Source organism: Ruegeria sp. HKCCD6647-2, from assembly GCF_057221075.1.
Genome location: NZ_JBWVBD010000005.1, coordinates 282,533 through 395,882 on the forward strand (window position 1 = coordinate 282,533; position 113,350 = coordinate 395,882).

The window sequence follows — 113,350 nt, forward strand, 5'->3', positions numbered from 1 at the left end:
TTCCCTGTCTGCCATCCCGGCCCGGACAACCATCCCGAAGGTGGTGAATTGCAGAAACGAGAACACCGCTCCGATGATCGCAACCGCAAAGCCGAAATAGACCAGCCTCCAGATCGGATAGATGATCGCATTCGGATCGAAACCCACCATGACACCTAGATCGATCGAGCCTCTCAAAGCATCCGGCGGAGGCGTTTGGATCGGGTTGGCACCAAAGAAATACTTGACGATTTCCTGCAGCACGATTGCCAGACCAAAGGTCACTAGGATCTGATCCGCATGGGGGCGCTTGTAGAAGTGTTTGATCAGCCCGCGTTCCATCACGTAACCGACCAGCAGCATGATCGGGATCGCGAACAGGATCGCAAACGGTACCGACCAGTCGATAATGGTCGCGCCAACCTCGGGCCCAAACCAGGCTTCGACATAGGGGGTTTCCACTTTCAGAGGATTGCCCAGAAAGTCTGTTTGGGTTTCGTCGACGGTCTCGAAACTCAGGTTCATCAGTTTTTGCAAAGTGACGGCACAGAAGGCACCGATCATGAACAGCGCCCCATGGGCAAAGTTCACGACCCCGAGAGTTCCGAAAATCAGTGTCAGGCCCAGCGCGATGAGCGCGTAGGCAGATCCTTTGTCCAGACCGTTCAGAATTTGCAGTAGGATGGCGTCCATTGCCCCACCTCAAGGTTGGTCAGCTTAGAATGAGTGGTCAGCACCGGGCCGATTTGGCCGGCTATGAGTCTGGCCGCCTCTCAGCGGCCAGACTTCAGTCAAAGAGTTTACGCACCCGGGTTGCACTCGCCGAGATCGCCACCGGCGAACATCGGATGATCCGGAGCATAAGTGACCTGTTCGACCGGCGTCACTTCGACGATCTCAAGAGTGTCATACTCATTGGTCGGGTTTTGATTGCCGCGCACAACCAGAACATCCTTGAAGCACTGGTGATCGTCCGCACGATACAATGTCGGGCCATTGCCGAGTCCATCGAACTCAAACCCTTCCAGAGCTTCGACAACACCACAGGGGTTGAAGGTCCCCGCACGCTCGACCGCGTCAGCATAGAGCAGAACCTGCGCATAGCACGTCTGGGCCGAGTTCGACGGCGGCTTGCCGTATTTCTCACCAAACGACTTCACGAAGGCCTTGGTGCCCTCATCCTGAAGCTGCCAGTTCCAGTTCATCGACCCCAGCACGCCCTTGATGTTTTCGCCCGCACCCGCGGCCATCAGTTCGGAATAAAGCGGCACGACGATCTTGAAGTCCTTGCCGTTTGCAACCTTGTCGAGCAGGCCGAACTGGATCGCGTTGGTCAGCGAGTTCACCATGTTGCCGCCATAGTGGTTCAGGACCAGCACATCCGCACCCGAATTCAGTACCGGCGCGATGTAAGACGAAAAGTCCGTCGACGCGAGTGGTGTCTTGACCGTGTTGACCGTTTCCCATCCCAGGGCTTCGGTCGAAGCGACGATCGACTCTTCCTGGGTCCAGCCCCAGTTGTAGTCGGCCGTCAGGTGATAGGCGCGGCGTTCGTTACCCATTTCCGCAGCCAGCACCGGCGCCAGCGCGGCACCCGACATGTAGGCGTTGAAGAAATGGCGGAAGCCGTTGGCCTTTTTATCTTTGCCTGTCGTGTCGTTGGCGTGGGTCAGACCTGCCATGAAGATTACGCCCGCCTCTTGGCACAGACCCTGAACCGCAACAGCCACGCCCGAGGACGAACCACCGTTGATCATGATCGCGCCGTCTTTTTCGATCATCGACTTGGCCGATGCGCGCGCGGCGTCTGATTTTGTCTGAGTGTCACCGGTGACGAATTCGACTTTCTTGCCGAGGATACCGTTGCCCTTCAGCGCCTTGGACGAGAAGGTGTTCAGGCACCCACCGTCGCCCTCGCCGTTCAGATGCTCAACCGCTAGCTGTTGTGCGAGCAGCTCGTCATTGCCTTCTTCCGCGTATGGGCCAGTCTGCGGGACGTTGAATCCCAAAACGACCGAAGACCCTGTAGGCTCGTTCGTGAAGGCCGCTGCGGATGATGCGGTGAAGATAGTTGGTAGGGCCAACCCGGTGCCTGCGACTGCACCAGATTTCAACACGCCGCGGCGCGTGACATTTTTGTTAGTCATAAATTCCTCCCATTTCCATTTTGCCGTTTGGCTCCTCTTCCAGCAGGCAAAAGCGCACTTATGTGCACTTGAATTATGGGAACGGGTTAGAAAACTACTCAATAAATGATTAGTTTTAAAACAAAATTTTGTAAACAAATTCACATAAAAAGAGAAATTTTGTAAATTTTTTCTTCACCAACCTTACAAGGGACTGAATTATATTTGTTAAGTAGCCAAATACAGGTGCACGCATATCCCGACTTGCATTGTCAGATGAAGCGCTGGGTTGGCCGTTCTACCGCTAGGGCTGATTGGAGGACATAAGCTCCTCCCGTATTTGTAGAGTTGGCGGTCGGTACCCGGCTGGCTCTGTGTCGGTTTCGGCGTGCGGATCATCCCGTTCTGACGATCGCAACTTCCTTGCCACTGCGTCTCGATTGGATCGCGGCAAAGGCCAGTGCCAATGATCTCAGGTTGTGTCGGGCCGAGTTGTCCGGTGGACGATTTTCTTCGATTGCGCAGAGCAGTTCGCCCATTGCCCCACGAAATCCGTCGTTGAACCATGTCCCCTTCAAATCAGGGCGAGCATACCCGCTTGCGGTTGTCAGAGTGATCGTTTGCTGCCCCAGATCTGGTCCTTGGGAAACGATACTGCCGTCCGCGCCGGAGATATAAGTCGTATCTTGCGTCCCGTGTTGAGTACTGCCGTCGAAGACCAGGCTGGCTTGACCGCCCTGCAGCCTGATCACCGCCTGAGCCAGAAGCGGCACCTTGTTCTTTTGACCAATGGCGCCGGACGCAGTGGCAAAGACGGCCTCCGCTCGCCCCCCGACAATGGACGATACAAAATCGAACCAGTGGATTCCAAAATCGTAAAGGATCAGGTCCTCGATCTCATCGAAGGCAGTACCGGCGGTCCAACCGTGGTCCCAGTGAATGGCCACATGAATGGATTGTACATCTCCGACAACTCCGGAACGGCACGCTTCACGCATCCAGGCCATGTGTGGTGACCACCGACCATTTTGGTTTACGGCCAGATGCACCCCCTGATCGTCGGCCAACCTGACCAGCGCTTCTCCGGTTGCCAGGTCAGACACAAAGGGCTTCTGGCTTAGTACGTGCTTGCCAGCCTTCAGTGCGGCTTCGATCACAGGAGCCCGCACCCCGGTCGGCAGTGTAATGTCCACGACATCGATTTCACGGTCAGCCAAAAGGTCCTGAAAGTCTTCATCGATGCGGGCGTCGGGGCAGAATTCAGCCGCCTTTTCCTCTGCCTTCGCACGACTTCGGTTCCAAAGTGCAACAACATCCCAACCTGCCGATCGGTAGGCATCGAGATGGCTGTTTGAGATACCTCCGGTTCCTATCACTCCGATCCGCGGACGATAGGATCGCGGGCCAGGCGGAAGATAGTCAATTTCTGGCGCCGTGTTTTCAGGCAGTTCCTTGGATTTCAGGGCATAGGTGTCTGTGTCGGCAGCATCATCACTCACGGCAGCAACTCCAGTGTGCGCTTCTGAGCAGCAGACTGAACCGCCGTATCAACGATCCTCTGAGCCGTCAGGCACAATTGCGGGTCCAGCGGACCTGCAACCGGATTACCGCGCCTGATGCATCCCAACACGTATTCAATCGCGTTTGTTTGACCCCTTGGCAACGGATCGGCAGGGACGTTGTGTCGTTCAGGTCGGGCGCGTGTCTGAACCGTGACGTGATCGGCATAATCCGGCGAAGCGATCGTGCCGTCGGTTCCCACGAAGACGAAGCCGCAGACGGGTTGCGGCTGCGTAGTCCACGGGTCGGTGAACGTTCCCCAACGCGTCTCCATCTTGGACAAACCGCGCGCATAGCGGCAAACGGCGATAGCATGCTGATCAACTTCGATTCCAGGAGTTTCGTCGACGGTACAGGTAACCTCGAGCGGCGCCTCACCACCCATGTACCAGGTCCCCAGCGTCGCCCCGTAACCCAGATAGTCCAGCAATGACCCGCCGCCTGAGGATTTCTTGTACCACCAGGAAGACGGCTTTTGTTGCTCAACTTCTTCAGGGGTGACGTCGACCTTGTCGGCTAGGTGAAAGAGGGGGCCGCGATTACCGTCGTAGAAATGCACTTCGCGCAATTCACCGATCAATCCTTCGTCAATCAGGCGTTTGGCGGTGACGTGGCTTTCGACCCACCTCAGCGGCCAGTTGATGATCAATTGCCGACCTGTCCCGTCCAGGGCTGCCATCATGCGGCGCGCATCATCGGCCGAGGCGGCAAAGGGTTTTTCGACGAAGACATGCAGGTCATGAGGCGCCAGTTTTTCGGTGAATTCGGCGTGATCTGCCGTAGCCACGCAAAGAATGGCCAGATCATATGGCCCGGCGGCCATGCAGGTATCGAAATCGGTAAAAACGCGCTCTTTTGGAATTGCGAAGTTCTCGATAGCCGAAACCATTTTCTGACGGTCCGGATCGAAAATACCGGCAATTTCCGCGTCGGGGTGATCGTGCACCATCCGAAGCAAGTCGCCCATGTGCATATGGTCAAAGCTTATTCCGACAACCCGAAACCTGGACATGGACCCTCCCCCTCTAACGGTTTCCTGTGATCCTGACGTAAACGGCTGTCACGGCAAGGATGATCAGGCCGAACAGGACTGTTCTGGCACCTTCCGGCATCTGCAGCAGCGTCAGCATGGTATCCAGAACTCTGATGATCAGTGCGCCCACGATGGCACCTGCAAAGCTCCCGCGCCCGCCGAATATCGACGTTCCACCAATGACCGCAGCCGCCACAGACGGAAGCAACAGCGGATTGGCAAGGCTCAGCGAAGTTTGCCGGATCATACCAAGATAGAGCAAACCCGCCACCGCCGCGATCAACCCAGACAGCGCGTATAGCGCAAGATACACCTGCCAGGATTTGACGCCTGAGAGTTTGGCTGCGTTTTCGTTTGAGCCCAGCGCGAAAAGCAGTCTGCCGAACCCGGTGAACCGCATCAGCCAGAAGATGAACAAGGCGAAAGGCACGAACAGGAACAACCCATTGGGCATGGACAATGTGCGCCCTGTTCCCAGCCAGGCTAAAAAGGCCGGAATCTCGGAACCGGCATTGATGACCAGCCGCTGATACACCTGCAGGCACCCCGTGGCGATCAGTCCGGTTCCCAGCGTCATGATCAGCGGATGGACCCGCACCAGTCCGACCCCAAGGCCGTTTACGACCCCGACGACCACACCGGACGCCAGAGCAATCAAAACCGCAGGCGCCACACCCCATAATGAGCTTAGGGTTGCACAAACAAAAGCGGCTACGGTTGCCACTATCCCGGCGGACAGGTCGATCCCGGCCGTCAGCATCGTCAGCACCTGGCAGGCAGCAAGCATCGCAAGTGGTATTGCAAACTTGATCAGGTTTCCGACCCAAAAGGTTGAGACAATACCGTCGCGCCCCGCCCGGAAGGGCGTGACAATACCTGGCCGCATAACTTCCAGAGTGACGATCAGCAAAACCAGAAAGGCCAAAAGCGGGATCACGGGATTGTCGCGCAGGAACCGGCCAATGCGGACAATGGGTGGGTCATTCACGGACATACTCATCGTCTTGCCCCTCGTCGGGTTGCCGCAGTGCCAAGCAGAACAACGGCTACCATGATGGTGCCCTCAATGATCGTCGTGACGTTGGGATCAACGGCCAGAAGCGTCAGGATCGTTCGAACAATCCGCAGAATGAACACGGCGATTATGGGGCCCAGCAGGCCGCCTCGCCCACCGCCCAGAACCACGCCGCCCAGAACCACGGCAGCGACCGACGCAAGCAGGTAAGGCCCCGGAACCGGCTCACCGATCCCCGTCAATGCCGCCAGGCTCAGGCCGCCAAAGGCGCAGAACAACCCGCAAATGCCATAGGCCGCGACTTTTACGCGACCAACATTCACACCCGAGCGAAAGGCCGCACGCTCATCAGAACCCGTTGCATAGATTGAGATGCCCAATTTGGATCGGCGAATGGGAAGCCATATCAGCGCGACGCAGCCAACGATGATCGCCAGTGCGTTGGGTACACCGGGAACAAGGCCGCCGCGGATGCTTTGCTGTACCCAATCAGTTGTGGAACCACCCGGCGTTTCAAGAATCAGTAGCGCGACCCCTTCCCAGACGAACAGCATCGCCAGCGTTACAACAATGTCAGGTACACGCGTCACGACGATGAGACCGCCGTTGATCAGCCCCATGGCGAGGCCCAGACCAAGAACAATCACAATGGCGGACAAACCCGACATCTTCTCCATCAATACGGCGGCCGACACAGCGCAAACCGCCATCATCGATGCAACAGACAGGTCGATCCCCCCTACGATAACCACCACCGCCATGCCCGCTGTCGCAAAAGCAAAGGGCAATGCGGCGCGCGCAATACTCTCCAGCCCGGATGCGCCGAATGAAGGTTGAATGAGTTTGGTGATGATCAACAGAACCAGGAGCAGCGCGACGAGCCCGAGAAGCCAGGAATGTTTGCGCAGAATCTCCGTCACGCCGCAGTCTCGTTTTCAGTCAGCCCGTAAGCCGCCCGCAACAATGTCTGCTCGTCCGCGTCTTCCGCGTCGATGACATCCACGACCCGGCCGTTGAAGATGACCATGGCACGATCACAGGCCAGCGGCACCTCTTCCAGTTCGGATGTATAAAACAGGATCGAGGCACCGTTTTGCGCCAATTCACGGACAAGCGGATAGATCTGACGCTTGGTTCGCACATCAATTCCCCGCGTGGGATCAAACAACAAAAGCGTCTCGACGCCCGTGGCCAGCCATCTGCCAATCGTTACTTTCTGCTGGTTGCCGCCGGACAGACGCTGCACTTCGCCCTGAGCCCGCGTGTCGATCTGCAATTTTTCAATCGCGTAATCGACCCGTTCACGCTCGCGCCGTAGCTTCAGGTTGCCCCAAGCGCGAACGCGCGCAGAAAATGGCAGTGCGATGTTTTCTTTTACCGACCGCTGGGCCAACAGCGCTTCGGCCCGATCACCCGGAACGAAAGTCAGACCGACCGAGATTGCATCGGCAGGATGCCTGAACGCAACCTGCGATCCGTTTACTTCTATCCCTCCGGCCGTGGGCGGTGAGAAGCCGGCCAGACATTCGAACAATTCGTCCTGGCCCTGCCCCTCAAGCGCGACCACACCAAGCACCTCGCCCGGATGGAGATCAAACGAGATGTTCGAGACCTTTGGCGCGATTGCCAAGTCCTTGACACTCAGGCGCGGGTCCTTCTGCCTGACCGAACGCTTGTCTATGACTTCGCGCCGTCCCAAATCCAGTTTCTGCCCCAGCATGAGCTCTACTGCGCGTTCTTCTACACCGGGTTCGATTGCCAGATCGCCGACGCTCATCCCGTCTCGCAATACCGAGGCGCGGTCGCAGAGTTCAGAGATTTCGCTGAACCGATGCGACACATAGATGACGCCCATGCCCTCGTTCGCCTGCTCGCGCACGACCCTGAGAACACGCTCCACAAGGTCTGTGGGAAGGGCAGCCGTCATCTCGTCAAGCAGAAGCACGTCGGGTTTTGACGCCAGAGCGCGCGCGAGGTCCAGTATGCGCAACGTGGCCAGCGGCAAGTCACCGATCATGTCGGACAGGTTCAGGTTTCCGATCCCAAGTTCGCCAACCCAATGCCCGAACGGCTGGACCGGAGTATCGGTTAGACGCAGGTTGTCGGCCACGTCCAGATCAGGAATGAGCGAGGGCTCCTGATATACCGGGACAAGTCCTGACTTTCGGGCCTCTGAAGGGCTTCCGACATGGGCCTGCTGACCACGGATCAGCACCTGACCGCTGTCCGGCCTCAAGGCGCCGGTGATGATTTTCACAAATGTGGATTTCCCGGCACCGTTTGCCCCCATCAACGCAACGATTTCGCCGGGCGAAACGCTGAGACTGGCGTCCGTCAACGCGCGGACGGCACCAAAGCTTTTGGCAATCCCAGTGGCGTCGAGAAGATGTGTTTGCGTCATTGGTGCCCGCTGTTCCAACTTGCCGCGTTCCCCCCGCCCAAATTGGGCAGGGAGAATGCTGGCAATTCCCCGTTTATTAGCTGTCGCCCGGACCCTTGCATTCGATGATTTGCTCCATCGTGTAGTCGGTCCAACCCGGAACGGTGACCGAGACCGGCCACTCGGGATCCAGATTCGGGTTTTGCGCCGCGGTAATGGTTGCGACACCCTCATCAGTCGCGTTTTCCCATAGCACCGGGTCAACGAGTACAGTCTTACTGTCTGGGGCGTTACCATTCAGAATGTCAACGGCCAGCGCGATACCTGCCCCGCCAACGGAACCTGGGTTGGTGACAGCGGCACCCTGAAGGCCATCAACTTCGGTCAGATACTGCACGAACCCCGCATTGTCGGCCCCAACGATTGGCACCAGCGGAGCGCCGGATTCAACAAACGCATCAACGATCACGTTGTCTATCCCACTGGTCCACACACCATCGAAAGGAATACCGGTGGCCAGAAAGTCAAACATCTGTTGTTTGCCCTGGTCCTGCTGCCAACCGGTGAACACCTCGTGCACCACATTGATACCTTCATGTTCAGCCAGGGCCCGCTTAAAGCCATTGTCGCGGTCGGTATCAGCTGACACGCCAGCAATCCCGCGCATATAGACAACATCGCCGGAACCACCCAACTGCTCAAACAGCCACTTGGCGCCGAGATAGGCGTATTCTTCCTGGTTGTTCGACAAAATGTACGCACCGTCCGCTGTTACGCCAGCGTCGACCGCGACCACCACGATGCCCTTCTCCATGGCTGCATCCAACGCCGAGTTCAGTGCATCCGGGTTCGATGGGTTCAGAACGATCGCGTCAACCCCGGCTTCAATCAGGTTGTTGATGTCCTCCAACTGACCGGCTGAATCCGTGTTGCGGTGGGCCACAATCAGGTTGGAGACGTCGCCCTCTACCAAGGCCTGAGCGCGCATCGCACAGATCATCTGTTCACGCCAACCGTTGCCTTGCACGGTATTGGATACGCCGATGGTATAGTCCGCGGCAAACGCCGCCGGTGTAAAGGCCGCTGCGACAGCAATGGCAGCCGCACCCGTTAGTAACTTTTTCATTTCTGGTACCTCCCAGTTGATCAATCTTTAGTATGACCGGAGCTGTTCGCTCTTCTATTTTATGAAGGGTTGCAGCACGTCACGTGCCAGCAGAAACCCGCGTTTTACCTTCTCGTCAGTTCCTTCAAAAAGCCTGTCTTCATGCTCGATAATGATTGGCCCGTCATATCCAGCGCGATAAAGCCCCGAGAAGAAATCCGACCAATCGACGTCCCCCAGGCCACACAGCCGCGGCACCTGCCAACCCATTCCCGCCGACATAATCCCATGCTCGTAAAGCCCGTCGCGATCCACCATCAGGTCCTTGGCGTGGACATGGGCTATGTTCGGGCCAAACTCCTTGATGAACCGGGTCTGATCGATGAACTGCCAGATCAGGTGAGACGGGTCGAAATTCATACCGACATCGTCGCCCCACTCTTCGAAAATCCTGCGCCAGATCCTGGGAGAGTAGGCAATGTTGTGACCGCCGGGCCATTCGTCATAGCTGAAGATCATCGGACAGTTTTCAAAACACAGCCGAACGCCTTGCCCCCGGGCATGGTCGACGACGGGCGAGATGATTTCCCGCGCCCGCGCCCAGTTTTCATCCACGTTCAGGGTCCTGTCGCCCCCCACAAACGTGTTGACCAACGGCAGGCCCATGACACCGGCCGCTGTGATTACCTTCTTGAGGTGCTCGATCACCTCTTCCCTGTGCGATGCATCCGCATGCAGCGGGTTCGGGTAATACCCTAGGCCCGAAGTTCCGATGTCCAGCTCGCCTAACGCATCAACAATTTCTTTGCCCTGTTCGGTCGTCAGCCCATCCACATTGATGTGGCTGGTACCGGCATACCGCCGCTTTTCGCCGCCCGAGGACGGCCAGCACGCAATTTCGAGCGCTGAGAACCCATTGCCCGCCGCCCAAGTGGCAACTTCCATCAGCTCGGTGTCTTCAAATGGCGCAGTCAACAGCCCCAGTTTCATGGCATCACCCTCAGATCTCGTCCAAATCGACCCAGCGGCTTTCGCGGGACGATTTCACGACAGCATCGCAGAATCGCATCTCATAATGGCCGTCTTCGAAGGTTGCCCACGTGCTTCCCTTTCCGCGCGCACCCGAGCAGATGTCGGCGTAAACGGCCCGGAAGAATCCGAAAAAACTGTCCGCAAATCCTTCGATATGGCCCGGTGGTAAAGACGCTGCCGATGTTCCGGCAGTATTCATCAGTGTGAAATCACGCATCAACACCTGGTTGGCGGCGTCACGACGACCGATGAACAGGTGATCCGGTGTTTCGCTGTCCCACGCTGCGCTGGCTTTGCTGCCCGCAATGTCCCAGACCAGAGAATTCTTGCGACCGATATTGATCTGCGATGTGGTCATCACACCCTTGGCGCCACCTTCATAGCGGATCATGATCGCCGAGGCGTCGTCCGTATCAATCGTCACGGTTTCAGTCGCGCCTTCCGCGCTCGAAAATGTCTCAACCGGTCCCTTTGGGCGCTGCCGTTCCGGCAAGAACGTCGTCAAATCGGCGAAAACGGACGCGGCCTTTAACCCGGTAACGAAGCTCGTCAGATCGACCCAATGGGTGCCAATATCCCCGACCGAGCGCAGGGCACCGCCAATTTCGGCCTGCAACCGCCAATTCCAATCTGTAGGTTTCGCAAGCCAGTCCTGATGATAATGACCGGTCACAAAGCGGATTTCACCCAATTCCCCTTGATTGACCATTTCATGCGCCTGTTGGTTCAGAGGATAAAAACGAATGTTGTAGCACACCGCGCATATCTTGCCCGAAGCCGCTGACATTTCCACCATTTCGGCAGATTGCCGACTGGTCATTGCCAGGGGTTTCTCACAGATCACGTGCTTTCCGGCTTTCAGGATCGCCATGACCTGCGGATAGTGTGCCTGGTTCGGAGAAGTAACGTGGACCACATCCACGCTCTCATCTGCCAACAATGCCTCTATTGACGCGTACGCCTGCGCCACACCAATCTCGGCTGCGCGTGCGGCACCTCTATCTGCCGACGACCCAAGTACGCCGACCACCTGCACGCCCAGACGACGCAGGGCCTGCACGTGAACCGTCCCGATGAAACCCGTTCCGACGACTGCAGCGCGTATCTGTGAGACGTCAGCCATGATCCCCTCCCTCAGACAACCGAGTATCCTCCATCGACAGGCATACAAACGCCGGTGACAAACGCCGACGCATCAGAAGCAAGAAAAAGCGCTGTACCTACAATGTCTTCTGGCACCCCCCATCGCACCATCGGCGTTCGCGCTTCGACAGCATCTACAAAATCTGGATCTTGCCTGGCCCTCGCCGATTGCTCGGTAACGATGAACCCCGGAGCAATCGCGTTTACCCGGATGCCGTCCGAGGCCCATGCAATCGCAAGCGATTTCGTCAGTTGCTCGACACCGGCCTTGGAAGACCCGTAAGCCGGGTTCTGCGGCGATCCAAAGCGGGCGTACATCGACGCAATATTGATCACCCGACCCCGGCGCGCCAGCAATGCCGAATGCAATGCCTGCGCGCATCGCATTGTGCCGACCAGGTTGACATCCAGTACATGGCTGAAGAAACCCGGCTCCATTTCTTTACCGCGCCGTGTTATCGCCGCGCAATTGACCAGTACGTCCAGTTCATCGCGTTCCCGACCAAATGCGCGAACGGCATCTGTCTCGGTTACGTTGAGCTGCGTGTAGGGAAAACGCGCAGCATCCTCGGGCAGGCATTCTGCCTCTGCGCCCGTGATTTCAACTTCGGCACCGGCGCCTTTGAAGGCGCGGGCGACGGCCGCTCCGATACCGCCGCGGCTCGCTCCGATCACGGTCACCCGGGCGCCGGAAAAGTCGAACTCGGCAGCCGCAGTCACAGGATCACCCCGGTCGACGCATTGTTTCTTGCTGCGATCATTGCACTCCCCCGATTGCACCAAATTCGCAACTGCAAACGATTACATTTCAGAAAATTCGGCCTTTTCAAGAAATGAAATCGATTACATAATCGTCAACGTCAGAGATTCGAGTCAACTGAAATCTCATTTTGTTACCAGGGGCCATGATCCAAAAACCCGCCACTATTCAGGATGTCGCCCGCGTGGCCAAGGTTTCCGCGGCCACTGTCAGCCGTGTTTTGTCCAACCCCGACCTTGTCAAGAAATCCACTAAGGATGCAGTTTTGCAGGCCATCCAAAGTACGGGTTACAGGGTCAATCAGGCTGCCAGAAACCTAAGGATGCAGCGGGCGAACGCCGTTCTGGTTCTTGTACCCAACCTTGGAAAACCGTTCTATTCGGGCATCCTTGCTGGCATCAGCGAAGCTTTTTCAAGTACCGGGTACGCGGTTCTCATCACCGATACCGAAAGCAACCCAATTCACGATTCTGCACTGGCTGGATACTTCCTGGACGGCCGTATCGATGGGGCGATTTCGCTGGACGGTCAACTTTCCGAAACAGTGCTGAGCGAATGCGTTCAGGCCGGCGCCGGAGATCGCATCGTTTTTCTGTGCGAGTGGGTAGAAGACCAGTCGTTCCCGGCAATCAAAAGCGACAACGTCGAAGGCGCGCGACTTGCAATCCGTCACTTATTTGATCTTGGTCATCGCAAGATTGCCCATATTACCGGACCTCAGGGGAATGTTCTTACAACGGCGCGGCGTGAAGGCATGGTCGCGGAACGCACCCGGCTAGGGTTGCCCGCACCGTCCGAATGGATCATTCGCGGTGATTTTTCGCTGGAATCCGGGTTCGAAGCAGCCTCTCGCATTCTGGCCATGCAGGATCGGCCCACGGCAGTCTTTTGCTCGGCCGATATGGTTGCCTTTGGTCTAATTGCAGGGCTGCAGGCCGGTGGTATTCGCGTACCCGAGGATGTATCCGTCGTTGGCTTCGACGACATCGAGATGTCGGAATACTACGTGCCGGCGCTGACCACGATACGGCAGGATAGGCACCTGCTGGGCCAACGTGCCGCAAAACTTTTGCTTGGCCGCCTTTCACGCGGTCATGGGACAAGCGAACCCGAAACTCCGGTGCCGGTCGAACTGATCGAACGTGCGAGCACCGCACCACCCAAACAGTGAGACGGTATTCTATCCCGGCGCTCCCAATACCGATTGTTCAAGATCAATACTCACCCCAGTCATCGGGAAGGATTCGGGGCTCAACAAAAAAACCGTGACACGCGCGGCTTCTGCCGGCGCCAGTAGCCTGCCAAGTGGGAGGGATCGCCCTGCCCGCTCAGCCCAGTCCGGTCCCCCGCCCAAAACCTTTGTTTGCATTTCGTGTTCAGAGTCGGTGTTCACCCAGCCAGGATTGATCCCGTTGACCCGAATACCATCACCCAAATGCGCATTGGCCGCATTTTTGGTCAGCGTCTGCAACGCGCCTTTCGAGGCCGCATAGATAGTCAATTCCGGCGCACCACAATGCGCATTCATGGACTGGATATTCACGATCCCACCGCCTTCACCGCGGGTCTGCATGTCCTTGATCGCTTCGCTCATAAGCAGAAACGGCGCGCGCGCATTGATCGAAAATATCCTGTCGAAAGCGGTAACAGTACCGTCCAAAAAACTCGCCCGTGTCGTTATTCCTGCGGCATTAACGAGCCCGTCGATCCTGCCAAACGCCTTCTGCGCAGCAGCTGCAATTTCGGCGCTGGCGCCTGCTTCCGCCAGATCTGCGACAACAGTCTTGACATCCACGGTGCCCGAAACCTCATTTGCGAGGGTTGCAAGACCGACCCGATCCAGATCGGTGGCCAGAATCTCTCGGACACCCTGCGCGGCCGCTTCGTGCACAATTGCGCGTCCGATACCCTTGGCTGCGCCCGTTACGATAATTGCCATATTCTCCAGCTGTTTGGTCACGCGCTCACCCGACCGGCTGGGATATTCTCTCTCAGGATAATCTTTGGTTCGATATGCTCCTGCGGCAACTGCACGGAACCCGACGCAATCGCTCCGAGCAGGCGAATTACTGCTTGTTCACCAATCAAACGAGCATTCTGATCGATCACCGCGTGGATCATACCTTCGGCCAGCCATCGACGTGTGTCCTCGGTCAGGTCGTGTACAACGACAAAGGGACGGTCAGCTCGCGGCATGGTCTCCAGGGCTTGCACCAGACCTTTTCGACCGGCACCGACGCAATAGACACCCACCAGACTCGGCCGCGACCGGCTTAATCGTGTTAACTCCCGGTACAACCGCGCCCCGTCTTCGCCCGTTTCAACCGAAGGCAATGGGTTCAGCGAAGGATTGTAGGTTGACAGGCAGGTTCGAAAACCGGACTCGCGCTCGCTATGGCCATGATACGCATGGCTCCCAAAGAAGACCGCAATGTCACCTGTTCGATCTCCGACAAGCATGGCAATTATCTGCGCCGCGGTTCGACCGGCGATCAGATTGTCGACGCCAACATAACCTGACCTGGGCGTCGCTAGAACATCCGACGCCAGGGTGATCACGCGAATTCCGGCCTCACAAACCCGACGCAGAATGTCACGGCTTCGAGGGTCATCCGTGGCGATCACGCCAATCCCGTCGGTATCCGGTGACAATTCGTCCAACGCCTCGACGAGGCCGTCCGGACCAATACCTTTGAGCACTTTGATGCTGCAGCGTTCGACAAGAGGCTGCGTTTCGGCAAATTGCAGTATCCTGTCGGCGAGTTCCTGCATGAACGCGTTTCCACCGCAGGGTATAAGAAACTCCAGCCGCGCAGGCCGGGACGGCAGCGCGACGATGCCCTCGGACGGAAGGTACCCCAATAGCCGCGCGGCACGCATCACTCGTTGCCGATTGGCCGCGCTGACACCTTTGCGCCCATTGAGGACACGATCTACAGTTGCTGTTGAGACCCCTGCCCGCCTGGAAACATCTGCAATAGTCGCGCGCGCCATGCGATTGGCATTCCCCGTTGATCAAACAATTGGCGAATATTGTTGCACAACCAGCGGAACGAGTCTCGGTTTTGGAACATCAATTTACATCAACGCAACCGCGCGTATCAGTTAAGACATCGTTGAAACAACGCCTTTTTCATTGCGAACCGCTGCAGCTACCGGTTTTTGATGTGATCTGATGGATTGTCCTCTTGAAGAGCCCGCTCGGACTGTCAAAGCTGATTGTGTACAACTGACGATGCAAACTGACCCATTGGGACAGAGGTTTGCACGGGAACCTTTCAACGATTGAACGATAATCGATGAACGACGTCACGCATGAAAAGGCAAAGCCCAGAACCGACCGGGATTACTCTCTGACTGGCGCTTCCGGCCGGTATGCCGAAGAGATCGGGCTTGCCGCGGCAGAGTGGTATTGCAGTGACGTACCACGAAAGACGATGAAGTCACTGATGAAGCGTCGTGACGCTCCGGCCCTGCGCGACTCGGCGCTTTGGATTGCCCTTCACATAGTTTTCGCGACTGGCGCCATTTACTTCTGGGGCACGTGGCTCTCACTGCCTTTCTGGATGGCTTATGGTGTGGTTTACGGTTCGGCCTGCGACAGCCGTTGGCATGAGTGCGGGCACGGTACAGCCTTTCGCACGCGCTGGATGAATGATGTCGTATATCACATTGCCTCTTTCCAGATCATGCGGAACCCTGTCAATTGGCGTTGGAGCCACGCGCGCCATCACACCGACACCCTGATTGTCGGCCGTGATCCGGAAATTGCCTGGATGCACCCGATCAATCTTACGCTGAAGGCCATTGCGTTTGTCGGAATCTACGAAACGTGGCTATCGCTTCGCGTTCTTTTTCGTAATGCTTTGGGTCAATTGTCGTCGGACGAAATGAATTACATACCCGAAACCGAATGGCCCAAAGCCGTTTTTTGGGCCAGAATTCATATGCTGATCTACGCTGCGGTTCTGCTTACCTCTGTCTTTATGTTTGCCATCGGTATGGGTTGGAAATCCACAATCCCCATCCTGTTGATCGGAGGACCCAGAGTTTACGGATGCTGGCATTTTGTTATGACCGGTTTGTTGCAGCACGGGGGCTTGCCCGAAGACGTCATAGATCACCGCCTGAACTCCCGCACGCTTTACATGAACCCTGTCAGTCGCTGGCTTTATTGGAACATGAACTATCACATCGAACACCACATGTTCCCGATGGTTCCGTATTACTCGCTTCCGGCCTTGCACGAGGAAATCAAACACGATTTGCCACCGCCCAATACTTCGATCTGGGAGGCATACAAAGAAATGATGGGCGCGGTCATGAAGCAGCGATCGGACCCTGATTATGCGCTAAAAAAGACGCTTCCGCCGACTGCCAAACCCTACAAGGATGTGTTGCATAAACATGTGCCTGATCGGAACGACAACGTGTGATCAATCGAAAATCGGCAGGAGGCCGGAATGCCCTGGATCGAAGCAGTAGCCGTCAACGAAGTCGACGAAGAAGATGTCGTTCGCTGGGATCACGCGGGTCAGACTTTCGCGATTATCCGAAGCCCGGACGGGGAATTCTTCTGCACGGATGGGCTGTGCACGCACGAACAAGTTCACCTTGCCGATGGCCTTGTGATGGATCACGAGATCGAATGCCCCCGTCACAACGGAATTTTTGACTATCGGTCCGGTGAAGCCTTGCGCGCGCCAGCCTGCGACAAGCTTGGGACCTATGAGACCAAGGTAGAGGACGATAAGGTCTTCGTTCACATATCATAAGAAACCAAATGTATTCCTTTACCGTCCTGCGGGCTGTTGCGAAATTCAAACGACGTGAATAGGCGAAGTGAAATCCAAAATGACCTCAGGCCATATGACATGATCAATTTGACCACTGACGGAATCCGGTTGTCGTTCGACCCAAGTACCGGCCTGATCGAAAGTTTCGCAGTGCTTGACGACGGCGCCGAGATTTCACCGCTGCATCGCGCCCCGTGGGTCGATACCGGCGAAACGCTTCCCGATGGGCTGGCGCCGCACATGTATACCCTTGGCGGAGATTTTTTCTGCGCTCCATTCGGGCAGGAAAAAGATGGGGCACCGTTACACGGCTGGCCCGCGAACGCCCCATGGTCGATCACGAACATATCCACAGATAATTTGTCCGCCAAGTTGGATCGTCGCGTTAATAATGCAGAGCTGACCAAAGAGCTTCGGCTTTGCCCGAACCACCCATTTGTCTATCAACGCCATACATTTACCGGCGGCAGCGGAGAAATTCCCGTCGCCAATCATGCCAATCTGTCGCTACCAAACGGGGGCCTTATTCGAACATCTCCCAAAACGTGCTGGATGACGCCCCCAACTCCCCAGGAGGTCGACCCTGCGCGCGGCCGGTCCGGATTGGACTATCCATCATTCAGCACAGATCCGACACAATTCCCGTCGCATGACGGCACTGCGGACCTGACCCGATATCCCTGGTTTCCTGCGCACGAGGATTTCGTCGTCGGGATCGAGGCACCGGGGCACTTGCTGGGATGGACAGCCGTGACCCGACCGGTGGAAGGCGACGTATTCCTTTCGCTCAGACACGCTGCCTCATTGCCCATGACGATGTTGTGGCATTCCAACGGGGGGCGTGATTTTCCGCCATGGTCTGGTCGCCATTTCGGATGTCTCGGAGTAGAAGAAGGCGCCGCCGCGCATATTTTGGGATCAGAACGCGATATAGAGCTTTCCGGTCCGGAAGCGTTGAACCTTTCCCCGCACGCGCCTTCCGTCGTCACACATGCGATTGGGGCAATCGAATGGTCGACGGGGTCTGCCATTCAATCACTGAGCCTGAACGGGGACTATCTGGAAATTGTCGGGGAATGTGGACGAACCAGACGCATAGAATTTGACGCAAACTTCATTGACCAAGAGTGATGTACCCAGAAGTCATCGAACGGGTGCTTTCTCATGATCGTAACCTATCTCACTACCAGATCACGTATACCGCTTGTTGACACTGGCTGATTGCCCAACAATCTTACGGTATGTTCGATTTGCAAGACCTGCCTCAAGAGTTTCACGAAAACCCTTTCCCCTTCTACGATGCCCTGCGTCAGAGCGCTCCGGTTTGCATGCAGCCGGACGGATCTGTTATCCTGTCGCGCCACGCTGATTTGGAACGGGTTTACAAGGACACCAAACTTTTCACCTCTGACAAGAAGGCGACCTTCGGACCAAAATTCGGCGAGCAGAGTTCATTGTTCGAACATCACACGACATCGCTGGTTTTCAACGATCCGCCGCTGCATACGCGGGTGCGTCGCATTATGTCATCGGCGCTCACACCACGCGCGATTTCTCGTCTGAAACCTGGCCTGATCGAGACCGTTGATCACTTGCTCGACTCGCTGGACGATCACCCTGATCTGATCGAGGATTTCGCCTCGCAAATCCCGATTCAGATCATTGGAAATCTACTGGACGTGCCGATGGACGAACGCGGACCTCTTAGGGACTGGTCTCTGGCAATCCTGGGTGCACTGGAACCGGTCTTGAGCGCAGAGCAGCTCGCTTCGGGAGAACGAGCTGTTGATGAATTCAAAGCATATCTTCAGGATCTCATCTCGCGCCGTCGCAAAGCCCCTGGCGATCCCGAAACAGACGTTCTGACGCGGCTCATCAACGGTGACGACGATGGGCAGTTGACCGAAATCGAACTTATCCAGAATTGCATCTTTATCCTCAATGCAGGCCATGAAACCACGACCAATCTTATTGGAAACGGCCTTGCTCTGCTGCATGATCAGCCAAATGCGCAACATGAATTGCGCGAAGACCCGAACCTTATCGATACCTGCGTTGAAGAGGTCTTGCGCACCGCGTCGCCCAACCAGTTTGGCAATCGAGAAGCGGCGGCGGACGTCGAATTTCATGGCGTTACCATCCCGCGAGGCACCAATCTTCATCTTTGCATCGGCGCTGCCAACCGCGATCCAGCCGTATTTTCGGCCCCAGACAAATTCGACATAAAACGTAAACCGAACCGTCATCTCGCTTTCGCAGGTGGTCCGCATATTTGCGTTGGACTCACACTGGCAAGAATGGAAGGTCAAATTGCATTGCGGCGATTTCTTGAGCGGATTGGGTCCTTCACCCTAACAAGCCGAACTCAGGGCGGGCGCACGCGATTCCGCGGCTACAGGGAACTCAAGGCGGAAATCACGCGTCACTGATGTGCAGCCAGGTAATCCGCGGCGTCAGGCCGGCAGGCATGGCAATCGCGCCCGCCTTCCGTTTTCGATATTGTCATTTGTTCGCGATTGTTTTTCGGCGCAGTTGCATGCGTTCATTGGCCTCGACGGTTCCATCATGGAATGACCCGAACCACTTGTCCCATGGCATCTCGAGAGAGCCGTAATTGCACTCAAAATACCGATGATGCATTTGGTGATGAAAGGTTCCCAGGGCCAGCCTGTTCTTGTTCTTGATCATCAAACCTTCAAAGCCTGTATGCGTGGTGACCGCTGTCAGCGTGTAGTATTGAAGATGAAAAATGATGTGCAGCGGATGCGCCCCGACCACGAAATGTATCAGCACTGAGCCCAAGTAGATCGCGTGTTCCGCCGGGTGCATCGATAGCCCCGACCATGGACCAACGTTAATGTTTCGGTGGTGTACCGAATGAATGTGTTTGTAGAGAACAGGGATATGGATCAAGCGGTGAATCCAATAGAAATAGAAACTCTCCCAGATCGGTATCAGCAGAAAGATTGCTGCAAACCAAATTGGGTTTGATGCCCAGGTTACGAGAGGGACAAACCCATTGGCCAACGACCAGAACATCAGCACTTCGTATGCTGTCCAGAAAAATACGCCTGAACCCAAAGTCCACAACATATTGTCGCGGACCTGCCCACCAAGGGTGAATTGCTTGCCCTTCACCATCAACGGTCGCGGATCGAATTTCAGCCGGTTTCCCTGGGCGGAGTACCTGTAGAACCACAAGTGCAAGACCCCGGCAACAAGGAGTATCAACAGGAAGTTCCGAATATAGATCTGGGCTATCCAGCTGATCTCAAGTGTTTTTGCCTCAGCCAAAGAAGGGCTGAACCAGACGTAGCAGACGCAGGCAATTCCTAGAATAATCAGCTTTTCCGAGATCAGCAGCCACGAGTCCCAGATCCACCAACCAATCTCGACAGGTTTCAAAGGCCAGGTGAACAGCGGCGACACCTTTATCGGCACCTCCGGCATGTGGTTCCAGCCTTTGAGTTTGGGTTCAGTCATCCTTTCGGTCCGGGTCTGGCCTGATCTTCAGTTTGGCACAGCTTTTGGCAGGTCTGCAGCAATTTCCTTCATTCGCATTTCGGCGGCTCGGGCGTGGCCTTCCATTCCTTCCAAACGGCTGATCCGGGCAGTTCTGGTGGCCAATTCTTCCGACGCAACGCTGTCGCATTTCTGCCAGGTCACCATCTTTATGAATTTGTGAACCGAAAGCCCGCCGGTATATCTGGCTGCCCCGCTTGTTGGCAGAACGTGATTGGGGCCCGAGGTCTTGTCGCCAAATGACACGGTCGTTTCTTCGCCCAGAAACAACGAGCCGTAAACTTTCAGTCGATCCAGCCACCAGTCAAGGTCTTCCGCCAGAACTTGCAGATGCTCGGGCGCGTATTGATCTGCGACCTGAGCCGCTTCCTCTCGGGTATCGCACAAGATGACTTCTGCCCTGTCTCGCCACGCGACACGTGCCACTTGGGCATTGGGTTCAGGCAAGCTGTCGATCAAACTTGGAATGCGCGCAACGACACCCATTGCTACGTCGCGGTCGGTGCTGACCAGCCAGACAGGACTGTCAGCACCGTGTTCCGCCTGACTGACCAGGTCCCAGGCCACCCTTTCCACGCATGCTGACCGGTCGGCAACAACCAATGAATCGGTCGGGCCCGCGAACATATCAATGCCGACCTTACCGAACAGCATTCTTTTCGCTTCAGCCACAAATGAATTTCCCGGCCCCACAAGGATATCGGCAGGCTGCGCTCCAAACAGTCCACCCGCCATCGCGGCAATCCCCTGAACGCCGCCCAGATTCAGGATCAGGTCCGCCCCTGCCAGATTCATCGCGTAGATGACCGCATCAGGAATCCCATTTGCATCGCGCGGTGGGGACACAGCCGTTATGTGAGATACACCGGCAACTTTGGCCGTCGTGATCGTCATCAGCGCGCTGGCAATATGGCTATACCTGCCACCCGGAACATAGCATCCCGCGCTGTTGACCGGGATCTGTTTCTGCCCCGCGATCAGGCCCGGCATCACCTCGACCTGGCAATCCGAAACCGAAGCCATCTGAGCTTCGGCAAAGCGACGAATGTTATGATGGGCAAACTGAATGTCGTCCTTTAGGCAACCCGGAACCCGATCAATTGCGGCTTGACGCGCTTTGTCAGGCACCACAATCTCTCCGGTCCACCCATCCAGTTTCTTGGAGTAGTCGCGCACCGCGTTCTCGCCATCACGCTCTATGTTCGCAAGCATGATCGCAACTGTGTCACGAATGTCGGCGCTCTCGGAAATCGGAACCGGTTGCGCCTTTTTCAGATAGGTGATCGCCATAACGCTGTTTCTTTGCCCAGACGGTTGATGCAGACATCTGCTTTCCTACCCGACAATCAGCGTTGCAACCTAGGTTCGGTCAAGCAACAGCACCAAGGTTTCGAAAAAGTCGGAATGGGTATTCTATTGTCTTTCAAACAGACAACCGAAAATCTGACGCAACCATTCTAATGTTCGCTTTGAAGTGTCCGAAAATCGCTCTCGAGCCATCGGTACCTGGCGCACATGGGATCGCAAAAATTCTCTTTTATCAGTTTGCTAAGCAATTTGTGAATGAGCAAGGACGTCGAAACCGGATAAATCTCGGCCGTAAACAGTGAAACCGTGCGCACGAAGTTCCGTCCCGGAAACGGAAGAACTTTGACACTGCCGTGAAACCGTTCTGCCCGGCGAAAGCTGGCTGCGGTTGTAACCGCCCAGCCACTGCCTTCGGCCACCAGACCGACAATTGACTGGTTGCATTCCAGCTCAAACCTGTTTGGCAAACTGAACTTGTTTCGGGTCAGCTGAATCTCGATTTGCTTTCCGATGGTGTGATCTCTGGAATACCGGAGAAACGGCAACTCAGCGTCCGAATCCAGAAGATCCTCGATCGCCCCACCGTAGCTTTCCGGCAGGATCACGATGAATGGATCACGCAACAAGGGGTATTCAATCAGGCCTTCGGTTTTACCTGCGGGTTGGGTTGCAACACCCGCATCCAGCTTGTGCTCTTGCAGCTTGGCAATGATTTCGTGGCTTGGTCGCGTGAAATGGCGAAAGTTGCATCTGGGCAGTGCGTGGGCAAGGCATCGAAACAGTTCGGGCGCGACCTGGTTGTCAAAATCGTCAATCAATGCAAGCCGCAGCGCGGTGGCATGCTGCCAGTTTCCCGAGCGAATTTCCGCCTCACCGCTTTTCAGAACCGTAAGGCCGTCTCGGACGTACCTAGAAAACACCTCTCCTGCCGGGGTCAGCCCCATGGGGCGGCGGCCGTGATCCACCAATTCGACCCCCAATGAGTTCTCCAAACTTCGAAGGTGATTTGAAACGGTGCTGATAGACAGCCCCGTCTCGGACGCCACCTTTTGGATGGATCCTGACTTGGCAATCAGTTGAAACACTTCCAACCAGCGCAGGCTCAGAGGTTTTGGCAATGGCGTCGTTCCCACTGTTTCTACTCTTTCGATAAAATCGAAACAGAGAATGTGCGCCACGGCAATGCTAAACTTGCTTATCCTGTGCCGAACTACAGAGCTTTTTTGGAACGCAGTCGTTAGTCGCAGGCTCAGGCGAACAGCTAACCTCGCACCTTTTCCATCTGTGGGTCGTATGGGGATGGCGGAATAATAGTTGCCGCCGATCTGTTGCCGCAGATGTCAATTTCCAGGCCTCCATCGTCTAGCCCAATGCCTTTGTCGACAAACGCAAACGCCAGGTTCATCCCGGTTCGGTGCCCCCAGTCGCCGGATGTCACCGTGCCGACAACTTTGTCACCAATCATCACCGAGGCACCAGGATGAGCCGGAGCTTGAACCGCATCGACGTGTAGCGTGACCAATCGTTTTCGGGACCCAATCTGACGTCGTTCCAACAAGGCACACCGCCCCACGAAATCGCCTTTGTCCAGTTTTACAAACCGATCCAGACCCGTTTCAATCGGGTCATATTCCGTGATCAAGTCGGCTTTCCAATGCAAAAAGCCTTTTTCCATTCTCATGGACTCAATCGCCCGTGCGCCAAACAGTCCCAGGCCGAACGCCCGCCCCGCCTCCTCAAGCGCTAGGTAGGCCGCATAGAGTGACGCGTTGGGAACATGGATTTCATAGGCCAACTCGCCGGAAAAACTGACGCTCATCACCGTTGCCGGAGCAATCCCAATGAAGCACTCGCGCACGCTGAGCCACGGAAACGCCTCGGCCGACCAATCGCCGCGCGCGCAGATCGACAACACGTTCCGCGCGTTCGGGCCGGCCAGCACAAGGATCGTCTGCTCGTTTGTCAAACCGCGAAGGTGAACATCTTCGTCGGGCTTCAGATGCTGCGTCAGCCAATCCATGTCATGGAATTCGCTCGCGGCGGCGGATCCATACCAGACGCGGGCCGGTCCCCGGTCGCTGGCTGGCAGGTTTGCAACGGTGGCTTCTGCCTTGACCATTCCGTGATGGTTCAAAAGATAGCCCAACCCTACACGACCGTCGCGCTTGGCGACGTTTCCACAGATCATGCGATCCAGAAACGCGTGACGATCCGAGCCGGTCACTTCAATCCGGTTGAACCCATTGACCTCGGCCAGACCAACATTTGTCTGCACGTTCGTCACTTCGGACGCGACAATGTCGAACGTTTCGTCAAAATCGAAGCTCAAGGTCGGCGAGAAATCCGGATGAGGTTTGATGTAGTCGACACGTTCCCATCCATTGACCACGGTAAACTCGGCACCCGCAGCGGCAAGTACCGGCGTCAGGGGCGTTGTCTTGGCCGGACGCCCTGCGGGGCGATGCTCGTGGGGAAAGTGAAACCTGAATTCGTTCTGGTAATCTTCGACGGCTTTCAGCGCGGTCAGTTCAACATTTGCATGCCCTGTAAATCGGCGTGGATCGAGACACCACGTGTCGTAACAGGCTTCGCCATGCACGATTTGTTGCGCCAACAGCCACCCGTGCCCTCCCCCTTCGCCCAGCCCGGCACGCAGGCCGATGATGCAGAAAGCGTTTCGTTTTCCGGGAATGGGTCCGATCAGGGGTGCTCCATCGATCGTATAGGTGATGGGACCGTTTACGACGGTGTGAATGCCGACTTCCATCAGCGCCGGCATGCGGGCGAAGGCCCCTTCCAGCACATCCGTCACCCGATCCAGATCGTCGGGGCATAATGCATTGACGAATTTTGGATCAATCCCGTCCATGCCCCAGGTCTTGCAACCCTGTTCATAGAAACCGACCAGCAATCCATTCTTTTCCTGTCTGCAATAATAGTCGCTGATGGGGCATCTCAGCAGGGGCATGCGATGGCCCGCATCCCGGATGGCCGGGATCTCCTCGGTCAGGAAGTACTGATGCTCCATGGAGGCGACCGGATGATGCACCCCCATCATTGCACCAACTTCATTCACACGATACCCGCAGGCATTGACGACGATGTCACAATCAATATCCCCATGCTCGGTTTGAACGGTCCACGTGTCGTCGCTGTGTTGGATCAACCCTATGACCGGTGTATTGCGATAGACCTCGGCGCCTGCCTTTCTTGCGCGCCGCGCCAATGCCTGACAAAGCTGCGCGGGGTCTATGTCGCCGTCCAGCGGGTCCCACAGCCCGCCGATCAGGTTATCGGTGGAAATCAAGGGGTGGCGGCGCGCGCACTCTTCGGCATCAATCACTTCGAAATGTACGTCCATGCCGCGCGCCATCGACGCGAAGTGGCGGTAACCTTGCATCTGCGCTTTGGTATTGGCCAGACGGATGCCGCCATCGCCATGATGATAATTGATCGGGTAGTCGGGATCTTCGGCCAGCTCTTTGTACAACCGGATCGAGTGAGACTTCAGCCCGACCATCGTCTGGTTCATTCCGAAATTGGTCACCTGAGCCGCTGAATGCCATGTCGTGCCGGATGTCAGCTCATTCCGTTCGACCAGAACCACGTCCGTCCAGCCCTCTTGCGTCAGGTGGTACAACGTCGAACACCCGGCAATTCCGCCACCAATCACAACGACTTTGGTCCGAGATTTCATCACGCGCGCTCCCTACTGCGTTACTTATTCTTGGGAAAAAAGCCTGCACCACAGCAACGGCGCATTCTCCGGTTTTGGAAAATCGAAACTGGGGTTTTGGAATTCGAAATGCGCCATTCTGCTAATTTAGAACCGCACCTACTTTCCTCAGGTGCGCGGATAACACCAGTGTATGCCACCTGCTGATACTGCCCGAGAAGGAAGCCGTAGGAGCGGTCCAATACTGGTCCTGCCGACAATACAACATTCGATCGAGAGTTGCAGTTCCGGTGTAGAACGCCAAGGCCATTGAGGCGAAGAATGGGCAGGCATGTAAAAAAACCTCTCAAACCTCTGCTCTGGCAGGTGTTGGTCTGATGCAAAAAATGCCGTGATTGCCGGGTTACGGTCCTACACTGTTTAGTGCGATAGGAAGGCGCCCAAATTCCTGCCGCCAACATTCGTATTGCGACCGCGAGCGGTGTCGATACTGTCAACAAAACGAACTCCAGTGTCAGAGGTCATCATGGCAAACACCTTCTTTCAACCGGTTTCTGCGATGGAGCTTGCCCGCTTTGCCGGAGTTCCAACTTTCATGCGTCTCCCAAACCTGACCGCTGACCATGAACGCTATGATGAGGTCGAATTGGCCCTGGTCGGCATTCCCTGGGATGGGGGCACGACCAACCGACCCGGTGCCAGGCATGGGCCGCGTCAATTGCGCGATTACTCGACCATGATCCGGGCCATGAACCCGGTCACAGGCGTCAGCCCCTTCTATCTAGTCAACTGCGCCGATCTGGGGGATGTCGCGCCCAATCCGGTGGATATTGACGACACTTTGCAGCGTGTCACCTCGTTTTTTTCGGAACTTGTCGCACAGGGCATCACTCCGCTCACAGCGGGGGGTGACCACCTGACAACGCTGCCGGTCTTACGTGCGCTCGCATCATCTGGCCCGTTGGGGCTAGTCCAGTTCGACAGCCACACCGATCTGTTCGACAGTTATTTCGGTGGACACAAGTTCACCCACGGCACTCCGTTCCGTCGTGCGATCGAAGAAGGTCTGGTCGATCCAAAGCGTTTCGTGCAGGTCGGCATTCGCGGAACTGCCTACAACACCGACGATATCGAATGGGGTGAGGCACAAGGCGTCCGCATTATCCGTGTCGAAGAGCTGTTCGACCGAGGCATCGACGAGGTCATGACCGAGGTCAGAGAGATTATGGGCACCCAACCCTGCTATTGCACCTACGATATCGACTTTGTCGATCCGACCTACGCGCCGGGCACGGGGACGCCTGAAATTGGCGGTCCCAACAGCTTTCAGGCGCAGCAGGTCATTCGAAAGATGTCAGGATTGAATTTGGTCGGGGCCGATCTTGTCGAGGTGTCGCCACCGTTTGATCCGGAAGGCGGTACAGCATGGCTTGGGATTTCACTGATGTTCGAACTGCTTTGCGTGCTTGCTCAGGCGGTTGACAATCGGCGTGTCACTTAGCGCTGACATTTTCCGCAATCATCGCGATCATCTCGAACATGACCGCTGCAGCTGTCAGTGCCGTGATGTTGTTGGGGCTGTCCTTGGTGGGCATCATGCAGACAACGTCTCCACCAACTATGTTCAGGCCTCGGGCTGCGTGCAGGATGCCTACAGCTTCATCGATATCGAACCCTTTTTCTCCGGGTTCCAGATTTGAAACCGCCGGTGCAACGGTTGGATCCAGGCAATCCAGATCGAATGTGATATAAATCGGGCGGTCACCGAGAACCTCGCGGGTTTGTGCGACCACATCAGCCAAACCGCGTTGGCGAAATTCGCGCATCGTGACAATGTTGTAGCCATAGTCGTAGGACGGCTGCAGCCAATCCAGACTGCGCGGATGTCCCCGCAACCCGATTTGCATGGAACGGGTGGGATCCACCTGTCCCTGATCCGCCAGATATGCGCCCCAGTGCGCAGCGGATTTACGGGCACCTAGGAAATGGTCGACTTTTGTAAAGACATCCGTATGGGCGTCGAGATGAAGAAAGCTGACGGGCTCTCCACCGGCCAATTTGCCGCCGCCCAGCGCCTGAACGATACCGCCGGTGATCGAATGATCGCCTCCGACGGACACGGGCCGCGCGCCGGTCGCATCAATGTCCTTGTAGAAGGCCGTGATGCGCTCGATGCAGTCTTCGTTATCGTTGGCTCTGGGAAATGGAACGTCGCCGACATCGGCAATTCTGGTGTTGTTCCAGGGATCGATCTGGAACAGCGAATGCACCCGGCGCTGGACTGCCGAGACGTGCCGCAAGGCCCGAGGGCCGAGATGCTGATCCCGCTCGGTCGTTCCGTTGCCTGTCGAATGCGGAACTCCGACCAGCGCGATATCCTGCCCTTCTGGCCCCGTGTGCGGGCATCGAAACAACGTCGGCACGCCCCACCAATACAGATTGTCCATCATGGATTGTTCGTATTTGTCAGCCATGCCCTGCCTCCGAAAAGAAAACGCCCCCGGCTGTGCCGAGGGCGTTTGAGCCATCAGATTTTCTCGTCTTCGCGCCGGAAGGCACCTTGCACGATCCGGTCGATGACCATGGCGCAGAACAGGATGGCAAAACCGCCCAGCAGGCCCGGACCCTTGGCTGCGTATTGTAACGCCTCGAGGATCTCCTTGCCGAGTCCGCCGCCACCGATCAGCGAGATGATCACGACCATCGACAGGCACATCAGAATGGTCTGGTTAACCCCGGTCATGATGGATGGCAGAGCCAATGGGATTTCGACATCTTTCAGCAACTGCCATTTCGATGCACCAAAGGCGACGGCCGCCTCCTTGATGCTTTCTGGCACGCCACGCATGCCCAGCGCTGTCAGGCGGATAACCGGCGGCATCCCGAAGATGATCGTCGCCAGAATGCCCGGCGGGTTACCGGTGCCGAAGAAGGCGATGATCGGGATCAGATAGACAAACGCCGGAAGCGTCTGCATCAGGTCCAGCACTGGTTCCGCCGCTCGATAGGCACGTTGAGATTTGCCGAACCATATCCCCAGCGGAATACCGAAAATCACGCACAACAACACCGCCGCACCAACCAGTGCGACCGTTTCCATGGCTACATCCCAATACCCAAGTAGCGCGATGTAGGCCAAGGAAGATGCCGTAAAGATCGCCACACGTGGCCCGGCAGCGCGCCACGCCGTTACGCAGATTACCAGCATGACAACCGGCCACGGAGACCCGATCAACGCAATGGTAAGCGCATCCAGAACCGATCGCACACCGGCTACGATCCCGTCGAATATGTCTCCACCAGCCGCTGCGGCCGCATCAATCTGCGCCTCCATCCAGCTTGCCACAGTCGAGAACAACGTGCCGCTGCCTTCGCCGAGGATGATCTCGGACACTTCCTGTTCAGGAAATGCATCCAGCAGCGGAAGCGAGGCGTTGACGGTAAACTTGTAAACAATCAGCGGCCCGATGGCGGCCACCAGCATGGCACCTAAAACGATGTTCCGCGTGGATCTGCCGCTTTCGGTGCTGTCCGGGTTAATCCGCCATTTCGAATACTGCTTTTCATAGATGCGATCCGCATAAAAACCCTGAACCAGTTTGAACACCAGCAGCATGAGCAAACCGGTGATCAGAATTCCGGCAGCCTCGGATTGCGCGGCTGCGGCCCGTTCAAGACTGGTATCAGCCGCCTTCTGAATATTCTCGGCCAGCTTGGTAAAGCGGTCGATATCGGCCTTTTCCGTAGAGTCTGCAGCGCGCGCCAGCAACTCGGCGGCGCGCTCCTGTTGACGTGCCGCCCTTTCGGCGAAGTCTGCTCCGGGGTTGCCCCAGGCGCCGCGACCGATCTGGACCCATGCGATGATTTCAAGGATCAGGAACGTCCAGAACATTCCCCAGATCGCGCGCGAGGCCGACCAGAATGGCCCCAGAACAGCCGCCCACAGGTTGAATGTGTTTGGGACGGGGCTGGTGGCATCATGTATCTTGTGGAACGCCTTGATATAGTAATCTCCGCTGGGACCTACGAAATCATTAATCGAACGGTCCAGCTCATCACGGTCCACTTCAATGTCAGAGGCGGCGGTGACCTTCAGTTCTGCAGTTGCATCAGTCATTTTTGCCCCCCTGGATACCGCGCAGCAGGCGCGGTTTTGACACTACCCCAACGTCACTGCCTGCGTCCGTGATGACCACCGGAAGGTCCGTATTCACCGCAAGATCAATCAATTGGTCCAGATCCGCGCCTTCATCCGCCCGCAGCGCGCCTTCCAGCGACCCTGAGTAGCTGTTGAGCGGCTCCATAATCGAATGCGCTTTGACAAGTTTGAGCTTGGATATGCCCTGAACGAACTCACGCACATATTCGTCGGCCGGGTTCATGACGATGTCTTCGGGTGTCCCGATCTGCACGATCACACCATCCTTCATGATAGCGATGCGGTGTCCGATGCGGATTGCTTCATCCAGGTCGTGAGTGATGAAGAGAGTGGTCTTCTTCAGCTGTGCAACCAGCGCCTTGAACTGATCCTGCAACTGTAATCGGATCAGCGGGTCCAAGGCAGAGAACGGCTCGTCCATCAACAGGATCTCGGGGTCCGACGCCAAGGCGCGGGCAATCCCCACACGTTGCTGCATGCCGCCAGACAATTCCTTGGGCAGGCGGTCTTCATAGCCTGTCAGGTTAACCAGACTCAGCGCATGGTCCGACACTGCCCAGCGTTTGGATTTTGAAACCTTTCTGATTTCCAGCGGGTACGCCACATTGTCCCGAACAGACCGGTGCGGCATCAACGCCATATGCTGGAACACCATCCCGATCTGCTGCGCGCGAATGCGGCGCAGTTCAGCTTCGGAAATCTTGGAGACATCTCGGCCCAATATCTCGATCTTGCCGGCGGTTGGCTCAATCAGGCGATTGACGTGGCGCACCAGCGTCGACTTGCCCGAACCCGACAGGCCCATGATACAGAAAATCTCGCCGCGCGGCACTTCGAAGGTCGCACCCTGAACCCCGACTACACAGTTGAATCTTTCAAGAACTTCCGGCTTTCCTATGCCTTCGGCCCGGACTGCGGCCATGGCCTCTTCAGCCCGCGCGCCAAAGATTTTCCAGACATTTTCCAGTTTTACGACAGGTTCGTCCATTTGTCCCCCATGAGGCTGAGCGCCGCCCGACATACAAGAAAAGGGCCGCCGCGAACTGTCGCGACGGCCCTTTGGATTTTTGTTTTAGTTGGTTAACCAGCCGATGACGGTATCTTCGTTTGCATCCACCCACTGCCGGGCAAAATCAGCCGCTTCCATATTGTCGACGGCAAGCGCCTTGCCCATCGCACTCAGATCATCGCCGTTCATCTGGTAATTGCGGAACAGGGCGGCCACCTCGGGGTAGTTTTCTTCCAGTTCCTTTGCGTAGTGCAAATGAAGGGTTGCACCATTCCAGGCCGACGAGGCTTCGGATTTGGACAGCCAATCCGGGTCGTCAGTGGGCTGCACAATGGTCCATGTTGCCGGGTCATGAGCGGGCTCTTCCAGCACGGTCAGGTCTTGAGTGACAAAGATATAGTGCGGGCTGTAGCAGAAGCCGATCCATGGTTCGCCTGCCTTGGTGGCATTTGCCAGATTGGCGTAAGCGATGGTTTCCTCGTACTCCGTCAGATCGAAGATTTGGTCGTAGCCATATGATTTAGCGCGAATCTTTTCGACCACTGTAGAGGCCCAACCAGGCGCGCCAATCCAGACTTCCGGCGTGCCATTGCCGTCAGTGTCAAAGATCGCCATCTTGTCGGGATCGCTCAGATCGTCGATGGACTTGATGTCGTACTCTTCCGCAATGGCGGTGGGTACACACATGCCCTGTTCTGCCTGAACCGGGTTTTCGTTCATGACGACGGTGCCGTTGTCCTTGACGTAGGTGTCATGCAGGTTCTGCTGGTTCGGCATCCAGACTTCCGGGTGGACATGCATCGAGCCACTGTCCATAGCCTCGAATACGATAGGGTTCGTACCATTCTGCAGTTCGACATCAAGTCCGAGGTTTTCTTCGATAACAACTTCCAGGATGTGAGCCGTGGCGTTTACTGAAGCCCAGTTCGGCACACCGATAACAATGTCAGCAGCCATCACCGGCATGGCAAACGCAACCGAAGCGCCACCCAATAGCATCGAAATTTTGTTCATCCGATTTCTCCATGTTGGACGTACCTGGCGCAGTTTTTCGATTGGTGCTCAGTCACTGCGCATATTATTTTGACAACCCTAGAGTTCTCAAATATTTGGCTTGCGCAATTCTTCCCCGCGCAAGCATCAAAACTGAAGCATGTGTTTGCCCGGCGCATCAAGCGTGACATGTTTGAATTTTGTGGAATGCGAAATTCTCAGAACTTTCCTTCGACTTTCTCCAAACTTGTGAACCTCACGACGCTTTCCTTTCAACGCTCGACTTTCTGCCCGGCTGCTGCGCGGAAGATTCGAACAAAATTCGCTCGGTAAATGGGGGCTTTGTTTATTGGCAAAAACCGCGCCAATCGCCGGGATTATTGGGTCGCGTCAACCCGAAATTCTCTCATCCGCAGAGTGACAATCATTGATTGAAGTGTTTGGGGCCAAAAATGAGCGTTGGCGATTTGTTGCATGCCTTCGCATAACTCGCTTGTTGCAGGTCCAAAAAGAAGGAGCTTTCAAAGCGGATGCCGAAACGTGGAATGCCGCATTGACGTATCTGCGGGTCCGCTGAGTATTCCATAGCCAATCCCGCTGTGTTTGTCCGCGACGGCTGTCCGGGAACCGGCCAATCATTCATAGGGGGTGTGTTGGGGCAATCGCAGCAATGCGCTTTTTCACAATGGGGTTCGGGTGGTCATATGTACCAGAGAAACTGTGGCGGGGAGACAGGGATTCGAACCCTGGGAACGCTCTCACGTTCAACGGTTTTCAAGACCGCCGCATTCGACCACTCTGCCACCTCCCCGCTTGACGGCAGGGTCTAAGCGCAGTTGCAGTCAGAGGCAAGCCATAAAGCGGGGAAATATTGCCGAAGCTTTATCGCTGGTCTTCCCATGACATGTTGGTCGCGTTATGATCCCTTCAAAGACCGCAGGAGACCGGGCAAAAGATCCGGCTGACAAGCGGTGGGGCTCGGCCAAAAGGCCCTTTCAGGCAAGGGATATCGAAATGAATCGAGCGACTGGCAAATGCTCTGTGCCGTATCGGCTTATTGCTTTGACCGCCATGATTGCTGCTCTGGCAGGGTGCGAAGAGGGTTTGAACCCGTCCGCCAGTGCAGACAAGGACAAACCTTCTGACACAGCGGACGCCGGAGAAACGATCGAGTTGTTTCCGCAACCTGCGTCTGGCACAACCAGAGATGTCGAAGCGCCCGAGGTCTTTCAGGTGACTGAAGCCGGGTTATGGGACGGTCGGCCGTCACTGGGGGGGATTTGGGTGGCCCACCCGAATGTCTCTCAACCTGAACGGGTTCTGATCAAGAATACGGCCAACAACAAAACCGTCACCGGGGCTCTGTTCCGCCGTGAAAGGAACCTGCCGGGTCCCGAACTGCAGGTCTCATCTGCCGCCGCTGAGCAATTGGGGATGCTTGCCGGTGCTCCGACGAGTATTCAGGTGGTAGCCCTGCGCCGCGAAACCATTGCACCTCCACCTGTCGAAGAAACACCTGCAGAAGAAGGTGAGGTCGCCGAAGGCGAGACCGACGCGGATGTCGCGGCAACTGCCGAAACAGAAGCGGAAGAAATACCCGCCAAGCGCAAATGGTGGCAGAAAAAACCGGCTGAGGAAGCCGGAACCGCCGCCGTTGCCGGTGCAGCGGCCGGAGCCGCCGTAGCGGCGTCAGCATCAGACGACACCGAAACCGACGCTGCAGAAGTCACTGACGCGACCAATGCCGAAGAAAAGCCCGCCAAGCGTAAATGGTGGCAAAAGAAAACCGACACAGATGCCAGCGCAGCGGCAGCAGGTGCTGCCGCTGGTGCGACAACAAGCGTTGCCACAGATGACGACGCGGAGCCAACAGCGACACTGGCCGACCCCGAGGTCACCCCACCTGCCGAGAAACCCGCAAAGCGGAAGTGGTGGCAAAAGAAAGACCCGAACGAAATCACGGAAACTCCGCTGGATCCAATTGCCGGAGCAGCCGCAGCCATAGAAGCAGCCGAACCGACACCAGTTGCCACACCGGCGGCGGCAAGCGCTGCGACGGCATCGTCGCTCAGCAAACCATATGTTCAGGTCGGCACTTTCAGCGTCGAAGCCAATGCAAACAGCGCGGCGCAGAAGATACGCAGAAACGGCATGACCCCCGATGTTCGTGAACTGCAATCCGAAGGGAAAACGATCTGGCGCGTATTGGTTGGCCCCGCCAACACCCGGGCCGAGCGCAAGGCAATTCTGTCGGATGTGAAGGACCTCGGGTTTACTGACGCGTTCACCGCCAAAAACTGAATTACAGGAGGCAAATCATGCTGTCCGCGTTGCGATCAACTACCTTGACCCTGGCCCTGACGCTTTTGACACTGCCCGCCCATGCCTTCGATACCACGGCGCGGGCGGCTTACGTTATGGACCAGAAAACCGGCACCGTTTTGTTGTCGAAAGAGGCGGATCAACCCCTGCCTCCGGCCTCGATGTCCAAGCTCATGACGCTTTATGTCGCGTTCGAAGCCTTGCGTGACGGGCGATTGACGCTGAATGAGACTCTGCCGGTTTCGGAACACGCCATGAGCTATGGCGGCTCAACCATGTTCCTCAACACCCAGGACCGCCCCACTGTCGAAGACCTGTTGCGCGGTGTTATCGTTCTTTCTGGCAACGACGCATGCGTCGTGATCGCCGAAGCGCTCAGCCCCGATGGAACAGAGGCGGGTTTCGCCCGCTACATGACCCAGCGCGCAAAACAGATGGGGATGAACCACTCGAACTTCGCCAATTCCAACGGTTGGCCCGCTGCCGGTCACATGATGTCGGTGCATGATCTGGCCGTTCTGGCAGACCGGTTGATCGCGGACTTTCCCGAGTATTATCCTCTGTTCGCCGAGGAAGAGTTTGAATTCGACGGCCGCGCGCCCTCGAACAAACGCAACCGCAACCCGCTGTTGAAACTCGGTATAGGGGCCGATGGCCTGAAAACCGGCCATACGCAAGAGGCAGGCTATGGCCTCGTCGGATCCGCCAAGCAGGGTGATCGCCGGGTGATCTTTGTTCTTACCGGCCTCGACAGCACCGGAGTTCGGGCAGAGGAGGCTGAGGCCGTGGTTAACTGGTCGTTTCGAAATTTTGTCGAGAGGACAGTTGCCGAAGCAGAGGAACCGATAGCCGAAGCCAAGATCTGGATGGGCGCGAAAAAGACAGTCGGTCTGGTGCCGCAGGAGGATCTGACCCTGTTGTTTCCGGTTCTGGGTGACAAGGACATTCAGGCCGAAGTTGTCTATGACGGGCCGATTAACGCTCCGGTCCAAAAGGGCCAACAACTGGCCGAGTTGGTCATTAAACCGGAAGGCCTGCCAGAGATCCGTCGTCCGCTTGTGGCCTCTGAAAGCGTCGCATCCGGGGGCTTCGTGGTGCGAATGATGACCGTGGGCGGTATCGTGTTCACCGACGTGATCGGCAACCCAATGGACTTATTGTGACGAGACCCGGTTTGTTTCTGTCATTCGAAGGCATCGACGGTTCCGGCAAGTCCACTCAGGCCCGCATTTTGGCCGAGCATTTGCGCGACGCGGGCCATCAGGTTGTTCTGACGCGCGAACCGGGCGGCTCTCCCGGTGCTGAGGAAATTCGCAGCCTTGTTTTGCAGGGAGATCCGGATCGCTGGTCCGCCGAAACGGAGATTCTGCTGTTCACCGCCGCGCGACGTGATCATCTGGAACGGACCATCGAGCCGGCGTTGGCCGAGGGTAAGGTCGTGATTTGCGACCGCTTCGCAGACAGCACCAGGATGTATCAGGGCTTGTCACGCGGCGATCTGCGGGGCTTGGTCGACCAGTTGCACGAACTGATGATCGGGCGTGAACCCGACATGACCCTGTTGATCGACATGGACCCGCGGACCGGTCTGTCCCGCGCCAAGGGGCGTCAGGGCGCCGAGGAGCGGTTCGAGGATTTCGGTCCCGCACTACAGCAGCAGATGCGCGCGGGATTTCTGGCGTTGGCCGAGGAGTATTCCGACCGGTTTCGCGTCGTCGACGGCAATAGGGACATGGACAGCGTCGCGCAGGATGTGACACAAATCGTCACCAAAGCCTTGCGACAGACAGTTCATGAGTGACGAGACCCCCACCCCGGATCAGGCCCCCGGCGCACCGCACCCCCGCGAAACCCAGCAGTTGATTGGGCAGAGCGCGGCCGAGCAGGCCTTTCTGACGGCCTACAACTCGGAACGGTTGCACCATGGCTGGCTGCTGACCGGCCCGCGTGGTGTGGGCAAGGCGACGCTGGCATGGCGCATTGCCCGATTTCTGCTGGCCACGCCGCCATCCGATGATGGTGGGCTGTTTGGGGCGCCTCCTCAGCCCCGGACGCTGGACATTGAACCGGATCACCCGGTTTCGCACCGCGTTCAGGCCGGGGCGGAACCCGGGCTGGCGGCGATCACGCGGTCTATCAACGATCAGGGGCGCCTCAGAGGCGAGATCGTCGTGGACGACATCCGCAAACTGGGCAAGTTCTTCGGGCTGTCCTCGGCAGACGGTGGACGCCGTGTCGTGATTGTTGACTCTGCCGATGAGATGAATGTCAGCGCCGCAAACGCCCTTCTGAAAATGCTCGAGGAACCGCCCGCACGAACGACTTTATTGCTGGTGTCGCATCAACCCTCGCGGCTTTTGCCAACGATCCGGTCGCGCTGTCGGACTTTGCGGCTGTCGCCGCTCGATGCGCAGGACATGCAGGCAGCCCTGTCTCAGACCGGGGCCGACCTGCCGGAGCGAACCGATCATCTGGCGGCACTGGCCTCTGGATCCGTGGGCGATGCAGTGCGGTTGATCAATCTTGGTGGTCTTGAGATATACGCCGAATTGATTGCCATACTGGGGACGCTGCCGCGTCTGGATCGACCCCGCGCATTGGCCTTGGCAGAGGCCGCCGCCCAACGCGGTGCCGCTGAAAGATTCGAGTTGCTGCTAACCCTGATTGACGTTGCGTTGTCGCGGTTGGCGCTGACCGGAGCGACCGGTGCATCCCCCGTCCCCGAGGCCGCCCCTAACGAGGCCGAGACGCTCGCCCGCCTCTCCTCCAACCCACAGCAAGCACGACAGTGGGCCGAGGTCGCCGCCACGATCACGTCCCGCGCGCGCCATGGTCAGGCAGTGAACCTTGACCCTGCCGCTCTGGTCCTAGATACGGTGTTCAAGATACAGGAAACCGCCGGTCAGAGCAGATGAACACCACCCCCGAAATCACTGACAGCCATTGCCATCTGGACTTCCCGGATTTCGAAGGCCAGCTGGATCAGATCGTTACCCGCGCGGCCGAGGCCGGGGTAACCCGCATGGTGACCATCTGCACGCGCCTGCGCAACGAAACCACTGTCCGCGCCATTGCCGAGGCACATGCCCCCGTCTTCTACGCTGCCGGTACCCACCCGATGAGCGCAGCGGACGAGCCCATGGCCACGGTAGACGAGTTGGTCGCCCTGTCACGGCACCCGAAATTTGTCGGTATCGGTGAGTCCGGATTGGATTATCACTACACCGCCGAGTCTGCCGGGGCCCAGAAGCAATCTCTGCGCGTCCATATCGAGGCCGCCCAGCGCACCGGCCTGCCACTGATCATCCACGCCCGGGCGGCCGACGATGACATGGCCCGCATCCTGACCGAGGAGTTCAACAACGCACCCTATAGCTGTGTGATGCATTGCTTTTCTTCTTCTGCCGAGCTGGCTCGTGCGGCACTGGATCTGGGGTTTTACCTCTCTATGTCCGGTATCGCGGCCTTTCCCAAGAGCCAGGAGTTGCGCGACATCTTCGCCGCCGCCCCGATCGATCGCATTCTGGTGGAAACCGACGCGCCGTATTTGGCTCCGCCGCCACATCGCGGCAAACGGAACGAGCCCGCTTTTACCGCCCACACCGCCCGCAAAGGCGCTGAAGTGTTCGGCGTGGATTTTCCCGAGTTTGCTGCGCAGACGCAGGCGAATTTCGACCGTCTGTTCACCAAAGTCGCATCATTCAAGGCCGCTGCATGAACGAGTTGAGGTGCACTATTCTGGGCTGCGGGTCATCCGGCGGTGTGCCCCGGCTGGGTGGGCATTGGGGGGCCTGCGATCCCGAAAATCCAAGAAATATCCGCCGCCGCTGTTCGTTGCTGGTAGAGCGAGACGGACCCGACGGCACGACAACGGTTTTGATCGACACTTCGCCGGACATGCGCAGTCAGTTGCTGGACACGGGCACCGGGCGTCTGGATGGTGTCGTCTACACGCACGCCCACGCCGATCATACCAATGGTATCGACGATCTGCGTATGATTGTGTTCAACATGAAAACGCGTGTGCCCGTCTGGGCCGATGGCGACACCCAGAACCAGTTGCTGGGTCGGTTCGGCTATGCCTTTGTGCAACCCGAGGGTTCGCCTTACCCACCGATTCTGGATCTGAAATCACTGGATGGCCCGTTTGAAATAGACGGCCCCGGCGGGTCGATCCCGTTTCACCCGATCAAGGTGCAACACGGTTCAATCGATGCGCTGGGTTTCAAGATGGGAAATCTGGTCTATCTACCCGATGTGTCCGATATCTATGACGACGCATGGGAACACCTCATCGGGCTGGATACTTTGGTCATCGACGCGCTGCGCCGCTCTCCTCATCCCACCCACGCACATTTGGAGAAGACACTGGAGTGGATCGAACGTCTGCACCCAAAACAGGCCGTTCTGACCAATATGCATATCGATCTGGACTATGCCACGGTGGCCGCTGAAACCCCTGATCACGTCACACCGGCCCATGATGGCCTCGTGATCCGGCAAGCGCTGTAAGACACTGCGAGGTCGGGCCGAAATAACCCCGATACTGCCCGCAGGGGCGAGGCGATGACATGTTTCAAAACCTGATTGATGTCATTCTGCCAGTCTTCCTCGTGATTGGCGCGGGGTATGCCTCGACCCGGGCGGGATATTTCAAGGAAACCCATATCGACGGGTTGATGAAGTTCACCCAGGGGTTTGCAATCCCTTGCCTGCTGTTCCTCGCCATCTCTCATCTTGATCTGAGCGCCAGTTTCGACCCCGGTCTGCTGTTCAGCTTCTACTCGGCCGCTGGCCTGTGCTTTGTCGCCGGAATACTCGGCGCACGCCTGATCTTTCGCCGCGATTGGGAAGATTGCGTTGCGATTGGGTTTTGCTGTTTGTTTTCGAACTCCGTCTTGCTGGGCCTGCCCATCACGGAACGCGCCTATGGGCCCGCAAACCTGACCGGCAACTATGCGATCGTCGCCATCCATTCCCCGTTTTGCTACGGCCTAGGGATCACCGTGATGGAGGTCATCCGCAACAGAGGACACAGTGGCGCGCGCATGGCGCGTTCGGTCCTGACGGCAATGTTCAAGAACGCGCTGATATTGGGAATTGCGCTTGGGTTTGTGGTCAATCTGTCCGGAGTTGCTATCCCCCAGGTCGTAGACGAAGCCTTGGGGCTGGTAACCCGCGCCGCCCTGCCCGGTGCATTGTTCGCGCTTGGGGGCGTGCTGGTCATGTACCGACCCGAAGGGGATTTGCGGGCGATAATGTTTGTTTGCTGTGTCGCCTTGATCCTTCACCCAAGCCTCGTCTGGCTGTTGGGCTCTGCCTTCTCTCTGCCGCAAGATTTGTTCCGGTCCGGGGTTTTGACAGCAGCGATGGCTCCGGGGTTCAACGCCTATATCTTCGCCAACATATATGGCCGGGCAAAGCGCGTTGCCGCGTCGTCCGTTCTGATCGGCACAGCGGTTTCGACCATGACGGTCTGGATGTGGCTGACCCTGCTTGGTTAGAACTCAGCAGTTTTGCGCATTGACTCTTTCCATCAAGGCTACATCTATCGCAGGACAAACCGCCGGAGCCCCAATATGCCGCACGCCGTTATCGTCGCCCATGGACAACCCTCGGACCCTGTTCCGGCCGAGGCCAGTCTGGCGGCGTTTGCCGAAAAGGTGGATTCCTTGACGGCGCAAGTTTCGGTCCACTCCGCGACTTTGGCGGCGCCCCGAGCACTTGAGAACTGCCTGGATAACCTGCCTGAAGATACAGCGATTTACCCACTGTTCATGGCACGCGGCTGGTTCGTCACGAAGGCCCTGCCAAAACGGCTTGGGTCAAGACCGATCCGGATACTGGACCCGCTGGGAATTGATCCGGACCTGCCGGTCCTTGTTGCTGGCGCATTGAGCGAAACCATGGTGGATCAAAACTGGCTGCCCGAGGAAACTGATCTTGTGCTCGCCGCGCATGGTTCGGGGCGCAGCCAAAACCCCGCCGCTGTTGCTTTAGATTTCGCTGAAAAACTAAAGCACCTGGTCGCGTTTCAAAGCATTCGCGTGGGATTTGTCGAACAGCCGCCTTCAATCTCCGAAGCCGCCACTGGTGTAAGTTCGAAATCAATCTGTCTGCCATTTTTTGCATGCACCGGTGGTCATGTTCTCGAGGATGTCCCCTCGGAACTGGCGCGCGCAGATTTTCAGGGTGTGGTGATGCCTGTAGTTGGCGAACTGCCCACAATCCAAAGGCAAATTGCGGCCACGCTGACGGATTGCCTGAACAGCTAAGGCAACAGACCATTTTCAGAGGCTATTGCCGCGCCTCAGACAATTCGGAAAAAAGGCAGTGGCACGAGCGCCCGTTCCTCTTGGCGGAATAAAGCGCAAGGTCGGCTGCATGAAGAATTTCCGCGGCCTTTGGGTTTTCGAACTGCGTTGACAACGCAGTGCCAATGCTGGCCGAAACAGAGCAAATCGTGCCTTCAAACGACATGGGCGCACGCAATTTATCGATCAATCGCCCGGCAATTCCGCGTAGCTTCTCACGATCCAGCAGTCCTTTGAATATAAGCACGAACTCATCCCCGCCAATACGGGCCACCGTATCGTCGCTGCGGGTTTCCTCCAGCATGATACGAGAAGCTTCCTGCAAAACGAAGTCACCCGCCGCGTGGCCCAGCTTGTCATTGACCGACTTGAAGAAATCCAAATCCAGGTGCATCAGCGCAAAATCGGTTTTTGTCGAGATCAAGTGCGCCAGAATGTGATCCATGGCCCGGCGGTTCTTGAGCCCGGTCAACGTGTCCGTATAGGCCTGTTCTTCGGCGGCCAGCATAGCCCCCTGAAGACGAAGATTCAGCGAACGCGAAGCCTCCATCGCGGCGGATTTGGCTTCGACCAGATAGAGCAGCTCGATTGCAAGATCTGTGCCGGAAAAATCTGCACTGGTCAGCGCATAGTCGCGCACCGCGTCGAGGATCGAGATACCGAACGACAGGTTTATGACCGCCCCCCCGTCATTCGGCAACGGGGCGATTAGCCCTTTCAAAGCGGTGCGCGGTTCATCGCGGAGTTTGAGGTGCAGCCTTCCACCTGCTGTGGCCATCAGAGCCGGTAGGGTTGTTACCGTTCTTGGCCGAACCAGTTCGAAGATATCCAGAATTCCCTTGCCCGCCATCGGCTGATCGGGCCGCAGTTTCTGCAACGTAGGCCCGGCTTGTTCGATTCTGCCGGTTTCATCGACCAGAAGGAACATCGGGCATAGAGTTTCCAGCAACGTGGCCAGCTCGGCAGTTTTCATCATGAGTTTCGCGCCCCCAGATCGAAACTTCGACCTTTGGCAAAAGCGCTTTCCACCAATGTTATCGAGATCGCCTCTTCATCACCGTGACATCCATCATGTGTCAGCATGACCAGTGCACCATAGTCGTCCGCCATCGCCCGCAGCACTCCCGTCATGACGCTGCCATAGCCCGGAAGGCCGGAAAAGCAATGCAACATGTATTCAGCAGGCGATTTCTCTGTCAGTTCCAGCGGCGGCAATTCAAGATCGGAAACCGCTAGCCTGACACGATCCGACAAGTCATCCAGAGAGTGCAAGAATTCAACGTAAGTGACACCACCAAATCGCAGAAGACGGCGCAGATCCTCCATATTCGGATGCGAAACCAGATAGGTCCCCAAGTCCTCAAGAAAATCGGCCCGTGGACGGTTCAGATCAGCACATAATGCATCAAGCACGCGGATCGACATGTCATCATCGTAGACCAGCATCGCCTCAAACTCGGAAAACCCGAGGCCGGCCGTTTCGGTTGCACGCACCCAACACGAGCGCCCGTACGTAGCGCAGACGAAAGACTGAATCGCCCTGTTGATCAAACCGTGCATGGATCGCCCCTAATTGGCTTACACCACGATCTGATCCCAGAAAGCTTAACAAACACCCAATTTTCGTCGTCGGATGCCGCAAATGCTATCTAGTCTCACCTTGAAGCCTAAACCATCGATCAGAAATCGGTGGGGGCTCCTCCCTCGGCTTTGCGGCGGGCGACAAAATCGGCAAGCTCGTCTCGGATGCCATCGTCCATAGGCGGCGCTTCAAAACTTCCGACGATTTCCTTGAACATGTGATGCGCGCGCTCAGCGGTCCAGACACCGCCGGCAGCTTCCCATCCTTCATAGTTCTTCCAGTCGCTCAGGAACGGCTGGTAGAACGCGGTGGAGTAACGATCCTGCGTATGTTGGATACCAAAGAAATGACCGTCATTGCCGACCGAGCGGATGGCATCCAAGGCGATTTCATCCGGGCCCGTCGCGATCAGCTCAGGGTTCATATAGCGTTGAATTTGCTGAAGGATTTCGCAGTCCATGATGAACTTTTCAGGGCTGGCGATCAGCCCGCCTTCCAGCCATCCTGCGGCGTGGTAAACCATGTTGGTCCCAGACTGAACCGCTGCCCAGAGGGAGTTCGATGTCTCCCAGATCGACTGTCCATCGGGCACGTTCGCCGCGCACACACCAGACGAGCGCATGGGCAATCCATAAAACCGCGCCATCTGACCGGTCATCTGGGTCGAGCGCATGTATTCCGGTGTTCCGAAAGCCGGCGCTCCTGACTTCATGTCGACATTGGATGTGAACGTACCGATGACACAAGGTATGCCGGGGCGGACATATTGGAACAGCGCAATCGCACACAGGGCCTCGGCCAGGGATTGCGCAACGGCACCCGCCATCGTTACCGGAGCCATGGCACCAGCCAGGGTAAAGGGTGTCACCACGATCGCCTGCCCCCGCCGCGCAAGCCGAAGACAGCCGTCAATCATCGGATGGTCATGTTTCAGCGGTGAGGTCGAGTTGATATTGGTATACATACGCGGGCTCGCCTCAAACTCTTCGTGGCTGAGACCTCCTGCGATGCGCACCATCTCCATCACATCTTCGACCCGCTCTTTACCAAGCGAATAGGCGTGCATGGCCTTGTCGGTCAACGTCAGCTTGTCGTAGAGCACGTCCAGATGACGGATGCTGGCGTGGATATCCACGGGCTCGACCGGATAGCCGCCCGCAAAGTGGATACAGTTGAAATACTGCGTCAGCTTCAGAAGGTCCTGACACATCCGGCGATTGCCCGGCACCTTCTTACCTATCTCCATATCCCAGTAGTTCGGCGGGGAGGAAACGTTACCAAACAACAGGTTGCGACCACCAATCGTGATCTGACGGTCCGTGTTTCGCGGTGTGATCGTGAAGCTGGACGGCGCCTTGCCTACCATCTCCATCACAAAATCCCGGCCCATGCGAACGTTGTCGCCGTCGATCGTACATCCGGCTTCGCGCAGGATGCCGATAGCTTCTTCGTTATAAAACTCGACACCGATCTCTTCGAGTATCCGCATCGCGCCTTCGTGAATGGCCTCGATCCCTTCGGGGCCCAATGGTTCAGTCGGGCGATCTGTATTGACCGGAGGATTCCACGGCATCTGATCAATCACGGTACTGCCACGTCTGGCGGCTGCTCCTGCGCGACCGCCGCCGCGGCGCCGAGTGGTCTTGGTGTCGGCCATTGTGTCCTCCGGGTCCTGCTTTTGTATCAGCAAGCCCCGAACAACAGCCGCTGGCCGCTCTGTATGCGACAGGCTTTGTCGTTTTTTTGGCGCAAAACGACGATATTCATTATTGGTATGTCAGTGGGTAGACAGCCAACCCGGAATATGACCGATATCCGGCAGCACAACATCAGCCAGTGGTTCCAGCGCTTCCGCTGGCGCGAGGCCGGTCAGAACGCCGATCGTGACCATTCCTGCCGCGCGCCCGGCCTCCAGGTCGTGACGGCTGTCACCCACCATGGCGATACGCGAGGGGTCAATATCTACATGTTTGGCAAAGGCCAGAAGCTGACCGGGACCGGGTTTGAAACCGTGTCCGCTGTCGTAGCCGGCGATAAAATCAAACTGATCCTTGATGCCCACCGACGCCAGATGTTGTAGCGCCGGCATTTCCGCATCATTGGTTGCAACGCCAAGCTTTAGGCCGGCCTCACGTAACCCCTCAAGAAACGGCGCAAGCGGAACGGCCGGAACCTGTTTTGATCCGGCGGACGCGTCGTTGAGGATATCTACGATTTCGGGATGAGAATAAACTGCCAGGTGCGGCAGCAAGGCTTGCGCAACCTCGTCCACCGTGCCGGCAATGACGACACTGTCATGCTCATAGCAGTCTTCGGCAAAGTTGAAGCCGATGACCCGGCCAAGCTCTGTCGCGCGGTTTTCATCCCCGTCCGCCATTTCCAGTACGGCGGTCCGCCCGAACGCGCCCCACGTCGCCGCAAAATCAAATAGCGTTCCGTCTTTGTCGAACAGGAGTGCGTCTATAGGCATGCCCGAAAGCTCCGATTTGTCAGGTCCAATGCATATCCGCTTCTCCTGACAGCACGGCACGGGCCTGTCCCGGCAGATCGTAGGGAACGGAATTGGCGTCACAAAAGGCGATCACCCACGAATCGTCAAGCACCAGAAAATCAAGTACCGAACTCAGAAACTCTGCCTCACCGGCCCGGTCCCGCAGATCCTGAGCCGAGGCCCCTGTTGCGCCCAGAAAAACTGGCAGCAATTCGTCATTTCCCACAAGCCAGCTCAGGACATTGAGAGCCAGTGTTTCGGCAGAATTGGCAGAGATCGGCATAAACTGGTCTCGGATTGGGACATGGAAAGGGTTTGTTAACCAGAGTCATAAACACTTTGGCAACGCGTGCAATCTAACGGTGAATGGCTATGTCCGTGCAAGGAACAATACTTGTCCTCGACGGGGTTTCGACCAACCGAATCATGCTCAAGGTCCAGTTGACCGCAGCCTGGTATCAGGTCGTACAGGGCGAGAAAGTGGATGGCCTGGCCAGCCTGTTGCGGCGCACGCGGCCAGATCTTGTGCTGACCGCGCATGGTTTGCCGGATGGAGATGCCGCAGACGTCAAGAAATTGATGATGCTCGAACCGACACTGGCGGATGTTCCCATCGTGGCGATCGTACCGCAAAATGACAAAGCGGCGCGGCTTAAGGCGCTGGCGGATGGAATGGACGATGTCCTGTCACATCCGTTCAAGGACACTCTGCTGCTGGCGCGTGTGCGTAGCCTGCTGCGTGCCCGCGCCGATCGTCAGGACATGCACGTCAAAACTGACCCCCAGTCGGTCGGCTTTGCCGAACCTGCGACGTCTTTTGTCGTACCGCCAAAAACTGCTCGAGTTGCAATATTGGCTCAATCCACTCAGGTTGCAGGCAAGTGGCGCAATGAATTGATCGAGGAATCACAACACGAAATTGCCTGCCATACCCAGAGCAACCTGCACGCCGTTCTGTCGGGGCCCACTCCGGACGCGATCCTGATCGAAATGGGGGTCGGTACAGCCGGGTTGAACATTCTTGCTGATCTTCGGTCGCGCGGCGCGACGCGTCACACTGTTCTGATCGGTGTTCTGCCAGATGACGACGCCAACCTCGCGGTCGAGGCCTTGGACCGAGGTGCCGATGCGATTTGCCTTGGCGGTTTCATCACAGATGAAATTTCACTGCGTCTCGATACGCTGATCTCGCGCAAAACCCGGGATGACCGTTTGCGCGCCACCATGCGCAACGGCCTAGCTGACTCGCTGACGGATCCACTCACGGGTTTGCATAACCGGCGCTACGCTTTGCGCGCAATGGATCAGATTTCACGGCAATCCCGTCAATCTGGGCAAAGCTTTGCAGTCATGCTGGCCGATCTGGACCATTTCAAATTGATCAACGACAGATTTGGCCATTCAGGTGGTGATCATGTTCTTTTGGAGGTCGGCAAAAGGCTGCAATCCGCCCTGGCTAATTCGGGTTTCGTGGCACGCATTGGTGGGGAAGAATTTTTGATTGGCCTGCCGGACACTTCTCAAAGACAGGCATTGCAAAGGGCTGACGTGATCCGTAATTGCATCTGCCGTGCACCGTTCCGCATTCCGGATCATCCCGCACTGATACCGGTTACCGTCAGCGTGGGCTTGAAGCTATGTGAACCTCAGGAACTGGACATGCATGACGATGCGGACCCGATTGGTGGCCTGATCCGTTCGGCAGATCGGGCGCTGTATGCGGCGAAACAGGCCGGGCGCAATCAAGTTCGTATTCGAAAAAGCGCGGCATGACACTGTCCTAGCGATCTTTTTTCTTTCGATGTGGTCCCCGGTTGACCACATCCTCCAAGTGATCAGCATAAATCTGGCGATCTTCGTCGCTCATCGCTGTCACACGCGCCAACCACTCTTTATGCAACGCATCCTGCAAGTCAGCCGTCGCCTGTGCTTGTTGCTCCAACAGAATCTCGACTGCGACCGGATCAAAAGGCACGGTTTTCAAAGCGTCACTGAGTTCAGTGAAATCCTGTGCCCGCCGGTGAGAACCCTTGCTGCGCAGCGCTGACAACTGCCCCCGCAGTGCCTTTTGGTCTTCCTTGGGCAATGCGAAATACAGCGCCGGACCGAATCCCGGCGGAATTCTGGCCCGATCACCGCCCTTGAACCGCAAAGCCGTCCCGAGGATAACGCCGACGATCAGCAGATTCACCGCCAGCGAAACAACCAGCAGGATCGGCATCCACCTGCGTTTGGGAGCAGGATTCTCACTCATTCCGTATCCTCCAGATAGTCCACATCCAAATTCAGGTCAGCAACCAGGTAAGTTGTCTCTTGCGACAGCAGGTAACTCGCCGGATCCGGCAAAAAGGCCGGGGCCGAGAACCCGATCCAGACGCCGGCAGCGCTGGCTGCGACAAGCCCGCTCAAGCCGCCCCACCCCCCGATACCGTCAAAAGCCCGGCGCCAGGTTGGTCGACTGGACCGGTTTAAAGTTTCGAGACGCTGCAATCGCACGCCCTCGGCGTCGGTTTCAATCCGCACCGCCAGAGCATCAGGCAGCGCCGGACGCTGCGCGCGTGCGGTAGCAAACAGATGATCCAATTCGTCGTCGTGTTCAGCCATTTTCATACCCCAGCTCATCTCGCCGACCGGCTAGTATTGCTGCCAGAGAGCGTTTTCCCCGTGCCGTCAAGCTTTCGACCGCTTCGACGGAAATTCCCATGATTCCTGCGATATCAGGGTTCGACAACTCCTCGATATGCCGCAGAACCACGGCCTGACGTTGTCGTTCCGGCAATTGGTCCAACGCGTCTTGCAAGGCGTCCTTGCGCGCCGCGTTCTGCATGCGATCGACAACAGATTCCGTATCATCAGCCGGCTCAACCCCTTCTTCCAGCGCGCCCGGCCGTTTCTTGCGCCGCTGGTCCATGCACAGGTTCAAAGTCACCCGATATAGCCAGGTCGAAACCTGCGCCTGGCCCGGCACCCAATCAGGCGCCATCTGCCACAGCCGCATCATCGCCTCTTGCGTGACGTCTTCGGCCTCGGCCCTGTTTCCCAGCATCCGCAACGCGACGGAGTAGCTGCGCGGTCCCAATCGATCCGTCAGCAATCGGGCAGCGGTCGCATCCCCATTGGCAAACTGGCCCAGCAACTCTGCATCGCTGAGTCGGCGCGCGGCGGGAAGGTCACCGCGCGCTTGGGTCGGACAGGAGGTCAGATCCTCCATCCCGCATCAGTTGCTATCGGTGTCCGACTGGCCATGCCGCTTGTGCTTGCGTCCCATTCTGTCCTTTGCATCCGCGTATTCCTGTTCGGAAATCGACCCGTTTCCGTCTGCATCGATCCGCTCGAACATCTTGGACGTCTTGCGCGGCTTGGGCAATTCGTCTTCGCTCAGAAAGCCGTCCTTATTGGCGTCCTGCCGCTCAAACATCTTGGCCACGCGCTCATTCGCCCGAACCTGAGCAGCCGCCTGCATTTCTTCTAGGCTCAGTTGTCCGTCGCCATCCTTGTCGGCCGAGGTGAATTTCGCCTGACTGTGTGCCGTGATCTCGGCTTCGGTCACCTGGCCATCGCCATCGGCATCCAGCTCTTGAAATGTTGCGGGCTGGCGATCTTTTGAGCCTTTTGCCAGAACAGACGTTCCGGTCACAGCGACCGCAGACAGAACAATAGCCGAGATAAAGGTTGCAGTTTTCATTACAAAGTTCCCTTGTTGTCGCGGCCCTGCGCCGCTGCTGATACTCCTTAAAACGGGGGGCCAACGGTATTCCGTCGCCGAATTTCGATTTTTCTTGTGCTACCTTCGAAACGGGCCGGAATCCTGTTAAGGTTCAGCCAAGCCGCCGCAAAGCGACGCACCCCCCTTTTCGAGTAGGTCGGCCAACCGCTATACCAGCCAGACCTGAACGCGCGAGTATCAAAATGACAGATCAGACCATTGACACCACGCTCGAGGATGAGCGCCCGACCAAGCCGGCGCTTATCCGTGGGTTTCGATGCAAGTGCCCAAGTTGCGGCGAAGGCAAGCTGTTGCACAGCTATCTCAAGGTCAATGACGAATGCTCGAACTGCGGGCAGGAGTTATTTCATCACAGGGCCGACGATGGCCCGGCTTATCTGACCATCCTGATCGTTGGTCACCTGTTGGCGCCAGCCCTGCACGTGTCTTATGTGCACTGGCGACCGGATCCGTGGACCATGGCCATTGCGTTTTCCGTCGGGTGTGTGGCGCTGTCATTGTACCTGTTGCCCCGCCTGAAGGGCGTCGTCGTCGCTTATCAATGGGCGCGACGCATGCACGGATTTGGCAAAACCGCATGACAACAGACAAAACCGCGATCCGCAACGCCGCAACTGTGATCGTTCTGCGAGACCGGTTTGACGACCCATCTATCCTGATGGGTCAGCGCGGGGCCGCAGCGGCCTTCATGCCGAACAAGTTTGTTTTTCCCGGCGGTGCGGTCGACGCTGCCGATGCCGAAATTCCGCTGGCGGCCCCTTTGCCGGGTGTCTGCTTTGATCGGTTGTCCGATCAGGCTGATCCCGGGTTGGAGAATGCACTGGCCGTCGCAGCGATCCGCGAGCTTTGGGAAGAAACGGGCCTGATCCTTGGGCAACCGGGGCGTTGGAATAACGCAGTGCCGGCGGATTGGCAGAGTTTTGCCGAAATGGGGTTTGTGCCTGCGGCGAACGCCCTGCAGTTTGTATTCCGCGCCCTCACCCCTCCTGGACGCCCCCGGCGCTTCGATGCCCGGTTCTTTTTGGTGGATGCTGAGGCGGTTAAGGGCGATCTGGATGACTTCACCCACGCGTCGGACGAGTTGTCCCATCTGCAATGGGTGAAGGTCCGTGAGGCGCGCAATTTCGATCTGCCCTTTATCACCGAAGTGGTACTGGCCGAAATCGCCGCTCGTGCAACCGATCCCGAACCACCTCAGAGTGTTCCCTTCTTCCTTAACAACGAAGAAGCCAGCCTGTTCCTGCAGCTCAGGGGATTTCCGATGCCGCAGGAAGGCTAAGCCTTTTAGCGCATCCGGCTGATCACCACGGTGACTTCGGGCTTCTTGCCCAGCTCGATCTTTGCGCTTTGCCGAACGATCCGGCGCAGCGCCTCTTCCAGCTTGTCGTCGTCGCGCAGCGTCTTCGCGTCGGCTCGCATAAGAAACTGGTTCAGATCTTCTTCCAGAATTTCAACCATCGACGCGCTGGACCCTCCCAGTTCCGGCAGGCCGATTGTGTCACACCAGGGTTCACCCAGCGGTTCGTCTTCTTCATCCAGAATGACTGTGATCGTGACATGGCCATTCAGCGCCATGCGTATTCGGTCTCGGACGACGCCATCCAATGCGCCAATCTGGACCGTGCCATCCAAATAAGTCCTGCCCGTCTCGACATAGTCGGCAACTGTTGGCGCACTACCTGTCAGGTCCAGCATGGTGCCATTCACCGCCAGAGCACCGGCACGCCCGCCTGCCTCGGCCAGTTTCGCGTGTTCACGCAGGTGACGGTGTTCACCGTGCATCGGGATAACCATTTGCGGGTCCATCAGCGCATGGACCTTTTCCAGATCCGGTCGGTTCGCGTGCCCCGAGACATGATAGAGGCCCGAACTGTCATCAACGACATCCACACCTTTTTCGCTCAGCTGGTTGATGACGCGGATCACACCGCGTTCATTGCCCGGGATGGTTTTGGAAGAGAACAGAAACAGGTCGCCTTCTTTCGCCTCAAGCCCCCGGTATTTGCCGCGGGCAAGCTGCGCACTAGCGGCTCGGCGCTCTCCCTGACTGCCGGTGACGATCAGCATCAGGTTTTGGCGCGGCAGATCCACAGCCTCTTCGGCGCTGATGACACGCGGGAAATCGGTCAGGATGCCCGTTTCGGTCGCGGCTTCGATCATCCGCCGCATGGCACGGCCCAGCAACACGACGGAACGCCCTGCCCGCTGACCAGCTTCGGCCAGTGTTTTCACCCGCGCCACGTTTGACGCAAATGTGGTCGCAATCACCATACCCTTGGCGTCTTGTACCAGTTTTGTGATTTCAGGCCCGACTTCGGATTCCGATCGTCCAGGATGGGTCGAAAAGACGTTGGTACTGTCGCAGACCAGCGCCTGAACGCCCGGCTTTGCAACCTCGGCCCAAAGATCGGGATCAAACGGTTCACCGACCACCGGGTTGGCGTCCAGCTTGAAGTCCCCGGTATGCACAACCCGACCTGCCGGCGTGTCAATCACAAGCCCGGCGCTTTCCGGAATCGAGTGGGAAACAGGCAGAAAACCAACGGTAAACGGCCCCACCTTGACCTGCTCGGGCCAGGCCGAGACGGTCCGCACCGCTTCGGTCGGATGGCCATGATCCTCCATCTTGCGACGGGCAATGTTGGCCGTGAAAGCGCGGGCATAGATCGGTGCACCCAGTGACTGGTAGCAATGCGCCACCGCTCCGACATGGTCTTCGTGCGCATGGGTGACAAAAACCGCTTCGAGCTGGTCGGCACGTTCCTTCAGCCAAGTAATGTCGGCGAATATCAAGTCCACACCGGGCGAGCTGTCCATATCCGGGAATGCGACCCCGAGATCGACCAGAATCAGCCGTTCCTCACCCGGCTTTCCGTAGCCGTAGACATAGGCATTCATGCCAATTTCGCCTGCACCGCCCAGAGGCAGATAAATCAGTCTTTCGCTGCTCATGTTGAGCCATTTTCCTTGTTATAGCGATGGATCACGGTCAATCCGTGCATCGTCAGATCGTCTTCGAATGCGTCGAACAGGTGCGCGGCTTGCTGAAACAATGGCGCCAGCCCACCGGTTGCAATTACTTTCATGGGCACGGCAGCCTCGCCCTTTATGCGGTCGCAAATCTCGCGCACAAGGCCGACATAGCCCCAGAACACGCCGGATTGCATGCATTCAACAGTATTGGTGCCGATCACCTTCTGCGGCTTCGATATGTCGACATGCGGCAGTGCCGCCGCTGCCAGATGCAGCGCCTCAAGGCTCAGGTTCACTCCGGGCGCGATGACTCCACCCACGTAAGCACCGTCATGAGCGACTACATCGAACGTGGTGGCGGTCCCAAAATCCACCACGATCAGATCGCCGCCATGCCTGTCAAACGCGCCAGCGGTGTTCACCAACCGGTCCGGGCCTACTTGCGTGCCCTCGTCCACGCGTGGTTTGAAGGGCAGCAGCGTTTCGGGTTTGCCTACAACCAAGGGCCTACAACCAAAGAACCGGTCGGCAAAGACACGAAGGTTGAACACCACGCGCGGCACCGTGGACGAGATGATCACGTCCGTTATGTCCGCCTCGATGCCGTAATGTTTCACCAGCGTCGAATACCAGGTGAAATAGGCGTCCGCCGTGCGGGAATGGTGGGTCGAGGTGCGCAGCGTGCACAGGAATTTCTCGCCGTCCCAGATCGAGAAAACGGTGTTGGTATTGCCGCAGTCAATCGCCAGAAGCATCTGCGCCCCCTTTAGAAATACACATCCGCCGCCGGTATGCTGACGCGGCCTTTGGCGGTGTTTAAGACAAGGTTGCCGCCTGCGTCCACCGTTTCGAAGGTGCCAACCGTCTCAGACGCGGCGGCACGGGCGGTGATGACCTCCCCTAACCGGGCCGCGCGGGACAACCAAGCGGTTCGGATCGGCTCGAAGCCATAGGTGATGAATTGCGTTTCGTATCGGGCATAGGCAGCAGCCAATTCGGTCAGAAAGTCTTCGGCCGTCACGTGGGCACCGGTTTCCGACAGCAAAGAGACGGGACGTACCGAGCCGGGTTCGATCGCATCGACACCGGGTGCCTCGGTGAGGTTGACACCAATTCCGATGGCCAGATGCGAGACGCCCCGCCCCTGACCGGTGCTTTCCAGCAATATTCCGGCCAGCTTGCCGCCATTCAGCAACACATCATTCGGCCATTTCAGGGACAAACCCGCTGCCCGACCGGTAACTGCAACACAGGCATCAAACAATGCCAGTGCCGCAACAAAACTGCGAAGCGCCGCCTGCTCCGGATCACCTTCGGGTCGCATCAGCAATGTGGCGGCCAGATTTCCCTTTGGGTTGGCCCACGCCCTGCCCCGCCGCCCGCGCGCCGCGGTTTGATGATGCGCCATGATCCAAACCGGGCCTGTGGCCGTCGGCGCGATCCGCGCGGCTTCGCTCAGAGTGCTATCGACTTCCTGCAATACGTGCAGGCCGTATCCCGATGGCCAGTCACTCATGTCAAAAAGGCCCGGTCGCACGACCGAGCCTCCTTTTTCTGTAATCGTTTCAGGTCAGTTGACAAGCGTCGTCGCCGCAGCCGCAGCCGCGCCTTCGATGCCGAACTGGTAGAACACGCCAATCAGCATCAGCGCCGCCGAACCCATCAATGCCCCCCACAGAACGGGCGAGGAACGGGTTTCGATCGGATCTTCGTTTTCGGCACCGAAATACATGTAGAACACGATCCGCAAGTAATAGAACGCGCCGATGACCGAGGCGATTGCCGATACGATGACCAAACCGATCAGACCTGCATCCACACCGGCCTGCCAGACACCAAACTTGGCAAAGAAACCCAGCATCGGGGGCACGCCTGCAAGGCTGAACATCAGGATCAGAACGGCAAGCGCCTTGCCCGGATCGCGTTTCGAATACTGCCGTAACGCGTCGATATCCGTCACAGGCTTGCCATCTCGCTCCATCATCAGGATGAACGCGAAAGTGCCGATGTTCATGGTCACGTAGATCGCCAGATACATCAGCATCGCCTTGACGCCCATTTCCGTGCCTGCAGCCAAACCAATCAGCGCATAGCCCATATGGGCAATCGACGAAAATGCCATCAGTCGCTTGATGTCGCGTTGACCAATGGCCGCGACAGCGCCCAGCAGCATCGACAGTACCGAAAGCAAGACAATCACCTGCTGCCAATCCTGGATCACACCGCCAAAAGCGTCATGCATCAGGCGCGCGAACAGTGCCATTGCCGCCACCTTGGGCGCGGTGGCAAAGAACGCGGTGATCGGAGTGGGCGAGCCCTCATATACATCCGGCGTCCACATGTGAAACGGCACGGCAGAGACCTTGAACGCCAGCCCCGAGATCAGGAAGACCAGACCGAACAGCAACCCGATCGATATATCGTCGTGATGCACCGTCTGGATAATGCCCGAGAACAGCGTTGTCCCAGTAAAGCCGTAAACCAGCGAAGCGCCGTACAGCAGCAGGCCCGAGCTGAGCGCGCCCAGAACAAAATACTTCAGTCCCGCTTCGGTCGATTTCGCGCTGTCACGCCGCAAGGCGGCCACGACATATAGCGACAGGGATTGCAGCTCCAACCCCATATACAGCGACATCAAATCGCCGGCGCTGACCATCATCATCATGCCGACGGCGGCCAAAGCGACCAGCAGCGGATATTCAAACCGCAGCAGACCACGACGCGCCATGTAATCCTGACTCATCAGCAGAACGGCAGCGGCAGAAAGCAGGATCGCAACCTTGGAGAAACGGGCGAAACCGTCATCCACGAACATGCCGTTGAAGGCGACGTTTGTGCCGTCGCCATTTGTCGCAATCCAGATTGCAAGCAGCGCCATAAGCCCCGCAGTGGCCCAGACCAGAACCGGCGCCAGTCCGTCCTTGGTGGTGTAGACAGCCCCGATCAGCGCCGCCATCGCATAGATTGCCAGAACTATTTCCGGCAGGATTATTGTCAGATCAGCCTGGATCATGTCTCCAAAGCTCCCTTAATGCGAAGCGGCCGTCTGGGTCGCAGCCTCAGCCGCGGCCAGAGCCGTGTCATAGTTCGAAATCAGCGCAGCGGTGGAATTGCCGATCACATCGGTCACCAGCGACGGATACACGCCCAGCAGGATGGTCATCACGACCAGCGGCGCAAAGATCAGCCGCTCGCGCGAGCTCATGTCGGTGATGGCTTTCAGGCTTTCCTTTATCAGATCGCCAAAGACCACCCGGCGATACAGCCACAGCGCATAGCCCGCCGAGAAGATCACACCAGTCGCGGCAACAGCCGTCACCCAGGTGTTAACCTGGAACGCACCCATCAGGGTCAGGAATTCTCCGATGAACCCACTGGTGCCGGGCAGGCCGACATTAGCCATGGTGAACAGCATGAAGACCAGAGCGTATGCGGGCATCCGGATCACCAAACCGCCATACGCGTCGATGTCACGGGTATGCATCCGGTCGTAGATCACGCCGACACAAAGGAAGAGCGCCGCCGAGATGAACCCGTGGCTCAGCATCTGGAAAATTGCCCCATCAATCCCCTGCTGGTTCGCCGCAAAAATACCCATGGTCACAAAGCCCATATGCGCGACCGAGGAATAGGCGATCAGCTTCTTCATATCCTCCTGCACCAGCGCAACCAGCGAGGTGTAGACGACAGCAATCGCCGACATCCACAGCACCAGATCGGTCATCACCGCCGAACCCACCGGGAACATCGGAAGGCTGAACCGCAGGAAGCCATAGCCGCCCATTTTCAGCAGGATCGCCGCCAGAACCACCGACCCGGCGGTCGGTGCCTGTACGTGCGCATCCGGCAGCCATGTGTGTACCGGCCACATCGGCATCTTCACCGCAAAGGACGCGAAGAAGGCAAGGAACATCAGTGTCTGCAAGCCACCGACGATATAGATGCCCAGCACGCTGAACCCTTCGGACGAGAACTGATGGCTCATCAGCGCTTCAATGTCCGTGGTGCCCGCATCTGCATACATCGCAACCATCGCCACCAGCATCAGCACCGAGCCGAGGAAAGTATACAGGAAGAACTTGAAGCTGGCGTAGATGCGATCCTTGCCGCCCCAGATGCCAATGATCAGGAACATCGGGATCAGGCCTGCTTCGAAAAACAGGTAGAACAGCACCAGATCCAACGCCATGAACACACCCAGCATCAGAGTTTCCAGCAGCAGGAAGGCGATCATGTATTCCTTGACCCGGTCGGTGACCTGCCAACTTGCCAGAATGGTCAGCGGCATGATGAAGGTGGTCAGCAGGACGAACAGAACGCTGATCCCGTCCACGCCCATCTTGTATTTCAGACCCATCAGCCAGCGGCCCTCTTCCACCATCTGGAAGCCGGTATTCGAAGGATCAAAGCCAGTGTAGATGCCGATCGAGACCAGGAAGGTCACGGTCGTCGCAACCAGCGCCACCCATTTGGCGTTGCGCTGCGCGGCTGCGTCCTCGCCATGCAGGAACAGGGCAAGGATGCCTGCTGCGATGGCGGGGATGAAGGTGACGATGGAGAGGATATTATCCATTATTGTGCGCCTCCGCCAATCGACATCCAGGTGATAAGGGCGGCGATGCCCAGAACCATCCAGAAGGCGTAAGTAAAGATGTAGCCCGTCTGTGCCTTGCCTGCGAGGCGGGTGAAGAAGGGAACGACACCCATAGCGACCCCGTTCAGGAAGCCGTCGATGGTATTGCCATCACCGCGTTTCCACAGGAAGCGGCCCAGCGCGATGGTCGGCTTGACGAAAACGGCATCGTAGATTTCGTCAAAGTACCATTTGTTCAGCAGGAACAGGTACAGCGGGCGCTGGTTTGCGGCCAGACGTGCCGGCAGCGACGTGTTCACGATGTAGAACCAGTAGGCCACAACAAAGCCCAGCACCATTGCAACAAAGGGCGAAACCTTGACCCATTTCGGGGCCGCGTGCGCGTCATCCAGAACGTGGTTGTCAGGTGCGATATACATTGCTCCCTCACCCGGCAGGCCCGCAAAGACATAATGGTGATCGCCGCCACCCTCAGACGCGGTTTCTCCGTGCCCGTCATCTGCCAATTCAGCCTCGCCATGACCTTCGCCTGCTTGGGCAGTATCTGCATGAGCCTCGTCACCATGACCCGCATCAGCAGCGGCATGGTCGCCCGCCTCTGCATGCGCCGCGGCCTCGGCCATCGGAATGCCATAGAACTTGCCCACTTTGTCGGCATGCCCAAAGAAGTTGCTGTACCAGATCATCCCCGAGAAGACCGCGCCCAGCGACAGGACGCCCAGCGGCACCAGCATGGACATCGGGCTTTCATGCGCGTGCTCATGCGTGTGCTTGTCGCCGCGCGGCTCACCGTAGAAGGTCAGGAAGATCAGACGCCAGCTATAGAACGAGGTGAACATCGCCGCGATCACGAGCATCCAGAACGCATACCCGGTTCCACCCGCATAGGCGCTTTCGATGATTGCGTCCTTCGACAAGAACCCGGCAAACCCTATCGTCGTCAGCGGGATACCGACACCGGTGATGGCCAGCGTTCCGATCATCATCGCCCAGAAGGTGTATGGGATCTTTTTCCTCAACCCACCGTATTCGGTCATCTCCTGCTCGTGATGCATCGCGTGGATCACCGAACCGGCCCCGAGGAACAACAATGCCTTGAAGAAGGCGTGCGTCAGCAAGTGGAACATCGCGGCCGAGTACATGCCTACACCAGCCGCCACGAACATGTATCCAAGCTGGGAACAGGTCGAATAGGCGATAACGCGTTTGATGTCGGTCTGGACCAGACCCACGGTCGCCGCAAAAAACGCCGTGGACGCGCCAAGGAAGGTGATGAATCCGGTCGCGCCCGGCGCGAACTCCATCAACGGCGACATACGGCAGACCAGGAACACACCTGCGGTCACCATGGTCGCGGCGTGGATCAGCGCGGACACAGGGGTCGGGCCTTCCATCGCATCCGGCAGCCAGGTGTGCAGGATCAGCTGAGCCGACTTACCCATCGCGCCGATTAACAGCAGCACGCAGACGATTTCGATTGCGGTCCACTCACCCCACAGGAACGTCAACTGGGTTTCCGCCATTGTCGGCGCAGCGGCAAAAACATCCGAAAAGTTGATGCTGTCCGTCAGGAAGAACAGTGCAAAGATGCCAAGCGCAAAGCCAAAGTCACCCACCCGGTTGACGATGAACGCCTTGATCGCGGCGGCATTGGCCGAAGGTTTGCGGTAATAGAAACCGATCAGCAGATAAGACGCGACGCCCACGCCTTCCCAGCCAAAGAACATCTGCACCAAATTGTCGGCTGTCACCAGCATCAGCATGGCGAAGGTGAAGAACGACAGATAGGCAAAGAAGCGCGGCTTATAGCTCTCGCCCTCGCGCCATTGCGGGTCGTGATCCATATAGCCAAAGGAATAAAGGTGCACGAGCGCCGAAACAGTCGTCACCACGATCAGCATGATCGCGGTCAGGCGGTCCAGGCGAATGGCCCAGCTTGTCGACAACGACCCGCTTTCGATCCAGCGCATGACTTCGATCTGCTGGGTTTGACCGTCGAACGTGAAGAAAACGATCCAACTGAGCAGACAGGCCAGGAACAGCAGGCCCGTGGCGGTCCACATGGCGGCCTTCTCGCCAATGAATCTCCAGCCAAACCCGCAGAGCAGCGCGCCCACCAGCGGGGCAAAGAGGATGGTGGTTTCCATGTTCTCTTACCCCTTCATCATATTGACGTCTTCAACCGCGATGGTGCCGCGGTTGCGGAAGAAGCAGACCAGAATGGCCAGACCAATCGCCGCCTCAGCGGCCGCCACGGTCAGCACGAACAGCGTAAACACCTGCCCGACCAAATCGCCTAGGAAACTGGAAAACGCCACGAGGTTGATATTCACCGCCAAGAGCATCATTTCGATACTCATCAGCAGGATGATGACGTTCTTGCGGTTCAGGAAGAGACCGAAGATGCCGATGACGAACAGCGTCGCCGCGACCGTAAGATAGTGTTCAAGTCCGATCATCGTCTCATAGTCCCTCGAATTTCTCTTTCCCATTGCGAAGCTCTGGGAACGCAGCGGCACACGCGCAGTTTTCTTTCGATTCCATGTATTCTTCGACCTGGAAGTCACTTTGTTCGAGCGTGGATTTCAAAGACTCCCACGAGTAGCTTGTTTCCGATGACGCAAACTGAGCTAATATTTCAGTCGCTTCATCAGACCCATCGAAACTTGTTTGATCCAAATCTCGTCGAAGCCTTGTGACAGACATCAATGTCCGTCCTGTCTCACAGGCAGAGATGATAAGAGTTTCTGTGTCAACAAATCCTGTATCATCATCGCAAATGCCGCAAACTTCTTGGTAGGAAACAACCCCAGGGCCGATGATTTGATGCCCGCTTTCAATCCAATGATGTGACAACAACGGTTGTCCATCGCAATCCGCCATTGGAAACGCGAACACTGACAAAGGCATACTTGCCACGGCAAAGCCAGATATGAAGGCTTTGAAGCTCACAACCCCTGCCCCGGTTTCACGTCCTTCAACTCCATCGCCTTGGCCGGGTCGCGCATCATCTGGCCGACGATGTCCTGACGCTTGATGTCCTGACGGTGGCGCAGCGTCAGAACAATGGCGCCGATCATGGCCACCAGCAGGATCAGGCCCGCAAGTTGGAAAAGAAGGAAGTATTGATCGTAAAGGATGACACCCAGCGCCTCGGTGTTGTGGCGGTCAGTCGGGACCGGCTGCGCCAGATTTTCGGCAGCACCCTGCGCGCTATCCCATGCCCCGAAGGCCATGACGAACTGCATCAGGATCACCAGACCGATCAACAGGGCCAGCGGCATATAGCGCGCCATCTCGGCCTTGAGTTCGGCAAAGTCCACATCCAGCATCATCACCACGAAGAGGAACAGAACCGCGACCGCGCCGACATAGACGATGATCAACAGCATCGCCACGAACTCGGCCCCCAGCAGCACGAACAGCCCCGCCGCAGACAGGAAGGACAGGATCAGCCACAGCACCGAGTGCACTGGCTGACGGCTGATCACCGTGAACAGCCCGCCGGTGATGGCGCTGATGGCAAACAGATAGAAGGCAAAGACGGTCATTGATCCTCATCCTCGTTGTCGCCCATGACCTCTTGCGCAAGGTCCAGCGCGCGGGTCATGGCCGGGATGCCGGCAAAGACCGACATCTGACCGATCGTTTCCACGATCTCTTGTTTCTTGGCACCAGCTTCCAACGCGTGACGCACGGTCTGGCGCACGGCCGAGTCCGCCTGTGCGCCCTGACAGGTCAGCCCGGCCAGCGTCAGAAGCAGGCGGGTCTTGGCGTCCAGCCCGTCCTTGTTGACGGTGTTGCCGAACATCATTTCCATGACCTCTTTGGGCATGGTCGGCCACAGCGCCTCGAACCCTTTGGGCGAGAAGCTTTCCATCGCCGGGTTCATCGCCTTGGCCATGTCCTGAGCCTGCTTCATCATCAGCTCGAACGGATTTGTCGGGCTGTCACTCATCTGTACGGCGCGTCCATTTCCAGATTGCGGGCGATTTCGGCTTCCCAGCGTTCGCCGTTATCCAGCAGTTTTTCCTTGTCATAGAAAAGCTCTTCGCGGGTCTCGGTGGCGAATTCAAAGTTCGGGCCTTCGACGATGGCATCGACCGGGCACGCCTCTTGGCAGAAGCCGCAATAGATACACTTGGTCATGTCGATGTCATAGCGCGTGGTGCGGCGGCTGCCGTCTTCGCGCGGTTCGGCGTCGATGGTGATGGCCTGCGCCGGACAGATCGCCTCGCACAGTTTGCAGGCGATACAGCGTTCCTCGCCGTTCGGATAACGGCGTAAGGCGTGTTCGCCCCGAAAGCGCGGCGACAGAGGGCCCTTTTCGTGCGGGTAGTTGATGGTGGCTTTAGGAGAGAAGAAGTACTTCAGTCCCAGCTTCATGCCGACCCAGAAGTCCTGCAGAAGGAAGTACTTGGCAGCGCGGGTGTAGTCGATTTGGGTCATATCAGCCTCCTACGCTCCAACGCGCGAACGCGCCCCAGAACCAGTCGAATTTTGCAGCAAATGCCACGAAGACAACCCAAGCCAGCGAGAACGGCAGGAACACTTTCCAGCCCAAGCGCATCAACTGGTCATAGCGGTAGCGCGGCGTGATTGCCTTGACCATCGCGAAGATGAAGAAGAAGAATGCCATCTTGCCGACCATCCACAGCACGCCGTCGGGCAGACCCGGGATCGGTGACAGCCAGCCGCCGAAGAACAGCAGTGTGGTCAGGGCACACATCAGGAAGATCGCGATGTATTCACCGGCCATGAACAGCAGGAAGGGTGTGGCCGAGTATTCGACCTGATAACCCGCAACCAGTTCCGATTCCGCCTCGGGCAGATCGAACGGAGGTCGGTTTGTTTCGGCCAGCGCTGAGATGAAAAACAGGAACACCATCGGGAAATGCGGCAGCCAGTACCAGCTGAAGAAACCGAAACGGCCATCCTGCGCGTGTACGATGTCGCCAAAGTTCATCGAACCGGTCGAGATAATCACACCGATGATGATCAGACCGATGGACACTTCGTAAGAGATCATCTGCGCCGCAGACCGCAGCGAGCCAAGGAACGGGTACTTTGAGTTTGACGCCCAACCGCCCATGATCACGCCATAAACCTCGAGCGAGGAGACGGCGAAGACATAAAGGATAGCGACGTTGATATCCGACAGAACCCAACCATCGTTAAACGGGATCACTGCCCAGGCGATCATCGCCAAAACGAAGGATGTCAGCGGCGCGAGAATGAACACCGTGCGGTCGGCCCCGGCAGGGATGACCACTTCTTTGACCACATATTTCAGCGCGTCCGCCACTGATTGCAGCAGGCCATAGACGCCCACCACGTTCGGGCCGCGGCGCATCTGGACAGCGGCCCAGATTTTGCGGTCGCCGTAAACAAGGAACAACAGCGAGATCATCACAAACGCAACGACTGCAAGCACTTGCGCCAGAATGATGATGGCTATTCCGCCTGGGGTGTTAAAGAATTCAGCCATTGGTCCTCACACCGTGGGTATTCCGTTTTCCGCGAGCGATGCAAAGGCCAGATGCCTGCGCACTAAGCGGCTGGGTCGGCGCGTTGGTGTAAACAGCATCTGCCGCCATTGCGCCACCCTTAATCTTGGGTTTCACACACAAATCGGGCGCAGCGTACTGCCACCCGGCAGTCGCGTTTGCCTGCGATATGAAACAACTCTGGTTCATTCCGCCGCGATCTTCTCGGATTTGCGGGCCTGCGCCTTCGCTGAAAGCTCCGCCATCAACTGCGACGCGCGCGCAATCGGGTTGGTCAGGTAGAAATCCTTGATCGCGTACCGGAAGGTCGCCTTGCCCAGAGAACCCGCGTCCAGCGCTTGGATCTCGTTCTCGATCACTTCGTCGATGCGGGCCAGATGCGGCACGGCTTCGATCAGCGCGGTGCGCAGTTGCGCCAGCGAGTCATATGGCAGCGTCGCCCCAAGTTCGGCGGACAACGCCCGCAGGATCGCCCAGTTTTCCTTGGCCTCACCCGGTGCAAACCCGGCGCGCATGGCCAGTTGCGGGCGGCCTTCGGTGTTCACGAACAACCCGTTTTCCTCGGTATAGGCGGCACCCGGAAGGATAACATCAGCGCGGTGTGCGCCTCGGTCACCATGGCTGCCTTGATAGATAACGAAAGCCCCGTCGCCGATTTCGACTTCATCCGCACCGAGGTTATAAATCACGTCTGCCGAGCTGACCGCATCCATGCCGCCTTCGTTGGTGGCATCCACATCCATCGCACCCACGCGCGAGGCGGCGGTATGCAGAACGATCAGGCCACTTTCCGTGTTCGCAGCAACGGTTTGCGCGGCGGCCAGAACTGCCGCGCCATCGGCCTCTTGCAATGCCCCCTGCCCCACGATGACCAGTGACGCCTTGCCTTTGATCTCATCATCGCCACCCATTCCGACGACCTGTTGCAGAGCTGCCCGGTCGTCGCCTACGTGATGATATTCATAGGTCAGATCGACAGCAGGCCCGACCAGAGCCACCTCGGCCCCATGCGCCCAAGCCTTGCGAATGCGCGCGTTCAGAACCGGCGCCTCATCGCGCGGGTTGGTGCCGATCAGCAGAATACGCTCGGCCGTGTCGATGTCCTCAATCGCGGCAGTGCCCGCATAGGCCCCCCGGTTGCCCGCAGGCAACCTTGCCCCATCCGTACGGCATTCGACGACGCCGCCCTGCCCTTCGATCATCTGCTTCAGCGCAAATGCGGCCTCAACCGGGGCCAGATCACCTACGATCCCGGCAGGTTTCTCAGCCCCTTTCAGCGCCTCGGCAGCTTTGCTCAGTGCCTCGGGCCACGTAGCCGGACGCAGTTTGCCGGCTTCGCGGACATAAGGCGTGTCCAGACGCTGTCGCCGCAGGCCGTCCCAGACGAACCGCGTCTTGTCGCTGATCCACTCTTCGTTCACGCCATCATGGTTGCGCGGCAAAAAGCGCATCACTTCGCGGCCTTTGGTGTCCACGCGGATGTTCGAACCCAAGGCATCCATCACGTCGATGGATTCCGTTTTCGTCAGTTCCCACGGACGTGCGGTAAAGGCGTAAGGTTTCGAGGTCAGCGCACCAACCGGGCACAGATCGATGATGTTGCCCTGCAGGTTCGAATCCAAAGTCTGGTTCAGATACGAGGTGATCTCGGCATCCTCGCCCCGCCCGGTCTGGCCCATCTGGGTGATCCCCGCGACCTCGGTCGTAAAACGCACGCAGCGGGTGCAGCTGATACAGCGGGTCATCGCAGTGCCGACAAGCGGCCCCAGATCCAGATCATCCACCGCGCGCTTGGCTTCTTTGAAGCGCGTACCGGACATTCCATAGGCCATGGCCTGATCCTGAAGGTCACACTCGCCACCCTGATCGCAGATCGGGCAATCCAGTGGGTGGTTGATGAGAAGGAACTCCATCACCCCCTCGCGGGCCTTTTTGACCATGGGCGAGTTGGTTTTGACCACTGGAGGTTGCCCTTCCGGCCCCGGTCGAAGATCACGCACCTGCATCGCGCACGAGGCCGCCGGTTTCGGCGGCCCGCCTACGACCTCAACCAGACACATCCGGCAGTTACCGGCGATCGACAGACGCTCGTGATAGCAGAAACGCGGCACCTCGACCCCGGCTTGCTCACAAGCCTGAATCAGGGTCATCGCACCATCGACTTCGATTTCCTGCCCGTCGATATTGATCTTGCGGAGGTCAGACATGGCTCTCAGTTCGCTCTCAAATACACGCCGATGGCGCTGTTTCTTTCGATTTCCGCCCGACCCAGCGTGCAGAAGGAATTGGGATTGTCATAGGAAACACCGTGCTGGGCCAGATAGGCCTCGCCCTTGGCGCGCATCCTGTCCTTTTCGGCGTCCGATTCCACATAGGCCCGGATTTCCCTGTCCGAATACCCCAGTTTGTTCGCCTTGGAACGCAGCCCCCACATCACCCCAATCGCCTTCATCCGACGCCCGCTGATCGACGGGCAGTAATCGGAAATCTCGTTTGCGATGGCGATGTAATAGAGTTCGTTGTCGATCTCTTTGACATCCCTCAAGGGCGGTTTTGCATCCGCTGCGGCAGGCACCATCAGTGCAACGGCGAACGCGAGCGTCTTCATAGCAGTCATTAGCTTTCCTTTCGTCTTGGGTTCCCCAAGACGAGTCCCCGTTGGATTGCTATGCAATAGCAGCCCACCAGCGGAAAGCGGATATGCAGTAACGCGGTTCATGGGCGACGGCAGGTCCCTGCGAATGTCAGCTTGTCGTTTTCAATCTGCAGGTTCTGCGGATCGGTATCCGGACCGATCGCCCAAGAAATCCGGGACGAGCCGAAATTATTGATGCAGAACTTGGTTCCTTCGTACCGTCCAGCTTCGCGTGCGCCATCCAATGAGGCCGATACGCCGCTTACGGTCACGCGAAAATCGGCGGGCGATGCCCGCTTGTCTACAGCCTTGGCGCTGGCACGGAAAGACTTGCCGTCAAACAGGATACGATCACTGGATGAACCGCCGCCACAGGCCGACACGACAGATATGGCCACGACCGCGCCAACCAATGCCGCTCGTTTTGTCACGGCCATGTTCCTTGCTGCCGTGCCAACCAGTGCCGAAGGCCGAGTTTGAGCATCCTTCCGCGTCATCAGAAAGCCGCCACCAATGCCATCAATCCAAGGATCAGCATGCAAGCCCAACCGACGACATAGAAAATCGATCGCAACCCACTGTGTGGGGTGCCGAGCCCGCGCAAGTGGATCACCAGCATGACAACGCGTGCTACCAGCGCAACGGAGGCCAACAAGTTCACCCAGAATGGGCTTGCCCCCAGCAAAATAGCGGCCACGGTCACCGTCAGATAGGCTGGCAGTGTCTCGGTGCCGTTCAGATAGGCGCGATTGAGGCGGTACCCCTTGTCTGAATAATCCTGTTCCGGCGTCGCACCCGGAGCCAGACCCTTACCAGCCTTGGCAAGAGCCGAGAACGGCGACAGGAACAGAACGATCAGGGTGAAAACGACCAAAGAGGCGATCGCGTGTGAATATTCGGCGTAGACTTCCATTGGGCTTACTCCGCTGCCATCGCACCCATACGGCCCGACTTCTGAGCCTTGATGCGGTCCTCGATCTCTTCCCGGAAATTACGGATCAGGCCCTGGATCGGCCATGCAGCCGCATCACCCAGGGCGCAGATCGTGTGACCTTCGACCTGCTTGGTTACGTCGAACAGCATGTCGATCTCTTCCAACTCGGCCTCTCCCCGCACCAGGCGGTCCATGACCCGCATCATCCAGCCTGTGCCCTCACGGCACGGCGTGCACTGACCGCAACTTTCGTGCTTGTAGAATTTCGACAGGCGCCAAATCGCTTTGATGATGTCGGTGGACTTGTCCATTACGATAACTGCAGCCGTGCCGAGGCCCGACCCCAGATCGTTGCGCAGGTGGTCAAAATCCATAATCGCGTCACGCATATGCTCGCCGCGAACACAAGGAACTGATGACCCGCCGGGGATGACCGCCAGCAGATTGTCCCAACCACCGCGAATGCCGCCGCAGTGGGTCTCGATTAGTTCTTCAAAGGGGATCGACATCGCCTCTTCAACGACACACGGGTTGTTCACGTGACCCGAGATCGCAAACAGCTTGGTGCCCGCGTTGTTCTGACGACCAAAACCCGCGAACCAATCCGCGCCCCGGCGCAGGATAGTCGGCACAACGGCAATGGATTCCACGTTGTTTACCGTGGTCGGACAACCATACAATCCCGCGCCCGCCGGGAACGGAGGTTTCATCCGCGGCATGCCCTTCTTGCCCTCAAGGCTTTCCAGCAGAGCGGTTTCCTCGCCGCAGATATAAGCCCCGGCCCCGTGATGCAGGAACAAATCGAAATCCCAACCCGAACCGGCAGCGTTCTTGCCCAGAAGACCCGCGTCATAGGCTTCGTCAATCGCCGCCTGCAGCGCCTCACGCTCGCGGATATATTCGCCGCGCAGGTAAATGTAACACGTATGCGCATTCATCGCGAAGGACGCGATCAGGCAGCCTTCGATCAGCGTATGCGGATCATGGCGCATAATCTCGCGGTCTTTACAGGTGCCGGGCTCGGATTCGTCGGCGTTCACAACCAGATAAGCCGGACGACCGTCGCTTTCCTTGGGCATGAACGACCATTTCAGACCGGTGGGGAAGCCCGCACCACCGCGCCCACGCAGCCCCGAGTCCTTCATCGTCTGGATGATCCAGTCGCGCCCCTTCTCAATCAGGCCAGCAGTGCCGTCCCAATGCCCGCGGGCTTGCGCGCCTTTCAGCGTACGCTCATGCATCCCGTAGATGTTGGTAAAGATCCGGTCCTGATCCTTCAGCATCGTATATTACCTTCAGCTGTCCTGACGCATGCGCCAGAGTTGAAAAATGTTAACGCCCGCATAAATGAATCCCGCCAACGCAGCGAGATCAAAAAGCAGCGCATAGCGCCCCGGCATTCCCAGCGCGGGTCCGATGAACAGCGTCATGGCAAGCCACAGCAGCATGGTCACAGCGATGACAATGCCGATATGTCGACCCTTGCGGGCTATGGCCTGTTCCTTGTCTTTGTCCATCTCACCTCGATGCCCCGGATGGGCACCGTCGTTTAGTCTTCGTAAGTGCCGTCTTCCTTGGCACGTTTGGCGAATTCGGTTTCCTCACCCGCCGCAAGTTTGGCCGCCTGTTCGATCCAGCCGTCACGCTCGATCCGGCCTTTGAATTTCAGCCGCGCATCGACCCAGGCCACCTGTTCCGGTGTCCAAGCTGCGATCTGGTCGTAGTGATAGAAGCCCAGTTCGTTCAGCGTTTGCTCGAGTTTCGGGCCCACGCCTTTCAGCAATTTGAGGTCATCCGCCTTACCATCGCGCGCCGCAGTCAGCGTTTCAGGCTGATCTTCCTTGTCGGCCTTGGCTTCCTCAGCCTGCTTCACCGCAGGCTTGGCCGGTTTCGGTGCTTTTGGCGGCTTTGGCGCAGCCTTGGTCGATGCAGCCTTGCCGTCCTTACCCAGCCAAGGGGTCAGGATCGGAACCTCTGTCCCGTCGATGCGTTTGACCGTATCGCCCAAATCGACGGCCAACTCGACGCTGGCATTGTACTGAGGTTTGCCCGCTTCATATTCATTCAGGCTGCTAAGACCGCTCAGTGGTTCTGCCGCATAACGCCCGTTTTGTGGACCCGGCGTAGGTACCTTGCCAGCGGCCAGATCGTCGATGATTTTACTGAAACTTTCGGCCGTCAGATCTTCGTAGTAGTCCTTGCCGATTTGCGCCATCGGCGCGTTGGTGCAGGACCCGAGGCATTCTACCTCTTCCCAGCTCAGCTTGCCATCGGCGGACAGTTCATGCGGCTTTGCGGCGATCTTTTCCTTGCAGACGGCTATCAGATCCTCGGCCCCGCAGATCATGCAGGACGTGGTGCCACAGACTTGAATATGCGCCACCGAGCCAACCGGTTGCAGTTGGAACATGAAGTAGAACGACGCAACCTCAAGCACGCGGATATAGGCCATGCCCAGCATGTCGGCGACCAATTCAATCGCCGGGCGGCTCAGCCAGCCCTCCTGCTCCTGCGCGCGCCACAACAGCGGAATGACCGCGCTGGCCTGACGCCCTTCGGGGTATTTGGTGATCTGTGCTTCGGCCCATTGCTGGTTGGCAGCGGTGAAGGCAAAGCTTTCGGGTTGTTCGGGATGAAGACGGCGGAGCATTAGCGGTCAATCTCTCCAAATACGACGTCCATGGTGCCGATGATGGCGGCTACGTCGGCCAGTTGGTGGCCCTTGGCAACGTGGTCCATGGCTTGCAGATGCAGGAAGCCCGGCGCGCGCAGTTTGGCACGGTAGGGTTTGTTGGTGCCGTCGGCGACCAGATAGACGCCAAATTCGCCCTTGGGCGCCTCGACGGCGGCATAGACCTCGCCGGCGGGGACGTGGAAGCCTTCGGTGTAAAGCTTGAAGTGGTGGATCAAGCTTTCCATCGAGGTCTTCATGTCCGAGCGTTTCGGCGGGGTAATCTTGCCGCGCGCCAGAACATCACCCGGGCAATCGCGAATCTTGGCGATGGCTTGCTGGATGATCGACAGCGACTGACGCATTTCTTCCATGCGGACAAGGTAACGATCATAGCAGTCGCCGTTCTTGCCGACGGGGATCTGGAATTCAAACTCGTCGTAGCATTCATAGGGCTGCGCGCGACGCAGGTCCCAAGCCAGACCCGATCCGCGCACCATTACGCCCGAGAATCCGTATTTCTGGATGTCATCTTCGGTCACGACGCCAATATCGGCATTGCGCTGTTTGAAGATGCGGTTTTCGGTCAGCAGACCGTCAATGTCGTCCAGTACGGCGGGGAACTCGTGGCTCCAGGCCTCGATATCGTCCAGCAGTTCCGGCGGCAGGTCCTGATGCACACCGCCGGGGCGGAAATAGGCCGCGTGTAGACGTGCACCGCAGGCACGCTCGTAGAACACCATCAGCTTTTCACGCTCTTCAAAACCCCAGAGCGGCGGGGTCAGAGCACCCACGTCCATCGCCTGAGTGGTCACGTTCAGAAGGTGGTTCAGGACGCGCCCGATCTCGGAATACAGAACCCGGATCAGCGAACCCCGGCGCGGCACCTCGACCCCGGTCAGTTTTTCGATGGCCAGACACCAGGCGTGTTCCTGGTTCATCGGTGCCACATAGTCCAGGCGGTCGAAATACGGCAGGTTCTGCAGATACGTGCGGCTTTCCATCAGCTTTTCGGTGCCGCGGTGTAGCAGGCCGATATGCGGGTCGCACCGTTCGACGATCTCGCCGTCGAGTTCGAGCACAAGACGCAAAACCCCGTGCGCCGCAGGGTGTTGCGGACCGAAGTTAATGTTGAAATTGCGGATCTTCTGTTCTCCGCTCAGCGCGTCCGTGCTGCCGTCATCGTATCTTGAGCCGTCCATCAACGCCCTCGTTTCTTCTTTTTCACCTCGGCCCGCACCCGGACCTTTTCGGCTTCGGCCGCTTTGGCAGCAGCCCCTGCAAGCAAGACGCCCAATGCGCCCAAAACGATCAGTTCGCCCATCATGTCAGCGTCGCTCCATCTCTTGCAGTTTCATGGCCATCATCCACAGCAGGACAATCACGACCGGAGAGATGATGCATGCAAACGCCCAGTTCTTGTTGATCCCGAAATGCGGCAGCAGCTTGATCATCGGAACGACTGTTGCAACGACCAGAATTATCCAGATCAGGAACTCGAACATGATTAGGTCTCCTGTTTCTCATCCCCTGGCAGAATGTAGTTCGCACCTTCCCACGGAGACATGAAATCGAATTGACGGTATTCCTGCACCAGCGAGACGGGCTCGTAGACCACGCGCTTTTGCGCCTCGTCATAGCGAACCTCGGTATAGCCGGTGGTCGGGAAATCCTTGCGCAACGGATAGCCGCGGAACCCATAATCCGTGAGAATGCGCCGCAGGTCCGGATGGCCCGAGAATAGAATCCCGAACATGTCGAACACCTCACGCTCGAACCAGTTGGCCGAGGGATGTACATCCACGATCGAGGGGACCATGTCTTCTTCGCGGATCGACACCCGCAGGCGGATGCGCTGGTTCTGGTACATCGACAGGAAGTGGTAGACCACATCGAACCGCTTGGCCCGTTCGGGATAGTCGACGCCGGTGATGTCAACCAAGGTCGAGAATTTGCAATTCTGGTCCGATCGGAGAAACTCAACGAATTCAACAAGGTTCGAAGGAGCCACATCTATGTTCAGTTCACCATGGGTCACATCCCACGACAGAACACAATCGGCCCGTTTCAGTTCAAGCTGCGCGCCGAGTTCTTTGAGTGCTTCGCTCATCAGCGCTCTCCTCAGCGTACGATAGTGCCGGTGCGGCGAATTTTGCGTTGCAGCTGCATCAGACCATACAGCAATGCCTCGGCGGTCGGGGGGCAGCCGGGTACATAAATGTCCACCGGAACGATCCGGTCACAGCCACGCACGACGGAATAGGAATAGTGGTAATAGCCACCGCCATTTGCGCAGGACCCCATCGAGATAACGTAGCGCGGCTCTGGCATCTGATCATAAACCTTGCGCAGCGCCGGGGCCATCTTGTTGGTCAGTGTCCCGGCCACGATCATTACGTCGGACTGACGTGGGGAGGCGCGCGGGGCGATGCCGAACCGTTCCGCATCATAACGCGGCATCGAGGTGTGCATCATCTCGACCGCGCAGCAGGCCAGACCGAAAGTCATCCAGTGCAGTGATCCGGTTCGAGCCCAGTTGATGATGTCCTCAGTCGAGGTGAGCAGAAACCCTTTGTCCTGCAGCTCGGCGTTCAGGGCCTGGGTGGCGACTTCCTTGTCGACGCCGGCGGTGTTTGCGCCCGTCATCACTCCCATTCCAGGGCCCCCTTCTTCCATTCATAGGCAAAGCCGATGGTCAGCACCGCCAGGAACACCATCATGGACCAGAAACCAACATCACTTATGTCCCGGAAGCCCACGGCCCACGGGAACAGGAATGCGATTTCCAGATCGAATATGATGAAAAGAATCGAAACCAAATAGAATCGGACGTCGAATTTCATCCGCGCATCGTCGAAAGCGTTGAAACCACATTCATATGCGCTGACTTTTTCGGGGTCCGGATTGCGGACGGCCAGTACAACAGCCGCAAGAATCAAGACGATTCCAAGGCCTACAGCAACGGCCAGAAACACCAGGATCGGGAGATACTCCCGCAACAGGTCTTCCACGAATAGCTCCTTTCCTGCGCATGCCCCGAAAGGGTGCGCCGTCAATTGGCGTGTTGACTGGACATTCTCTATCCGCGCGGGGTCAGAGGGTCAACCGAACAGAAACGCGCAGGGGGCTAATTCTGGGCTTGCCATTGATTGTTAATAATCCGCAGTTTTCGCGAATCCCCGGTCAATGAAATAGGCGTTAAACCTAACTATTCCATGCAGGTTTTCGTTTGTCGAAGAAAGCTCCGATTCCCTCTTGCGCTTCCTCGGTTTCCCAGCGCTCGACAAGAGCTTGGATCGTGTGGTCGATCATGTCATCGTCAATGCGCGGTCCCAGTGTCCGCACCAGCTTTTTGGCCGAGGCCACGGCACCGGGTGCGCAGGACAAATAAGGAGAAACCTCCGCCTCGACCGCGCTCTGCAAATCTGTGACCGGGACCACCCGCGCCAGAAGTCCGAGATCCACCGCCTCAGACGCGTCAAACAACCGGGCCGACATGAACACGCGTCGCGCGCGCGCTTCGCCCATACGGACAATGACATAAGGGCCAATGGTCGCCGGGATCAGCCCCAGACGCGTTTCGGTCAGGCCCATTTTTAAGGTCTCGACACCTATTGCCACGTCGCAGACTGCGGCAAGCCCCACGCCGCCGCCAAAAGCGTTGCCTTGCAGTGCTCCGATCAAAGGTTTGGACAGCGTATTCAATGCGCTCAGCATTTCCGCCAGTTTTCGCGCTTCGACAAATCGCGTGGCTGGATCTGCAGCCATCTGGTCCTGCATCCAGCCCAAATCGCCACCCGCACAGAAGCTTTTGCCCGTGCTTGCCAGAACGACCACGCGCACGGTGTCATCCGCCCCCAATTGACCAGCAGCCTGGGTCAACTCGGCTATCATTTGCGCGGACATCGCGTTGTGTTTGTCCGGACGGTTCAATGTCAGTGTCGCAACGCCACGGCTATCGGCGGTCAATGAGATTGTTTCGAACATATCTGCTCCTCAACCCTTGCGCATGGCGCGCGCTATCTGCGCGGCTTGGTCCAGAACCGTCATTTCCAGTCCCGTCCGGTATCCCAGCCGCTCTAAATGCGCAACGACGGCTTCTGTCGCCACGTTTCCCGAGGCACCGGGGGCGTAAGGGCAACCGCCCAGCCCGCCCACAGCTGCGTCGAAAACCCGCACGCCCAACGACAGCGCGGCATCGATATTGTCGATGGCACGACCATTCGTGTCGTGGAAATGCCCCGCCAACCGGGTCACAGGCACCCGCTCACGCACGGCCAGCAGCATATGGGCAACCTTGTCCGGTGTGCCCTGCCCGATCGTATCGCCCAGCGAGACTTCGTAGCAACCGAGCGCGAACAGCCGATCCGCCACCTCGGCCACCTTTTCAGGCGGAGTAGGTCCGTCATAGGGGCAATCAGTGACACAAGACACGTAGCCCCTGACGGGCAAGTCGATGTGTCGAGCCGCTTCGAGGATCGGAGTGAACCGCTCGATGGATTCGGCGATGGTGGCGTTGATATTGGCCTTGGAGAACCCTTCGGACGCTGACGCGAACACCGCGATTTCATCCGCTTTGGCGGCCAGAGCATCCTCATATCCGCGCATATTCGGCGTCAGCGCGGCGTAGCGCACGTTTTCCGCTCGCGTGATACCAGCCAAAACGTCGGCGCTGCCGGCCATCTGCGGCACCCATTTCGGAGACACGAAACTCGCAACCTCGATCCGGTTGAACCCGGCGCGGCTGAGGCAGTCCACAAGCGCGACTTTCTCGGCCACAGGGATTTCACGCTGTTCGTTCTGCAATCCGTCGCGCGGACCAACTTCGAAAATCTCGACCCGTTCATCCATTTCTGTGCTTCTCCTAGTTTCTAAGCCACCGATGGCTCGACTGTGCCACGGGTGATATAGCCGGAACAGATCACTCGTCTTCCAGTCGAACCAGAGCCGCGCCAGCCTCAACCTGCGCGCCGGCCTCGGCAAGCACTTCAGCGACCACCCCATCGCGGGCGGCAAGCAGGGAATGCTCCATCTTCATCGCCTCCAGAATGGCCAGCCGATCACCTTCCTGCACTGCCTGCCCAGCCAAGGCGAAGACGGCCTTGACCAGACCGGGCATGGGGGCTTCGATCACATTGGTATCACCAGCTGCACTGGCGTCTCTGTCGAGCGGGTCAATGACTTCGAACGACAATCCATAGGCTTCGAAAACGGTGATTTCGGCGCCACTTATCGAAACCTGCGGCATGGGTTGTCCGGCAATCGTCCAGCGCGCGTTTTGGCGCTCGGCAAGCACCATTTCGGTACCGATTTGCCAGATTTGACGGTTGGGCCCGTCGACCTGAACGTCAAGATCGATGATATCGACGTCCCTTTTCAACTGAACGGCGCGATGCAAAGGGGCCCATAAGGAAAACCCTGTCTCTTCATTGCATTCCACAAGCCCCAAAGCCGTCATCGCCGCGGCCACACAGGCCGTCAATGACTGCAAAGGTTCTTCAACCAGCCCATCCAGATCCCTTCCGATCAGCCCGGTATCCACATCGCCCGCTGCGAATCCCGCGTGTCGCGTAAGCGCGCCGAGGAACGCCAGGTTTGTGACGGTTCCCGCAACTTCAGTCTGCCGCAATACACGGTTCAGTTTTTCCAGCGCAACAGCGCGCGTCGGTCCGTATACGATGACCTTGGCGATCATCGGATCGTACCAAGGGCTGATCGTGTCCCCGGCGCGAACACCGCTTTCAGCGCGACAACCTTGCGGAAACCGCAGGTGAGTCAGCGTACCAGTCGCAGGCAAGAACCCTTTGGGCACGTCTTCGGCATAGAGCCGGGCTTCGAAGGCGTGACCTTGGATTGAGAGGTCGTCCTGTTGTTTTGGCAGGCTTTCCCCGGACGCTACGCGCAACTGCCATTCGACCAGATCAACGCCGGTGATCGCCTCGGTCACGGGGTGCTCTACTTGCAAACGCGTGTTCATTTCCATGAACCAGAACCGGTCAGGCCGCAGCCCGTCCGAGGCATCGACGATGAATTCAACCGTGCCGGCACCCTTGTAGCCAATGGCCTCGGCGGCACGTACACCGGCTTGCCCCATCGCTTCACGCATCTCGGGCGTCATACCTGGTGCCGGGGCTTCTTCGATTACTTTCTGATGCCGACGCTGCAACGAACAGTCGCGTTCGAACAGATGCACCGCATGGGTGCCGTCGCCAAAGACCTGCACTTCGATATGTCGGGGTTTAGCGACGAACTTCTCAACCAACACGGCGTCGTTGCCAAAGGCTGTCCGCGCCTCGCCGCGGGCGCTGTCCAATGCTGCTGTGAAGTCTTCCGGTCGTTCAACCAGCCGCATGCCCTTGCCGCCGCCGCCTGCGACCGCTTTGATCAGAACAGGGTACCCGATTGCATCCGCCGCACCCGACAGATGCTCGGGGTCCTGATTGTCGCCATGGTATCCGGGCACAACGGGCACGCCCGCCTGTTCCATCAGAACTTTGGCGGCGTCTTTTAGGCCCATCTTGCGGATCGCTTCTGCTGAAGGGCCGATGAAGGTCAGACCGGCGGCCTCAACCGCATCCACGAAATCCGGATTCTCGGACAGAAAGCCATAGCCGGGATGGATCGCCTGCGCGCCGGTGAGGAGCGCGGCTTCGATAATCACGTCGCCCTTCAGATAACTTTCCGCAGGGGCCGCACCGCCGATGTGCACCGCTTCATCGGCCATTTGAACATGTTTGGCCGTTGCATCCGCGCCCGAGTAAACGGCCACGCAGGAGACGCCCATTGACTGAGCGGTTTCCATAACCCGACAGGCGATCTCACCACGGTTGGCAATCAGGATTTTATTGAACATTGGCGGTCACCCTTCCCTTGCCAAATCTTCAACTACGCAGAAACGCTCGCACACAAGCTCCATTTCTGGATCAAACCCGCCATTTCGCTCGAAATAGCGACGGTGTCCTTCACGCCAGCCTTGCAATGTTTGGTTTTCGCCTTCGGCCAACGCAAAATCTTCGGTAACGTCACAAAACTGGCGGATCGTGATTTCGGTCGTTTCGATAACAAGCGCCGGGTTGTCGTCCCAATCCAGCGCAATGTCACGACGGCCCGGCTCCGGCATTTCCGCGCTACCTTCGGGATAGTCCCTGAGCGCACCGCAGGTTGCCGTTTTGGCACCAGAACGCACCAGCGCCAACAACTCGTCACACAAAACCCGACTGTCACCAAACTTGAACGTTTGCGCGTTGGGATAACGGGCCTTCACCCTTTCCAACATTTTGCTCATCTCACATCCTGAACACGCCGAAACGTGTCTCCTCGATCGGGGCGTTCAACGCCGCGCTTAGCGACAGGGCCAGTACGTCGCGGCTTTTGCGCGGGTCGATGATGCCGTCGTCCCAAAGGCGGGCGGATGCATAGAGGGGGTGCGACTGTTCCTCGAACATCTCCAGCGTCGGGCGTTTGAACTCAGCTTCTTCCTCGACGGACCAAGTGCCGCCCTGCCGCTCGATGCCATCGCGTTTGACGGTGGCCAAAACGCCGGCGGCCTGCTCACCGCCCATCACTGAGATGCGCGAGTTTGGCCAGGTCCACAGGAAACGCGGCTGATAGGCCCGTCCCGCCATGCCATAGTTCCCGGCACCGAAGGACCCGCCGACCAGCATCGTGATTTTGGGCACCGAGGTCGTTGCGACCGCCGTCACCATTTTGGCCCCGTGCCGCGCGATGCCCTCGTTTTCGTATTTGCGGCCAACCATAAAGCCGGTGATGTTCTGAAGGAACACCAGCGGCGTTTTGCGCTGCGAACACAGCTCGACAAAATGCGCGCCCTTCTGCGCGGCTTCGGAAAACAGCACGCCATTGTTGGCGATAATCCCCACCGGACAACCTTTGACATGGGCAAACCCGGTCACCAGAGTTTCACCAAAGCGCGGCTTGAATTCATCAAAGCGTGAGCCATCGACAAGCCGTGCGATGACCTCGCGAATGTCATAAGGCGTGCGCAAATCGGCCGGGACGACGCCCAGAATTTCCTCGGGGTCATAAGCGGGATCTTCGGGCGTTTCGAACTGAAGCGCGGGCTTCAGCGCAGCGCCGCCCAGCGAGCCAACCGCACGACGGGCCAATGCCAGCGCGTGGGCGTCATCCTCGGCCAGATAATCCGCCACACCGGACAGGCGGGTATGGACGTCGCCGCCGCCCAGATCCTCGGCGCTGACGACTTCACCGGTCGCGGCCTTGACCAAAGGTGGACCGGCCAGAAAAATCGTGCCCTGTTCCCTGACGATGATCGTCACATCCGACATCGCAGGAACATAGGCCCCTCCAGCCGTGCACGACCCCATCACCACAGCGATCTGAGGGATACCCTTCGCGCTCATCCGCGCCTGATTGTAGAATATGCGGCCAAAGTGATCGCGGTCGGGAAAGACCTCATCCTGATTGGGCAGGTTCGCGCCGCCGCTGTCAACCAGATAGATGCAGGGCAGATGATTTTCCTCGGCAATCTCCTGTGCGCGCAGGTGTTTCTTGACGGTCATGGGATAATACGTGCCGCCCTTCACGGTGGCATCGTTGCACAGCACCATGACTTCGCGCCCCTGTACGCGGCCAATGCCCGCGATCACCCCGGCACAAGGCGCGGCATCGCCATACATCCCATGAGCCGCTGTCGCCCCGATTTCGAGGAACGGAGATCCCGGATCCAGCAGGTTCGCCACCCGCCGACGAGGCAGCATCTTGCCCCGTGATTCATGCCGCGCGCGGGATTTTTCGCCCCCGCCCATGCGGGCCGCTTCGGCAGCGGCAGAGATTTGCGCCAGCGCATCGAGATGAGCCGTGCGGTTTGCCTTGAAGCCCTCTGAGGCGGGCATGGCTTTGGATGTGAGTTTCATTTTACTCTCCCAGCGCTATTCTTAGCTGCGAAAAATCGTGTTGGCCCTGTTTGGTAATTCGCCAGGCATCGAATCTTGGGTTTGGGAATTCCTCGTTTCTGACTCTGGACCGCCCATTCATCCAAATACTTCGATGCCCCGCGTTCTTGCCTGAAGATGTAGTCACGCAATTCTCTATGAAGTCGGTCGATGTCATGAGCCACGTTTCATCGAGGCGTTCAGAATAGAACAGAAAGTAGTATCCTTGGCGCTCAACCGGATGCGACTGCCCCACACCAAAAAGTGCGGAGGATCCAAATTTCACTTGTTTTGACCGCGCTTTGATTTGCAAGTCGAGTTTTTGCCCTTCCTTGCCTCTGATGATCGCGTCAATCCCATCGTCATCCACAAGCGGGACGAAAACGTCGAAACCATCCTTTAGCAACAGGCCGATTACCCAGTACTCAATTCGCTTTCCAAATGACGCGGAGTTTCGAAAACTCATGACGGTCTCTCCTCTGCCGCCCGCGCCTTCAATTCCTTGCGGATCACCTTCCCCGTAACCGTCATCGGCAGTTCCTCCAGAAACGCCACCTCGCGCGGATAGGAATACTGCGCCAGGCGGTCCTTGACCCAATCCTGCAACTCCTGACCAGAAGCCTGCGCTCCCGGCTTCAGAACCACGTAAGCCTTGACGATCTCGGTCCGCAGCGGGTCAGGCTTGCCAACCACGCCCACCGTCGCCACCGCCGGGTGGGTCAGCAGGCAATCCTCGATCTCTGCCGGGCCAATGCGATAACCGGCCGAGGTGATCACGTCATCATCACGACCCACAAACCGCAGATAGTCCCCCTCCCATACGCCTCGGTCCCCGGTGATCAGCCAGTCACCGCGAAATTTCCCGGCTGTCGCCTCGGGCCGGTTCCAGTATTCCAGCAACATCGAAGCCGAGCCGCGCCGGATGGCCACATCGCCCTCGTCTGTCGTTGGCGCGCCGTCTTCATCGATCACAGCAACCTCGTGGCCCGGAACGGGTTTGCCGATACAGCCGGGGCGCACCGGAAAATCCTCGGTACAGGATGAGACGACCATATTGCATTCGGTCTGGCCGTAGAATTCGTTGATGGTCAGGCCAAACGCCTGCCGTCCCCAGGCCAGCATCTCGGCCCCAAGCGGCTCACCACCCGATGCGACCGAGCGCAACCCCGGTATCGTCTGATCCGCCGCCTTGAGCATGCGCAGCGCTGTCGGAGGAAAAAAAACGTTGCGCACCCCGCCGCGTCGGATCACGTCGGCACAGGTATCGGGCGAAAACTTCTCGAGCCGGGCGGCGACGACCGGAATGCCCAGCGCCAGCCCGGGCATCAGCACGTCGAACAGCCCGCCGATCCAGGCCCAGTCCGCCGGCGTCCAAAGGCAATCGCCCTCACGTAGGTGATTGTGGCTGATGGACACGCCCGGCAAGTGACCGGTCAGAACCCGGTGCCCGTGCAGCGCCCCCTTGGGGCTGCCCGTTGTGCCCGAGGTGTAGATCAGCACGGCCGGATCCTCTGGCCCTGTATCGGCGTATGGGATTGTGTCTGTGGCCTCTGCGATTTGATCAACCAACAGAGGGTCCGCCAGATCGCCCAGCAAAGCAGCGCCCTCGCCATCCGTCAAAACAATTTGCGCACCGGAATCCCCAACACGCGAGGCCAGGGCGTCGTGCTTGAACAACTTGAATAACGGGACCGAGATTGCCCCGATCTTCCAGATCGCCAAATGGGCCGCGGCACACCACGGCGACTGGCTGAGCAACACACCCACGCGATCGCCGCGCCGCGCCCTTGCCAAAAGCGCCCGCGCGATTCCGTCAGTCATCCGGCCCAACTGACCATAAGTGATACGCCGGTTTTCCTCCGACGTGAGGTCGATCAGAGCCACTTGTTCGGCAGGTTGGTTCAGGCACTGGCGCGCCATGTTCAGCTGTACCGGCACATCCCAGCCACCCGTGCCGAGCAAACCGGGTATGCGTTCAGTGCGCATCATGCCCCCAACCCCTTGTTTTTAAGCCAATTTGAACAGGATTGGGTGGCTCGGATTTCAACGTTTTTTGATGCAGATCAGAGTTGGCTGGAGCGATGACGGTCAAAAGGTCCATATCAACAGAAGCAAAGGCATGAATATGACCAAAAAACTCGCCGCTTTGACACTTTCCACCGCTCTTGTCGCAGTCGCCGCGCCGGCGCTGGCCCAGTCGCAGGGTGACTGGACGCTCGGCATCGGTGTCGGTTACCTGGACCCGAAATCCGACAACGGCACTTTGGCAGGCGCCAACGCGACCATCGACTCGGACACCCGGCCGATCTTCACCGCCGAGTATTTCATCCGCGACAACCTGGGGATCGAGCTGCTGGCCGCGACCCCTTTCAAGCATGACATCACACTTGGTGGCAGCATCGACGCGGGCAGTGTCAAGCATTTGCCGCCGACCTTGTCGCTGAACTATCACTTCCCGACCAACAGTGCGTGGAAACCCTATGTCGGCGCCGGCCTGAACTACACGATCTTCTTTGACGAACAGTCCCCTCTGGGCGATCTGAAGGTTGATGATTCCTTTGGCGTCTCGCTGCAAGCCGGTCTGGACTATATGGTCACCGAAAAAGGTGCCGTGCGTCTGAACGTGCGCTGGTTCGACATCGACTCGGATGTCACGCTGAACGGCGCGAACATCGGCAAGGCCGAGATCGATCCGTGGCTGGTCGGCGTATCCTACGTTCATCGCTTCTGATCCCTTGATCGAAACGCCTCGCAGCACCATCGTCTGCGGGGCGTTCTTTTCTCAGCGCATTTCGTTCATCATTTCCCGACCGATCAGCATCCGGCGGATCTCGCTGGTGCCTGCACCTATTTCCATGAGCTTGGCATCCCGGAAGATACGGCTGACCGGCGCGTCGGACAGGAAACCTGCTCCGCCCAGCGCCTGAACGGCCTGATGAGCCTGAACCATCGCCTGCTCGGACGCATAAAGACAGCACGCCGCTGCGTCCTGACGGGTGACATCCCCCCGATCACAGGCCTTGGCGACCTCGTAGACATAAGCCCGCGCCGAGTTCATCGCCGTGTACATGTCCGCGATCTTGCCCTGCATCAGCTGAAAGCTTCCGATAGGTTTGCCGAACTGTTTGCGCTCGGCCAGATATGGCATCACCTCATCCAGACAGGCTGCCATGATCCCGGTGCCGATCCCCGCCAGCACGACGCGCTCATAGTCCAGACCAGACATCAGAACGGCAACGCCCTTGCCTTCTTCGCCCAGCACGTTTTCGAACGGGACTTCGACGTCTTCAAATATCAGTTCGGCCGTGTTGGAACCGCGCATCCCCAACTTGTCGAAATGGGGTGAAGTCGAGAAGCCCTTCATCTCTTTCTCGATCAGGAAGGCGGTGATCCCTTTCGAGCCAGCATCTGGGTCGGTCTTGGCATAAACCACCAGCGTATCCGCATCCGGCCCATTGGTGATCCAGTATTTGTTGCCGTTCAGCCTGTAGTGGTCGTTGCGCTTTTCAGCGCGAAGCTTCATCGACACGACATCAGAACCGGCCGATGGTTCCGACATGGCCAACGCTCCCACATGCTCACCCGAGATCAGGCGCGGCAGGTATTTCTGCTTCTGCTCGTCATTTCCGTTCAGCTTGATCTGGTTCACGCAGAGATTCGAATGCGCCCCGTAAGACAATGAAACCGAGGCCGAAGCCCGCGCCACCTCTTCCACGGCGACCGAATGTGCCAGATAGGACATACCCGCGCCGCCGAACTTTTCCGGCACGGTGATGCCCAAAAGGCCAAGGTCGCCCATTTCCTTCCACAGCTCGTTGGGAAAAGCGTTCGAAGAGTCGATTTCGGCCGCCATCGGCTTGACCCGTTCCTGCGCCCAGCGATGAACCATCTCGCGCAGGGCGTTCACGTCCTCACCCAGATCAAATTGCATCGTCGCCATGAACATTTGCGCTCTCCCTCGCATTTTAATGAACAAGTGTTCAATAACTGAATAGCAGCGAATCCTCAAACGGTCAATCTTTGTGGAGGACGGGGCAAATACAAAAAAATACCGCTCCTCCCGGAACGGTATTTCAGACAATAGAGCGTGCGCCGCAGGCGCACTCCGCTGGATTATGATTGGTAGACGGTGCCCACTTCCGCCCGAATGATGCGCGCGATCACCTGACAGTCTTCCAGCGAAAACGTCAGCGGCACCCGCATATCCATGATCCCTGCCAGCACCCGGTCGCTCGATGGCATCCGCTCGCTGTCTGCATACCGCCAGCTGTCATAGCGTGAGGTGAACCCGGTCGGCTCGGCCCCGCCGAACCATTTCAGTTCAACCCCGCGGGCCGCGCAGCGGCGGATCACGTCTGCGATACGTTCCGGGGGCCAGTCCAGCAGCAAAAACTGGATGGACGAGCCGACGTAGGTTTCGGTCTCGGGGCGCTCGACTATCGTCAGACCCGGCGTGCCGCGCAAGCCTTTTTCGATTTCGACATAGCGTTCGTTCCAGCGGCGAACCTGCCGGTCGAGATCTCGAAGTTGCGGGCGCAGGATGGCTGCGCGCAGGTTGTCCATGCGACCTGAAACGTTGGGAGTGGTATATTTGATCCGCTCGAAAACCTCGGGTCCAGGCGCCGCAAGGTGACGCTCATACAGCATGTAGGACCCCGACAGCATGGTTGCTTTCGCGGCCAGTTCCTCGTCGTCGGTGACCAGAAGCCCCCCCTCGCCCGAGTTGACATGTTTGTAGGTCTGGCAGGAATAGCACCCGATCGCCCCCTGCCGACCCGACAATTGCCCGCGCCACGCAGCCCCCATCGTGTGCGCACAATCCTCGATCACGACGACGCCCGCCGCATTGCAGATCTGCATCAGCCGATCCATATCGCACAAATGCCCGCGCATGTGGCTGAGCATCAGGACCCGCGCCGAATGCAGTTTAGCCGCAAGATCGTCCAGATCGATGGTCAGGTCCTCGGCGACCCCAACGAATATCGGCTTGGCCCCGATCGAGGCGATCGCCCCCGGAACAGGTGCAAGCGTAAACGCGTTGGTCAGAACCGGATCGCCGGGTTGCACCCCAACCGCCCGCAAAGCTGTCGCCAATGCATAGCCCCCGGAAGCAACTGCCAGACAGTATTTCGCGCCCATCTGCGCGGCAAATTCCTGTTCCAGCAATGCCGTTTCGCCCAATTCGCCCGGCGCCACATTGTAGCGATGCAACCGTCCATGGCGCATTACTGCCAAAGCGGCTTCGATTGCCTCGTCGGGGATGGGTTCCTGCTGGGTAAAGCTACCCGTGAATGTCTCGGTCATGGCGTAGTTTTGGAGCCGCGTCGAAGCAGGGTCAAGGGATCATGCGGCGGCACCGATAAGACCGGGCACCAATTCTGCGAGATCGTCGAAATGATGCAGCAACGCCTCGGGTTCCAACGCGGCCATATCCTCGCCTGACGGGCCAAATGTGACCAACACCGATGGCACGCCGGCCGCGCGCGCCGTGTTTCGGTCGGTGTCGGAATCGCCGATCAATACGCAATGCTCGGGGTGCCCTCCGGCACGCCGTGCGGCTTCACGCAGGGGCTCAGGGTCGGGTTTACGGACAGGCAATGTGTCCGCCCCCACCAGCGAGGAGAACTGGTCACGCACGCCCATGCGGGTCAGCAGCAGATCGGCAAGGGCTTCGGGCTTGTTCGTGCAGATGCCTACACCGTACCCAGCGGCTTTCAGGGCCTCAACCGCCTCAAGTGCGCCGGGATAGAATTGCGTGTGCGTATCGATGGCCTGCGCGTAGGCATCCAGTAATACCGGATAGTAGTCGGCGACGGTGTCCTCGGCAAAGGCCCCTACCCTTTCCAGCCCGTGCGCCAGCATCATGCGCCCACCGCGCAAAGCGACCGCCGCGTCCTGTGGACGGTTCAGAACATCACCATGACCCATGTGCCGGAAACAATGATTGGCAGCGGCCAATAAATCGCCCGAAGTGTCCGCCAAAGTTCCGTCAAGATCAAAGATCACCGTGCGCATTCTGCCTCCGTTCCGGCGAGTTTCCGCCAAGTACTGTTGCAAACGGCAATCTTCTTTGATGGCTGAACCGCTTGCGCCTTTGCCCCCAGCGGATAAAACGGTCGGCAACAAAACAAAAGAGAAAACGAGTTCATGAGTATTGCCCTTGTCATCCTTGCAGCCGGAAAAGGCACCAGGATGAATTCGGAAATCCCAAAGGTCCTGCACCCGATTGCCCAGGCACCGATGCTGATCCATGCCATGCGCGCCGGTGCCGTTCTGTCGCCCGAGCGCACGGTGATTGTCACGGGCCACGGGGCCGAAATGGTGGCCAAAGCCGTTCGGGACGAGGATGAAACCGCACAGATTGTCGTGCAAGAGGAGCAACTGGGCACCGCACATGCCGTTGCACAAACACGCGCCGCTCTGGAGGGGTTCAGCGGCGACGTGATCGTTCTTTTCGGTGACACGCCATTCATCGATCCCGAAACCTTGCAGCGCATGGTCGAAGCCCGAAAGTCATTCGATCTGGTCATGCTGGGATTTGACATCGCCGAGGTCCAACCTCGCTATGGCCGTTTGATCATGGATGGCGACCGTCTGGTCGAGATTGTGGAATACAAGGACGCCACCGAGGAACAGCGCGCCATTCGGTTTACCAACAGTGGGCTCTTGGCCTGTGACGCGACTCTGCTGTTCGATCTGATTGATCAGGTCAGCAATGAAAACGCGTCGGGCGAGTATTATCTGACCGCACTACCCGCTTTGGCCAATGCCCGCGGGCTTTCCGCCACAGCCATCAAGTGCGACGAGGCAGAGACCTTGGGCGTTGACTCACGCGCTGATCTTGCCGCTGCCGACGCTGTTTTCCAGAACCGTGCGCGCGCTGAGCTGCTTGATCTGGGCGTAACCCTGATGGCCCCTGAAACGGTTTACCTGGCGGCAGATACAGTGATTGGCCGCGACACCGTGATCGAACCCAACGTTGTATTCGGTCCCGGAGTCACCGTCGAAAGTGGCGCCACGATCCGGGCATTTTCCCATCTCGAAGGGTGCCATGTCAGCCGCGGTGCCATCGTCGGCCCCTATGCGCGGCTGCGCCCCGGCACCGAGCTGGCCGAAAACGCGCGCATTGGTAACTTTGTCGAAATCAAAAACGCCGAGATCGCCGAAGGCGCCAAGGTCAATCATCTGAGCTATATCGGGGACGCCACCGTTGGCGCAGCGACAAATATCGGCGCTGGTACCATCACCTGCAATTACGATGGGGTGATGAAGCACAAAACGACCATCGGCGAAGGTGTCTTTGTAGGATCCAACACGATGCTGGTTGCCCCTGTAACGCTGGGTAATGGCGCAATGACTGCAACCGGCACGGTTGTCACACGGGATGTCGAACCCGATGCCCTTGCCGTGGCCCGCGCCCGGCAGGACAACAAACCCGGTTATGCTCGGAAATTGTTTGAAGTGTTAAAGGCGAAAAAGGCTCGCCGAGACAAAGGAGCCTGATTTATGTGTGGAATTGTAGGCGTATTGGGACAGCACGAAGCAGCCCCGATTTTGGTCGAGTCACTGAAACGGCTGGAATACCGTGGATACGACAGCGCAGGCATCGCGACAGTTAACAAAGGTCAGCTTGGACGACGGCGCGCGGTTGGCAAACTGGTCAACCTCAGCGATTTGCTGGTGCATGAACCCTTGCCCGGCAAATCCGGCATCGGCCACACCCGCTGGGCGACGCACGGCGCGCCCTCGGTCAATAACGCCCATCCTCACAAGGCCGGACCGGTCGCTGTCGTGCATAACGGTATTGTCGAGAATTACCGCGAACTGCGCGACGAACTGGCCGGACATGGAAACGGGTTCGAGACCGAGACAGATACCGAAACCGTCGCTCTGTTGACCGAGCATTACATGGGCGCCGGCCTGTCCCCTGTCGATGCAGCATTCAAGACGATCGACCGCCTGGAGGGCGCCTTCGCGCTGGCCTTTCTGTTCGATGGTGAGGATGACCTGATCGTTGCGGCGCGAAAGGGCTCCCCTCTGGCAGTCGGTCACGGCGACGGCGAAATGTTCGTGGGGTCGGACGCTATTGCCCTGGCACCGCTTACCGACCGCATCACCTATCTGGAAGAAGGCGACCGAGCGGTTCTGACGCGCACCTCGCTGGAAATTCGCAACGAAGCCGGCGAAATCGCCAATCGTGAAATCCGCCGGATCAAACTGGATCAGACGCGCACCGACAAGGGCGGCCACAAACACTTCATGGCCAAGGAAATCGCCGAGCAGCCCGTTGTAGTGGCCGAGGCGGTCCGCTCCTACCTGCCGACAGGCGGCAACAAGGTTGTGCTACCGGACACCGATCTTGATTTCGCCAAACTGGATCGCCTGACCATGGTGGCGTGTGGCACCGCGTTCTATGCCTGCCTGACCGCCAAATACTGGTTCGAACAGCTCGCGAAAATGCCGGTCGAAGTCGATATCGCCAGCGAGTTCCGTTACCGCGAACCGCCGATCCCCAGCCGCACGCTGGCCCTGTTCGTCAGCCAGTCCGGCGAAACGGCGGACACATTGGCAGCCCTTCGGTATTGCGAAGGCAAAGCGGACAAGATCGTCTCGGTCGTGAATGTACCTGAAAGCTCGATTGCACGGGAAAGCGATATTGCCCTGCCTATTCATGCGGGTGTAGAAATCGGCGTGGCGTCGACCAAGGCGTTCACCTGCCAGCTCAGCGTCTTGCTGATGCTGGCGCTCAAGGCCGCCTGTGACCGGGGCACTCTGACCGATGAGGAACTGGCTGATCACGCGGCTGCCCTGCGCGGACTGCCTTCGGTTCTGAACACCGCGCTGGACCAGAACCGTGCCATAAAGAAATCGGCCCAGCGCCTGTCCGAGGCGCGCGACGTCCTGTTCCTCGGGCGTGGCCTGATGTATCCGCTGGCGATGGAAGGCGCACTGAAATTGAAAGAAATCAGCTATATACACGCCGAAGGCTATGCTTCGGGCGAGCTGAAGCACGGTCCCATCGCCCTGATAGACAAGCATATGCCGGTTGTCGTCATGGCGCCGCGCGACGCGGTCTTCGACAAAACGGTGTCGAACATGCAAGAAGTAATGGCGCGCAAGGGCAAAGTGATCCTAGTTTCGGATGATGACGGTATCTCGCAAGCTGAAGACGGCGTCTGGAGCACGATCCGGATGCCGCATATCCACCACAACCTGACCCCGATCCTGTATTCGGTGCCGGCTCAGTTGCTGGCCTACCACACGGCCGTCGCTAAAGGCACGGACGTGGATCAGCCCCGCAACCTTGCAAAATCCGTGACGGTGGAGTGAGAAATGGCCAAGCAATTCCCGGAACTGGATGATGCCCATCGCAAGTTCATCCAAGAACAGCACATGTTCTTTGTTGGAACCGCGGGATCCGACGGGCGGGTCAATATTTCCCCTAAGGGCATGGATTCATTGCGCGTTCTGGGACCGAACAGAATTGCATGGATGAACCTGACGGGCAGCGGCAATGAAACTGCGGGGCATCTGCTTGAAGTCAACCGTATGACGCTGATGTGGTGCTCGTTCACAACCCGACCGCTGATCCTGCGCACCTATGGGTCCGCTCGGACGATCCACGCCACCGATGATGTTTGGGCGGAGCTCGCCGGGCATTTCCCCGGCCACCGCAGCGCGCGACAAATCTACGATATGTCCATAGACCTAGTGCAGACTTCGTGCGGCTATGCGGTGCCGTTCATGGAGTACAGGGCAGACCGGGACACAATGCAGAAATGGGTCGACGGCAAGTCGGACGACGATATTCGTGCCTATTGGGTTGAGAAGAACCAATACACCATCGATGGCAAACCCACCGGGGTTTCCGTCTGATGACACCGGACACTTACCTGGATCAGATCAAGGCACATGCCGACCCGGAACGGGCGGTGCAGATGGCCGCGTATCACAAAGCCGAGCGTCCATTTTTGGGTGTCTCGAATCCCATTTTGAACGATCTGACAAAGGCATGGCGCCGGGAACTGTCCGTGCCCGACCGGGTGACATTGGCCGGGGCTCTGTGGCAAACGGACATCCACGAAGGCCGGCTGGCCGCAGCCAAACTGCTGACACAGGCGCGCATCAGACCCGACGACGCAGTCTGGGATCAACTTCAAAGCTGGCTACCTGATTTCGACGCTTGGGCGGTGGCCGATCACGCCTGCATGGCCATGCAGAAACGACTGACTGCGGACCCGACCCGTTTGGATCAGGTTGAAACCTGGACAACCTCCGATCGCATGTGGACCCGGCGCGCTGCTTTGGTGGCCACCCTGCCGTGGACCAAGCAAAACCATCCCAAGCCCGACGACCTGCTGCGTCGCGACCGCATATTGGGTTGGGCAGCAGGTTATGTCCCCGACCGGGACTGGTTCATTCAAAAGGCGGTTGCCTGGTGGTTGCGCGAGCTTTCAAAACACGACCCCGCGCGCGTGATTTCTTTCCTGAACCAGCACGGCGGCGACATGAAACCCTTTGCCCGGAAAGAAGCCGGCAAATACCTGCGCGATCAGTTGGAATAGACCTCAAGCTCAACCAGCTCGTCAAATGGCAGCAACAAGGCGCGCATCGCCTCCAGCGACAAGCGACTACCGCCCCCGGCCGGTCCGGCTGCGGGCACCAGTGTCACATAAGCCTGTGCGCCGGTCTTGGGCACGACCACTCGCCCGTTGATTTCACTTTCAACCAACGGCGTCTGCAACCACCGGCCCGGCGTTGTCGGATCCCCCAGCCCGGCAATTGTGGTTCTTGGCCCGACCCATCCTGCCTCAGAAACGGCCGCCGGCTGCGCCTCGGGCTCGGCCTCAGCAGAAACGGGTGCAGGTTCAGGCTGCGGATCGGCTCCTCCGAACCATCGATCCGAGGTTGAGCGGACCGCATCGCATCCCGATACAAGTAAGATCAGAGGTATCAGCGCATATCTCATGCGTGATACGTAGCGCCCTGCGCCCATCTGTACCAGCCCAAAGCACAGTTCGCCCTTGCCGCTGCGGGGTTGCCGATTTACCTATGAGCCATGACAGCACCGCTTATCGACCCGTTTGCCCGCGCCATCACCTATCTACGCGTCTCCGTCACGGACCGCTGCGACTTCCGCTGTGTCTATTGCATGTCGGAAAATATGACCTTTCTGCCCAAGAAAGACCTGCTGACGCTGGAAGAACTGGATCGCATGTGCTCCACCTTCATTCGCCTCGGTGTCGAGAAGCTGCGCATCACCGGCGGAGAGCCCTTGGTGCGTCGCAATATCATGACCTTTTTCAACAGCATGACGCGGCACCTCGAAACCGGCGCGCTCAAAGAACTGACGCTCACGACCAACGGCTCGCAGTTGCATCGCTTCTCAGATGATCTGTATGCCGCCGGCGTCCGAAGGGTGAATGTTTCGCTTGATACATTGGATGAAGACAAGTTCGCCAAGATTACCCGCTGGGGCCGCCTCAAGCAGGTGTTGAACGGTATCGATGCCGCCCAACAAGCCGGCCTTCGGGTCAAGATCAACACGGTCGCGCTGAAAGGTTTCAACGAAGTGGAACTGCCGCGCATTACCGAATGGTGTGCCGAGCGAGACATGGATCTGACATGGATCGAGGTCATGCCGATGGGCGATATCGGCAACGAAGACCGTCTGGATCAATACTGGTCGCTCAAGGATGTGCGCAAGGAATACGAAAACCACTACAGCGTGACTGATCTGGCCGAACGTACAGGCGGGCCGGCGCGCTATGTCCGGCTTGGCGAAACGGGCCAGAAGATCGGCTTCATCACACCGCTCAGCCATAATTTCTGCGAAAGCTGCAACCGGGTGCGCCTGACCTGCACGGGTGAGCTGTATATGTGCCTGGGGCAAGAGGACATGGCCGACCTGCGCGGCGCGCTGCGCGATCACCCGGACACGGAAGAACCACTGGAAGACGCGATCCGCGCAGCCATCAGCCTCAAGCCCAAAGGACATGATTTCGACTATTCCCGCCAAGCTGTCGATGGTCAGATGACACGCCACATGAGCCACACGGGCGGCTGACATGCCCGCAAGGGACACGCGTCCGACGCTGATCTACAAAACCTACTGCGCCGCGACCTCTCTGTTGTCACCGCTGGCTTGGCGAACGGTGCGCAACAAGCTTGAGGCGGCAGAGGTTCCCCCGCAGCGGCAACGCGAACGGCTGGGCCATGCCAGTGCGCCCCGCCCGAACGGCCGCCTGATCTGGTTTCACGCCGCCAGTGTTGGTGAAAGCCTCTCGGTCCTCAGCCTGATCAGGCGACTGGCGAAAAGGCTACCGGATGCCGAGTTCCTCATCACCTCAGGCACACCCACGTCAGCCACGCTGATCGAAAAGCGCCTGCCGCCGCGTACACGGCACCAGTACCCGCCATTGGACACCGCAGGCCCGGTGCGCCGCTTCCTGGATCACTGGAAACCGAATGCTGGTGTTTTTGTCGAAAGCGAAATCTGGCCTCGGCTGATCGTGGAAAGCGCAAAGCGGGGTATTCCCCTGGCATTGCTGAATGCGCGCCTGTCCGAGAAATCCGTCACCGGGTGGAAAAAACGGCCCAAAACCGCACGCTTCATTCTGAACCAGTTTCGGGTATTCCTGACCCAAAACAAGCAAACGGCGGCCAATCTTCTGTCCATGGGTGCTCCGACCGATCGCGTGCGGCCCGGAACCAACCTCAAGTCCATGTCCGACCCGCTGCCGGTCGATGAAAAGACACTGACCGATATCGGCACCCAGATTGCAAACCGTCCGGTCTGGATCGCGAGCTCGACGCACGCAGGCGAAGAAGAAACCGTTCTGGCCGCCCACGCCGAATTGCTTTGCCGCTGGCCGGAGCTGCTGCTGTTCCTGATCCCGCGCCACCCCGAGCGCCGCAGCGACGTTACAAACCTTATCGCAACGGCAGGATTGACCAGCGCACTGCGAAGCGATGGCCAGCCCATCACAACACAAACACAGGTCTATGTCGCGGATACGCTGGGGGAACTGGGCACCTGGTATGCCCTTTGCCCGATTGTTTTTCTGGGCGGTTCCCTAAGGGACATTGGCGGCCATAACCCTTTTGAACCAGCTCAGGCAGGCGCCGCTGTCATTACCGGATCCGGCTATTTCAACTTCGCCGAAACCTTCGCGCCGCTGATTGAAACCGGCGGAGCCGTCGAAGCCCGCTCCGCCGCCGAGCTGACCGAAGCCGTGGCCCTTTGGCTATCAAATGAAAACGCGCTCACTGCGGCGCGCGAAGCTGCCAAATCTTGCGTCAACACCCAGAAATCGGCGCTGGACGACGTAATCGACACGCTTTGTCAGTCGCTGGACCTGACCACGCAATCGGATCCTGCTTCATCTGGCTAAAAATATCCCGGGGGAGTCGCGCCGCAAGGCGCGGCGGGGGCAGAGCCCCCTACCTGCACAAGTTTCAAGCCGCTGGCATCCGCTGTTCAACGATCTCAGCCCACCAACTACAGCCGGCAGGGATCGCCTCGTCGTTAAAGTTATACTCCGGGTGATGGACCATCGCAGTGTCACCATTGCCCACCAGGATATAGGCGCCCGGGCGCTCTTCCAGCATGAAGGCGAAATCCTCGCCCCCCATCACCAGGGGTGCCACTTCGCAATCACCAGAGACCGACCGCGCGACCTTGGCCGCGAATTCGGTCTGCTCTTCACTGTTCACCATGACCGGGTAGCCGCGGATATACGTCACATCCGCCGCACCTCCGAAAGTCGCGGCAATGCCGTTGCAAATCTCGTTGATCCGCTTCTCGGCCAGATCACGCATCTCTTTGCTCATGGTGCGGACGGTGCCCTTGATCTGAACTGTCTGCGGTATGACGTTGAACGCCTTTGAAGAGGTCTCGAAGGACGTCACCGAAACCACAACCTGATCGATCGGATCTGCGTTTCGCGACGCGATGGTCTGCAATGCCAGCACGGCTTTGGCCGCGATGATCGTGGTATCCACCGTTTCATGAGGTTTCGCGGCATGACCACCTCGTCCTTCGAAGGTGATATCGAACTGATCGGTTGCCGCAAAGAACGAACCGGGCCGGATCGAGAAACTGCCGACCGGCTTGCCGGGCCAGTTGTGCATCCCATAGACCTCCTGGATGTTCCAGCGTTCCATCATCCCGTCTTCACACATCTCGCGGCCCCCACCGCCGCCTTCTTCAGCGGGCTGGAAGATGACCACAACAGTGCCGTCGAAATTGCGTGTTTCGGACAGATACTTGGCCGCGCCCAGCAACATCGCCGTATGCCCATCATGACCGCAGGCGTGCATTGCCCCATCGGTTTTCGAGGCATAGTCCAGCCCGGTCGCCTCATGAATCGGCAGCGCATCCATATCGGCGCGCAAACCGATGACCTTGCCTTTGGTGTCGGTCTTGCCTTTGATGACGCCCACGACACCGGTGCGGCCAATGCCAGTTACAACCTCGTCGCAACCGAATTCTTTTAGTTTGTCGGCGACCAGCGCACTGGTGCGATGGGTTTCAAACAGAATTTCTGGGTTTTCGTGAATATCCTGCCGCCACGCGGTGATTTCGTCCTGCAGCTCGGCAAAGCGGTTCTTGACTGGCATCTCTTCTCTCTCCTCACTCAAGCAGCCGGCATCCGGCGCTCGACCATTTCAGCAAACCACGAACATCCCATCGGGATGATTTCGTCATTGAAATTGTATTCTGGGTGGTGCAGCCCGGCACTGTCTCCATTGCCGAGCACAATGAAGGCGCCGGGGCGTTCTTCCAACATGAACGAGAAATCCTCGCCCCCCATAACCATCGGAGCCTGATCGCAACTGCCACCGACGGAGATTGCAGCCTCGGCTGCGTAACCTGTTTGTTTTTCGGCATTGATCGTCACTGGTACACCACGGGTATAGCCAACTTTGGCAGTTCCGCCGAAGGTTTCTGCAATACCAGGCACAACCTCTTTCAGCCGCATTTCGATCAAATCGCGCATTTCATTGGAATGCGTGCGCACGGTACCGCGTATCTGCGCAGATTGCGGGATCACGTTGAATGCCTTGGACGAAGTCTCCACTGACGTTACGGACAGAACGGCCTGCAATGTCGGGTCGGTATTGCGCGACACGATTGTCTGCAACGCAACGATCAGCTGAGACAACATCACAGTGGTATCGACAGTATCATGCGGTTTCGCCGCGTGCCCGCCGTGTCCTTCCAGATGAATGTCAAATTCATCCGCTGCCGCCAGCAAAGGCCCGGACCGAATGGCAAAGTGGCCGGTGGGCACACCCGGTACGTTGTGCATGGCATAGACTTCCTGAATGCCGAAACGATCCATCAAACCGTCCTTGCACATCGCTTCAGCGCCGTTTCCACCTTCTTCGGCGGGCTGGAAGATCACCACGGCTGTGCCATCAAAGTTCCGAGTTTCGGCCAGGTATTTTGCAGCGCCAAGAACCATGGCGGTATGCCCGTCGTGCCCGCAGGCGTGCATCGCACCGTCGGTTTTGGATGCATATTCCAGGCCAGTCTGTTCCTGCATTGGCAGCGCATCCATATCCGCGCGCAACCCGATCACGCGGCCCTGAGTATCGGTCTTGCCTTTGATGACGCCCACGACACCGGTGCGCCCGATCCCGGTCACAACTTCATCGCAGCCGAACTCTTTCAGCTTTTCCGCTACCAGCGCACTCGTGCGTTGGGTGTCATACAGGATCTCGGGGTGTTGATGAATGTCACGCCGCCAACCGGTGATTTCTTCGTGCATCTCTGCAAGGCGGTTCTTGATCGGCATGTCATTCTCCCTGATTTAGGCGACGGGCAATCGTCGTTCCACGAGCTCAGCGAACCAGCTGCACCCTGCAGGAATGGCGTCGTCGTCGAAATTGTATTCCGGGTGGTGGCACATGGCCGTGTCCCCGTTCCCGATAAAGATGTAGGCTCCGGGCCGTTCTTCAAGCATGTAGGCGAAATCTTCTGACGGCATGATCGGATCGGTGTTGTCGTTGACCTTGCCTGCCACGGCCTGCGCGGCCTCGGAGGCGTAGTTGGTTTCAGCTTCCGAGTTCACGGTAACCGGATAGCCGGGTGTCCATGTCACCTGAGCAGACGCACCAAAGGCCGAGGCTGTGTCCTCGGCAATCCGTCGCACGCGCACTTCGGCAATCGAGCGGTACTCCGGATCAAGTGTCCTGACAGTCCCTTGCAACCTTACGGTGTGGGCGATGACATTTGAGGCGACGCTGTCGGTTTCAAACGTCCCAACGGTCAATACAACGCGTTTGATCGGATCGACGGTGCGCGACACAACCGATTGCAAAGCCACGACAATATGCGACGCCACAAGCGTTGTGTCGACGGCATCATGGGGTGCCGCCGCATGCCCCCCTTTGCCGGTCACGACAATCTCGAACTCATCGGAGGACGCCAGCAGAGCACCGGGCCGGATCGCGAACTCTCCAACCGGAAGTCCCGGCATGTTGTGCATGCCGTAGACTTCCTGAATACCCCAGCGTTCCATCAGGCCATCCTGACACATGGCCAATCCGCCGGCGCCACCTTCTTCAGCCGGTTGAAAGATCAGAACCACAGTCCCGTCGAAATTCCGCGTCTCGGCCAGATATTGCGCAGCGCCCAGCAGCATCGAGGTGTGGCCGTCATGTCCGCAGGCGTGCATCTTGCCCGAAACGGTCGAGGCATACTCTACCCCGGTTGCTTCTTCGATGGGCAAAGCGTCCATGTCGGCACGCAAGCCGATCACTCGACCGCTCGAATCCTCTCGCCCACGGATCACGGCCACCACACCGGTTTTGCCGATGCCCGGAGTGATCTCGTCGACCCCGAAATCTTTGAGCCGTTCCACAACAAACCCTGCAGTCTCATGTACGTCATACATCAGCTCAGGATGCGCATGCAGATGACGGCGCCATTTGGTGATCTCACCATGCATTTCGGCAAGTCGGTTCTTGACGGGCATCTTTGATCTCCTCCTGACAGGCTGGTTACTGAGACAACCTCTGTACCAGGCGTTCCATGAATTTCTGGCCTTCGTTGAATTGCGCGATGGTGATGAATTCGTTTGGCTGATGGGCCTGCGCGATATCACCGGGCCCGCAGATCACCGCTGAATACCCGGCCTCCTGAAATTGCCCGGCCTCGGTTCCATAACTGACCACGTGAGTGGCGTTGTCGCCGGTCAAAGATCGCACCAATGCCTCGGCCTCGCCATTCTTTTCCGGGACCAAAGCAGGAACCGCGAAGGTTTCAGCAACTTCGATGCGCGCCTCCAGGTGGACGGCCTGCATCCGGGCCTCGGCCGCCTCGACGCGCTCCATATAGGCCTTACGCCAATCCGAAGCAGCTTCGCCGGGCACCACCCTGAAATCCATCATGAAACGGCAATCCTTGGCGGTGATGTTATGGGCAGTACCACCTTCGATCATGCCGACATGACAAGTGGTCCAGGGCGGGTTGAAAATGGCCGCGATTTCGCTGGGTTGGGCGGCCCTGTTCTTGGCGTTCTGTTCATTCGCCCAATCGATCAGTGGTGCCGCTTCCATGATCGCGTTCACACCAGTGTGCATGATCGAGCTGTGAACCTCAAATCCGACCACATGGGTATCGTAGCCAAAGCCACCTTTGTGGCCCGTGACGGCCTGCATCATCGACGGCTCGCCAACGATCACGGCCGAGCCCTTTGGCACCACCCCCTGCATTGCCTTGATCATCGGAGGGGCGCCGGTGCATCCAACCTCTTCGTCAAAGCTCAGCGCAAGTTGCAGCGGGCGTTTGACGCCGAAGTGGTGCGCTTCGACCAGTGCCCAGATCGCCAGCGCATCGAATCCCTTCATGTCGCAGGTGCCGCGGCCGAAATACTTGCCGCCCTCCTCAGTGACCGTGAACGGATCCGTGTCCCATGGCTGTCCATCTACTGGCACAACGTCCGTATGTCCCGACAGGACAACTGCGCCCTCTTCCCAGGGCCCGACATGGGCATACAGAGCAGCCTTGTGCGGTTGGTCCGGGTCGGGCCAGCGATGCGCTTCGATCCCGTGGTCGCGCAGATAATCTTCGACCCAATCAATCAGCGGCAGGTTGCTGACGCGGCTGACTGTCGGGAATGAGATCAACTTGGTCATGATCTCAAGCGGAGTCAGGCGTACTGACATTCTGATCAATACCCGCTGTCAGTGGTCAGGATAAAATGGCCCGGTTCGACTTCGCGGTATTCAGATGGTTCCGGCTTGTAGCCGATTGGATGAATTGGTGATGGGATCGGTTTGAAATTCAAGTCTTTTTCCGATTTGCGTTTGTTCGGATCAGCGATCGGAACGGCCTTCATCAGCGCCTGCGTGTACGGGTGCTGCGGGTTCTCGAAAACCCGCGCGCGCGGGCCAAGTTCAACGATCCGCCCCAGATACATAACACCCACGTGATGGCTGACCCGTTCAACCACCGCCATATCATGGCTGATGAACAGATAGCTGAGGCCAAGCTCTGCCTGCAGTTCCATCATCAGGTTCAAAACCTGTGCCTGCACTGATACGTCCAGGGCCGACACGGCTTCATCCGCAATGATCAGCTTGGGATTCAGGGCCAGGGCGCGCGCAATTGCGATCCGCTGACGCTGGCCGCCCGACATTTCGTGCGGGAATCGGCGCATGAAACTGCGCGGCAGCTGCACCTTTTCAAACAGTTGCGCAACACGGTCCTGCAGCTCTGACCCCGATGCCACTCCATAGTTGCGCATCGGTTCGGCGACCTGGTCGACCAGTTGCATCTGCGGGTTCAGCGAAGCGAATGGATCCTGAAATATCATCTGCATGTCCAGCCGCGCCTTGCGCAGACCGGCCTGATCCAGCTTCATGATATCAAGCCCGTCCAGGTTGACCTCGCCCGACATCGGCTCGACCAACCGCAGGATCGAACGCCCCGCCGAAGACTTTCCGCACCCGGACTCACCCACTAGGCTTAGCGTCTGCCCCTTGTTCAGCGTGAACGAGACATCCTCGACCGCGTGCACGTTGGAAATGGTCCGCCGCAGCAACCCGCCTTTGACCGCGAAGCGTGTGGTCAGGTTCTTGACGGTTAACAGCACATCTTCGGTGCCCGGAATGGGCGCGATCTTTTGACCTTCGACACCCAGCAGTTTCATTGGTTCGGGCGCAGATTTGCCCTGCATCTCTCCCAGTTTCGGCACCGCCGCCAGCAGGGCCTTGGTGTATTCATGCTGCGGGTTCTCAAAGATTTCGTTGACCGTACCTTCTTCGACCTTGTTGCCGCGGAACATGACCACAACGCGGTCAGCCATTTGAGCAACCACCGCCATGTCATGGGTGATGAACATAACCGCCGTGCCGGTTTCCCGCTTGAGCCGGTCCATCAGGGCCAGAATCTCGGCCTGAATGGTGACGTCCAGTGCGGTTGTCGGTTCGTCTGCGATCAGCAGACGCGGCTCACACGCCATGGCCATCGCGATCACTACGCGCTGGCGCATCCCGCCGGACAATTCATGTGGATATTGCTTCAGGCGTCGTTCGGGCTCGGGTATGCGGACCTGACGCAACAGTTCAAGCGCCCGCGCCTCGGCATCGGTTTTGTTCATATCCTTGTGGATTCGCAAACCTTCCGTCAGTTGCCGACCGACCGTGAACACCGGGTTCAGCGCCGTCATCGGCTCCTGAAAGATCATTCCGATCTCGTTACCCCGAATCTGTTTCATCAGATCCTGATCGGCCTTGGACAGATCCATCTCTTCGCCATCGCGCCGGTCGAACAGCAATTGACCACCTGCGATTTCGCCGCCGCCGAACTCGACCAGCCGCATCAGCGAAAGAGAGGAAACAGACTTGCCCGAGCCCGATTCGCCAACGATGCAAACGGTTTCCCCCGGCTTCACCTCGAACGAGACGTCTTCGACCCCGACCACGGGCCCGTCCTTGGTTTGAAATTCGACCCGAAGTTTCTTGATCTGGGCAATTGGCTGATCCAGCACGTGCACGCTCCCCTTGGCGGCTTATGTTTTTTGGTTGCCAAACGCTAAGTCGCCGAGGCGGGAAAAGTCAAACCCATTGCAGGATTTCGCTGCGGCAAGGCTTGCAATTTTCGGAAACTCTGTTTCGATACGCCGCGTAACCGTATTTGGGAGAGGACGGATTTGACGAAGCGTAGATTGCATTTACGTTTCAATTCAGCGCCTTACACCCAAACGCGGCAACGCCTAGTCCGCAGGCCTTGCGGAAATAATCGAGACACGCACGTGTCCAACATGGAGTGTATGATGAAAATCAAAACCCTTTTGCTTGGTGCGATTGCCAGCACGGCTATGGCCCCGATGGCCTTTGCCGAGCGCGGATCGGACGGCAATGTCAGCATCATCTACTGGCAGGCGCCTTCGATTCTGAACCCGTTCCTGTCGGGTGGCACCAAGGATGTGGAATCGGCCTCGCTGGTGATCGAGCCTCTGGCCCGGTACGACCAGGATGGCAACATGGTGCCCTATCTGGCCGCCGAGATTCCGACCGTTGAAAATGGTGGCGTCAGCGAAGACCTGACTTCGATCACCTGGAAAATCGCACCTGGAATCACCTGGTCGGACGGTACGCCGTTCACATCGGCCGACGTGAAATTCACCGCGGATTACTGCATGCACCCCGAAGGCGGTTGCGCGCAGGTGACCAAGTTCGAAGGCGTAACTTCGGTCGAGGCCGTGGATGACATGACCGTCAAAGTTACGTTCGATGCGCCGACTCCTTTCCCCTACGGCCCGTTCGTTGGTGGTGAAAGCCCGATCATTCAGGCCGCACAGTTCGCGGATTGCGTGGGCGCGAAAGCTCCTGAATGTACCGAGCAGAACTTCAACCCGATCGGCACCGGCCCGTTTGTCGTCACCGAGTTCAAGCCGAACGACGTGATCACTTTCAAGGCCAATGACAACTACCGTGATCCGAACAAACCGGCCTTTGCCACCGTGACCTTCAAAGGCGGCGGCGATGCAACCGCTGCGGGCCGCGCCGTCATGGAAACCGGCGAGTTCGACTATGCCTGGAACCTGCAGTTGGCGCCTGAAGTAATCGCGCAGATGCAGGAGGGCGGCAAAGGCACCCCGGTCGCAGGCTTCGGTCCGCTGGTCGAGCGCCTCATGCTGAACCAGACCAACCCGTCGCCCGATCTGCCGGAAGGCGAGCGTTCGACCGCTGCGCATCCGCATCCGTTCCTGACCGATCCGGCTGTCTACAAGGCGATGTCATTGGCCATCGACCGTCCGCTGCTGGTGGAAATCGGCTACGGGCAGGCCGGTAAGGTCACTTGTAACTGGGTTCCGGCCCCGGCTGCGTTCAACTCGACAACGATGACCTGCGACACGCAGGATATCGAAGGCGCGAAGAAACTGCTGGACGATGCAGGCATTGTCGACACCAACGGCGACGGCGTTCGTGAAAAAGACGGCGTTCCGCTGAAAATCGTCTACCAGACCTCGACCAACGCCGTTCGTCAGGACTTCCAGGCGCTGATCAAGGAATGGTGGAGCCAGATCGGCATCGAAACCGAGCTGCGCAACATCAACGCATCGGTCTTCTTCGGCGGTGACCCGGGCTCGCCCGACACCTTCCAGAAGTTCTACGCCGACGTCGAGATGTACGCCAACACCTTCAACGGCACTGACCCGCAGTCCTATCTGGGCAACGGCCTGTGCGACAAGGCTCCGCGTCCCGATACGCAGTGGCAGGGCGAAAACATCAGCCGCTTCTGCAACGAGGAGTTCGACAAGCTGCACGGTCAGCTGGCCGAGACCGCCGGTCTTGAGCAGCGCGCCGAGATCGCGAAGCAGCTGAACGACATCATGGTTCAGAACGGCGGCATGATCCCGCTGGTACACCGTGGCCGTCTGTCGGCGCATTCGAACACGCTGGGTGGTGTTGTCCTGAACGTCTGGGACAGCGAACTGTGGAACATCGCTGACTGGTACCGTAAAACCGGTTCCTAAGCGTAAAGCTTGCAAAGCCGCGCCCCGATCCCTTTCGGGGCGCGGATTTTCGCACATTCCACCAACAAGAAGACGCATATAAAGGCGCCTCTTAATGCTCAACTTTACGATCAGACGACTGATCCTGGCAGTTCCAACACTGCTGTTCATCAGCCTCGTCATCTTCCTGCTCCTCGAATTCGCACCTGGCGATCCGATGGCGCAGGTACCGCTCACCGTTCCCCCCGAAGTCAAAGAGAAGATGCGCGAGGCCCTTGGCCTCGGTCAGCCGATGCATATCCGGTTCTGGAAATGGATCGTGCAGTTCTTCTGGATCGAACCGCAGGTTCTGATCGACCATATCTTTGGCACGACTTTCTCCGAAGGTGACCTGCGCGTGATTTCGTGGCAGACCCGCTCGCCCGTCATGGACATCGTGGTTCAGCGTATCCCGCAGACCCTGTGGGTTGTTGGCACCGCCTATGTGGTCGCCATCCTGATCGCCCTGCCCATCGGCATCTATTCGGCTTATCGCCAGTATTCCTGGTTCGATCAGATGGGAACCTTTGTGTCGATGGTCGGATTCTCGGTTCCGCCCTTCTTCTCGGGCGTACTGGTGATCGTGATCTTCTCGGTTCAGCTAGGCTGGTTTCCGTCAATCTATGACACTACGCATGTGGTGAATGATTGGGACAGCTTCGTGGTGCAATTGAAGCAGATGATCATGCCGGTCATGGTCTTGGCGCTTCAGATCACCGCGCAGCTCAGCCGGTTCATGCGTGCCTCGATGCTGGACAACCTAAATCAGGATTACGTCCGAACCGCCCGCGCCAAGGGGCTGAGTGAATACACCGTGGTCATGGTTCACGTGCTGCGAAACTCGATGATTCCCGTGGTCACCGTGATCGCGCTGGGTATCCCAGCCATCTTCGGCGGTGCCATCATCACCGAGCAGGTGTTCAAGGTGAACGGTATTGGCCAGTTGCTGATCGGTGCCATTCAGGCCAATGACCTTCCGATGGTGCAAACCCTGACCTTCATCTTTGCCGTACTCATCGTGCTGTTCAACCTGATCGCAGACGTTCTGTATGGCATTCTGGACCCGAGGATTCGCTATGACTGATCATGATCGCACGGATTCCCTGGTCCCCGACGAAGGTCTGGCCCCCGCTTCGACCGCTCTGCCAACCACTGACGTGATGGAGGAACTGGCCACCCCGCCCCGCAGCCAATGGCGCGACGTCTGGGACCAGTTCAAGACTCACAAAGGAGCGATGATCGGGGCGATCCTGTTCATCTTCATTGTCGCCGGCGTTTATCTGGGACCGTATCTCTGGAGCATTGATCCCACGCAGATCGACATTCGCGCGCGCAATCAGGGGCCAAGCTGGACGCACCCGTTCGGGACCGACCAACTGGGCCGCGATATCCTGGCGCGGATGATGTCGGGCGGGCAAACCTCGGTTTCGGTGGGCATCACCGCGATGCTTCTGGCGCTGCTACTGGGCTCGCTCATTGGGGTTCTGGCCGGGTTCTTCCGGAGGCTGGACGGCCCACTGATGCGCCTGACCGACCTGTTCCTGGCCCTGCCCTTGCTGCCACTTCTGCTGGTCATGATGCTGCTGTTCCGCGAGCCTTTGTCCGCTGCCTTCGGACTGGAGCGCGGGATTTTCATCCTGATCGTCTGCGCCATCGGGATCACATCGTGGATGCCGACGGCACGGATCGTGCGCGGCGATGTGCTGGCCATCAAGGAGCGTGAGTTCGTTCTGGCCGCCCGGTCCATCGGCACCAGCAACTCGCAAATCATTACGCGCCACATCCTTCCCAACGTGCTATCGCCAATCATGGTTTCCGCAACGCTGGGCATCGCCACGGCGATCATCACCGAAAGCGCTTTGTCCTTCCTCGGCCTCGGTTTCCCGCCGGATTTCCCGACCTGGGGGCGTTTGCTATTCGACGGCGTCGATTATCTGCAACAATACCCGGAACGCGTGTTCTGGCCCGGCCTTGCTATCTCGTTGACCGTGCTGAGCGTCAACTATCTCGGCGATGGCTTGCGTGATGCACTGGATCCGCGCATTCGCGGGCGTTGAAGAAAACTCAGTCGGCGTGCCGCAGCGCGCCGGCTAAAACCACGATCAGGATGGCCAACGGCAAGAGGATTGCAAAGGCCAGCCGCAAGGTCAGCACCTCGGCCAAGATTCCAATCAGCGGCGGCCCGATTAGTAATCCGCCGTATCCCAGAGTAGCAACACTCGCGATGGCCTGCCCAGGCGGAACGTCCGGATCACTTGCCGAGCGGCTGAACGCCAGCGGCATGATCACGGCATAACCCACACCCATAAGTGCAAATCCGGCCAAAGCCAGCAGCGGAGTTGCGGTGGAGACGACGCAAAGCACACCCAGCGCAGCACATACACCACCGAACCTGGCCGTTGCGACCGGCCCAAATCGAGCGATGAGCACTCCGCCTGCAAGGCGGAACGACACCATCGTGACCGAAAAGATGGCGTATCCCAATGCGGCCACGCTCTCTGCCGCGCCGGTGACATCACGCAGAAATATCGCGCTCCAATCCGCAACTGCGCCTTCGCCAAGAGCCCCGCACAGGGCAGTAAGCCCGACCAGAACCAATGCACCGGATGGCAATGCAAAGACCGATCCTTTTGACAGTTCGGACCGTCGCGATGTCCAGCGAACCCAGGACAAGGCAAGGGCGAGCGCGACGACAATACTCCCAGCCAGCAGAAAGTGGCTGATCACTGCCAGGCCCATCTGAACAGCCGCATACCCGCTGAGCGCCCCCAACCCGGCCCCTAGGCTCCACATTGCGTGAAACGAGGACATGACTGGCTTGTCATAGGTGCGCTCGACCTCTGCTGCCCACGCATTCATCGCTACGTCCATCGAGCCGTGAAAGGCACCAAAGATGAACAGGAATGCAGCCAAGGCCCAGAAGCCACCCGCCAAGGCCAGCAATATCAGAGAGAACGTGTAAAGAACCGCGACCACACGCGTGATGGCCACTGCACCGAAGCGGTCCGTCAGCCGCCCCGTGATCGGAAACGAGCATACGGCCCCTGCGGCCATGAACAGCAGGCCATAACCCAGCGCCTCGTGAGTCAGGTCCAGCCGGTCACGGACGGCCGGGATACGCGACGCCCAGATACCGAACAGCGCACCGTTCAGGATGAACATGGCAGCGACAGCCCGCCATGCGGCCACAATGCTGATCACGGAAGATCCTCATGAAATCCGCCAAACGACGCCTGTTCTACAGACCTCGCAGAGATTGGCAAACGGCGTTTATGCCAACCGCTTTCGAATTTGCCGAACCCCATACCAGACGCCCAGTACCACCGGGATCGTTACCGCGGCCGTCAACATGCCTTTGCTGATCCCGACTTGCGTGACCGGATAAAGCAAATAGCTAACCAATGAGACCGCATAGTAACTGATAGCAACCACCGACAACCCTTCGACCGTGTGCTGCAGGCGCAGGGCAAGGTCGGCGCGTCGGTCCATGCTTTCCAGCAAAGCCTGGTTTTGAGCGCTGCGTTCCACATCCACACGCGTTCGCAGCAACTCTCCCGCTCGGATGGCCCGGTCGGACAGTGCTTGCAGGCGGCGTTCCGTGGATTTTACAGTACGGATCGCAGGGTCGTATCGACGCATCATGAAATCGGCAAAGTTCTGGCCGCCCTGAAACCGCTCTTCACGAAGAACCTCGATCCGCTGGTTGACGATGGCTTCATAGGCACCAGTGGCTCCGAACCGGAAAGAGCACTGAGCCGAGAGTGTTTCGAGTTCGATGGAAGTCGACAACAGATCTTGTAACAACGCGTCAGGCTGCGCCGAGTTGTCGGTCATCTGCCCCATCAATCGGGTCAATTGCCCGTCCAACTCCCCTATACGCGGCATCAGTTGTTTGACGCGCGCGAACCCCAACATTGACATCGCTTTATAGGTTTCGATTTCGCACAGGCGCTGGACGATCCGGCCCGTCCTGCGTTCGCCTGTGCCTTCGGTCACAAACAACGCAAAGCGCATATGGCCCGCCGGGTCGATACGAAAATCGCTGGCACATACGGCGGTATCATCCAGTACTCGGGCCACCGCGAGGCTTTCCGGTTCGAACCAAGCCAGCAGTTTGGATTTAACCGCCTCGTCACTTTCGCGTTCAATCACGCGCACCATAGCCGACGTGACCCGCTGACCCGGGCTTGCCATCAGCCAATCGGGCGGAAAGACTTCGAAATCGGCCGGATTGAACGCGCGATCACTCACGTTCTGGGCAATCGCGGTGTAGGTGACGAACTCGGTATGTTGCTCCCACTTTAGCCAATGGCGCCCGATTTGACCGGCGTAGTGCGTGGCATCCGGCTGAGGGTGTTGCGCACCGTGACGATCCAGCAGGTTGATCAGGTGCGCCAGATCTTCGCTGCGATCCCGCGCAACAGCGGCTTCCGGCTTCTTGATTGCCAGAAAGACCACCGTGCACGGCATTGTCGCCACCGGGAAAGGGCGCGCGTGCAGTTCATTGGCCAGCGCATAGCGCAGGGGATGGTCGTCTATTGGCGTCATTTGGGGCTCCGCTTCGTCCGGCGCACTATACGACACATATGCAATACATCAATTATCTTTTTATTTCATATACTTACAAGGATACATCGGTATACAAGCTCGCTATCTCATTGATTTGGTTGCCAGAGTTCTATTGGATTCCCTTCCGGATCGTGAATACGGGCGAATTTTCCGATCTCGCTGTCCCACTCTGCGCGGGTTTCAACCTGGATCCCGGCCTCTTCGAGCTGAGTGATCATAGCGCCCATGTCGTCGACCCGAAAATTGATCATCCACTGCTGTTCCGGTCGCCCGAAATACTCGGTATCCTGCGCAAAGGGGGCAAAAACGGTGTACCCTTCACGTTGCTTCCAGGGCACCGGATCGTAGTGATTAACGCCCAGGTGTTTTTCGTACCATGCACTCAATGCCTTCGGATCTTTGGCGCGGAAGAACAGGCCGCCAATACCGTTGACTTTCTCCATACGTCACCTCCTGTGACTTCAGGGTACAGCAAAAACAGAAAAGGCGCCCAAGTGGGGCGCCTTTTGTCGTGATATCTGGCCTGATCAGTCGATCATCGGCAACAGTTTGTCGAGCGACTGCTTTGCATCGCCATAGAACATGCGTGTGTTCTCCTTGAAGAACAGCGGGTTTTCGATGCCCGAATACCCGGTGCCCTGACCGCGCTTGGACACGAACACCTGCTTGGCCTTCCAGCATTCCAGAACCGGCATGCCGGCGATGGGGCTGTTGGGGTCTTCCTGTGCGGCCGGGTTCACGATGTCATTCGAACCGATGACGATGGCCACATCCGTGTCCGGGAAATCCTCGTTGATCTCGTCCATTTCCAGAACGATGTCGTAGGGCACCTTCGCCTCGGCCAACAGAACGTTCATATGGCCGGGCAGACGACCCGCAACAGGGTGGATCGCAAAGCGCACCTCTTTGCCCTTGGCACGCAATTTGCGCACCAGTTCGGAGACCGACTGCTGTGCCTGCGCCACAGCCATTCCGTAGCCCGGGATGATGATAATGCTGTCGGCGTCATTCAGGGCTGCGGCCACGCCGTCGGCGTCGATGGCCACCTGCTCACCTTCAACAGCCATCTGTTCACCTTGCGGGCCACCAAAGCCGCCCAGGATCACGCTGACAAAGTGGCGGTTCATCGCCTTGCACATGATGTAGGACAGGATCGCACCGGACGAGCCCACCAGTGCGCCCACAACGATCAGCAGGTCGTTGCCAAGGCTAAAGCCAATGGCAGCCGCCGCCCAGCCCGAGTAGCTGTTCAGCATCGACACAACCACCGGCATGTCGGCGCCGCCGATGCCCATGATCAGGTGATAGCCGATGAACAGCGCCGCCAGCGTCATCAGGAACAGCGGGAAGAAGCCGCCCGAGGCGGTGTACCAGATCAGGCAGATCAGCGACAATCCGGCCGCTGCCGCGTTCAGCGCATGGCCACCGGGCAGTTTGGTTGCCGCAGACGTCACCTTGCCAGCCAGCTTGCCATAGGCCACGACCGAGCCAGTAAAGGTGATGGCACCGATAAAGACGCCCAGGAACAGTTCCACATGCAGGATCGACAGTTCCGCCGGGGTTTTCTTGGCGATCAGTTGGGCAAACCCTCCGAGACCGGTGTACAGCACTTCTTTCGATGCGTCCGAGACCGCCATCACTTCGGCGACGTTCAGAACTTCAAAATGCGCATTGAAGCCGACGAACACAGCCGCCAGACCAACAAGCGAGTGCATCGCGGCCACAAGCTGCGGCATCTCGGTCATCTGAACGCGCTGCGCCACATATTGACCGATCATGCCACCGCCAGCGATCAACAGCAGCGACAACAGCCACCGCCCCGCACCAGGGCCAACCAGCGTGGCAAAGACCGCCAGCGCCATACCGACGATGCCGTACCAGACCGCGCGTTTGGCGCTTTCCTGGTTCGACAGACCGCCGAGTGAAAGGATGAAAAGGACAGCCGCAACGACATAGGCGGCAGTAGTGAAGCCAAATTCCATGTGCCCGGCCTCCTTAAGATTTCTGGAACATGGCAAGCATGCGCCGGGTTACGAGGAAGCCGCCGAAGATGTTGATCCCGGCCATGAACACGGACAGTGCCGCCAGCAGAATAACCAGGAACGACCCCGACCCAATCTGCATCAAGGCCCCAACGATAATGATCGACGAGATCGCGTTGGTGATCGCCATCAGCGGAGTGTGCAAGCTGTGCGAGACGTTCCAGATCACCTGGAAGCCCACAAAAATGGCCAGCACGAAGACGATGAAGTGCTGCATGAAGCTGGCCGGAGCCACCAGCCCCACCAACAGCATCAGTGCACCGCCGACCCCCAACAAGGTGAACTGCTGTTTGGTCTGTGCCTTGAAGGCAGCAAGCTCCTGCGCCTTCTTTTCTTCCGCGGTCAGTTCCTTGACCTCGGGCTTTTTCTGCGTCGCAATCGCCTGCACCTTGGGCGGCGGCGGCGGGAAGGTGATCTCGCCCTCGTATGTCACGGTCGAACCACGGATCACATCGTCTTCCATGTCATGATTGACCTTGCCATCCTTTTCAGGCGTCAGGTCCGTCATCATATGGCGGATGTTGGTGGCATAGAGCGACGACGACTGCGCCGCCATCCGGCTTGGGAAATCGGTATAGCCGATGATGGTCACCCCATTCGGGGTCACGACCTTTTCGTCCGGCACGGTGCCCTCGACGTTGCCGCCCCGTTCGGCAGCGAGGTCAACGATGACCGAGCCCGGCTTCATCGCCTTGACCATATCCTCAAGCCACAGCTTGGGCGCCGGGCGATTGGGGATCAGGGCGGTGGTGATCACGATGTCCATTTCCGGAGCAAGCTCGCGGAACTTGGCCAGTTGGGCGTTGCGGAACTCTTCCGACTGGACCGAGGCATAGCCGCCCGTGGCCGCGCCGTCCTGCTGTTCTTCTTCGAAGTCCAGATAGACGAACTCGGCGCCCATGGATTCGACCTGCTCGGCAACTTCGGGGCGCACGTCGAACGCATAGGTGATTGCCCCCAGCGAGGTCGAGGTCCCGATCGCGGCCAGACCGGCCACACCGGCGCCAACGATCAGCACCTTGGCAGGCGGCACCTTACCGGCTGCCGTCACCTGACCGGTGAAGAAGCGCCCAAAGTTGTTGCCCGCTTCGATCACCGCACGGTAACCGGCGATATTCGCCATCGAAGACAGAGCGTCCATCTTCTGCGCACGGGAAATACGCGGCACCATCTCCATGGCGATCACGTTTGCGCCCTTGGATTTGGCCAGTTCCATCCCCTCTTCATTCCCGGCCGGATTGAAGAACGAGATCAGCGTCTTGCCCTTGGTCAGACGCTTCAGTTCGGTTTCGTTGGGTTGGCGCACCTTGGCGATGATATCAGCCGCCTTCCACAGGGCCGCCGCGGTTTTTACAACCTCGACACCGGCTTCCTTATACGCTGCGTCCGAAAACCCAGCCGCCGCACCGGCGCCCTTTTCAATCAGGCAATCATAGCCCAGTTTTTGCAATTGACGCGCCGAGTCCGGTGTCATCGCCACCCGGTTCTCCCCGTCAAAAATCTCCTTCGGTGTGCCTATCTTCAACGGTGCAGTCCCCCTAATTTTCGGTCTGTTCGCGCAGGTGGTTTGAATTCTTCGCCAAGACTTGATTTATCTCGCGAAAGATTGTTTCGCAAGCGCAGCAATTTTTACGTTGTGTCAAAAATCTCACAGCCTCAGATCCATCGACGTGTTTGGCGTTCGTACCGGGCAAAATCCGCCCGGAAGGTTCGGCGTAACCGGTCTTCTTCCGGTACGATAAAACGGCGCTCCAACACCCAGACGAATACGGGTATCAGAACCAGCGACAGCACCGCATCAAAGCGCAGGATGAGCCCGGCCAGGATCAACACATCACCGAGATAGATTGGGTTGCGACTGCGCTTGTAAATCCCTGACTGTACCATGGCCGAAGGCGTTTCGTGCGGGATCACGGTTGTGCGGTGCCGCCGGAACTCGACAATCGCCATAATTGCCAAAACGATCCCGGCACCAATCAGCAAGCCGCTGAGCAAGTCGGTTACGGCGCCTTTCAGCGATAATCCAAACGGCAGCATTCGACCCTGCAACCAGGCAATTAGCGCAAAGCCGATCAGCCAGACGGGCGGGATATCGATCCTGCGCATGTCTTCCTCCTGTCGCAACATCTCGAAAAGCATGTCGCTTTCGTGTCATGTCCTACCGCTTTCTGGGTGCGAAGGCAAAAGCTCAGGGTGTCGCAGCCCGTGCGATCGGCGGCCGGTACACAGATGGACAGGCCCGGAAGGATCAGATACGCCAGTGAGAATTCCAACCTGTCCATACAAACGCACGAGACTCCATGACCGATTTCAGCAAAACCAAGGCAATGTTCCACCTGCCTGAAGGCATGATTTACCTGGACGGGAATTCTCTGGGCCCTCTTCCCAAGGCAACGGACGCAAGAGTTCGGGAGATGGTGAGCCTTGAATGGGGAGAGATGCTGATCACCGGATGGAACAAGGCCGGATGGATGGCTCTGCCGACCGGTCTTGGCGACCGGATCGGCCGGTTGATCGGGGCCGAACCGGGAAGTGTTGTCGTCGGCGATACTCTGTCGATCAAGGTCTATCAGGCCGTAGCCTCGGCGCTGGAACTTAATCCGGAACGCAAGGTGGTCTTGTCAGACAATGGCAACTTCCCTTCTGATCTCTATATGGCTGATGGGTTGCTGCGGTCGCTGGGGGCTGACTACGAGTTGCGCGTGGTCGAGCCGGAGGATGTCGCCTCGCACATCACTGAAGAGGTCGCCGTTCTGATGCTGACCGAGGTCGATTACCGCACCGGGCGCATGCATGACATGAAAGCGCTGACCGAACTGGCCCATGCCAATGGCGTGGTGACGGTTTGGGACCTGGCACACTCGGCCGGTGCAATTCCTGTGGACCTGTCCGGATGCAACGCGGATTTTGCCGTCGGTTGTACATATAAGTACCTCAACGGAGGTCCCGGCGCGCCAGCGTTCATCTATGTAGCGCCGCGCCTGTCCGAGCGGGTGCGTCCGGCGCTATCCGGTTGGCTGGGGCACGAAGCGCCCTTTGCTTTTGACCTTGATTACCGACCCGGCGCCGGGATCGAACGGATGCGGGTCGGCACCCCACCGGTGATCCAAATGACGGCGTTGTCTTCTGCGATGGACATCTGGGATATGGCCGACATGGCCGACGTGAGGGCCAAATCCATCGAATTGACCGAACTGTTCGTCACGGGTGTAGAAGCCTCCTGCCCCGAATTGGAACTGGCCAGCCCGCGCGACCCTCACCAGCGCGGCAGCCAGATTTCATTCCGCTTTGCAGAAGGATACGCCGCCATGCAGGCTCTGATCGAGCGCGGCGTGATCGGAGACTTCCGCGCGCCCGATATCATGCGGTTCGGGTTCACACCGCTCTATATCGACGAAAGCGACGTGAAACAGGCCGTTGAGATTCTGGCTGACATCATCGGCAACAAGTTATGGGACAAACCGGAATACAAGATCCGACAGCGTGTTACCTGAGCTCCAACCCGGCACCAAGCAGCGCTGCCAGTTGAGAAATCCTCTGTTCGAACTCTTCGGCGCCTGAGGCGGTCATCTTGATGCCCTTCAGGGCCGCGGTAATCGTGCCGGCGGTTTCATCCGGCCCGACAGGGAGATGTACGCGACCGGCGGCATCTTCGCGCCGCAGCCAGTCCGCATAAAGGCGTGTCAGTTTGCCCTCTCCGTCCTGAACAATGTCGGTAGACATGGATTTGGTGGTGTCCAGCATTTCAAGCCCGTGGGGCGAGGCAAGGATTTCTGCCATCCCTTCGGATTGCGCCTGAATCGCCCGGGCCAGAATACCCGGTACGGTTCCATCACCGGTGAGGGCCTGCGTCACCAAAGCGGTCTTTTGTTCGTAATACAGCCGGGTCAGTTCGCGAACGATCGCCTCTTTGTTCTTGTAATGCAGATACACAGCAGGCCGAGACATCCCGGCCCCCTTGGCAATGTCATCCATCGAGGTTTTCCGAAAACCATAGGTCGCAAAGGCTTGAAATGCCGAATTCAGAATCGCGGCCTGCCTGGGATCTTCGCTAGCATTTGTCATATCTGAACCCCTGACAGTTTTTGTTATTTTTGTCAATTGACAACCTGACACTTTGCATTAATTATGTCAGAAACCAGCCACAGCCAAGAGAGGTGCGCCATGGCGACCACCCTATCGATCAACGGAAAAACCCATCAGGTCGATCTGCCTGATGATGTTCCCTTATTGTGGGTCCTGCGCGACGAGGTCGGCCTGACAGGGACCAAATTCGGCTGCGGCGTTGCCGCCTGCGGGTCTTGCACCGTTCACATTGATGGCGAGGCCGTGCGATCGTGTCAGGTGGCGCTGTCAGATGTCTGGGGCGACGTGACGACAATCGAAGGGCTGGGTACGCCAGACGCAATGGCAACGATCCAACAGGCCTGGGTCGACAACCAGGTCGCGCAATGTGGCTACTGCCAGTCTGGTCAGATCATGCAGGCAGCTGCCTTGCTGTCGACTAACCCGACCCCGACCGATGCCGATATCGATGAAGCGATGCAGGGCAATCTGTGCCGCTGCGGTACCTATCCCCGCATCCGCGCCGCCATTCACGACGCCGCAGCCAAGCTGAAGGAGGTCTGAGCCATGGCAAGCATCGGAAAAATCCTGCGCCGCACATTCCTGATCGGATCGGCCGCAATCGTGGGCGGTGTGGCCTTCGGCGCCTATTACGTTACCCGACCCGCAGCCAACCCGCTGAAGCCAGGCAAGGGCGAGACTGCACTGAGCCCCTTTGTTCTGATTGATCAGCAGGGCGTTACCTTGTTCGCGCCGCGTGCGGAAATGGGCCAGGGCGTGATGACCACCTGGGCCGCCCTGATAGCGGAAGAGTTGGATGTCGAACTCGACCAGATCCGCGTGCTGCACGGCCCGGCGGCAGCGGCCTACTACAATACGGCCATGATTGGGGAAGGTCTGCCGAACAAGGGCTATGACGTCACAGACTTCCAGCACAATCTGGCCGAGGCTCTGGGCGTGATCGGCAAGGTCCTAAGCCTTCACGTCACCGGTGGGTCGACATCGATGAAAGATGGGTTCGAGCGGATGAGGATGGCTGGCGCCACCGCCCGCGAGACGCTGAAACAGGCCGCCGCGAACCAACTGGGCGTGGACCGCGCGCAATTGAAGACCGAAAATGGCGCGGTGATTGCCCCGGACGGGACACGCATCCCGTACACGGATCTCGCCGAAGCGGCGGGTCAGGTCGAGCCGCCCGAGGTCGAACTGCGCGATCCCACCAACTGGCGTCTGTTGGGCCAATCCCAGCCGCGCATAGACATCCCGGGCAAGTCGACGGGCACGGCCGAATTTGGAATTGACGTTCGGCCCGAGGGCTTAAAATTCGCATCGGTCCGCATGAACCCCAAACTGGGCGGCCAAATGAACGGTTTCGATGCCAGCGCGGCGGAAAACATGCCCGGCGTGGAAAAGGTCGTCGACCTTGGCACAGGTGTCGCTGTCATTGCCAGCAACACCTGGCTGGCCATGCAGGCGGTCGAGGCAATCGACGTGGATTGGGGCGAAGCGCCCTACCCGCCAGAGACGGATGGCTTATTCGAGCAGATTGCCAAGGCATTTGACGACGAACCCAATTCGACCATGCGCGACGATGGCGACGTCGAAGCATTGCCTGATGGGGCAACTGAAATCACCGCGGAATACTCCGTTCCTTATCTGGCCCATGCCACCATGGAGCCGATGAACGCAACAGCGCTAATTTCCGGCGACCGGCTGGAATTCTGGGGCGGCAACCAGGCGCCGACCTTCATGCAGATGAAAATCGCCCGGGCCGCAAATCTGGACACCGAAGCGGTCGAGGTGCACACCACCTACCTCGGTGGCGGGTTCGGACGGCGCGGCGAATTCGACTTTGGCGTGATTGCCACACACGTCGCCATGGCGATGCCGGGAACCCCGGTCCAGACCACCTGGAGCCGCGAAGAAGACATGCGCCACGACTTTTACCGCCCCGGCGCGATGGCCCGGATGCGTGGCGCGGTCAAGGATGGCAAGGCCGTGCTGATTGATGGCAAGGTCGCATCGCAATCCTGCACACATCAGGCCGTTGAACGCGTGACCGGAATGGCAGGCGGCGGCCCCGACAAGGTGCTGGTCGAGGGGTTGTTCAACCAACCTTATGCCGTGCCGAATTACAGGATCAGCGGCCACATCGCGGACCTGCAGGTTCCGGTTGGCTTCTGGCGTTCGGTCGGCAACAGCCACAACGGGTTCTTCCACGAAACATTTATGGACGAGATGGCCCATGCCGCCGGTCGAGACCCGCTGGAGTTCCGGCTGGAACTCGCCAGCAGTGAGCATGCCCCGTCGGCCGGCTGTCTTCAGGCCGTAAAGGAAATGTCCGGCTGGACCGGCAAGACACCCGACGGTGTCGGACGCGGAGTGGCACTGACCTACAGCTTCGGCACGCCTGTCGCGCAGGTGATCGAAGTAGTGGATGAAGATGGCACTATTCGCATCAACAAGGCCTGGATTGCTTGCGACATGGGTCTGGCGCTGGATCCGGCCACGGTCGAAGCTCAGATGATCAGCGGCATGATCTACGGTCTGTCCGCTGCCGCCCATGGCGAGATCACGTTCAGCGATGGCGAGGTCGAGCAATTCAACTTCCCCGACTACGACGCCCTGCGCATGCACACCACCCCTGTGACCGAGGTCCGGGTGCTGGAAACCAACAAGCATATGGGCGGCGCAGGCGAGCCCGGCACTCCGCCATCCATGCCCGCGCTTGGAAACGCCTTGTTCGACCTGACGGGCGAGCGCGCTCGCGTGTTGCCACTGAACAAGCAGTTCAACTTGCTGGTTTGAAGTTTTGACGAACCGGTCCGTTGTTGGGTCGGTTCGTTTGCCGCGATCAGGCCGATCGCTTCAATTGAGCTTTGCCCTTGCAACTATTCCAGGAACGCACTGCGTCGCCAAAAGCTTCGAACAGGGGGCGGGACACGGGGTCATTGGCCGCATCCCATTCCGGGTGCCACTGCACGGATAGAGTGAAACCGGGCGCATCCTTGATGTAGATTGCTTCGGGCGTGCCGTCCGGTGCGTACCCGTCGACGACGATGTTCTGCCCAACCGTCTTGATCCCCTGCCCGTGCAAGGTGTTGGTCATCACCTCGCGTGCGCCAAACAACCCGTGGAAAACCCCTCCTTCCGTCAATGACACGACATGGCGCAGGGCGAATTTCTCTTCCAACGTTCCATCTGGCGGCATCCGATGGTTCTGCCGCCCCGGCAGGTCACGGATTTCCGGGTACAAAGTCCCACCCAAGGCAACATTGACTTCCTGGAACCCTCGGCAAATCCCGAAAAAGGGCTGGCCACGTTGGGCGCAGGCCCGCACCAGAGGCAGGGTGATCGCATCGCGCGCCCGGTCAAAATCGCCGTGCGCAGCTGTTGCGGCTTCACCATATTCTTCGGGGTGAACATTCGGGCGCCCGCCTGTCAGCAGGAAACCGTCGCAGACTGCCAGCAGTTCCTCTACCGAAACAAAACGCGGATCGGCCGGGATCAGCAATGGGATACAGTCCGAGACGTTGGAAATGGCGTCCGAATTCATCGTACCGCCCGCGTGGGTCGGATACTGATCGTTCATCAGATAGGAGTTACCGATTATTCCAACGATCGGGCGCACCATCTAATTCTCTCCTAATTCTCTAACTGCTCGAACCTTAATGCCAAATTCGCGAGTTTTTTCAAAGTGCATGGGCGCAGCTTGCTCTGTGAATTTCTCAACATCTGCACAGCCGTGCCAAAGATATGCCCCAAATTTGGTGGAATGAGACTAGAGGAGAGCTTTTCGAGTTATTACAATGACCGTAACGGCCAGCGCGAATAAGTCCGTTCAGTGTACGCCTCCAGCGACGCTGAACCGCCCAGAGGCCTTTCTTGCGGCGACTCTGGTTTTTATGGCTGCGCTGAGTTTTGTTCTATCCGCAATGAAATCGCAGCCAATAGCATGGTGGGCGTTTGCAATTAGCTTGGCTCCAACCCTGGGATTGTTTGCGGCCGGAGTTTACATCCGCCGATTCAAAAACCAGCCCAGGATCGCGAAACTGGCCATCGCTAACAGTGTGTTTCTGGGGTTTACCGGAATAACGACGCTGCTCATCTATCTGAGGTTTCCGATCTCGGAACTTGCCTTTGACAAGTGGCTCATACAGGCAGATGCGTTGGTTGGCTATTCCTGGCCCGTCTTTGTTGAACATGTCGCAGCCAATCCATGGATCGGATTTACGCTCAGTTACGTTTACCACAGCTCTTTGCCGCAGTTATTTGTAATGATTGGCTTTCTCTCCCTGGCAGGATACTCGGGCCCTCTCGACCAGGTTTTGCTGGCCGGCAGCATCAGCCTGCTGTTGACTACGTTTATCTGGTGGCTGGCGCCCAGCGTCGGTCCTTCGGTA

The 113,350-nt window shown here is 58.1% G+C and carries 110 protein-coding genes and 1 tRNA gene (2 of these 111 cut by a window edge); 31 read left to right on the top strand and 80 right to left on the bottom strand.

From position 1 onward, the window contains the following. From AC2TDJ_RS15265 to AC2TDJ_RS15315, 11 genes are all read right to left on the bottom strand, one after another. Positions 1-672: the 5' portion of a branched-chain amino acid ABC transporter permease gene (locus AC2TDJ_RS15265; protein WP_480843391.1), read on the bottom strand. The gene continues 360 nt to the left of window position 1, outside the view; the window shows 672 of its 1,032 coding nt (coding positions 1-672); it begins with the start codon at positions 670-672; its stop codon lies beyond the left edge, outside the window. A gap of 107 nt (positions 673-779) precedes the next feature. Then, a complete protein-coding gene (locus tag AC2TDJ_RS15270) occupies positions 780-2,126 on the bottom strand; it encodes a substrate-binding protein (protein WP_480843392.1) in 1,347 nt (448 codons plus the stop codon). Positions 2,127-2,500: 374 nt separating this feature from the next. Then, the gene (locus AC2TDJ_RS15275) at positions 2,501-3,604 is read right to left on the bottom strand and encodes a Gfo/Idh/MocA family protein (RefSeq protein WP_480843394.1); all 1,104 of its coding nucleotides are present in this window, start codon (positions 3,602-3,604) and stop codon (positions 2,501-2,503) included. Further along, positions 3,601-4,677, bottom strand: a complete 1,077-nt coding sequence (locus AC2TDJ_RS15280) for a Gfo/Idh/MocA family protein (RefSeq protein ID WP_480843395.1) — start codon at positions 4,675-4,677, stop codon at positions 3,601-3,603. The genes AC2TDJ_RS15275 and AC2TDJ_RS15280 overlap by 4 nt, the downstream gene beginning before the upstream one ends. Before the next feature lie 13 nt (positions 4,678-4,690). Continuing rightward, complete coding sequence (locus AC2TDJ_RS15285) at positions 4,691-5,698, bottom strand: ABC transporter permease (RefSeq protein ID WP_480843397.1); 1,008 nt, start codon at positions 5,696-5,698, stop codon at positions 4,691-4,693. Further along, positions 5,695-6,633 carry an ABC transporter permease gene (locus tag AC2TDJ_RS15290; RefSeq protein ID WP_480843399.1) on the bottom strand — a complete coding sequence of 313 codons (939 nt, stop codon included), beginning with the start codon at positions 6,631-6,633 and terminating at the stop codon, positions 5,695-5,697. The genes AC2TDJ_RS15285 and AC2TDJ_RS15290 overlap by 4 nt, the downstream gene beginning before the upstream one ends. Beyond that, positions 6,630-8,114 carry a sugar ABC transporter ATP-binding protein gene (locus AC2TDJ_RS15295; protein WP_480843401.1) on the bottom strand — a complete coding sequence of 495 codons (1,485 nt, stop codon included), beginning with the start codon at positions 8,112-8,114 and terminating at the stop codon, positions 6,630-6,632. The genes AC2TDJ_RS15290 and AC2TDJ_RS15295 overlap by 4 nt, the downstream gene beginning before the upstream one ends. 76 nt (positions 8,115-8,190) lie before the next feature. Then, positions 8,191-9,219: an ABC transporter substrate-binding protein gene (locus AC2TDJ_RS15300; RefSeq protein ID WP_480843403.1), complete on the bottom strand. Its 1,029-nt coding sequence runs from the start codon at positions 9,217-9,219 to the stop codon at positions 8,191-8,193. Between the two features lie 54 nt (positions 9,220-9,273). Continuing rightward, on the bottom strand, positions 9,274-10,188 hold the full coding sequence (locus AC2TDJ_RS15305) for a sugar phosphate isomerase/epimerase family protein (RefSeq protein WP_480843405.1): 915 nt from the start codon (positions 10,186-10,188) through the stop codon (positions 9,274-9,276). 10 nt (positions 10,189-10,198) lie between these two features. Further along, a complete protein-coding gene (locus AC2TDJ_RS15310; protein ID WP_480843407.1) occupies positions 10,199-11,353 on the bottom strand; it encodes a Gfo/Idh/MocA family protein in 1,155 nt (384 codons plus the stop codon). 11 nt (positions 11,354-11,364) lie between these two features. After that, positions 11,365-12,093 carry an SDR family NAD(P)-dependent oxidoreductase gene (locus AC2TDJ_RS15315; protein ID WP_480843409.1) on the bottom strand — a complete coding sequence of 243 codons (729 nt, stop codon included), beginning with the start codon at positions 12,091-12,093 and terminating at the stop codon, positions 11,365-11,367. 185 nt (positions 12,094-12,278) lie between these two features. Here AC2TDJ_RS15315 and AC2TDJ_RS15320 point away from each other — a divergent pair, with 185 nt between their 5' ends. Then, entirely contained in the window at positions 12,279-13,304 is a 1,026-nt protein-coding gene (locus AC2TDJ_RS15320; RefSeq protein WP_480843410.1) for a LacI family DNA-binding transcriptional regulator, read from the top strand. A gap of 9 nt (positions 13,305-13,313) precedes the next feature. On the opposite strand, the gene AC2TDJ_RS15325 is transcribed toward AC2TDJ_RS15320, so the two are convergent. Further along, on the bottom strand, positions 13,314-14,093 hold the full coding sequence (locus AC2TDJ_RS15325) for an oxidoreductase (protein WP_480843412.1): 780 nt from the start codon (positions 14,091-14,093) through the stop codon (positions 13,314-13,316). Continuing rightward, the gene (locus tag AC2TDJ_RS15330) at positions 14,090-15,127 is read right to left on the bottom strand and encodes a LacI family DNA-binding transcriptional regulator (protein ID WP_480843413.1); all 1,038 of its coding nucleotides are present in this window, start codon (positions 15,125-15,127) and stop codon (positions 14,090-14,092) included. Before AC2TDJ_RS15330 ends, AC2TDJ_RS15325 begins: the two co-directional genes overlap by 4 nt. Before the next feature lie 305 nt (positions 15,128-15,432). Between AC2TDJ_RS15330 and AC2TDJ_RS15335 the strand changes: the two genes are divergently transcribed. The 4 genes from AC2TDJ_RS15335 (at position 15,433) to AC2TDJ_RS15350 (ending at position 19,358) form a co-directional block, all read left to right on the top strand. Then, positions 15,433-16,569 (top strand): fatty acid desaturase family protein, encoded by a 1,137-nt coding sequence (locus tag AC2TDJ_RS15335; protein WP_480843415.1) that lies wholly within the window; start codon positions 15,433-15,435, stop codon positions 16,567-16,569. 27 nt (positions 16,570-16,596) lie between these two features. Next, on the top strand, positions 16,597-16,908 hold the full coding sequence (locus tag AC2TDJ_RS15340) for a MocE family 2Fe-2S type ferredoxin (RefSeq protein WP_480843417.1): 312 nt from the start codon (positions 16,597-16,599) through the stop codon (positions 16,906-16,908). A 99-nt stretch (positions 16,909-17,007) separates the two neighbouring features. Next, positions 17,008-18,060, top strand: coding sequence for a hypothetical protein (locus AC2TDJ_RS15345; protein ID WP_480843419.1), 1,053 nt, complete (start codon positions 17,008-17,010; stop codon positions 18,058-18,060). 110 nt (positions 18,061-18,170) lie between these two features. Continuing rightward, entirely contained in the window at positions 18,171-19,358 is a 1,188-nt protein-coding gene (locus tag AC2TDJ_RS15350) for a cytochrome P450 (protein ID WP_480843420.1), read from the top strand. 73 nt (positions 19,359-19,431) lie between these two features. Here AC2TDJ_RS15350 and AC2TDJ_RS15355 read toward each other — a convergent pair whose 3' ends face one another. From AC2TDJ_RS15355 to AC2TDJ_RS15370, 4 genes are all read right to left on the bottom strand, one after another. Further along, complete coding sequence (locus tag AC2TDJ_RS15355; RefSeq protein WP_480843422.1) at positions 19,432-20,412, bottom strand: sterol desaturase family protein; 981 nt, start codon at positions 20,410-20,412, stop codon at positions 19,432-19,434. A gap of 27 nt (positions 20,413-20,439) precedes the next feature. Continuing rightward, the gene (hisD, locus tag AC2TDJ_RS15360; RefSeq protein WP_480843424.1) at positions 20,440-21,741 is read right to left on the bottom strand and encodes a histidinol dehydrogenase; all 1,302 of its coding nucleotides are present in this window, start codon (positions 21,739-21,741) and stop codon (positions 20,440-20,442) included. Between the two features lie 167 nt (positions 21,742-21,908). After that, positions 21,909-22,877: a LysR family transcriptional regulator gene (locus tag AC2TDJ_RS15365; RefSeq protein WP_480843425.1), complete on the bottom strand. Its 969-nt coding sequence runs from the start codon at positions 22,875-22,877 to the stop codon at positions 21,909-21,911. 143 nt (positions 22,878-23,020) lie between these two features. Beyond that, the gene (locus AC2TDJ_RS15370) at positions 23,021-25,456 is read right to left on the bottom strand and encodes a GcvT family protein (RefSeq protein WP_480843427.1); all 2,436 of its coding nucleotides are present in this window, start codon (positions 25,454-25,456) and stop codon (positions 23,021-23,023) included. Positions 25,457-25,961: 505 nt separating this feature from the next. Between AC2TDJ_RS15370 and AC2TDJ_RS15375 the strand changes: the two genes are divergently transcribed. Further along, complete coding sequence (locus AC2TDJ_RS15375; RefSeq protein ID WP_480843429.1) at positions 25,962-26,936, top strand: agmatinase; 975 nt, start codon at positions 25,962-25,964, stop codon at positions 26,934-26,936. On the opposite strand, the gene AC2TDJ_RS15380 is transcribed toward AC2TDJ_RS15375, so the two are convergent. The 5 genes from AC2TDJ_RS15380 to AC2TDJ_RS15400 form a co-directional block, all read right to left on the bottom strand. Continuing rightward, on the bottom strand, positions 26,929-27,909 hold the full coding sequence (locus AC2TDJ_RS15380) for an arginase family protein (protein WP_480843431.1): 981 nt from the start codon (positions 27,907-27,909) through the stop codon (positions 26,929-26,931). The two genes, AC2TDJ_RS15375 and AC2TDJ_RS15380, sit on opposite strands and share 8 nt — an antisense overlap. Positions 27,910-27,962: 53 nt before the next feature. Beyond that, positions 27,963-29,552 (bottom strand): ABC transporter permease, encoded by a 1,590-nt coding sequence (locus tag AC2TDJ_RS15385; RefSeq protein WP_480843433.1) that lies wholly within the window; start codon positions 29,550-29,552, stop codon positions 27,963-27,965. After that, a complete protein-coding gene (locus AC2TDJ_RS15390; RefSeq protein ID WP_480843434.1) occupies positions 29,545-30,582 on the bottom strand; it encodes a quaternary amine ABC transporter ATP-binding protein in 1,038 nt (345 codons plus the stop codon). The genes AC2TDJ_RS15385 and AC2TDJ_RS15390 overlap by 8 nt, the downstream gene beginning before the upstream one ends. An 84-nt stretch (positions 30,583-30,666) precedes the next feature. Next, a complete protein-coding gene (locus AC2TDJ_RS15395; RefSeq protein WP_480843436.1) occupies positions 30,667-31,617 on the bottom strand; it encodes an ABC transporter substrate-binding protein in 951 nt (316 codons plus the stop codon). Between the two features lie 700 nt (positions 31,618-32,317). After that, a tRNA-Ser gene (locus AC2TDJ_RS15400) sits at positions 32,318-32,407 on the bottom strand. Positions 32,408-32,610: 203 nt separating this feature from the next. Here AC2TDJ_RS15400 and AC2TDJ_RS15405 point away from each other — a divergent pair. From AC2TDJ_RS15405 to AC2TDJ_RS15440, 8 genes are all read left to right on the top strand, one after another. Beyond that, complete coding sequence (locus tag AC2TDJ_RS15405) at positions 32,611-33,897, top strand: SPOR domain-containing protein (RefSeq protein ID WP_480843437.1); 1,287 nt, start codon at positions 32,611-32,613, stop codon at positions 33,895-33,897. 17 nt (positions 33,898-33,914) lie between these two features. Further along, a complete protein-coding gene (locus AC2TDJ_RS15410; protein ID WP_480843438.1) occupies positions 33,915-35,081 on the top strand; it encodes a D-alanyl-D-alanine carboxypeptidase family protein in 1,167 nt (388 codons plus the stop codon). Continuing rightward, positions 35,078-35,719, top strand: a complete 642-nt coding sequence (gene tmk, locus AC2TDJ_RS15415) for a dTMP kinase (protein WP_480843440.1) — start codon at positions 35,078-35,080, stop codon at positions 35,717-35,719. The genes AC2TDJ_RS15410 and tmk overlap by 4 nt, the downstream gene beginning before the upstream one ends. Continuing rightward, positions 35,712-36,833: a DNA polymerase III subunit delta' gene (locus AC2TDJ_RS15420; RefSeq protein WP_480843442.1), complete on the top strand. Its 1,122-nt coding sequence runs from the start codon at positions 35,712-35,714 to the stop codon at positions 36,831-36,833. The genes tmk and AC2TDJ_RS15420 overlap by 8 nt, the downstream gene beginning before the upstream one ends. After that, positions 36,830-37,636: a TatD family hydrolase gene (locus AC2TDJ_RS15425; protein ID WP_480843444.1), complete on the top strand. Its 807-nt coding sequence runs from the start codon at positions 36,830-36,832 to the stop codon at positions 37,634-37,636. The genes AC2TDJ_RS15420 and AC2TDJ_RS15425 overlap by 4 nt, the downstream gene beginning before the upstream one ends. Continuing rightward, entirely contained in the window at positions 37,633-38,430 is a 798-nt protein-coding gene (locus AC2TDJ_RS15430) for an MBL fold metallo-hydrolase (RefSeq protein WP_480843446.1), read from the top strand. Before AC2TDJ_RS15425 ends, AC2TDJ_RS15430 begins: the two co-directional genes overlap by 4 nt. 59 nt (positions 38,431-38,489) lie before the next feature. Beyond that, positions 38,490-39,422, top strand: a complete 933-nt coding sequence (locus tag AC2TDJ_RS15435; RefSeq protein ID WP_480843448.1) for an AEC family transporter — start codon at positions 38,490-38,492, stop codon at positions 39,420-39,422. Between the two features lie 75 nt (positions 39,423-39,497). Beyond that, the gene (locus AC2TDJ_RS15440) at positions 39,498-40,193 is read left to right on the top strand and encodes a CbiX/SirB N-terminal domain-containing protein (RefSeq protein ID WP_480843450.1); all 696 of its coding nucleotides are present in this window, start codon (positions 39,498-39,500) and stop codon (positions 40,191-40,193) included. A 22-nt stretch (positions 40,194-40,215) separates the two neighbouring features. On the opposite strand, the gene AC2TDJ_RS15445 is transcribed toward AC2TDJ_RS15440, so the two are convergent. The 5 genes from AC2TDJ_RS15445 to AC2TDJ_RS15465 form a co-directional block, all read right to left on the bottom strand. Beyond that, the gene (locus tag AC2TDJ_RS15445; protein ID WP_480843452.1) at positions 40,216-41,208 is read right to left on the bottom strand and encodes a GGDEF domain-containing protein; all 993 of its coding nucleotides are present in this window, start codon (positions 41,206-41,208) and stop codon (positions 40,216-40,218) included. Further along, on the bottom strand, positions 41,205-41,792 hold the full coding sequence (locus AC2TDJ_RS15450) for a heme NO-binding domain-containing protein (RefSeq protein WP_480843453.1): 588 nt from the start codon (positions 41,790-41,792) through the stop codon (positions 41,205-41,207). Before AC2TDJ_RS15450 ends, AC2TDJ_RS15445 begins: the two co-directional genes overlap by 4 nt. A gap of 119 nt (positions 41,793-41,911) precedes the next feature. Then, positions 41,912-43,471: a trimethylamine methyltransferase family protein gene (locus AC2TDJ_RS15455; protein WP_480843455.1), complete on the bottom strand. Its 1,560-nt coding sequence runs from the start codon at positions 43,469-43,471 to the stop codon at positions 41,912-41,914. Between the two features lie 120 nt (positions 43,472-43,591). Further along, positions 43,592-44,284 (bottom strand): HAD family hydrolase, encoded by a 693-nt coding sequence (locus AC2TDJ_RS15460; RefSeq protein WP_480843457.1) that lies wholly within the window; start codon positions 44,282-44,284, stop codon positions 43,592-43,594. A gap of 19 nt (positions 44,285-44,303) precedes the next feature. Next, positions 44,304-44,588 carry a DUF3572 domain-containing protein gene (locus tag AC2TDJ_RS15465; protein ID WP_480843458.1) on the bottom strand — a complete coding sequence of 95 codons (285 nt, stop codon included), beginning with the start codon at positions 44,586-44,588 and terminating at the stop codon, positions 44,304-44,306. A gap of 89 nt (positions 44,589-44,677) precedes the next feature. On the opposite strand from AC2TDJ_RS15465, the gene AC2TDJ_RS15470 reads away from it, so the two are divergent. Then, positions 44,678-46,078, top strand: coding sequence for a diguanylate cyclase (locus AC2TDJ_RS15470; protein WP_480843460.1), 1,401 nt, complete (start codon positions 44,678-44,680; stop codon positions 46,076-46,078). A gap of 7 nt (positions 46,079-46,085) precedes the next feature. Here the strand turns inward: AC2TDJ_RS15470 and AC2TDJ_RS15475 are convergent, their stop codons facing one another. From AC2TDJ_RS15475 to AC2TDJ_RS15490, 4 genes are read right to left on the bottom strand one after another with little or no spacing between them, the layout of a single operon-like run. Continuing rightward, on the bottom strand, positions 46,086-46,559 hold the full coding sequence (locus AC2TDJ_RS15475) for a periplasmic heavy metal sensor (protein WP_480843462.1): 474 nt from the start codon (positions 46,557-46,559) through the stop codon (positions 46,086-46,088). Further along, complete coding sequence (locus tag AC2TDJ_RS15480) at positions 46,556-46,909, bottom strand: hypothetical protein (protein ID WP_480843463.1); 354 nt, start codon at positions 46,907-46,909, stop codon at positions 46,556-46,558. Before AC2TDJ_RS15480 ends, AC2TDJ_RS15475 begins: the two co-directional genes overlap by 4 nt. Next, complete coding sequence (locus tag AC2TDJ_RS15485) at positions 46,902-47,516, bottom strand: RNA polymerase sigma factor (protein WP_480843465.1); 615 nt, start codon at positions 47,514-47,516, stop codon at positions 46,902-46,904. Before AC2TDJ_RS15485 ends, AC2TDJ_RS15480 begins: the two co-directional genes overlap by 8 nt. A gap of 6 nt (positions 47,517-47,522) precedes the next feature. Further along, a complete protein-coding gene (locus AC2TDJ_RS15490; RefSeq protein WP_480843466.1) occupies positions 47,523-47,990 on the bottom strand; it encodes an EF-hand domain-containing protein in 468 nt (155 codons plus the stop codon). A gap of 224 nt (positions 47,991-48,214) precedes the next feature. Here AC2TDJ_RS15490 and AC2TDJ_RS15495 point away from each other — a divergent pair, with 224 nt between their 5' ends. Both AC2TDJ_RS15495 and AC2TDJ_RS15500 read left to right on the top strand, forming a co-directional pair. Beyond that, the gene (locus AC2TDJ_RS15495) at positions 48,215-48,613 is read left to right on the top strand and encodes a DUF983 domain-containing protein (protein WP_480843468.1); all 399 of its coding nucleotides are present in this window, start codon (positions 48,215-48,217) and stop codon (positions 48,611-48,613) included. Beyond that, a complete protein-coding gene (locus AC2TDJ_RS15500; protein WP_480843470.1) occupies positions 48,610-49,311 on the top strand; it encodes an NUDIX hydrolase in 702 nt (233 codons plus the stop codon). The genes AC2TDJ_RS15495 and AC2TDJ_RS15500 overlap by 4 nt, the downstream gene beginning before the upstream one ends. A 5-nt stretch (positions 49,312-49,316) precedes the next feature. Here AC2TDJ_RS15500 and AC2TDJ_RS15505 read toward each other — a convergent pair whose 3' ends face one another. The 32 genes from AC2TDJ_RS15505 to AC2TDJ_RS15660 all read right to left on the bottom strand — a co-directional run bounded on the left by AC2TDJ_RS15505 (position 49,317) and on the right by AC2TDJ_RS15660 (position 78,247). Continuing rightward, positions 49,317-50,984 (bottom strand): ribonuclease J, encoded by a 1,668-nt coding sequence (locus AC2TDJ_RS15505; protein WP_480843472.1) that lies wholly within the window; start codon positions 50,982-50,984, stop codon positions 49,317-49,319. After that, complete coding sequence (locus AC2TDJ_RS15510; RefSeq protein WP_480843473.1) at positions 50,981-51,760, bottom strand: type III pantothenate kinase; 780 nt, start codon at positions 51,758-51,760, stop codon at positions 50,981-50,983. The genes AC2TDJ_RS15505 and AC2TDJ_RS15510 overlap by 4 nt, the downstream gene beginning before the upstream one ends. A gap of 11 nt (positions 51,761-51,771) precedes the next feature. Then, positions 51,772-52,521 (bottom strand): biotin--[acetyl-CoA-carboxylase] ligase, encoded by a 750-nt coding sequence (locus AC2TDJ_RS15515; protein WP_480843670.1) that lies wholly within the window; start codon positions 52,519-52,521, stop codon positions 51,772-51,774. 54 nt (positions 52,522-52,575) lie between these two features. Further along, positions 52,576-54,018: an NADH-quinone oxidoreductase subunit NuoN gene (gene nuoN / locus AC2TDJ_RS15520; protein ID WP_480843475.1), complete on the bottom strand. Its 1,443-nt coding sequence runs from the start codon at positions 54,016-54,018 to the stop codon at positions 52,576-52,578. Positions 54,019-54,033: 15 nt separating this feature from the next. Beyond that, positions 54,034-55,578: an NADH-quinone oxidoreductase subunit M gene (locus AC2TDJ_RS15525; RefSeq protein ID WP_480843477.1), complete on the bottom strand. Its 1,545-nt coding sequence runs from the start codon at positions 55,576-55,578 to the stop codon at positions 54,034-54,036. Then, positions 55,578-57,746, bottom strand: a complete 2,169-nt coding sequence (nuoL, locus tag AC2TDJ_RS15530) for an NADH-quinone oxidoreductase subunit L (RefSeq protein WP_480843478.1) — start codon at positions 57,744-57,746, stop codon at positions 55,578-55,580. Before nuoL ends, AC2TDJ_RS15525 begins: the two co-directional genes overlap by 1 nt. A 6-nt stretch (positions 57,747-57,752) precedes the next feature. Then, positions 57,753-58,058 carry an NADH-quinone oxidoreductase subunit NuoK gene (gene nuoK, locus AC2TDJ_RS15535; RefSeq protein WP_480843480.1) on the bottom strand — a complete coding sequence of 102 codons (306 nt, stop codon included), beginning with the start codon at positions 58,056-58,058 and terminating at the stop codon, positions 57,753-57,755. Between the two features lie 4 nt (positions 58,059-58,062). Beyond that, positions 58,063-58,551, bottom strand: coding sequence for a hypothetical protein (locus AC2TDJ_RS15540; RefSeq protein WP_480843482.1), 489 nt, complete (start codon positions 58,549-58,551; stop codon positions 58,063-58,065). After that, on the bottom strand, positions 58,548-59,150 hold the full coding sequence (locus tag AC2TDJ_RS15545; RefSeq protein ID WP_171722961.1) for an NADH-quinone oxidoreductase subunit J: 603 nt from the start codon (positions 59,148-59,150) through the stop codon (positions 58,548-58,550). Before AC2TDJ_RS15545 ends, AC2TDJ_RS15540 begins: the two co-directional genes overlap by 4 nt. Beyond that, positions 59,147-59,557, bottom strand: a complete 411-nt coding sequence (locus AC2TDJ_RS15550) for a carboxymuconolactone decarboxylase family protein (RefSeq protein ID WP_170476531.1) — start codon at positions 59,555-59,557, stop codon at positions 59,147-59,149. Before AC2TDJ_RS15550 ends, AC2TDJ_RS15545 begins: the two co-directional genes overlap by 4 nt. Further along, on the bottom strand, positions 59,554-60,048 hold the full coding sequence (gene nuoI, locus AC2TDJ_RS15555; RefSeq protein WP_480843483.1) for an NADH-quinone oxidoreductase subunit NuoI: 495 nt from the start codon (positions 60,046-60,048) through the stop codon (positions 59,554-59,556). The genes AC2TDJ_RS15550 and nuoI overlap by 4 nt, the downstream gene beginning before the upstream one ends. 1 nt (position 60,049) lies before the next feature. Continuing rightward, positions 60,050-61,087 (bottom strand): NADH-quinone oxidoreductase subunit NuoH, encoded by a 1,038-nt coding sequence (nuoH, locus tag AC2TDJ_RS15560; protein WP_480843485.1) that lies wholly within the window; start codon positions 61,085-61,087, stop codon positions 60,050-60,052. A gap of 204 nt (positions 61,088-61,291) precedes the next feature. Then, on the bottom strand, positions 61,292-63,313 hold the full coding sequence (gene nuoG / locus AC2TDJ_RS15565; RefSeq protein WP_480843487.1) for an NADH-quinone oxidoreductase subunit NuoG: 2,022 nt from the start codon (positions 63,311-63,313) through the stop codon (positions 61,292-61,294). Between the two features lie 5 nt (positions 63,314-63,318). Next, complete coding sequence (locus tag AC2TDJ_RS15570) at positions 63,319-63,723, bottom strand: DUF5333 domain-containing protein (protein ID WP_480843488.1); 405 nt, start codon at positions 63,721-63,723, stop codon at positions 63,319-63,321. Between the two features lie 98 nt (positions 63,724-63,821). Beyond that, entirely contained in the window at positions 63,822-64,178 is a 357-nt protein-coding gene (locus AC2TDJ_RS15575) for a hypothetical protein (RefSeq protein WP_480843490.1), read from the bottom strand. Positions 64,179-64,237: 59 nt separating this feature from the next. Continuing rightward, positions 64,238-64,654: an MAPEG family protein gene (locus tag AC2TDJ_RS15580; protein ID WP_480843492.1), complete on the bottom strand. Its 417-nt coding sequence runs from the start codon at positions 64,652-64,654 to the stop codon at positions 64,238-64,240. 5 nt (positions 64,655-64,659) lie between these two features. Beyond that, a complete protein-coding gene (gene nuoF, locus AC2TDJ_RS15585) occupies positions 64,660-65,958 on the bottom strand; it encodes an NADH-quinone oxidoreductase subunit NuoF (protein ID WP_480843493.1) in 1,299 nt (432 codons plus the stop codon). Positions 65,959-65,970: 12 nt separating this feature from the next. Next, positions 65,971-66,192, bottom strand: a complete 222-nt coding sequence (locus tag AC2TDJ_RS15590) for a DUF5337 domain-containing protein (RefSeq protein WP_480843495.1) — start codon at positions 66,190-66,192, stop codon at positions 65,971-65,973. A gap of 32 nt (positions 66,193-66,224) precedes the next feature. Then, positions 66,225-67,325: an NADH-quinone oxidoreductase subunit NuoE gene (gene nuoE / locus AC2TDJ_RS15595; protein ID WP_480843496.1), complete on the bottom strand. Its 1,101-nt coding sequence runs from the start codon at positions 67,323-67,325 to the stop codon at positions 66,225-66,227. Continuing rightward, complete coding sequence (locus AC2TDJ_RS15600; RefSeq protein WP_480843498.1) at positions 67,325-68,548, bottom strand: NADH-quinone oxidoreductase subunit D; 1,224 nt, start codon at positions 68,546-68,548, stop codon at positions 67,325-67,327. Before AC2TDJ_RS15600 ends, nuoE begins: the two co-directional genes overlap by 1 nt. After that, positions 68,548-68,673 carry a hypothetical protein gene (locus tag AC2TDJ_RS15605; RefSeq protein WP_480843499.1) on the bottom strand — a complete coding sequence of 42 codons (126 nt, stop codon included), beginning with the start codon at positions 68,671-68,673 and terminating at the stop codon, positions 68,548-68,550. The genes AC2TDJ_RS15600 and AC2TDJ_RS15605 overlap by 1 nt, the downstream gene beginning before the upstream one ends. 1 nt (position 68,674) lies before the next feature. Beyond that, positions 68,675-68,851: a hypothetical protein gene (locus AC2TDJ_RS15610; protein WP_480529897.1), complete on the bottom strand. Its 177-nt coding sequence runs from the start codon at positions 68,849-68,851 to the stop codon at positions 68,675-68,677. Positions 68,852-68,853: 2 nt separating this feature from the next. Continuing rightward, positions 68,854-69,456 (bottom strand): NADH-quinone oxidoreductase subunit C, encoded by a 603-nt coding sequence (locus tag AC2TDJ_RS15615; protein WP_480843501.1) that lies wholly within the window; start codon positions 69,454-69,456, stop codon positions 68,854-68,856. 11 nt (positions 69,457-69,467) lie between these two features. Beyond that, entirely contained in the window at positions 69,468-70,001 is a 534-nt protein-coding gene (locus AC2TDJ_RS15620; RefSeq protein ID WP_037307875.1) for a NuoB/complex I 20 kDa subunit family protein, read from the bottom strand. Next, complete coding sequence (locus AC2TDJ_RS15625) at positions 69,992-70,357, bottom strand: NADH-quinone oxidoreductase subunit A (protein ID WP_209504455.1); 366 nt, start codon at positions 70,355-70,357, stop codon at positions 69,992-69,994. The genes AC2TDJ_RS15620 and AC2TDJ_RS15625 overlap by 10 nt, the downstream gene beginning before the upstream one ends. Before the next feature lie 193 nt (positions 70,358-70,550). Further along, on the bottom strand, positions 70,551-71,333 hold the full coding sequence (locus AC2TDJ_RS15630) for a crotonase/enoyl-CoA hydratase family protein (protein ID WP_480843503.1): 783 nt from the start codon (positions 71,331-71,333) through the stop codon (positions 70,551-70,553). A 9-nt stretch (positions 71,334-71,342) separates the two neighbouring features. Next, on the bottom strand, positions 71,343-72,197 hold the full coding sequence (locus AC2TDJ_RS15635) for a hydroxymethylglutaryl-CoA lyase (RefSeq protein WP_480843505.1): 855 nt from the start codon (positions 72,195-72,197) through the stop codon (positions 71,343-71,345). Between the two features lie 70 nt (positions 72,198-72,267). Beyond that, a complete protein-coding gene (locus tag AC2TDJ_RS15640) occupies positions 72,268-74,199 on the bottom strand; it encodes an acetyl/propionyl/methylcrotonyl-CoA carboxylase subunit alpha (protein ID WP_480843506.1) in 1,932 nt (643 codons plus the stop codon). Positions 74,200-74,205: 6 nt separating this feature from the next. After that, entirely contained in the window at positions 74,206-74,631 is a 426-nt protein-coding gene (locus AC2TDJ_RS15645) for an ASCH domain-containing protein (RefSeq protein WP_480843507.1), read from the bottom strand. 1 nt (position 74,632) lies between these two features. After that, positions 74,633-76,240: a carboxyl transferase domain-containing protein gene (locus AC2TDJ_RS15650; RefSeq protein WP_480843509.1), complete on the bottom strand. Its 1,608-nt coding sequence runs from the start codon at positions 76,238-76,240 to the stop codon at positions 74,633-74,635. Between the two features lies 1 nt (position 76,241). Next, positions 76,242-76,724 carry a DUF4365 domain-containing protein gene (locus tag AC2TDJ_RS15655; protein ID WP_480843511.1) on the bottom strand — a complete coding sequence of 161 codons (483 nt, stop codon included), beginning with the start codon at positions 76,722-76,724 and terminating at the stop codon, positions 76,242-76,244. Then, entirely contained in the window at positions 76,721-78,247 is a 1,527-nt protein-coding gene (locus AC2TDJ_RS15660; RefSeq protein WP_480843512.1) for an AMP-binding protein, read from the bottom strand. The genes AC2TDJ_RS15655 and AC2TDJ_RS15660 overlap by 4 nt, the downstream gene beginning before the upstream one ends. A 136-nt stretch (positions 78,248-78,383) precedes the next feature. On the opposite strand from AC2TDJ_RS15660, the gene AC2TDJ_RS15665 reads away from it, so the two are divergent. Then, entirely contained in the window at positions 78,384-78,989 is a 606-nt protein-coding gene (locus AC2TDJ_RS15665) for an OmpW/AlkL family protein (RefSeq protein WP_480843672.1), read from the top strand. A 51-nt stretch (positions 78,990-79,040) separates the two neighbouring features. Here the strand turns inward: AC2TDJ_RS15665 and AC2TDJ_RS15670 are convergent, their stop codons facing one another. The 3 genes from AC2TDJ_RS15670 to AC2TDJ_RS15680 all read right to left on the bottom strand — a co-directional run bounded on the left by AC2TDJ_RS15670 (position 79,041) and on the right by AC2TDJ_RS15680 (position 82,273). Beyond that, positions 79,041-80,204: an isovaleryl-CoA dehydrogenase gene (locus AC2TDJ_RS15670; RefSeq protein ID WP_480843514.1), complete on the bottom strand. Its 1,164-nt coding sequence runs from the start codon at positions 80,202-80,204 to the stop codon at positions 79,041-79,043. Between the two features lie 167 nt (positions 80,205-80,371). After that, a complete protein-coding gene (locus AC2TDJ_RS15675; RefSeq protein ID WP_480843516.1) occupies positions 80,372-81,562 on the bottom strand; it encodes a DegT/DnrJ/EryC1/StrS family aminotransferase in 1,191 nt (396 codons plus the stop codon). 39 nt (positions 81,563-81,601) lie between these two features. After that, positions 81,602-82,273 carry an HAD-IA family hydrolase gene (locus tag AC2TDJ_RS15680; protein ID WP_480843517.1) on the bottom strand — a complete coding sequence of 224 codons (672 nt, stop codon included), beginning with the start codon at positions 82,271-82,273 and terminating at the stop codon, positions 81,602-81,604. A gap of 132 nt (positions 82,274-82,405) precedes the next feature. On the opposite strand from AC2TDJ_RS15680, the gene glmU reads away from it, so the two are divergent. From glmU to AC2TDJ_RS15700, 4 genes are read left to right on the top strand one after another with little or no spacing between them, the layout of a single operon-like run. Continuing rightward, the gene (gene glmU, locus AC2TDJ_RS15685; protein ID WP_480843519.1) at positions 82,406-83,761 is read left to right on the top strand and encodes a bifunctional UDP-N-acetylglucosamine diphosphorylase/glucosamine-1-phosphate N-acetyltransferase GlmU; all 1,356 of its coding nucleotides are present in this window, start codon (positions 82,406-82,408) and stop codon (positions 83,759-83,761) included. A 3-nt stretch (positions 83,762-83,764) separates the two neighbouring features. Beyond that, positions 83,765-85,588 carry a glutamine--fructose-6-phosphate transaminase (isomerizing) gene (glmS, locus tag AC2TDJ_RS15690; protein WP_480843521.1) on the top strand — a complete coding sequence of 608 codons (1,824 nt, stop codon included), beginning with the start codon at positions 83,765-83,767 and terminating at the stop codon, positions 85,586-85,588. A 3-nt stretch (positions 85,589-85,591) separates the two neighbouring features. Next, entirely contained in the window at positions 85,592-86,134 is a 543-nt protein-coding gene (locus tag AC2TDJ_RS15695; RefSeq protein ID WP_480843522.1) for a pyridoxamine 5'-phosphate oxidase family protein, read from the top strand. Next, positions 86,134-86,823, top strand: a complete 690-nt coding sequence (locus AC2TDJ_RS15700) for a DNA alkylation repair protein (protein ID WP_480843524.1) — start codon at positions 86,134-86,136, stop codon at positions 86,821-86,823. Before AC2TDJ_RS15695 ends, AC2TDJ_RS15700 begins: the two co-directional genes overlap by 1 nt. Here the strand turns inward: AC2TDJ_RS15700 and AC2TDJ_RS15705 are convergent. Continuing rightward, a complete protein-coding gene (locus tag AC2TDJ_RS15705) occupies positions 86,811-87,227 on the bottom strand; it encodes a hypothetical protein (RefSeq protein ID WP_480843526.1) in 417 nt (138 codons plus the stop codon). The genes AC2TDJ_RS15700 and AC2TDJ_RS15705 overlap by 13 nt on opposite strands. 90 nt (positions 87,228-87,317) lie before the next feature. On the opposite strand from AC2TDJ_RS15705, the gene moaA reads away from it, so the two are divergent. Continuing rightward, a complete protein-coding gene (gene moaA, locus AC2TDJ_RS15710; RefSeq protein ID WP_480843528.1) occupies positions 87,318-88,325 on the top strand; it encodes a GTP 3',8-cyclase MoaA in 1,008 nt (335 codons plus the stop codon). Between the two features lies 1 nt (position 88,326). After that, complete coding sequence (locus AC2TDJ_RS15715) at positions 88,327-89,652, top strand: 3-deoxy-D-manno-octulosonic acid transferase (RefSeq protein ID WP_480843530.1); 1,326 nt, start codon at positions 88,327-88,329, stop codon at positions 89,650-89,652. A gap of 64 nt (positions 89,653-89,716) precedes the next feature. Here AC2TDJ_RS15715 and AC2TDJ_RS15720 read toward each other — a convergent pair whose 3' ends face one another. The 5 genes from AC2TDJ_RS15720 to AC2TDJ_RS15740 are packed head-to-tail and all read right to left on the bottom strand — an operon-like array spanning position 89,717 to position 96,261. Further along, positions 89,717-90,880: a M20 aminoacylase family protein gene (locus AC2TDJ_RS15720; protein WP_480843532.1), complete on the bottom strand. Its 1,164-nt coding sequence runs from the start codon at positions 90,878-90,880 to the stop codon at positions 89,717-89,719. A gap of 17 nt (positions 90,881-90,897) precedes the next feature. Beyond that, entirely contained in the window at positions 90,898-92,061 is a 1,164-nt protein-coding gene (locus tag AC2TDJ_RS15725) for a M20 aminoacylase family protein (RefSeq protein ID WP_480843534.1), read from the bottom strand. 15 nt (positions 92,062-92,076) lie between these two features. Then, positions 92,077-93,243: a M20 aminoacylase family protein gene (locus tag AC2TDJ_RS15730; RefSeq protein WP_480843536.1), complete on the bottom strand. Its 1,167-nt coding sequence runs from the start codon at positions 93,241-93,243 to the stop codon at positions 92,077-92,079. A 25-nt stretch (positions 93,244-93,268) separates the two neighbouring features. Beyond that, positions 93,269-94,435 (bottom strand): acetylornithine deacetylase, encoded by a 1,167-nt coding sequence (gene argE / locus AC2TDJ_RS15735; RefSeq protein WP_480843537.1) that lies wholly within the window; start codon positions 94,433-94,435, stop codon positions 93,269-93,271. A gap of 5 nt (positions 94,436-94,440) precedes the next feature. Continuing rightward, the gene (locus AC2TDJ_RS15740; RefSeq protein WP_480843539.1) at positions 94,441-96,261 is read right to left on the bottom strand and encodes an ABC transporter ATP-binding protein; all 1,821 of its coding nucleotides are present in this window, start codon (positions 96,259-96,261) and stop codon (positions 94,441-94,443) included. 285 nt (positions 96,262-96,546) lie between these two features. On the opposite strand from AC2TDJ_RS15740, the gene AC2TDJ_RS15745 reads away from it, so the two are divergent. The 3 genes from AC2TDJ_RS15745 to AC2TDJ_RS15755 all read left to right on the top strand — a co-directional run bounded on the left by AC2TDJ_RS15745 (position 96,547) and on the right by AC2TDJ_RS15755 (position 100,328). Next, complete coding sequence (locus AC2TDJ_RS15745) at positions 96,547-98,253, top strand: peptide ABC transporter substrate-binding protein (protein ID WP_480843541.1); 1,707 nt, start codon at positions 96,547-96,549, stop codon at positions 98,251-98,253. Positions 98,254-98,347: 94 nt separating this feature from the next. Beyond that, entirely contained in the window at positions 98,348-99,355 is a 1,008-nt protein-coding gene (locus AC2TDJ_RS15750) for an ABC transporter permease (RefSeq protein ID WP_480843542.1), read from the top strand. After that, on the top strand, positions 99,348-100,328 hold the full coding sequence (locus AC2TDJ_RS15755) for an ABC transporter permease (protein ID WP_480843544.1): 981 nt from the start codon (positions 99,348-99,350) through the stop codon (positions 100,326-100,328). The genes AC2TDJ_RS15750 and AC2TDJ_RS15755 overlap by 8 nt, the downstream gene beginning before the upstream one ends. A gap of 7 nt (positions 100,329-100,335) precedes the next feature. Here AC2TDJ_RS15755 and AC2TDJ_RS15760 read toward each other — a convergent pair whose 3' ends face one another. From AC2TDJ_RS15760 to AC2TDJ_RS15785, 6 genes are all read right to left on the bottom strand, one after another. Then, a complete protein-coding gene (locus tag AC2TDJ_RS15760) occupies positions 100,336-101,472 on the bottom strand; it encodes an MFS transporter (protein WP_480843546.1) in 1,137 nt (378 codons plus the stop codon). 69 nt (positions 101,473-101,541) lie between these two features. Next, the gene (locus AC2TDJ_RS15765) at positions 101,542-102,819 is read right to left on the bottom strand and encodes a DUF3422 family protein (protein ID WP_480843548.1); all 1,278 of its coding nucleotides are present in this window, start codon (positions 102,817-102,819) and stop codon (positions 101,542-101,544) included. A gap of 107 nt (positions 102,820-102,926) precedes the next feature. Then, on the bottom strand, positions 102,927-103,283 hold the full coding sequence (locus AC2TDJ_RS15770) for a VOC family protein (RefSeq protein ID WP_480843550.1): 357 nt from the start codon (positions 103,281-103,283) through the stop codon (positions 102,927-102,929). Between the two features lie 84 nt (positions 103,284-103,367). Then, entirely contained in the window at positions 103,368-104,822 is a 1,455-nt protein-coding gene (locus tag AC2TDJ_RS15775) for an NAD(P)(+) transhydrogenase (Re/Si-specific) subunit beta (protein WP_480843551.1), read from the bottom strand. A gap of 13 nt (positions 104,823-104,835) precedes the next feature. Continuing rightward, positions 104,836-106,407, bottom strand: a complete 1,572-nt coding sequence (locus tag AC2TDJ_RS15780; RefSeq protein ID WP_480843554.1) for a Re/Si-specific NAD(P)(+) transhydrogenase subunit alpha — start codon at positions 106,405-106,407, stop codon at positions 104,836-104,838. 131 nt (positions 106,408-106,538) lie between these two features. Beyond that, positions 106,539-106,988 carry a methyltransferase family protein gene (locus AC2TDJ_RS15785; protein WP_480843556.1) on the bottom strand — a complete coding sequence of 150 codons (450 nt, stop codon included), beginning with the start codon at positions 106,986-106,988 and terminating at the stop codon, positions 106,539-106,541. A gap of 194 nt (positions 106,989-107,182) precedes the next feature. Between AC2TDJ_RS15785 and kynU the strand changes: the two genes are divergently transcribed. After that, positions 107,183-108,376, top strand: coding sequence for a kynureninase (gene kynU, locus AC2TDJ_RS15790; protein WP_480843558.1), 1,194 nt, complete (start codon positions 107,183-107,185; stop codon positions 108,374-108,376). Here the strand turns inward: kynU and AC2TDJ_RS15795 are convergent. Then, the gene (locus tag AC2TDJ_RS15795; RefSeq protein WP_480843560.1) at positions 108,369-108,947 is read right to left on the bottom strand and encodes a TetR/AcrR family transcriptional regulator; all 579 of its coding nucleotides are present in this window, start codon (positions 108,945-108,947) and stop codon (positions 108,369-108,371) included. The genes kynU and AC2TDJ_RS15795 overlap by 8 nt on opposite strands. Before the next feature lie 99 nt (positions 108,948-109,046). Here AC2TDJ_RS15795 and AC2TDJ_RS15800 point away from each other — a divergent pair, with 99 nt between their 5' ends. Beyond that, positions 109,047-109,511 carry a (2Fe-2S)-binding protein gene (locus tag AC2TDJ_RS15800; protein ID WP_480843561.1) on the top strand — a complete coding sequence of 155 codons (465 nt, stop codon included), beginning with the start codon at positions 109,047-109,049 and terminating at the stop codon, positions 109,509-109,511. Positions 109,512-109,514: 3 nt separating this feature from the next. Next, on the top strand, positions 109,515-111,755 hold the full coding sequence (locus tag AC2TDJ_RS15805) for a xanthine dehydrogenase family protein molybdopterin-binding subunit (RefSeq protein WP_480843564.1): 2,241 nt from the start codon (positions 109,515-109,517) through the stop codon (positions 111,753-111,755). Between the two features lie 46 nt (positions 111,756-111,801). On the opposite strand, the gene AC2TDJ_RS15810 is transcribed toward AC2TDJ_RS15805, so the two are convergent. Further along, the gene (locus AC2TDJ_RS15810; protein ID WP_480843566.1) at positions 111,802-112,581 is read right to left on the bottom strand and encodes a gamma-glutamyl-gamma-aminobutyrate hydrolase family protein; all 780 of its coding nucleotides are present in this window, start codon (positions 112,579-112,581) and stop codon (positions 111,802-111,804) included. A 343-nt stretch (positions 112,582-112,924) separates the two neighbouring features. Between AC2TDJ_RS15810 and AC2TDJ_RS15815 the strand changes: the two genes are divergently transcribed. Beyond that, positions 112,925-113,350 carry the 5' portion of a phosphatase PAP2 family protein gene (locus AC2TDJ_RS15815; protein WP_480843568.1) on the top strand. Its footprint extends 360 nt past the window's final position, so only the first 426 of its 786 coding nucleotides appear in the window; its start codon is at positions 112,925-112,927; its stop codon lies off the right edge, out of view.

Bases quoted from the DNA above. Each gene is read 5' to 3' on its own strand.
- AC2TDJ_RS15270 (WP_480843392.1), bottom strand. From the start codon at position 2,126: ATGACTAACAAAAATGTCACGCGCCGCGGCGTGTTGAAATCTGGTGCA.
- AC2TDJ_RS15280 (WP_480843395.1), bottom strand. From the start codon at position 4,677: ATGTCCAGGTTTCGGGTTGTCGGAATAAGCTTTGACCATATGCACATG.
- AC2TDJ_RS15285 (WP_480843397.1), bottom strand. From the start codon at position 5,698: ATGAGTATGTCCGTGAATGACCCACCCATTGTCCGCATTGGCCGGTTC.
- AC2TDJ_RS15295 (WP_480843401.1), bottom strand. From the start codon at position 8,114: ATGACGCAAACACATCTTCTCGACGCCACTGGGATTGCCAAAAGCTTT.
- AC2TDJ_RS15300 (WP_480843403.1), bottom strand. From the start codon at position 9,219: ATGAAAAAGTTACTAACGGGTGCGGCTGCCATTGCTGTCGCAGCGGCC.
- AC2TDJ_RS15305 (WP_480843405.1), bottom strand. From the start codon at position 10,188: ATGAAACTGGGGCTGTTGACTGCGCCATTTGAAGACACCGAGCTGATG.
- AC2TDJ_RS15310 (WP_480843407.1), bottom strand. From the start codon at position 11,353: ATGGCTGACGTCTCACAGATACGCGCTGCAGTCGTCGGAACGGGTTTC.
- AC2TDJ_RS15320 (WP_480843410.1), top strand. From the start codon at position 12,279: ATGATCCAAAAACCCGCCACTATTCAGGATGTCGCCCGCGTGGCCAAG.
- AC2TDJ_RS15330 (WP_480843413.1), bottom strand. From the start codon at position 15,127: ATGGCGCGCGCGACTATTGCAGATGTTTCCAGGCGGGCAGGGGTCTCA.
- AC2TDJ_RS15335 (WP_480843415.1), top strand. From the start codon at position 15,433: ATGAACGACGTCACGCATGAAAAGGCAAAGCCCAGAACCGACCGGGAT.
- AC2TDJ_RS15340 (WP_480843417.1), top strand. From the start codon at position 16,597: ATGCCCTGGATCGAAGCAGTAGCCGTCAACGAAGTCGACGAAGAAGAT.
- AC2TDJ_RS15345 (WP_480843419.1), top strand. From the start codon at position 17,008: ATGATCAATTTGACCACTGACGGAATCCGGTTGTCGTTCGACCCAAGT.
- AC2TDJ_RS15350 (WP_480843420.1), top strand. From the start codon at position 18,171: ATGTTCGATTTGCAAGACCTGCCTCAAGAGTTTCACGAAAACCCTTTC.
- AC2TDJ_RS15355 (WP_480843422.1), bottom strand. From the start codon at position 20,412: ATGACTGAACCCAAACTCAAAGGCTGGAACCACATGCCGGAGGTGCCG.
- hisD (WP_480843424.1), bottom strand. From the start codon at position 21,741: ATGGCGATCACCTATCTGAAAAAGGCGCAACCGGTTCCGATTTCCGAG.
- AC2TDJ_RS15370 (WP_480843427.1), bottom strand. From the start codon at position 25,456: ATGAAATCTCGGACCAAAGTCGTTGTGATTGGTGGCGGAATTGCCGGG.
- AC2TDJ_RS15375 (WP_480843429.1), top strand. From the start codon at position 25,962: ATGGCAAACACCTTCTTTCAACCGGTTTCTGCGATGGAGCTTGCCCGC.
- AC2TDJ_RS15380 (WP_480843431.1), bottom strand. From the start codon at position 27,909: ATGGCTGACAAATACGAACAATCCATGATGGACAATCTGTATTGGTGG.
- AC2TDJ_RS15385 (WP_480843433.1), bottom strand. From the start codon at position 29,552: ATGACTGATGCAACTGCAGAACTGAAGGTCACCGCCGCCTCTGACATT.
- AC2TDJ_RS15390 (WP_480843434.1), bottom strand. From the start codon at position 30,582: ATGGACGAACCTGTCGTAAAACTGGAAAATGTCTGGAAAATCTTTGGC.
- AC2TDJ_RS15395 (WP_480843436.1), bottom strand. From the start codon at position 31,617: ATGAACAAAATTTCGATGCTATTGGGTGGCGCTTCGGTTGCGTTTGCC.
- AC2TDJ_RS15405 (WP_480843437.1), top strand. From the start codon at position 32,611: ATGAATCGAGCGACTGGCAAATGCTCTGTGCCGTATCGGCTTATTGCT.
- AC2TDJ_RS15410 (WP_480843438.1), top strand. From the start codon at position 33,915: ATGCTGTCCGCGTTGCGATCAACTACCTTGACCCTGGCCCTGACGCTT.
- AC2TDJ_RS15420 (WP_480843442.1), top strand. From the start codon at position 35,712: ATGAGTGACGAGACCCCCACCCCGGATCAGGCCCCCGGCGCACCGCAC.
- AC2TDJ_RS15425 (WP_480843444.1), top strand. From the start codon at position 36,830: ATGAACACCACCCCCGAAATCACTGACAGCCATTGCCATCTGGACTTC.
- AC2TDJ_RS15430 (WP_480843446.1), top strand. From the start codon at position 37,633: ATGAACGAGTTGAGGTGCACTATTCTGGGCTGCGGGTCATCCGGCGGT.
- AC2TDJ_RS15435 (WP_480843448.1), top strand. From the start codon at position 38,490: ATGTTTCAAAACCTGATTGATGTCATTCTGCCAGTCTTCCTCGTGATT.
- AC2TDJ_RS15440 (WP_480843450.1), top strand. From the start codon at position 39,498: ATGCCGCACGCCGTTATCGTCGCCCATGGACAACCCTCGGACCCTGTT.
- AC2TDJ_RS15445 (WP_480843452.1), bottom strand. From the start codon at position 41,208: ATGATGAAAACTGCCGAGCTGGCCACGTTGCTGGAAACTCTATGCCCG.
- AC2TDJ_RS15450 (WP_480843453.1), bottom strand. From the start codon at position 41,792: ATGCACGGTTTGATCAACAGGGCGATTCAGTCTTTCGTCTGCGCTACG.
- AC2TDJ_RS15455 (WP_480843455.1), bottom strand. From the start codon at position 43,471: ATGGCCGACACCAAGACCACTCGGCGCCGCGGCGGCGGTCGCGCAGGA.
- AC2TDJ_RS15460 (WP_480843457.1), bottom strand. From the start codon at position 44,284: ATGCCTATAGACGCACTCCTGTTCGACAAAGACGGAACGCTATTTGAT.
- AC2TDJ_RS15465 (WP_480843458.1), bottom strand. From the start codon at position 44,588: ATGCCGATCTCTGCCAATTCTGCCGAAACACTGGCTCTCAATGTCCTG.
- AC2TDJ_RS15470 (WP_480843460.1), top strand. From the start codon at position 44,678: ATGTCCGTGCAAGGAACAATACTTGTCCTCGACGGGGTTTCGACCAAC.
- AC2TDJ_RS15475 (WP_480843462.1), bottom strand. From the start codon at position 46,559: ATGAGTGAGAATCCTGCTCCCAAACGCAGGTGGATGCCGATCCTGCTG.
- AC2TDJ_RS15480 (WP_480843463.1), bottom strand. From the start codon at position 46,909: ATGGCTGAACACGACGACGAATTGGATCATCTGTTTGCTACCGCACGC.
- AC2TDJ_RS15485 (WP_480843465.1), bottom strand. From the start codon at position 47,516: ATGGAGGATCTGACCTCCTGTCCGACCCAAGCGCGCGGTGACCTTCCC.
- AC2TDJ_RS15490 (WP_480843466.1), bottom strand. From the start codon at position 47,990: ATGAAAACTGCAACCTTTATCTCGGCTATTGTTCTGTCTGCGGTCGCT.
- AC2TDJ_RS15495 (WP_480843468.1), top strand. From the start codon at position 48,215: ATGACAGATCAGACCATTGACACCACGCTCGAGGATGAGCGCCCGACC.
- AC2TDJ_RS15500 (WP_480843470.1), top strand. From the start codon at position 48,610: ATGACAACAGACAAAACCGCGATCCGCAACGCCGCAACTGTGATCGTT.
- AC2TDJ_RS15505 (WP_480843472.1), bottom strand. From the start codon at position 50,984: ATGAGCAGCGAAAGACTGATTTATCTGCCTCTGGGCGGTGCAGGCGAA.
- AC2TDJ_RS15510 (WP_480843473.1), bottom strand. From the start codon at position 51,760: ATGCTTCTGGCGATTGACTGCGGCAATACCAACACCGTTTTCTCGATC.
- AC2TDJ_RS15515 (WP_480843670.1), bottom strand. From the start codon at position 52,521: ATGAGTGACTGGCCATCGGGATACGGCCTGCACGTATTGCAGGAAGTC.
- nuoN (WP_480843475.1), bottom strand. From the start codon at position 54,018: ATGATCCAGGCTGATCTGACAATAATCCTGCCGGAAATAGTTCTGGCA.
- AC2TDJ_RS15525 (WP_480843477.1), bottom strand. From the start codon at position 55,578: ATGGATAATATCCTCTCCATCGTCACCTTCATCCCCGCCATCGCAGCA.
- nuoL (WP_480843478.1), bottom strand. From the start codon at position 57,746: ATGGAAACCACCATCCTCTTTGCCCCGCTGGTGGGCGCGCTGCTCTGC.
- nuoK (WP_480843480.1), bottom strand. From the start codon at position 58,058: ATGATCGGACTTGAACACTATCTTACGGTCGCGGCGACGCTGTTCGTC.
- AC2TDJ_RS15545 (WP_171722961.1), bottom strand. From the start codon at position 59,150: ATGACCGTCTTTGCCTTCTATCTGTTTGCCATCAGCGCCATCACCGGC.
- AC2TDJ_RS15550 (WP_170476531.1), bottom strand. From the start codon at position 59,557: ATGAGTGACAGCCCGACAAATCCGTTCGAGCTGATGATGAAGCAGGCT.
- nuoI (WP_480843483.1), bottom strand. From the start codon at position 60,048: ATGACCCAAATCGACTACACCCGCGCTGCCAAGTACTTCCTTCTGCAG.
- nuoH (WP_480843485.1), bottom strand. From the start codon at position 61,087: ATGGCTGAATTCTTTAACACCCCAGGCGGAATAGCCATCATCATTCTG.
- nuoG (WP_480843487.1), bottom strand. From the start codon at position 63,313: ATGTCTGACCTCCGCAAGATCAATATCGACGGGCAGGAAATCGAAGTC.
- AC2TDJ_RS15570 (WP_480843488.1), bottom strand. From the start codon at position 63,723: ATGACTGCTATGAAGACGCTCGCGTTCGCCGTTGCACTGATGGTGCCT.
- AC2TDJ_RS15575 (WP_480843490.1), bottom strand. From the start codon at position 64,178: ATGGCCGTGACAAAACGAGCGGCATTGGTTGGCGCGGTCGTGGCCATA.
- AC2TDJ_RS15580 (WP_480843492.1), bottom strand. From the start codon at position 64,654: ATGGAAGTCTACGCCGAATATTCACACGCGATCGCCTCTTTGGTCGTT.
- nuoF (WP_480843493.1), bottom strand. From the start codon at position 65,958: ATGCTGAAGGATCAGGACCGGATCTTTACCAACATCTACGGGATGCAT.
- AC2TDJ_RS15590 (WP_480843495.1), bottom strand. From the start codon at position 66,192: ATGGACAAAGACAAGGAACAGGCCATAGCCCGCAAGGGTCGACATATC.
- nuoE (WP_480843496.1), bottom strand. From the start codon at position 67,325: ATGCTCCGCCGTCTTCATCCCGAACAACCCGAAAGCTTTGCCTTCACC.
- AC2TDJ_RS15600 (WP_480843498.1), bottom strand. From the start codon at position 68,548: ATGGACGGCTCAAGATACGATGACGGCAGCACGGACGCGCTGAGCGGA.
- AC2TDJ_RS15605 (WP_480843499.1), bottom strand. From the start codon at position 68,673: ATGATGGGCGAACTGATCGTTTTGGGCGCATTGGGCGTCTTGCTTGCA.
- AC2TDJ_RS15610 (WP_480529897.1), bottom strand. From the start codon at position 68,851: ATGTTCGAGTTCCTGATCTGGATAATTCTGGTCGTTGCAACAGTCGTT.
- AC2TDJ_RS15615 (WP_480843501.1), bottom strand. From the start codon at position 69,456: ATGAGCGAAGCACTCAAAGAACTCGGCGCGCAGCTTGAACTGAAACGG.
- AC2TDJ_RS15620 (WP_037307875.1), bottom strand. From the start codon at position 70,001: ATGGGAGTGATGACGGGCGCAAACACCGCCGGCGTCGACAAGGAAGTC.
- AC2TDJ_RS15630 (WP_480843503.1), bottom strand. From the start codon at position 71,333: ATGTTCGAAACAATCTCATTGACCGCCGATAGCCGTGGCGTTGCGACA.
- AC2TDJ_RS15635 (WP_480843505.1), bottom strand. From the start codon at position 72,197: ATGGATGAACGGGTCGAGATTTTCGAAGTTGGTCCGCGCGACGGATTG.
- AC2TDJ_RS15640 (WP_480843506.1), bottom strand. From the start codon at position 74,199: ATGTTCAATAAAATCCTGATTGCCAACCGTGGTGAGATCGCCTGTCGG.
- AC2TDJ_RS15645 (WP_480843507.1), bottom strand. From the start codon at position 74,631: ATGAGCAAAATGTTGGAAAGGGTGAAGGCCCGTTATCCCAACGCGCAA.
- AC2TDJ_RS15650 (WP_480843509.1), bottom strand. From the start codon at position 76,240: ATGAAACTCACATCCAAAGCCATGCCCGCCTCAGAGGGCTTCAAGGCA.
- AC2TDJ_RS15655 (WP_480843511.1), bottom strand. From the start codon at position 76,724: ATGAGTTTTCGAAACTCCGCGTCATTTGGAAAGCGAATTGAGTACTGG.
- AC2TDJ_RS15660 (WP_480843512.1), bottom strand. From the start codon at position 78,247: ATGATGCGCACTGAACGCATACCCGGTTTGCTCGGCACGGGTGGCTGG.
- AC2TDJ_RS15665 (WP_480843672.1), top strand. From the start codon at position 78,384: ATGACCAAAAAACTCGCCGCTTTGACACTTTCCACCGCTCTTGTCGCA.
- AC2TDJ_RS15670 (WP_480843514.1), bottom strand. From the start codon at position 80,204: ATGTTCATGGCGACGATGCAATTTGATCTGGGTGAGGACGTGAACGCC.
- AC2TDJ_RS15675 (WP_480843516.1), bottom strand. From the start codon at position 81,562: ATGACCGAGACATTCACGGGTAGCTTTACCCAGCAGGAACCCATCCCC.
- AC2TDJ_RS15680 (WP_480843517.1), bottom strand. From the start codon at position 82,273: ATGCGCACGGTGATCTTTGATCTTGACGGAACTTTGGCGGACACTTCG.
- glmU (WP_480843519.1), top strand. From the start codon at position 82,406: ATGAGTATTGCCCTTGTCATCCTTGCAGCCGGAAAAGGCACCAGGATG.
- glmS (WP_480843521.1), top strand. From the start codon at position 83,765: ATGTGTGGAATTGTAGGCGTATTGGGACAGCACGAAGCAGCCCCGATT.
- AC2TDJ_RS15695 (WP_480843522.1), top strand. From the start codon at position 85,592: ATGGCCAAGCAATTCCCGGAACTGGATGATGCCCATCGCAAGTTCATC.
- AC2TDJ_RS15700 (WP_480843524.1), top strand. From the start codon at position 86,134: ATGACACCGGACACTTACCTGGATCAGATCAAGGCACATGCCGACCCG.
- AC2TDJ_RS15705 (WP_480843526.1), bottom strand. From the start codon at position 87,227: ATGAGATATGCGCTGATACCTCTGATCTTACTTGTATCGGGATGCGAT.
- moaA (WP_480843528.1), top strand. From the start codon at position 87,318: ATGACAGCACCGCTTATCGACCCGTTTGCCCGCGCCATCACCTATCTA.
- AC2TDJ_RS15715 (WP_480843530.1), top strand. From the start codon at position 88,327: ATGCCCGCAAGGGACACGCGTCCGACGCTGATCTACAAAACCTACTGC.
- AC2TDJ_RS15720 (WP_480843532.1), bottom strand. From the start codon at position 90,880: ATGCCAGTCAAGAACCGCTTTGCCGAGCTGCAGGACGAAATCACCGCG.
- AC2TDJ_RS15725 (WP_480843534.1), bottom strand. From the start codon at position 92,061: ATGCCGATCAAGAACCGCCTTGCAGAGATGCACGAAGAAATCACCGGT.
- AC2TDJ_RS15730 (WP_480843536.1), bottom strand. From the start codon at position 93,243: ATGCCCGTCAAGAACCGACTTGCCGAAATGCATGGTGAGATCACCAAA.
- argE (WP_480843537.1), bottom strand. From the start codon at position 94,435: ATGTCAGTACGCCTGACTCCGCTTGAGATCATGACCAAGTTGATCTCA.
- AC2TDJ_RS15745 (WP_480843541.1), top strand. From the start codon at position 96,547: ATGAAAATCAAAACCCTTTTGCTTGGTGCGATTGCCAGCACGGCTATG.
- AC2TDJ_RS15750 (WP_480843542.1), top strand. From the start codon at position 98,348: ATGCTCAACTTTACGATCAGACGACTGATCCTGGCAGTTCCAACACTG.
- AC2TDJ_RS15755 (WP_480843544.1), top strand. From the start codon at position 99,348: ATGACTGATCATGATCGCACGGATTCCCTGGTCCCCGACGAAGGTCTG.
- AC2TDJ_RS15765 (WP_480843548.1), bottom strand. From the start codon at position 102,819: ATGACGCCAATAGACGACCATCCCCTGCGCTATGCGCTGGCCAATGAA.
- AC2TDJ_RS15770 (WP_480843550.1), bottom strand. From the start codon at position 103,283: ATGGAGAAAGTCAACGGTATTGGCGGCCTGTTCTTCCGCGCCAAAGAT.
- AC2TDJ_RS15775 (WP_480843551.1), bottom strand. From the start codon at position 104,822: ATGGAATTTGGCTTCACTACTGCCGCCTATGTCGTTGCGGCTGTCCTT.
- AC2TDJ_RS15785 (WP_480843556.1), bottom strand. From the start codon at position 106,988: ATGCGCAGGATCGATATCCCGCCCGTCTGGCTGATCGGCTTTGCGCTA.
- kynU (WP_480843558.1), top strand. From the start codon at position 107,183: ATGACCGATTTCAGCAAAACCAAGGCAATGTTCCACCTGCCTGAAGGC.
- AC2TDJ_RS15795 (WP_480843560.1), bottom strand. From the start codon at position 108,947: ATGACAAATGCTAGCGAAGATCCCAGGCAGGCCGCGATTCTGAATTCG.
- AC2TDJ_RS15800 (WP_480843561.1), top strand. From the start codon at position 109,047: ATGGCGACCACCCTATCGATCAACGGAAAAACCCATCAGGTCGATCTG.
- AC2TDJ_RS15805 (WP_480843564.1), top strand. From the start codon at position 109,515: ATGGCAAGCATCGGAAAAATCCTGCGCCGCACATTCCTGATCGGATCG.
- AC2TDJ_RS15810 (WP_480843566.1), bottom strand. From the start codon at position 112,581: ATGGTGCGCCCGATCGTTGGAATAATCGGTAACTCCTATCTGATGAAC.